This is a genomic window from Streptomyces sp. NPDC052109 (genome assembly GCF_040680195.1).
Lineage (GTDB): Bacteria > Actinomycetota > Actinomycetes > Streptomycetales > Streptomycetaceae > Streptomyces.
The window spans coordinates 1-114,566 of the sequence record NZ_JBFAWF010000025.1 but is presented as its reverse complement, the minus strand read 5'-3'; the positions used below and the strand labels follow the sequence as shown (position 1 = coordinate 114,566).

Sequence of the window (114,566 nt, the reverse complement as noted above, 5' to 3'; positions counted from 1 at the left end):
ACCTGGTCAGTGCCGCGCTCGCCGCGCTCACCGCTTCCTTCACCGGAACCGTGGAGAGCGGCCAGGTCACCGCGCTGCCGCTGATGGTCCTCTCGATGGTCGGCTCCGGTATCACCATCCCGACCGAGGCCCTGCCCGACCGGCTGGCCGCCGTCTGCCAACTGCTCCCGCTGTCCCCGGCGATCCGGCTCTTCCGCGGTGGCTGGACGGGCCAGTTGGGCACGGGCGAGGTACTCGGCGCCCTCGCGACCGCGCTGGCCTGGATCATCCTGGCGGTGTTTGCTGTACGACGGCGGTTCCGGTGGGAGCCGCGGCGCTGAGGGGCGGGGGGACGCGCGGATGGTCGGGCGCATACGGCGCTGGCAGCGACGGCACTGGGGAGACCGCAGCAAGGCCGAGCGGGTCGAGCTGTACAGCCTCCTCACCTGGTGCTGCACGGTCTGGTTCATCATGGGCTGCTGGGTGCTGCTGCCGATGCACGGCGGCCTCGCCCACCGGCCCGTGGCGATGGTCCTCGGCGCGCTCCTCGCCCTCGTGGCGATCGGGCAGTGCGTGCTCGCCACCGGGCTCACCAGGACCGTGCTCGACCACTACCTGGGGCGCGCGGAGCTGCCGGCCGGCGCCCAGCGCGCACCGGCTGTGCTGCTGGGGCTGGCCCTGGTACTGATCACGACGCTCGCAGGGCTGGACGCGGCGACCCCGATGCTGGTCCGCTTCGCGATCGCCGGCTGCCTGCTGCCGTTCGCGTTGCTCTACGGACTCACCGTCCCGGTGGGGGTGTTCCTGCGCCGGTCTGCGACGTTCACGGTCCTGCTGGCGGCTGCCGTCGGGCTCGCCGACCACGACGGCTTCGGCCTGGTCGCGACCGTCGGGATCACCGTTTTCCAGGGGATCTTCGCGCTGCTCGCCGGCCGCTGCGGCGCCTGGACCCTGGCCGTGCTGTGGGAGGCCGAACGCGCCCGCGAGGTCGAGGCGCGGCTCGCCGTCGCCGAGGAACGGCTGCGGTTCGGGCGAGATCTGCACGACGTGCTGGGGCGGAACCTGTCGGTGATCTCGCTCAAGAGCGAACTGGCCGTGCAACTGGCCCGGCGGGGGCGGCCGGAGGCCGTGGAGCAGATGATCGAGGTGCAGCGCATCGCACAGGAGTCACAGCGGGAGGTACGGGCCGTCGTGCGGGGTTACCGTGAGGCCGACCTGGGGGTCGAACTCGCGGGCGCACAGGGGGTGTTGGCAGCCGCCGGGATCGACTGCGAGGTCCGCGCGGAGCCGACGGGGCTGCCCGCCGGGGTGCAGTCCGCGCTCGGCTGGGTGGTGCGGGAGGCGACCACCAACGTGCTGCGGCACGGGGACGCGGGGCGCTGCACGCTGTGTCTGCGGGTGCTGGAGGGGTCTGTGGTGCTGACGGTGGAGAACGACGGACAGGCCGGCAATCCCGACGGGGGTGGGGGTTCAGGGCTCGCCGGGCTGCGGGAGCGACTGGCTGCCGTCGGCGGGACCTTGGAGGCGGGTGCGGTCACCGGCGGCCGGTTCCGGGTGGTGGCAGAGGTGCCCCTGAAACAGGAAGTGAGTGACGTCACATCATGAACTCTCCGGTACGGCTGCTGCTCGCCGACGACGAACATCTGATCCGGGGCGCGCTGGCCGCGCTGCTGTCGCTGGAGGACGATCTCCTCGTGGTCGCGGAGGCGGCCGGCGGTCCCGAGGCGCTGGCGATGGCGCGGGCCCATCAACCCGATGTGGCCGTGCTGGACCTGCAGATGCCGGGCGCCGACGGTGTGAAGGTCGCCACATCCCTGCGCACCGAACTGCCCGGCTGCCAGGTGCTGATCGTCACGGGCCACGGTCGGCCCGGCCACCTGAAACGGGCGCTCGCGGCGGGGGTGCGCGGGTTCGTCCCGAAGACCGTCAGCGCCCAGCGGCTCGCCGAGATCATCCGGACCGTGCACGCCGGAAGCCGCTACGTCGACCCGGAGTTGGCCGCCGACGCGATCTCCGCCGGGGACTCCCCGCTGACCGTCCGGGAGGCCGAGGTGCTGGAGCTGGCGGCCGACGGGGCGCCGGTCGCGGAGATCGCCGAGCGGGCCGCGCTGTCCCCGGGGACCGTGCGGAACTACCTCTCCTCGGCCGTCACGAAGCTGGGCGCTGAGAACCGGCATGCGGCGGTGCGTCTCGCACGCGACCGAGGTTGGGTATAGTTGCTCTCGCGCCACGGTGCAACGCGGACGTAGCTCAGTTGGTAGAGCGCAACCTTGCCAAGGTTGAGGTCGCGAGTTCGAGCCTCGTCGTCCGCTCCAGCAAGGCCCCCGGTCCCCCGGGGGCCTTTTGCGTTACGCCCAGCTCATGCCCGTCAGCCGCTCGTACGCCTCCACGTACTTCTGCCGGGTCGCCTGGACCACCTGCTCGGGCAGCGGCGGCGGGGGCTGCTCGCTCTTGCGGTCCCAGCCGGACTCGGCGGACGTCAGCCAGTCCCGGACGAACTGCTTGTCGTACGACGGCTGGGGCCGGCCCGGCTCCCACTGGTCGGCCGGCCAGAAGCGGGAGGAGTCGGGGGTGAGGACCTCGTCGGCGAGGACGAGGCTGTCCCCGTCGAAGCCGAACTCGAACTTGGTGTCCGCCAGGACGATCCCCCGGTCGCGGGCGATGTCCCGGGCCCTCGAGTACACGGCGAGGGTGGCCTGGCGCAGCTGGGCGGCGGTCTCGGCGCCGACCTGGCGGGCGACCTCCTCGTAGGAGACGTTCTCGTCGTGCTCGCCGACCTCGGCCTTGGTGGCCGGGGTGAAGATCGGGCCGGGCAGTTCGGAGCCGTCGACGAGGCCTTCGGGGAGGGCGAGGCCGCAGACCGTGCGGGACTCGTTGTACTCCAGCAGGCCGGAGCCGGTGAGATAGCCGCGGGCCACGCACTCGACCGGGACCATCTTCAGGGACTTGCAGACCAGCGTGCGGCCCGCCCAGTCGGCGGGGGCGCCCTCGGGCACCTCGGCGCTGATCACGTGGTTGGGGGCCAGGTCGCGCAGCTGGTCGAACCACCACAGGGAGAGCTGGGTGAGCACCCGGCCCTTGTCGGGGATCTCGGTGGGCAGCACCCAGTCGTACGCGGACATGCGGTCGCTGGCGACCATCACGAGGTCGCCCGCCTCGTTCTGGTACAGCTCGCGCACCTTTCCGGTGTGCAGGTGCACCAGGCCCGGAACCTGAATCGGCTCGGGCTTTTCTACGAATCCGGACACGGTTCCTCCCCGTGGTTCTGTCCAAGTGCCTCGATTCTCCCTTATGAGGGTGATGGGTTTCGGCCAGGGTCGGCCGTGAGCCGTTCTCGGTCAGTCGCGTTTGCAGATGCGGTCCAGCAGGTTCGCCGTGGCCCGCTGGACGCGGGGGTCCACATGGCCGGGGCGGTCCAGCGCCGGGGACCAGGCGAAAGTGCCCGAGGCGAAGACCCAGGCGCCGGACGGGGCGCGGTAGAGGGAGGTCTCCTGGTGGCGCAGGGAGCCCTCACTGTCGGTGTAGGGGGAGTGGGCGAGTAGGATCCGCTCCTCGTGCGCGGGCAGCGGGGTGCGCGGGAAGTAACGGTCGGCCTCGCCGGCGACCAGGCCCTCGATCTCGTCGCCCTCGTGCGCGCCGGTCGCCTCCCACAGCCAGTGGCCGGCGTTGCGGACGATCAGCGGGTGCGGCTCGGGCACCCGGCCCGCGTACTGGATGCCGACCAGTTCCTGTTCGGGCCGGTCGATCTCGCGCCACAGCACCGGCCTGCCGGGGCCCTTGCGCTTGCGGCAGGTCAGCAGCCGGTCCGGGACACCGGAGGGGGAGGGGCCCAACTCCACCTGCCAGTACATGGTGTTGGCGGAGAGGAAGACCAGTGAGGTGCCGCGGTCGCGGGCGTTCTCGACGGCCCGGCGCATCGGCACCGACCAGTACTCGTCGTGGCCGGGGAAGACCAGGCCCCGGTAGCGGCCGGGGTCGACCCGGCCGGCGTGCAGATCGCGGGCGTCGGCGTAGGCGATGTCGTAGCCGTAACGTTCGGCCCAGCGGATGAAGTCGTAGGCGTGGCCGACGTGCAGGGGCAGGCCCGCGCCCGCGTAGGGGCGGTCGAAGGAGACCGTGGTGGCCGCGTCGGCCTCGCCCAGGAGGCGGCCCTTCTCGTCCCAGGCGTGGTAGAGGCTGGCGCCGGTACGGCCGTCCTCCGGATAGAGGTTGTACGCCTGCCAGGTGATGTCGGGCAGCAGCAGGAGCAGGTCGGCGGGGTGGTCGTCGCGGACCGTGAAGGGCACGTGGGAGCGGTAGCCGTCGGCGGTGGTGAGGACGGCCACATGGGCGCCGATCTGCCAGTGGGCGGGTACCTGGAGGCGCCAGGACAGCCACCAGTGGTGGCAGGAGACCGTGCGGTCGGCGGCCAGCGGCCGGGGCTGGACGATGCCGGACAGCCGCGGACTGGTGGTGATCTTGGCGGCGCCGTCGCCGCCGTAGTGGCCGATCCGGTAGATGTCGACGCTGAACTCCTGGGGCGGATCGACCGTGATGTGGAAGTCGATCGCCTCGCCCGGCGTGACCGCGCCGGTGGAGGTGAAGCCCTTGATCTGGCGGTGCACGTCGTCGGCCGAGCGGGGTCCGGTGCCGGCCGAACGCGGCGCGGGCACCCGGCGCATGCCGCCGGCGAGCGGCTGCGGGCTCGGGTCGACGTACCAGGGCACGACGTGACCGGTGTCGTCGAAGTAGGTCTCACTGCCACGCAGCCAGGGCACCGGGCCCTGGCCGAAGGGGTCCGTGACGGCGTGCGCGAGTGCTCCGGACTCCCAGCGGCGAATGTGGTCCGAGGCCATGGTCGCTCCCCTCCCTCAGCCCCCGTGTCGTCCTGTCTCGGTGGTGCTCGCGGTGCTCGGTGGTACGCGCAGTCCTCGGCCGTGCTGTCGTATGTCGCACGCCCTTGCCAGGTGCGTGGTCGCTCCCAGCACATCACATAACGCACGGGCTCGGTCACTAGTCGTTGCGAATTGACCTGAAGTGGAAGACAGGGCTCCCGTTAGACGAGGCGTACCGGCTTCTCGGGGCGTATACCGGACGCGGCCAGCCAGTCGCGCAGCGGGCCCGGGTCTCCCTCCTCGATCAGGCTGAGCACCCGGGGCGCGAGGTCGGCGGCCCGCTCGCCGCCCAACAGCAGGGAGGGGCCGTCCAGCCAGTCCAGGGCGGGGACCGCGCCGGCGGTCTCCACGGCGGCACAGCACACCATCGCCGTCACATGGTCGGTGAGCAGATCGCGGCCGGTGCGCGGGGGCTGCAACGGGAAGAGGGGCAGTCCGCCGTCGTCCCACAGCGCGCTGTCGGGGCTCTGGCCGGAAGCGGCCGCTCCGGCCCCCGGGGCGCCGGCCTCCTCACGGGCGAGCTCGGCGAACAGTCCGGCGGCGAGGGTGGCGCTGCGTTCCGTGCCGGGATCGTCCTCGGCCGGTTCCGCCTCGGCTTCGCCTGCGGCGGGGAGGTCGCTCCCACCGGCACCACCCGGGCGGCTTTCGTCATCGGGGGCGGGCGGTCCCTGTGGGGTGTTCTCGCCGTCGGCGGCCTGCGGGTCGTCCTGAGGTGCGCTCGGTATCGCCGCTTCTCTGCCGGGCTCGGTGAGGTGGTCCAGGACCCGGGCCAGGGTGGGGCCGCCGGGGTCGGGAGCGGCGGGGTCGAGGGAGGGGCGGACGCCGAGCGAGTCCAGGACGCGGTGCAGACGGGCCGCGTCGGCGCGCCACGTGCGGTCCACGACCTCCTCCGGATACGCCTGCCAGTCCACCGGTGCCCAGTCCGGACCGCACTCCGCGGGGCCGCCGTGGAAGAGGCGCGCGGCGAGCAGCGAGGCGGCCTCGTCCACCACGCCGGGTTCCTCCAGCAGGTCACAGGCCGGGCGCTCGCCGAGCCGTGACGTGAAACCCTCGGCCAGCCGGTCGCGCCGGGACAGCTCGGTGAGCGCCGCCACCACGCCCGCGTCCAGCCGGGAGGGCCAGCGGCCCATGCGCCACGCGGGCAGCGCGACCCGGGTCAGCAGCCGGTCCCAGCCGGCGTAGGCGAGGCCGACCTGCTCCTGGGCGACGATCCGCAGGCCGTAGTCCACGGTCTGCGCCCGCTCGGCCGCCGCCGCCGCGACCCCGCGCTCCATCTGCGTCGCGTGTTCCCTACAGCCGCTCAGCAGCAGCCGGGCCACCCAGCCGAGGACCGCGCAGCCCCCGCGGATCAGCGGACATCGGCCCGGTGTCGAGGCGACCGCGACCGCCGCGTCCAGGCCCCGCACGAAGCGCCGGGCGGCGGCTATGTCCGGGTGCGCCGACGGACCCGTGCCGGCGATGACCGGGGCGAGGACCGCGCGCAGCTCGCCGACCCGCATCCACCACAGGAACGGGGAGCCGATGACGAGCACCGGTGCCGCGGGGGCGCGACGGCGGCCCGGGCCGGCCAGCTCGTCGGACACGGGGCGCGGGGGCGGGCCGTGGGCCGAGTGCGTGCGGTCCTCCAGCCAGCTGTCGCAGTCCGGGGTGAGGGCCAGGGCCGACGGGGCCGGCACGTCCAGGCGGTCGGCGAGGTCGCGCACCATCCGGTACAGGTCCGGGGCGGACTCCTCGGGGATCGGCACCGTCGGGCTGACGGCCGGGCGGGCCCGGGCCACGACCAGGGCGATGCCGGCCGCCGCCAGCAGCACCAGCACGGCGAGGACGCCCACGACCCAGCGGGCCATGTCCCAGCCCCGGCCGACGAAGTGGCCGGTGGAACCGCCGGTCAGCAGGATCACGGCGGCGGCCGCGGGCAGCAGTGCCACGGCCAGCGCCCGACCCCGGACCCGCAGTACCGCGAGGGCCCGGGAGCGCGCGGCCTGCGCGCCCACTTCCGCACCGATTCCGGTCACGTGCCGACCTCACCCCCTCGCCGCCGATGCCGTGCTGTCCTGGTGGTGCTCACTCCCCCACTGTGGCACCCGCGACTGACATCGCAATGCCGGTGGGCCAAGTGCCGGAACGCTTGCGCGGCACCCTAGTTGGGGCCCCGGCCCCCGTCAGCCGTATGGACGATTGCTCACTCGATGGAATGGCTCTGGTCAGAGGTGAGTGACAGACAGCAAGGATCAGGCCCCGGATCGGGGATCCGGGGCCTGTATCGGAAGGAGGGCAGGTCAGGAGGGCGGGTCAGGCGCCCGCCGCCTGCGACGCGGCCTGCGCGGCGATGTCGGTGCGGTGCTGGGAGCCGTCCAGGCGGATCCGGCCCACCGCCCGGTACGCCCGCTCGCGCGCCTCGGCCAGGTCCGCCCCGGTGGCGGTGACGGACAGCACCCGCCCGCCGGCGCTGACGACGGTGTCGCCGTCCCGCCTGGTACCGGCGTGCAGCACATACGCGTGCGGAGCGTCCTCGGCGGCGACCTCGTCCAGACCGGTGATCGGGTCACCGGTACGGGGGGTGGCGGGGTAGTTGTGCGAGGCGACGACGACCGTGACGGCCGCGTCCTCGCTCCAGCGCAGGGGCGGCAGATCGGCGAGGTTGCCGGTGGCGGCGGCCATCAGGAGGCCGGCCAGCGGGGTCTTCAGCCGGGCCAGCACGACCTGGGTCTCGGGGTCGCCGAAGCGGGCGTTGAACTCGATCACCCGGACACCGCGGCTCGTGATCGCCAGGCCCGCGTAGAGCAGGCCGGAGAAGGGGGTGCCGCGCCGGCGCAGCTCGTCGACGGTCGGCTGCAGGACCGTCTGCAGCACCTCGTCGACGAGCTTCGGCTCGGCCCACGGCAGCGGCGAGTACGCGCCCATGCCGCCGGTGTTCGGGCCCTCGTCGCCGTCCAGGGCGCGCTTGAAGTCCTGGGCGGGCTGGAGCGGTACGACCGTCTCGCCGTCGGTGATCGCGAAGAGGGACACCTCGGGGCCGTCGAGGAACTCCTCGATGACGACCCGGTCGCACGCGGCGGCGTGGGCCTTGGCGGCCTCCGGGTCGTCGGTGACGACGACACCCTTGCCGGCGGCGAGTCCGTCGTCCTTGACGACGTACGGGGCGCCGAAGGCGTCGAGGGCCGCGGCGACCTCCTCGGCGGTGGTGCAGACGTAGGAACGGGCGGTCGGCACCGCGGCCTTCGCCATGACGTCCTTGGCGAAGGCCTTGGAACCCTCCAGCCGCGCGGCCTCCCCGGAGGGGCCGAACACCGGGATGCCCCCCGCGCGGACGGCGTCGGCCACACCGGCGACCAGTGGGGCCTCCGGGCCGACGACGACCAGGTCGGCGCCGAGGGCGGCGGCCAGCTCGGCGACCGCCTTGCCGTCGAGCGCGTCGACCGGGTGCAGCTCGGCGACCTCGGCGATGCCGGCGTTGCCGGGGGCGCAGTGCAGCGCGGTGACGTCGGGGTCGAGGGACAGGGAGCGGCACAGGGCGTGTTCGCGGGCGCCGCTGCCGATGACGAGGACCTTCACGGGGGTCAGCCTAATGGCAAGGTTGCCGAAGGCTGGGGTGCGGGTTTGTTGGGGTTTCCTACAAGGGCGCTGAGAACGCCCTACTCGTTCGAGAACTCCTCCACCACCGTCGCCCCCAGCTCCCGCACGATCAGCTCGTGGCCCGAGAGGGCCGACTCGTCGAGGTCCGGGTCGTCGTCCTCGGGGATGTCGTCCTCGGGGGCGACCGGGGCCGGCTCCGGGGCGGCCGGAGAACTGGGGGCCGGAGTGGGTGCGGACGGAGCGGTCGCCGGGCCGGGCCGGGCCGAAGCGGGGGCCTGCGGGGCGGGCTGGGGAGCCGCGGGGCGGGGGGCGGCCGGGGCACCGTAGCCACCGCCGCCCGCGGCGGGAGCGCCGCCGTAACCGGCTCCGCCGCCGAAGCCCGAGCCTCCTGCGGACGAGGGTGCGGAGCCGCCGCCGGACGGGTCGACGACCGCCTCGATCTTCCACTGCACGTTGAACTGCTCGGCCAGCGCCGCCCGCAGCACGTCCTCGCTGCCGCTGCCGGCGAAGTTGTCGCGCGCACCGGCGTTGACGAAACCGAGCTGGAGGGTGGTGCCGTCGAAGCCGGCCACCTGGGCGTTCTGGCTGAGCAGGATCCAGGTGAAGCGGCGGCGGTTCTTGACGGCCTCCAGGATGTTCGGCCAGAGCATGCGGGGGTCGAGGCCACCGGCGGGCGCGGCCGGCGCCGGGGCCGGGGGTGATGCGGCGGGCTGCTGCTGTGCCACCGGGGGACCGCCCGGGGCCTGGCCCTGCGGCGCGCCGGCGCCCGCCGGTGCCGCGGCCGTGGGCCAGCCACCGGGACGCCGGCCGCTACCGGCAGCGGCGGCGGTGGGCCAGGCGCCGGGAGCGGCGGGGGCGGACGGAGCGCCGGGGTCGGAGGGCGCGGAGGGCGTCGCCGGGACCTGGGCGGCGGCAGGCGCGGGGGCGGGGGCCTCGGGGGTGGCCGCGGGCGCCGCTGCCGGGGCAGGCGCGGGTGCCGTAGGGGTGGGGGCGGCGGCAGGGGGCATGGAAGTGGCAGGTCCTGCGGGGGCCGTGGGCGCGGGGGCGGCCGGAGCCGGGCCTCCTGCACCGGAACCTCCGAAACCAGAGCCACCGGCACCGGGGCCGTCCGCACGCGGAACGCCCGCGCCCGGCCCGTTGGACGTTCGTACGGCCGCGCGGGCCGCCGCCCGGCCGCCGCCGGGCGGTACCGGGGGCGTGGGGGCGCCGTGGGCCTCGGGCCCGGGGACGTACCCCATGGCAGGGGCGTTGCCGGCGCCCGAGAAGTGGACGCCGCGCTCGAGACGGTCGAGGCGGGCCATGACCGACCGCTCGTCCCCGTAGGCGGCGGGGAGCAGCACCCGGGCGCAGATCAGTTCCAGCTGAAGGCGGGGCGAGGTGGCGCCGCGCATCTCCGTCAGGCCCTCGTTGACGAGGTCGGCGGCACGGCTGAGTTCGGCGGCGCCGAAGGTGGATGCCTGGGCCTGCATACGCTCCAGCACGTCGGCCGGCGCGTCGAGGAGTCCCTTCTCCAGCGCGTCCGGAACCGCGGCGAGGATCACCAGGTCGCGCAGCCGCTCCAGCAGGTCGGCGACGAAGCGGCGCGGGTCGTTGCCGCCCTCGATGACGCGGTCGACGACCTCGAAGGCGGCGGCCCCGTCACCGGTGGCGAAGGCCTCGACGACGGAGTCGAGGAGAGAGCCGTCGGTGTAGCCGAGGAGGGAGGTGGCCATGGCATACGTCACACCCTCCTCACGGGCCCCGGCGAGGAGCTGGTCCATGACGGACATCGAGTCACGCACGGATCCCGCGCCGGCGCGCACGACGAGCGGGAGCACGCCGTCCTCGACCGGGATGTTCTCCTTCTGGCACACCTCGGCGAGGTAGTCCCGCAGGGTGCCGGGCGGCACGAGCCGGAAGGGGTAGTGATGGGTCCGGGACCGGATGGTGCCGATGACCTTCTCGGGCTCGGTCGTGGCGAAGATGAACTTCAGATGCTCGGGTGGCTCCTCGACGACCTTCAGCAGCGCGTTGAAGCCGGCCGACGTGACCATGTGGGCCTCGTCGATGATGTAGATCTTGTACCGGCTGCTCGCGGGGCCGAAGAACGCCTTCTCGCGCAGCTCACGGGCGTCGTCCACACCACCGTGCGAGGCCGCGTCGATCTCGATGACGTCGATCGAACCCGGGCCGTTGCGCGCGAGGTCCCGGCAGGACTGGCACTCCCCGCAGGGGGTCGGAGTGGGACCTTGCTCACAGTTCAGGCAGCGGGCGAGGATCCGCGCGCTGGTCGTCTTGCCGCAGCCGCGCGGACCACTGAACAGGTACGCGTGATTGACCCGGTTGTTCCGCAGCGCCTGCTGCAGCGGGTCGGTGACATGCTCCTGCCCGATGACCTCGGCAAAGGTCTCCGGGCGATAGCGACGGTACAGCGCGAGAGACGACACGCATACGAGGTTATAGGCGCCCACTGACAACTGGTCCCGGCCACGGATCCCGGAAACACAAGGGCCCCCCACGCACCCGCCAGAGCCGACCTACCCTTGCTGCCTTCCGGCCCTGGGGGAGTTCAGTCAGATAGCGCCGCGTGAGGGGCTGCGCCCCACAGTACCCGATCGCGGCCCCCGGTCAGTAACCGATCAGGTTTCGCGGAGACCCCCGATGCGGGCCTGCGGGAACGGGTTCGCGAGCACTCCCCTCGGTCATGTAATGTTTCCGGCGGAGGATTCGCCTAGAGGCCTAGGGCGCACGCTTGGAAAGCGTGTTGGGGGCAACCCCTCACGAGTTCGAATCTCGTATCCTCCGCCAGTGCCTCACCGGGCACGATGTCGAAGGGCCCCACTGCTTGCGGTGGGGCCCTTCGACGTTGTCCGTCGACCTTGCGGAGCATGGCCCCCGTCACATCCATGTCCGGGCGCGCATTCGCGCCGCTCCCCGGACTCCCGGCCCGTGATCGGGTCGATCACCACGTCAGGGACGCCGGGGATCAGGAGGACGGTCGCGGCGGTGTGGCGGGCATCAGGGAGACGGCCGTCTCGTACGCCTCCGTCCCCGGAGGAGCCGCCGCTGCGGCACCTGCGGCAGGAGCCGGCTCAACGGGAGGATCCTCCCCCGACGGACTGTGCCAGGCGGCCGGCCCCGACATCACCCAATCAAGTTCAGCAACACGGATCGGGTCTCGGAACCCCAGGTCAACGGCGTGACGCGAGCGTTCCCGTCCCGGATCTGTGCCGTCGGCCACAGCGAGCGGGATGTACGTAGGCGCATACTGAGCCATGACAAAGCCTGCGGCACCGAAGCGTCATTTGCCTACCAGCCCATTCAAGGCCCCGGTCACACCGGCTCCCAAGCACTTCGCCACGGGCGACCAGGTCACACACGACGTGTACGGACTCGGCCGGGTACTCGGCATCGAGGACGGAATCGCCGTGCTCGTGGATTTCGGCTCGTCACAAATGCGGATCTTGAGCCCGTACTCCAAGATGACCAAGCTGTAGCCAGGCCCGTCAGGGACCTGTAACGAAAGGCAGACCTCTCATCGACCCGTCGTCGCTGTTCTCCGCCCTGGAAGGGCAACCCCGCCGTTCCGCTGCAGTATCGCCACCTCCGACGTCAAATCCCTTCCAGGCGCCGGACTTCGGAGAAGACGAGATCTTCTACTCCGAGGATGCGCAGGAGCCCGCCCCGGCCCCGCGTGCGGCGCGGCGCAAGGCCGCCTAGCGGTGGTTTCGACAGCCGCCCCCCGGCTGTCTGCGGTTCTGCCGTGAGGAGATGCGGCCGTCTCGGTTTCCTTCTGCTTCAACCCGTTCACCGTCGTGCAGGCGAGATCCGAAGGCCTCCCGGGCACCGACGGCCGGCCGCGAGTGAACGCAGGTGAACGCCCCCGCGCCTACCCGACGTCCGCATCAACACCCGACAGGGCAGCAGAAGGCCCCGACCGGTTCGCCGGTCGGGGCCTTCTGCGCATGGATCTACCGACGGACGTCCGTCGACGAACAGCGGCCGACGCACAGCGACCGGCGACGCGAATGCCACGGCGACCAGGGCCTCATGGCGCTGGGCCCCGTCGTCAGACTCCCGCCTGCCCCCTACCGCGTCACCCGTACCGGTGCCGACACCGTCACCTGGTCCAGTTCCGAGGTCCGGACCGTCACCTTCATCGTCCAGGTGCCCGGCAGAGGGAGGTCGAAGGAGTCGGCGCTCCAGTAGCCGCCGCGGTCGGTGACCCTGGTGTCCAGGGGGCCGATCTTCTGCGCCGCCAGGGTCAGGGTGACGCGGAGTTCGGGGACCGTGGACAGGCCGCCGTCCGGGCCGTAGACCACCGCCTGGACGGAGGTGCGGCCCACCCGGCCCGGGTCCAGAGTGACCTGGACCTGGCCGTGGCCGCCGGGGGCGCCGGTGTCGAAGGGGACCGTGGTGACGGAGGCCGTCGGGATGCCGGCCGCCGGGGCGGCGCTCTGTGCGGCCTCGGTGGCGGCGCGGCCGGGCACCGTGCTCGTGAGCAGGGTCGTCAGGGCCAGGACCACCACGGCGACGGCAGCCTCCGCCAGCACAGAGCGGCGCAGGAGGTGGAAGGGCGGCCGCGGGGGCGGGGCGGGGGGTTCCGGCGGGAGCGGGGGGCCGCCGGCCGGTTCGGGGACGCGGGCGGGGAGTGTCGCCGCCGTCGCCCGGGTCTTCAGCGCGCGGTTCGTCCAGCCGCGGGAGCAGGCCGCCGCCAGCAGCAGTGCGGTGACCGCCGCCAGTTTGGCCAGCAGGGTGCGGCCGTACGTGGTGTCCGTGAGCGCCTGCCAGGAGCCGAGTCCCCGCCAGGACTGGTAGACGCCGGTCAGGGCGAGGACCGTCACCGAGACGAAGGCCAGGCGGGAGAAACGGGCCACGGTGGCGAGGGAGGTGCTCTGGAGCGTGCGCAGCAGGGCCGCCAGACCGCCCAGCCAGGCCGCCATGGCCAGCAGATGGAGGGTGGCGGAGGTGATGGCCAGCGGGACCTGGATGCCCGCCGACGCGTGTTCGGCCGCCGTCCAGGTCAGGGCGAGAGGGAGGGAGACGGCGGCGGCCACGGCGAGCGTCCTGCGGCGCGGGAGCCTTCTGCGCCGGGCACGCAGCAGCGCCACGGCGGCGCCGGCCAGGAGCAGCAGCGCCAGCCGGGCGAGCAGGAGCGCGCCGGGGCGGGTCGCGGCCGTGCGGGTGAGGGAGCCCAGGGAGAAAGCGGGTGCGGTGCCCTCCTCGTACGGGGTGCGCAGGAGGTAGAGGGCGGTCGTCGTGGCGAGCAGGGCCCAGGCAGCGGCCAGCACGGGGGTGCGCAGCGGTGCCGCGGTGGGCGGGCGGCAGTACGCCACGAACGCCGCCGTGCCGAGGAGGAGGGCCAGGCAGAGGTAGGCGAGGTAGCGGGCGATGTTGTACAGGGCCGCCGTGGCGGGGTTCTCCGTGCGGTCGGCGACGGGGCTCGCGGTCGTCGCGGTGCGCTTGCCGACCGAGAAGGTGAGCGCGCCCGACACCGGGTGGCTGTCCGCCGACACCACGCGCCAGGCGACCGTGTAGGTGCCGGTGGCGAGCCGGGCGGGCAGGGAGACGCGGGCCGTGTCCGAGCGGCCGGGGGCGTGCTCGGCGGCACCGGTGCGCAGGCGGTGGTTGGCGGGGTCGTAGACGCGGAAGGAGTCGGCCAGCAGGCCGACCGACTCGGTGAAGGTCAGCGTCACCAGCCGGGGGGCCGTGCGCAGGACGGTTCCGTCGGCGGGGTCGGTCGTGCGCAGGGCCGCGTGGGCCGAGGCCGGGACGGCGGTGCCGATCAGGAGGAGGAAGAGACCCGCGGCCAGCAGGACCAGCCGCCCGGACCATCGGTGTCGGTGGCGCAGCACCTCGCGCACGTCGTCCCTCCTTCGCCGCGTGCCCTCCGTATGAGTACGCGGCGATCGGCCGGTGTGCTCACCATGTCGGGCGGGCCGAGACCCCGCCGTCCACCGTCAGGTCGTGGCCGGTGATCCAGCGTGCGAGCGGCGAGGCCAGGAAGACGCAGGCGTCGGCCACGTCCTCGGGGCGGCCCAGGCGGCCGGTGGGGGCGGCGGCCAGCCAGCGGCGTACGCCGTCCGGCCAGGCCTCGGCCAGGCCCTCCCGGTCGATCAGGCCGGGCGAGACGGTGTTGACGCGGATGCCGTCGGGCCCGTACTCCAGGGCCGCCGCGCGGGCGTGCATGACCACCGCCGCCTTGGCCGCGCTGTAGTGGGCGTGGCCGGGGGCGGGATGGGCGGCCTCGACGGAGGCGATGTGGGTGACGGTGCCGCCGCCGTGCGCCCGCATGTGGTCGGCCGCGGCCTGGGTGCAGGCGAAGACGCTGGTGAGGTCGGTGTCGACGACCGCGCGCCAGTCGGCCGCCGTCATGCCGGGCAGGGGCTGGACGGGCTGGACGGACGCGTTGTTGACGAGGGCGGTGAGCCGGCCGCGGGACCAGTCCGTCACCTCCCGGACCAGGCGGTGGCAGGCGTCCTCGTCCGTCAGGTCCGCCCGGACCACGACGGCCGCGCCGCCCGACTCCCGGATCCTGGCCGCCACTTGCCGGGCCGCCTCCTGCGCCGTACGGCAGTGGACGGCCACCGCGGCGCCCTCCTCGGCGAAGCGCAGGGCGATGGCGCGGCCGATGCCGCCGCTCGCGCCGGTCACCAGGGCGGTCTGTCCGTCGAGCAGGCTCATGGGCGGCACAGTCGCGTGATCCGGGCGGCCTCGGACGGGTAACGCGCCGTGAGGTCCGCCGCGTTCCCGTGTTCGTAGTCCGCGTAGGTGAATCCGGGAGCCATCGTGCAGCCGAAGAACGTCCACGCGCCGCCCGGTGCCACCCGCGCGCCCATCCAGGTGCGGGCCGGCACGGTCAGCTGGAGGTGCTGGCCGGACAAGGGGGCGGGGCCGAGAACGGCGGTGCGGGTGGTGCCGTCGGGGGCGAGCAGCAGGAGGTGGAGCGGGTCGCCGAGGTAGAAGTGCCAGATCTCGTCGGTGGGCAGGCGGTGCAGGGCGCAGTAGTCGTCCGCGGTGAGCAGGGCGACGATGGCGGAGCCCGCCGGCCGGCCGTCGGCCTGCTCCGGTCCCTCCCAGGTACGCCGGAACAGGCCGCCCTCGCGGGGGATGGGTTCGAGGCCGTAGTGGGCGATCAGATCGTCCGGCGTCATCGTCACCCGGGGAAGGCTACCCCTCGTTCCGGTAAGGCGAGTTGGGCGTGCCTCTCCGGCCGACGCAGGCGTGCGAAGCGGGCGATCGCCCTGGTGTACGTGAGGGAGGAGGGGCCGGAGGGCGGGGAGGCACAACCTTCCGGGCGACTCGTGTGTCCAGTGAGCATCCGGCCTTCGCCCGGCCGCGGTCCGTCATCCGTCGCACCGCCCCGAGTCAAGGAGTCTCGTTGCGCAGAGTCCTCACGGCGGGAGCCGTGGTCGCCGCAGTCGTCGCCGTTCCGCTCACCCCGATCGCGTCCGCCGCCGCGCCCTACAAGGGGGCCAACACGGCGGCCGTACAGGACGACTTCAACGGCGACGGGTACCGGGACCTGGTCGTCGGAGCGCCGTACGCGGCGAACGGCAAGGTGGAGGGCGCCGGTGCCGTGGTCGTCCTGTACGGCTCCGCCTCCACGGTGAGCGCCACGCACCGCACGGTGCTCACCCAGGCCACCGCCGGCATCCCCGGCGACCCCGAGGAGTACGACCGCTTCGGCACGGCGGTGGCCGGCGCCGACCTCGACCGGGACGGATACGCCGACCTGATCGTGAGCGCCCCGGACGAGGGCGTCGGCGGCAAGTCCGCACGGGGTTCCGTGACCGTGGTGTGGGGCGGTCCGAAGGGGCTGAGCGGTGGCACGACCATCGCGCCGCCCAAGGGGTACGGGGACGGCCGGACGTACTGCCGCTTCGGGATGTCCCTGGCCACCGGCGACATGAACGGCGACGGCGCGCCCGAGCTGTCCGTCGGCTCCTCCTGTGAAGGGGCGGCGTACAGCGGCCCGTTCACCCGCACCGGGCAGGCCTCCGGTGTCGAACGTCTCCAGGACATCGGCGAGACCCGTGGTGTGGTCATGGGCGACGTCGACGGTGACGGCATGGCGGAACGGTTCTGGATGGCCGGGCCGACGGACGGCGACCTGCGCGGGCCGGTCCGGTACGACGACGGCGGCAGCGGCTCCGGCGTCGAACTCCCCTACGCCGACGGCCACGCCGGGCAGATCGGCGACGTCAACGGCGATGGCTACGGCGACCTGGTCACCGGGATCTCGGAGGACGACTACCTCGCGAACGAGACCGGCGCCGCCCACCGCGGCGGCGAGATCCAGGTCCTCTACGGCGGCCCGCACGGCATCACCGCCGACCAGCGCCCCAAGGTCTTCCACCAGGACACGGCCGGCGTCCCCGGGACCGCGGAGAACGGCGACGAGTTCGGCCAGTCGCTCAGCGTGGGCGACGCGAACGGCGACGGCTACGCGGACGTCCTCGTCGGATCGCCCGGGGAGGCGGTCGGCACGCACAAGCTCGCCGGCACCGCCGTACTGCTGCGCGGCTCCGCCTCCGGCCTGACGACCGCCAAGGCCGCCGGGTACACCCAGGACACGGCATACGTACCGGGCGCGGTCGAGACCGGCGACCAGTTCGGGGCCGCCGTGCACCTGGCCGACCTCGACCGGGACGGCAAGGCGGAGACGGTCGTCGGCGCGCCCACCGAGAACAGCGACGGCTGCGTGTGGGTCGCCCGGGGTTCGGCCGCCGGGCCGGTGGCCAAGGGCTCGTTCAACGTGTGCGGCAAGAGCGCCGGCATCGGCGTGTACAACGTGAAGGGCTACTTCGGCGCGGCCACGACCAGCGCTCACGTGGAGCTCTGACCCGCGCCGGGGCATGATCGGGGTCATGGACGTCACCCTGCACCTCGCCCAGGACCCCGAGGCCGACGCGCTGCTCGGGCGGTCCCCGCTCGCCGCGCTCACCGGGATGCTGCTCGACCAGCAGGTTCCGATGGAGTGGGCGTTCAAGGGCCCCCGGACCATCGCCGACCGGCTCGGCGCCGCGGCCTCCGGGGACCTCGACGCGCACGACATCGCCGCGATGGACCCGGATGCCTTCGCGGCGCTGCTCTCCGAGAAGCCGGCCGTGCACCGCTACCCGGGCTCGATGGCCAAGCGCATCCAGCAGCTGTGCCAGTACCTCGTCGAGCACTACGACGGGGACACGGAGGCGGTCTGGCGGGACGTGGGCAGCGGCACCGAGCTGCTGAAGCGGCTGGAGGACCTGCCCGGGTTCGGCAAGCAGAAGGCCCAGATCTTCCTCGCGCTGCTCGGCAAGCAGCTCGGGGTCACCCCCAAGGGCTGGCGGGAGGCCGCGGGCGCGTACGGCGAGGCCGGGTCCTTCCGGTCGGTCGCCGACATCACCGGGCCCGAGTCCCTGGCCAAGGTGCGGGCGCACAAGCAGGAGATGAAGGCGGCGGCGAAGGCGAAGGCCTCCGGCAAGTAGCGCCGCCCCGCGCCGCGCCCTCGGGGCGGCCCGCTCCACCCGACCGGCCCACTTCCGATGGCACGCCCGCGCCCGCGGGTCAGACCATGGACCATGACCGAGGCACCGAACAGCGGTCCGAACTGGGGCCGTGAATACGACGACCGGAACGTCCACGCGGCCTCCCCGCCGGCAGGCGAACGGCGCGAGCCCGAGCCGCCGTTCGAGGGTCCTCTGCACGCCCTGTCCAAGGCCGCCTGGCAGGTGGTCCTGGTCACCGGGATCGCCTCACTGATCCTCGGCGTACTGGTGCTCGTCTGGCCCCACGCCTCCCTGCTCGCCGCGGGCGTCCTCTTCGGCCTCTACCTCATCATCAGCGGCATCTTCCAGCTCGCCTCCGCGTTCGGCACGCACATGGCGACCTCGCTGCGCGTGCTGGCCTTCATCAGCGGCGCCCTGTCGATCCTGCTCGGCCTGTTCTGCTTCCGCGGGCCCATGCAGTCGATCCTGCTGCTCGCCCTGTGGATCGGCATCGGCTGGCTGATCCGCGGGATCACCCAGACCCTGGCCGCCCTGCACGACTCCCGGATGCCGGGCCGCGGCTGGCAGATCTTCCTCGGAGTCCTGACCTTCATCGCCGGGATCGTGCTCATCGACTCGCCGTTCCACTCGATCGCCGTGCTGACCCTGGTCGCGGGCATCTGGCTGATCGTCGTGGGCATCACCGAGATCGCCACCGCGTTCGGTATCCGCAGCCGGGCCAGGGCAGTCCCCCGGACGCTGTGAGCACCGCCGTCGACCGCGGTATCCGCGCGTACGCCACGCGGGCGGATCTCGGGCCGCGCAAGCTGCACTCGCCGCCCCTACGTGGCAGACACCTGCCGTGAGCGGGAGAGCGGGCCGCACCCGCAGCCGTACCTGGCTGCGGGTGCTCGTGCTGCTCCTCGCCCTGTGGGTGCCCTGCGCCCATGCGCAGGCCCAGGCGGCCCCCGCGTTCGGCGCGTCCGCCGAGACCTTCGAGCACGACGTCCTCGACACGCTGCTGCGGCCGACCGCCCCCGCCGTACACCGGGACGACGTACTGGAGCGCCCCGCAGCCCTGCCCGACCCGGCGCCCGCGCGCCCGGCGGCCCGCGCGTGCCCCGCCACGCCGCGGGTGCCGTACGCCCCGACCCTGCTCCGCACGGTCGTCCTGCGCTGCTGACCTACCCGCGTCCCCGCGACAGGTCGGTCAACTGGTCAGTCAGACGCAAGGAGCAGCACCACATGCCCATGGATCCCTACGCCGTGCTGCGCGCCCTGCTGCGCGCGGAGGCCAGGCGTGCCTCGGCACCGAGGCCGGAACAGAAGGAAGAACCCCGGCGGACGCCCCAGGAACGCGGCCGCTGAACCCGGCACCGGCGGGGGCGGGCCACCGCCTCCGCCGGTGCCGCACGGGGAACGGGTGGGCCCGCGGCCGCGCCGGGTGGCGACCGAGCGGGCCGGCGACCCTGAACATACCGCTGCTGCGAACCTGTTCGACCGGCGACGGCACCTCCTTGGCGGGCCGCGTCGGCAGGGCGGTCTCCGGTTCCGGCCGGGCGCTCGGCTGCTCGTGCGCCGCCTCGCGGTCCACAGCCTGTGCACAACGGCGACCGGGGGGTTGGGGCGCCGCTCTCGCCGAGGACGGCCACCTCGGACGCCGGCACCCGGACCGGTCAGCAGTCCCTCGCCGTACCGGCCCGTCCTGCACCGCCGGGACTCCGGGGACCGGGACGATCCCCCGACCGGCCTCCGCCGTACGGAGGAAATCCGCCGCGGCGCACCGTGCAGGCCGCCCCGTGGCGTCCGCGGGGAACACCGGCGGCGCCGCGACCGGACGGTGGCGGCTGCGCACGGACAGCGGAACGCGGACCGGGGCATCCGGGTGACGTTGCCCTCCCGCAGGAGGGCGCCAGGGTCGGGAGCCGAGCCCCAGAAGGCGTATCCGGAGGCGGTCTTCGCGGTTCGGCGGGGAGTGCCGGAGCGGATCCGGGCCCGGTCTCGCTGCCGCTCGTCCCGGCCGCCTGGTCCTGCTAGCAGCGCTTATGGCCCTTTTGTGGCATCTTTTCAAGCGCCGCACTCCGCCGCCATGGCTGCGCCCGGAACGTCTTGACCGGTAGGCTTTCCGTGTGATCTTCAAGCGCATCGGAAACGGCCGGCCGTACCCCGACCACGGCCGGGAAAGCACCCGGCAGTGGGCGGACGTCGCGCCGCGCCCGGTCCGCCTCGATCAGCTCGTGACCACCAAACAGCAGCTCGACCTGGAGACCCTGCTGGCGGAGGACTCGACGTTCTACGGCGACCTCTTCGCACACGTCGTCAAGTGGCAGGGCGACCTCTACCTGGAGGACGGACTGCACCGCGCGGTCCGCGCCGCCCTCCAGCAGCGCCAGGTGCTGCACGCGCGCGTGCTCGAACTCGACTGACCCGGCGCGACAGGGCTGTTGACCCTTGACCCTTTCGGGTTCCGCTGAGCGGCATCGACTGATCATCTAATAGGCATCGCCGCTCGCGCGCACTACGCTGCGCCCATGAGCATGCTCACTCCCCCTGGCATGGGCGGCCAGTACCGGATCACCGGGGACAAATACCCCCGGATGCGTCCGCCGCGCCGACGCGGCAGGCTCGTGGCCGCCGTGGTGGCGTCCGTCGCCGCGCTCGGCCTGATCGGCTGGGGCACCCTGCAGCTCATCGACGTCTTCACCGGCGGCAAGAAGAGCACGACGGCGAGCTCGAAGACGGGCTGCCGTCCCGAGGCGGCCACGGCCACTCAGGTGAAGGCCCTGCCGAAGCCGGGCGAGATCACCGTGAACGTCTACAACGCCACCGACCGCACCGGTCTCGCCAAGGACACCGCGGACGAGCTGAAGAAGCGCGGCTTCAAGATCGGCGCCGTGGGCAACGCCAGCAAGCAGTTCGACAAGAAGGTCAAGAGCACCGGGATGCTCCTCGGGCCCGCCTCGGCCCGGAACACCTCGCTGCCGGTACTCGGCACCCAGCTCTCCGGCGCCGAGCAGCGCACCGACACCCGCAAGGGCACCGACCTGGACCTCATCCTCGGCGACGGCTTCAAAAACCTGACCCAGCGGGCGGCGTCGGACCAGGCCCTGACCAGGCTGGCGGCGCCCGACCCGACGGCTTCTCCGAAGAAGAGCTGCTGACGAGCGCCTCCCCTGGGGGGCGCCGGGCCGTGTCGACACATGCGGCGCCGGCGCCACGGGCGACCGCGCCGCGCACCCGCGAACGGCGATCGACCGGCACCCCCACGGGCGCGGAAACCTACTCAGCAGCCCCGTAAAGCCGATCCCCCGCGTCCCCCAGCCCCGGCACGATGTACCCGAGCTCGTTCAGGTGGTCGTCCACGGCCGCCGTCACCACCGTCACCGGCGTCCCCGCCAGCTCCCGCTCCATCACCGCGACGCCCTCAGGAGCGGCGAGCAGCACCACGGCGGTCACATCGTCCGCGCCCCGCTTGATCAGCTCCTGGATCGCCGCGACCAGCGTGCCGCCCGTGGCCAGCATCGGGTCCAGGACGTACACCTGGCGGCCCGAGAGGTCCTCCGGCATGCGCGAGGCGTAGGTGGAGGCCTGCAGCGTCTCCTCGTTGCGGATCATGCCCAGGAAGCCGACCTCGGCGGTCGGCAGCAGCCGGACCATGCCGTCCAGCATGCCGAGGCCCGCGCGCAGGATCGGGACGACCAGCGGGCGGGGCCGGGCGAGCTTGACCCCGGTGGTCCGCGCGACCGGCGTCCGGATGTCGACGGCCTCGGTGCGCACGTCGCGCGTGGCCTCGTAGGCCAGCAGGGTGACCAGCTCGTCGGCCAGCCGGCGGAAGGTCGCGGAGTCGGTGCGCTGGTCGCGCAGCGTGGTGAGCTTGTGAGCGACCAGGGGGTGGTCGACGACATGGAGACGCATGCCCCTAACGGTACCCGCGACCGACACCCCGGCGGCCCTGGCGTCAAAGCGGCCGTCCGAGGGAAAGTGGGAAGGACGGAACTGGGGTGGTGTGACGTGCCTGACCTGCCTGACCTGCCTGACCTTCCCGAGGACGCGCCCGGCGACGCGAAGGAATCCGGGGGCACCGGCGAGCCCGCGATACGGGGGGCCGGCGCACCCGAGGCGGACGCCGAGCGCCGGCGTCGGCGCGCCCAGTTCCTGCGTGACCTCGCCGAGGCCCGTGAGCTGCGTGCCCGGGTCCAGCCGCGGCGCGCCAAGGCCGCCCGGCTGCGTCACGAGATGCGCATGCGGACGTTTCGCTGGTAGGCCGTCTGCAGGGAGGAACCCGCTTGGGCAAGACCCGGTAAGGAAGTTCTGGGTAAGGAAGATCCGCGCCCGCACCGGGCGTTTGCGTGGCGGGGGTGCGTGAGTGCCTGGAAAAGCCGCGTACGATCCGCAGGTGGCTGCAAGACACAGGGAGCCGAAGACGTCCCCTGAGCGCCTTGTTTCTGCCACGATTCCGAGTGGGTGGGGCTCGGAGCCCAGCTCTCTCCGCCCAAGTACCTCCGCCGGGGGGACCCCCAACCGGCACGCCTATGACCAGTGGGAGAGTCACGGTGTACTTCGCCGCACTGCTCGCGCGCACCGAAGACGGGTGGGAAGCGAGCGACACAGAGCTCGACGATGTGGAAACCCTGTCGGATCTGGCCGACCTGGCCCGGGAGGCCTCTCCCGAAGAGGACACGGTGCTCGTCCTGATCGAGCAGGAGGACGCCTGGTTCGGTGTCGTCCGCGTGGACGGCGAGGACGACCCTCGCATCTACGTGTCGGACGCGGCCGCCGCCCAGCGCAGCGCGTACGGCGAGCTGCTGCTCACCGACGAGCTGCTCGGCCGGGAGCCGGGTGCCGACGACGGCCCCGACCTGGACTCCCTGGACCTCGACGGCACGGAGGACGGCGAGTCCGAGGACGACGGGGACGACGAGGAGGGCACCGCCGCGGACGCGGTCCCGCACAGCCCGGTGGGCGACAGCCAGATCCTCTACGACCTGGGCATCGGCGAGAAGGAGCTGCGCTCGCTGGACGCCGAGGACGCGCTCGGCGCGATCGCCGAGGCCCTGGGCGCCTCGGAGGTCCTGGAGACCGTCCGCTGACCATCGAGAACACACCGGCCGCACCGGATCCGGTACGCGACCGCTGGCGGGCCGCGATGCGACTCGCCCTGGCCGAGGCCGAACGGGCCGTCCGTGGCGGGGACGTACCCGTCGGCGCCGTCGTGCTGGCGCCGGACGGTACGACGGTGCTCGCCACCGGGCACAACGAGCGCGAGGCCACCGGCGATCCCACGGCCCACGCCGAGGTCCTCGCGATCCGGCGTGCGGCCGCCCTGCTCGGGGAGTGGCGGCTGACCGGCTGCACGCTCGTGGTCACCCTGGAGCCCTGCACGATGTGCGCGGGCGCGATCGTGCAGTCCCGCGTCGACCGGGTCGTCTACGGCGCCCGGGACGAGAAGGCGGGCGCGGCGGGCTCGCTGTGGGACGTGATCCGGGACCGGCGGCTCAATCACCGCCCGGAGGTCGTCGAGGGTGTTCTGGCGGCGGAGTGCGCCGCACCGCTCACCGAGTTTTTCCGGAGCCGGTGAATACCGATTTCAAACCATGCCCCACCTTGCTGTAAGGTCTCCCTCGGTAGCGTGTCCGAGCGGCCGAAGGAGCTCGCCTCGAAAGCGAGTGTGGCGCAAGTCACCGAGGGTTCAAATCCCTCCGCTACCGCTGTAAGAAGGGCCTCGTCGAAAGACGGGGCCCTTCGTGCCTCCCGAGGAGGGACGCAGGGGACCGGACACTCAAGTGCGCACCGTTTCCGGGGGGATGCCGCGGCCCGGACCCCGCGGTCGGGGACCCGTCCCCGCCCCGCCCGTTCCGGCCGGACCCGCGGGCTCCGCTCCCGTCGTGTTGCCGGCCGCGGCCGCCGGGGCCCGGCAAACGACCTCGGACGGCGGGCCGTTGGTCCTTCAAAGGGGCGTGAAGGTTACACTCGCCGCCGGCAGCAGGGGGCCCACAGGACGCAAGTACAGGGGAGGCCGCGGTGGCGGTGAACGCCAAGAAGATCGCCGTGTACGCGCTCGTGGTCTTCGCGCTGTACGTGATCATCACGGACCCGGCCAAGGCGGCCGACTACGTCCAGATAGGCTTCGAGGGCATATCGGACGCGGCCAAGGCCATCGGCCAGTTCATGACCTGGGCCGCCAACGGAGGAAAGAGCTGAGGTACGCCCCATGATCCGCCATCTGGTCCTCTTCAAGCTCAACGAGGGCGTCGAGCGCGACGATCCGCGGGTCGTCGCGGGCGCGGAGGCCTTCGGGGCGCTCGGCGGCCAGATCGAGGAGCTGCGCTTCTGGGAGTGCGCCTGGAACATCAGCGAGCGGCCGATCGCCTACGACTTCGCGATCAACTCGGCGGTCGAGGACACCGCCGCCCTCAAGCGGTATCTGGAGCACCCCGCCCATCAGGCGGGCGTCGCGCTGTGGCGCGAGTTCGCCACGTGGGTGATCGCCGACTACGAGTTCTGAGCCCCCTGCCCCTTTGGGGGACACAGCCCTCCGCCGGAACGGCGGGGGGCTTTCGTGCGTCTCGCGCCCAACTTGTCGATGTTTGAACACAACACGGCGTTATGCGGTGCTTGCACACAGTGCACATGTCTTGTGATGCTATGACCGCTTTTGACGGATCATGGACCGAGGGAGAGGTGGCGTTGACCGTGTCGGCCAGTACCGCGCCGCCTCAGGAGGAGGCAGCCGCCTCCTCCTCCGCCCCCTCTCCTCCTCCTGATTCCACACCCTCCCCTCCCCCCGATTCCGCCCCCTCTCCCCCCTCCGATCCCCCCTCCGATCCCGACCCCACGGCACCCGAGAAGCGGCGCGGTGCCGACACCCGTGCCCTCACCCAGGTGCTCTTCGGCGAGCTGAAGGAGCTCAAGCCGGGCACACCGGAGCACAACCGGGTGCGGGGAGCGCTGATCGAGGCGAACCTCCCGCTCGTGCGCTATGCGGCCGCCCGCTTCCGCTCCCGCAACGAGCCCATGGAGGACGTGGTCCAGGTCGGCACCATCGGCCTGATCAACGCCATCGACCGCTTCGACCCCGACCGGGGCGTGCAGTTCCCGACCTTCGCGATGCCGACCGTGGTCGGCGAGATCAAGCGGTACTTCCGCGACAACGTCCGCACGGTCCACGTACCGCGCCGGCTGCACGAGCTGTGGGTACAGGTCAACAGCGCCACCGAGGACCTCACCACGCTCTACGGCCGCTCCCCGACCACCTCCGAGATCGCCGAGCGCCTGCGGATCAGCGAGGACGAGGTGCTCAGCTGCATCGAGGCGGGACGCTCGTACCACGCCACCTCGCTGGAGGCGGCGCAGGAGGGCGACGGACTGCCCGGCCTGCTGGACCGGATCGGCTACGAGGACCCGGCTCTGGACGGCGTGGAACACCGCGACCTGGTCCGGCATCTGCTCGTCCAACTCCCCGAGCGCGAACAGAGAATCCTTCTCCTGCGCTACTACAGCAATCTCACCCAGTCACAGATCAGCGCGGAACTCGGCGTCTCCCAGATGCACGTCTCCCGGCTCCTCGCCCGCAGCTTCCAGCGGTTGCGCTCCGCGAATCGCATCGACGCGTAGAAGCATCCGAGGCGGAGCACAGCGGGCGCACGGGAGCACGCCCGGGATCACCCCCTGCATCGCAAACCCGATCGATCCCTCACCGCCGGGAGCGAATCGCTCACCAGCGCTGATGCCGACAGTTGGGCCCCGAAAAGGCGTCAGACCCCTTCTTTCCTGGGCCGATTCGCATCTCGCATGTCGACATGTCACTACAGCGTGTTGCCGACATGTGACATTCTGCGGGAGACGCGTTTGCCGGGCCTTCGGCGCCGGTATTCAGGTGAAGGCTGCGTTGCTCGAAAGGCGGCGCCCGCCACGACCGTCCCGCGACCCAAAGGGGGTGGCATGTCCGCAGAACAGGGCAGCTCGAAGGTGCTGACGCCCGCGACCAGCGAGGCAGCGCCCAAGGAGCTCGACGCTTTCGACGTCCTCGACGGCATCGAGGGCGTCACGGCCCTCGACGCCGTGCCGGCCCCGCCCGTCCCGGCGGCCAACGACCTGCCGGCGCCGCCGGCCTCGGGGGACATCGACACCCGCACTCTGTCCCGCTCCCTGTTCCTGCGGCTCGCCGCGCTCGGCGAGAACAGCCCCGAGCGGGCCTACGTCCGGGACACCCTGATCGAGCTCAACCTGCCGCTGGTGCGCTACGCGGCCGCGCGCTTCCGCTCCCGCAACGAGCCCATGGAGGACATCGTCCAGGTCGGCACCATCGGCCTGATCAAGGCGATCGACCGCTTCGACTGCGAACGGGGCGTGGAGTTCCCGACGTTCGCGATGCCGACGGTGGTCGGCGAGATCAAGCGCTTCTTCCGGGACACCTCGTGGTCGGTCCGCGTCCCGCGCCGCCTGCAGGAGCTGCGCCTCGCCCTGACGAAGGCCAGCGACGAGCTGTCCCAGAAGCTGGACCGCTCTCCGACGGTCACCGAGCTGGCCGCGGTGCTCGGTGTCTCCGAGGAGGACGTGGTCGACGGCCTCGCGGTCGGCAACGCCTACACCGCCTCCTCGCTGGACTCCCCGGCCCCCGAGGACGACGGCGGCGAGGGCTCGCTCGCCGACCGGCTCGGCTACGAGGACTCGGCCCTGGAGGGCGTGGAGTACCGCGAGTCGCTCAAGCCCCTGCTGGCCAAACTCCCGCCCCGGGAGCGCCGGATCATCATGCTGCGCTTCTTCGCCAACATGACCCAGTCGCAGATCGGCGAGGAGGTCGGCATCTCCCAGATGCACGTCTCCCGCCTGCTCACCCGGACCCTGGCCCAGCTGCGGGAGGGCCTGATCTCGGACTGAGGGTTCCCATCTGACGAACCGTCAGCGACACTGGCCCGATGCCGCGAGCGACAGGGCCGGACGACACCGCGCGAACGACACGTTCGACATGGACTCGTGGCCGCCGAGGCGCCGTTACGGCAGCGTCGGCGGCCGTCGTCGTCCTGGGCGGGATCGTGGCCGCTTGCGGGGGCCAGGGCCCGGGCGGCGGCTATGTCGCGATCGGCTCGGCGGGTGGCCGGGGACAGCACGGTCCGAGCGCCGCCACACCGACGGGATCGGTGACGATGGTGCCGCTCGACGGGCCCAAGGGCAGCGAGGGAAGCGGCACCGCGCGCGGCGGTCAGGTCTCGCCCGGCCGCAGCTCCCCGCAGAGCAGGCCGGGATCGGCCGGCGGGGACACCTCGGGACTCCCGGGCATCCCGGAGCAGACCGCCACCGGCCCCGGCGGCGACGGCTCCCCCGGCACCTCGAGCCCGACCGGTGGAGAAGGCGACGGCACCGGCGGTCGTACGACACCGCCGTCCGCCACACCGACTCGGGCCCCCGGCCCTGGCACACCCCCTGCCCCCGCCGAACTCTCCTGGGGCAGGCCGGACACGCAGGCGGCGGATCAGCGCTGGTGCCAGAAGGTGACCGTCGCCTTCCACAACTCGGGCGGCACGGCTGTGCGTTCGGGCTCGGTGACCTTCGGCACGCACATCATCGGCGCGCTCGGCATCGACTGGGGGACGGTCGACTCGACGGTGGACCTCCCGGTGCCGATCGCGCCGGGCGCGCGCAAGCGCCCCACCTGGACGGTGTGCGTCGACGCCTGGCGCGTGCCGCTCGGCATGCACATCGAGACGCGGGACGTGTCCGTCCAGTGGGAGTGATCGCCGGGAGCGGGCCTACTTCAGCGCCAGCCAGGCGACGCCGGCCACCACGGCGATGGCGACGATGACACCGATGATCAAGCCGATGCGGGGACCGGAGGGGGCGGCCGCCTGCTGCTGGCGCCCCTGGGGAGCCTCGTCGACGAACGCGCGGAACATCTGGGTGCTGCCGGCGGGGTCGTAATTGCCCTGGGGGCCCTGGGTGTTAGCCATGGCCCGAGACACTAGCGAATCCGCGTGACCGACCCAAGTGCGGGGCCACCGGGACAGACGGGGGCACCTCACCCGCACCGACCTGCATATTTACGCTTGCAACACTTGCCTTTGCCAAGTTTTTGCACGACTGGCCCCCGACTTATTTGCCTGCAGCAACCAAACAGCCTTAAGGTTGCCTCAAGCAACGAATACGGGAGGTGTGATGGCCGAGCAGGCGCAGTTCGAAGAGCTGGCGCGTCAGCTCAGTGCCGTCGGTGCCGTGAAACGGGACATGGGGCGGATCCTGCCGCCGGACTGTCCGGCCGGCTCGGCCGCCGTGCTGACCTTGCTCGGCCGCCACGGAGACATGCGCATGAGCAAGCTCGCCGAGCTGCTCGCCGTGGACATGTCGGTCACCAGCCGGCATGTCGCGCACGTCGCCGCACGCGGCTGGATCGAGCGGCACCCGGACCCGGCGGACAAGCGCTCGCGCATCCTGCGCCTGACGCCCGCGGGCCTGGAGCTGCTGCACGAGCTGTCCCTGCGCACCACGCACCTGCTCGCCGAGCGGCTCGCCGACTGGACCGACGACGAGGTCGCCCAGCTGATCCGGCTGATGACCCGCCTGCGCGAGTCCTTCGGCGACTGCCGGGCCACCCAGTTCCGGCTCCCGGCCGCCGTGACCGCCCCCGTAGTCGAAGAGACCACCCGTACACCCGCAAGCACGTAAGAAAAGGAAGCCCATGGCAACGACCACACCAGCCGGTGTGCGGGCTCATGCCAAGCACGGGGGAGGCTCCCCGGAGCATGCCCCGATGACACACCGGCAGATCATGGAGGCGCTGTCCGGCCTGCTTCTGGGCCTGTTCGCCGCCATCCTCTCCTCGACGATCGTCACCAACGCACTGCCGACGATCATCAAGGACCTCGGCGGCGGTCAGTCCGCCTACACCTGGGTCGTCACCGCGGCGCTGCTCGCCCTGACGGCCTCCGTGCCGCTGTGGGGCAAGCTCGCCGACCTGGTCAGCAAGAAGGCGCTCGTCCAGATATCGCTGGTCATCTACGTCATCGGCTCGGTCGTCGCCGGTCTGGCGCAGAACCCGGCGATGCTGATCGGCGCGCGTGTCATCCAGGGCCTGGGCGCCGGCGGTCTGTCCGCCCTGGTGCAGGTCATCATGGCCGCGATGATCTCCCCGCGGGAACGCGGCCGTTACTCCGGCTACACCGGCGCCACCTTCGCCGTCGCCACCGTCGGCGGCCCGCTGCTCGGCGGTGTCATCACCGACACCTCCTGGCTCGGCTGGCGCTACTGCCTGTTCGTCGGTATCCCCTTCGCGCTGATCGCGCTGGTCGTACTGCAGAAGACGCTGCACCTGCCGGTCACGAAGCGGAAGGTCAAGGTCGACTGGACCGGCGCCTTCTTCATCACCGCCGCCGCCTCGCTGCTGCTGGTCTGGGTGACCTTCGCCAACGACAAGTACGACTGGCTGTCCTGGCAGACGTACACGATGGTGGGCGGCACGATCGTGCTGGCGCTGCTGTTCGTGTTCACCGAGACCAGGGCCTCCGAGCCGATCATCCCGCTGCGCCTGTTCCGCAACCGCACCATCTCGCTGGCCTCGGCGGCCTCGCTGTTCGTCGGTGTCGGCATGTACGCGGGCACCGTGTTCTTCTCGCAGTACTTCCAGCTGGCCCGCGACAAGTCCCCGACCATGTCCGGCGTCATGACCATCCCGATGATCGGCGGTCTGTTCGTCGCCTCCATGGTCTCCGGCCGGTTCATCACCAGCACCGGCCGCTGGAAGGGCTGGCTGGTCGCCGGCGGTGTGTTCCTGACGGCCGGTCTGGGCCTGCTCGGCCTGATGCGCTACGACACCCCCTACTGGGAGCTGTCCGTCTACATGGCGCTGCTGGGCATCGGCGTCGGCATGATGATGCAGAACCTGGTCCTGTCCACGCAGAACCAGGTCGCCCCGAAGGACCTGGGCGCCGCCTCCTCCACGGTGAGCTTCTTCCGCTCCCTCGGCGGTGCGGTGGGCGTCGGCGTGCTCGGCTCGGTGATGAGTGAGCGGATCACGCACTACGCCAAGGACAGCATCCTCGACCTGAGCCCGAAGGCGCGGACGGCCGCCGCCAAGGCCGTGGGCGGGGGCGACCTGCCCGACATGAACGCGCTGCCCAAGCCGGTGCGCACCTGGCTGGAGGCCGCTTACGGCCACGGCATCGCGGACGTCTTCCTCTACGCGGCGCCCTTCGCCCTGATCGCGTTCCTCACGGTGCTGTTCATCAGGGAGGTCCCGCTGCGGACCACCGGCGCGCTGGCCCAGGCCGCGCAGGAGAAGGCGGGCGTGGTCGCCGAAGCCGCCGCCTCCATCGAGACCCTTGTGGAGAACACCGTGCAGGAACCCGCACAGCAGAAGGTGCCCAGCTGGGCCGAGCCCGTCGTGTCGTCGGCCGGCTCTCCCGAGGCGGCGGCCACGGCCGCCCAGCCGATGGCGACCGCCGTCGCCACGATCGCCGAGCCCCGCCCGGGCGGCGGCACCCCGGTGCACGGCTTCGTCCGCGGCGCCGAGAGCGCCCCGGTCCCGCAGGCCGCGGTCACCCTGATCTCGCTGGCCGGCCGCCAGCTTGGCCGAGCGGTCGCCCAGGCCGACGGCTCCTACTCCGTCGACGCCCCCGGCACGGGCAGCTACGTCCTGATCGCCTCCGCCGACGGCTACCAGCCGCAGGCCTCCACCGTCGTGGTGGGCGCGGAGCCGCTGTCGTACGACATCCTGCTCAGCGGCACCAGCGGGCTGACCGGTGTGGTCCGGGCCGCCGCGAGCACGCTGCCGGTCAAGGACGCGATGGTGATCGTCACCGACGTGCGCGGTGACCTGCTGGCCACCGCCGCCACCGGTGAGCAGGGTCAGTTCGCCTTCACCGACCTGGTGCCGGGCACGGTCACCCTGGCCGTCAACGCGAGCGGCTTCCGGCCGCGGGCGCTGCCGGTCGAGATCGGTGCCACCGGGGTCACCCGGACCGAGATCGACCTGGACGCCGGCGCCCAGCTCCAGGGTGTCGTGCGGGCCCCGCACGGCCCGCTGGCCGACGCCCGGGTGACGCTGGTCGACCAGGCCGGCAACGTGGTCGGCACCGCCACCACCGGCGCGGACGGCGCGTACGCCTTCACCGACCTGGACAACGGCGAGTACACGGTCATCGCGACCGGCTACCCGCCGGTGGCCACCGCGCTGACCGTCGCCGGCCCCGGAGTCGACGGCCACGACATCGAACTCGCCCACCCGGGCGAGTAGTTCCGGCCGGCCCGTGGCGGGGCACGCTCCGAGCGGAGATGCCCCCGCCACGGGCCGGTTCACTATGACCAGTTTGTAAGGCTTTGCAGGGAGAAAACGGGATGGGACTGACCGCGAAGATCCGTACGCGGGACGGGTGGGCCGTGTCGCACGCGGTCGTCACGGTGACCGACATGACCGGCACGCAGGTGCTGCGCGCCGAGACGGACGCCGAGGGGGCCGTACGAGACACCACCGAGCTGGCGCCGGGGGCGTACACGGTGATCGTGACGGCCGTCGGCTACGCGCCCGCCGCGTCCAGCGCGATCGTCACCGCGAGCGGCCGGGCCGAGGTCGGCACGGTCACGCTGGCCCGGCAGGGTGGGACCGAGCTGCCGCCGCCCGGGCCCTGGACCATCGACCCGGTGCACTCCTCCGTCGCCGCGGTCGCCCAGCACCTGGGGATCTCCAGCGTGCACGGGCGGTTCACCGAGTTCGGAGGCACGATCGAGATCGCGCCGGACGACGTCGGCAAGTCCCGCGTGGAGGCGGTGATCAAGGCCGCGTCCATCGACACGGGCAACGGCATGCGCGACACGCACCTGAAGTCCGGTGACTTCCTGGACGTGGAGCGGCACCCGGAGATCACCTACCGCTCCACCGGCCTGACGGCCGCCGGCTCCGACCGCTGGACGGTCCACGGCGAGCTGTCCATGCACGGGGTCGTACGACCGGTGGACCTGGACCTCGCCTACCTCGGCACCGGCGCCGACCCCTGGGGCGGCACGCGGGCCGCCTTCCGCGCCACCGCGGAACTGCACCGCGAGGACTTCGCGATGAACTACAACCAGGTGCTGCAGGCCGGTATCGCCGCGATCGGCACGACGCTGAAGGTGGAGCTGGACATCCAGGCCGTCCAGGGCGACTCGCTTCCCCAGGCGTAGGCACAGCAGGGTCAGCCACAGGGGCACGCACTGCCCCTAGGCTGCCCCCATGGCACCGAACATCGCTACCAACACCCGTGTATCGCTGGACGAGCTGCTGGACTTCGTGCGGCCTCGGCACCGCGCCCTGCTGATCACCCGGAGGGCCGACGGCGGGCCGCAGGCCTCCCCGCTGACCTGCGGGGTCGACGACTCGGGCCGGATCGTCATGTCCACCTATCCCGAGCGCGCCAAGACCCGCAACGCCAAGCGCGACTCGCGGGCCAGCCTGGTCGTCCTGAGCGACGAGTGGGACGGCCCCTGGGTCCAGATCGACGGCACGGCCGAGGTCGTCGACAGCCCCGACTCGGTGGAACCGCTGGTCGAGTACTACCGCAACATCGCCGGCGAACACCCGGACTGGGACGAGTACCGCGCGGCGATGGTCAAGCAGGGCAAGTCCATCATCCGGGTGACACCCGAACGCTGGGGCCCGATCGCCACCGGCGGCTTTCCGGCACGGCTCGTCAGCGACCACTGACGGCGCCTCTCGGCACGGGGAAGCCGTCAGCCGCGGGTGACCATCGCCTCGATGCCCGCGATCAGCAGGTCCAGGGCGAAGGTGAAGTCGCGGTCCAGCATCTCGGCGACCGTGTTCCCGCCGCGGGCCGCCATGAGGTCCTTGGACTCCTCGACGGCCTCGGCGGTCTCCGGGGCCTCGGCCACCATGGCCATGGCCTGCTGGTAGTACTCGTCGGCGCTCAGCCCGGTGTCGGCGATCCGGGCGATGAAGTGGGCCTCGATCGTGCCGTAGCCGTACACGAACTGGAAGACCGCCGAGATCGCCCCGGTCACCCCGTGCGCGGGCAGCCCGGCCCGGCGGACTACCCGCTGGACCACACGGGAGAACGCCAGGGAGTTCGGGCCGATGTTGAGATAGCGCCCCGCCAGCGGCGACAGCCAGGGGTGCCGCACCAGCAGCGCCCGGTACTCGGTGGCCAGCGCCCGCAGCTGCTCCCGCCAGTCCTGCCCCGCGGCGTCCGGGTCGGGCAGCCGCAGCTCGCCGAAGGCGGCGTCGAGGGCGAGTTCGAGCAGGTCGTCCTTGGTGTCGACGTACCAGTACAGGGACATCGCGGTGACGTTCAGCTCCGCGGCCAGCCGCCGCATGGAGAACTTCGCGAGCCCCTCGGCGTCCAGCAGGCGTACGGACACGGTCGTGATCCGCTCACGGTCGAGTCCGGAGGGCTGGCCGCCGCCGCGTCCGCCCCGGCGGGCCTTCTCCTCCAGCCACACACTGGCCCGCGCCGACCTTCCTGCGTCTTTCACCACCGGCGCACCTTTCTCGATTCCGGCCACTGGACCAACCTAAGGGGGCGCGGGGAACCGCGCGATCAAGCAGGTACAAGCCGCAGCCGCACGCCTACCCATCGCCCCGAGCTCTCAGGCGGCCACCCGCTCCGCCCGCCGCAACAACGCCGCCGCGACGAACCCCCCGCTCAGCACAGCCGCCGCCCCCACCAGCTGACCGGCCCCGAGCCCCGCCGCCAGCGACTCCCCCGACGCCACGGAAGAGCTGAGCACAGCACCCAGCACGGCAACACCAAGACCGTTACCGAACTCGGCCAACGTTCCGTTGATACCGGCCCCGACCCCCGCCTTCTCCGGAGGAATCGCGCTCATGACGGCGTGTGCCATCGCCGGGTTGGCCACCGCGCACCCCGCCCCGATCAGCAGCAGGCCGAGCAGTGTCCCGCCGTAGCCCCCGGAGTCAAGCTCCGCGATGGCCACCAGCCCGGAGGACATCAGCACCATCCCGAGCGCGACGGACACCGGCGTACCCAGTCGGCCGGACCACTTCGCCGACAGCCCGGTGAAGTTGAGGAGCACCACGGTCAACGCCAGCGGAGCGGTCCGCAGGCCCGCCTCCAAGGGCCCGTACCCGAGGACGAACTGCAGGTGCTGGGTCAGCAGGAACAGCGCCCCTCCCATGCCGAAGGTGATGAGCACGGCCCCGGCCACCGCACCCGTGAACCGCTGGTCCCGGAAGAAATGGACGTCGAGCATCGGCTCGGCCACCCGGCTCTCCCACCAGGCGAAGACACCGAGCACGACCAGCGCGACGGCGACCGTGCCCAACACCCGCGCCGAGGTCCAGCCGTGGCGGGGGCCGGAGATGATCGCGAAGACGAGCGAGGCCATGCCGATGGTGGACAGCAGCGCGCCGAGCAGGTCCGGACGGTCGCCGCGGGGGTTCTTCGACTCCGGCACCAGGGCCACCACCGCGACCAGACCCAGCACCGCGACCGGCAGGTTGATCAGGAAGATCGCACCCCACCGGAAGTGGTTCAGCACGAACCCTCCGACGAGCGGACCCGCCGCGAAGCCGAGCGCGGCGACCGCGCTCCAGATGCCGATCGCCCTCGGCTGTTCCTCGGGCGTGAAGATCTGCATGGCCACGGCGAGCGTGGTGGTGAGCAGCAGCGCGCCGCCGATGCCCATGCCCGCCCGCGCGGCGATCAACTGGCCGGTGGAACCGGCGAGTCCGGCCACCAGCGAGCCGATGCCGAACAGGGCGAGCCCCGCGACGAGCATCTTCTTGCGGCCGTAGCGGTCGGCGGCGCTGCCGGCGGTGAGCAGCAGCCCGGACTGCACCAGCGAGTAGGCGTTGATCATCCATTGGATGTCTGAGGTGGCCGCGTGCAGCTCGCGGGTGAGCGAGGGGATGGCCACGTTCAGGACGGTGTTGTCGAGCAGCACGGTGAGCTGGGCGAGGCAGATGACGCCGAGGATCAGCCAGCGCTGGGGGTGACCTTGGGACACAGACATGTCGTACACCGTATAGCAGTCCCTATACGGTGTACGACAGCTTTTTTCGCCGGCCGGTCGCCCCTGGTCAGCCGGTCGTCTTCTGGGTGAGGTCGTAGAAGGTGGCCGAGCCGACCGTGACCTTCTTGAAGGTGCTCTGGACCCACGAGCTGATCTGGGAGGCGGTGCCGCTGTTGCCGCCGCCGCCCGCGCCGAAGCCGCCGCCCGCGATGAAGTAGTGGATCCTTCCTTCCGCCACGTACTTCTCGAACTGCGCCAGCGTGGGGGACGGGTCGGTGCCGTTGAAGCCGCCGATCGCCATCACCGGGTCACCGGTGGCGAGCTGATAGCTGGCCGCGTTCTGCGAACCGGTGGACGCGGCCACCCAGGTGTACTTCGAGGCGTCCTTCTCCAGCAGCTTCTTGGCGGCGGAGGATACGTTCGCACCGTTCAGCAGGCCGCCGGCGCCCCCGCCCATCCGGCCTCCCTCACCCGTCCGGCCGCCGGGGAAGCCGTTGCCGTTCTGCTGCCCCTGCCGGCCCAGCCGGCCCGGCATGCCGCCGGCGAAGCCGCCGCCACCCGGGAAGCCGTTGCCGTTCTGCTGCCCCTGCCGGCCGTTCTGCTGCCCCTGCTGACCCGGCATGCCGCCGCCATTGCCGCCACCGGGACGGCCGCCGCCGAAGCCCATCATGCTCGCGCCCGCCGGACCGGCCGTCGGGATGGAGCCGGTGTGCGCGGAGTTCACCGTGCTGAGGGTGTATGCCGTCGGACCGGCCACTGCGGCCACCAGGCCCACTGCCGCCGCCGCGAGCGCCAGTTGCCGGGGGATCCGGCCGGCGAAGATCAGACCCAGCGCGGCCGCCAGCCCACCGATCAGCACCAGCCACTTGAGCCAGGGAAGGTAGGCCGGGGTGCGGTTGAGCAGGGCGTAGCCCCAGGCCGCCGCCGCGACGACGGAGACGGCGAGGGTGACCGACGCCCACAGCTCGTGCCGCTTCTCCCACAACAGCCCGACGCCCATGCCGGTCACGGCCGCGAGGTAGGGGGCGAGGGCCACCGTGTAGTACTGGTGGAAGATGCCCGCCATGTAGCTGAAGACCACCATGGTGATCAGCAGCGAACCGCCCCAGACCAGGAACGAGGCCCGCGTCACGGACGTCCGCTTCAGCTTCCGGGTCGCCACCAGCCCCGCCACCAGCAGGACCAGCGCGGCCGGGAGCAGCCAGGAGATCTGGCTGCCGATCTCGGAGTTGAACATCCGGTCCCAGCCGGTTGCGCCCCAGCGCCCGGCGCCGTTTCCACCGCCACCGCCGCCCACGCTGCCGGTCTCGTCGCCGCTGATCCGGCCGAGGCCGTTGTAGCCGAAGGTCAGCTCCAGGAAGCTGTTGTTCTGCGAACCGCCGACGTAGGGGCGGGAGGAGGCCGGCCACAGCTCGACGATCGCCACCCACCAGCCGCCCGCGACGACCAGCGCGAGGGTGGCGGCGGCCAGCTGGCCGAACCGCTTCCTCACCGAGACCGGCGCACACACCGCGTACACGATCGCCAGCGGCGGCAGGATCAGGAAGGCCTGCAGCGTCTTGGCGAGGAAGGCGAACCCGATCGCGGCCCCGGCCGCGACCAGCCACTTCGTCCGGCCGTCCTCCACCGCCCGCACGACCAGGTAGCAGGCCAGCGCCATCAGCAGGGCCAGCATCGCGTCCGGGTTGTCGAACCGGAACATCAGTGCCGCCACGGGGGTGAGCGCGAGCACCGCGCCCGCGATCAGACCGGCCGCGGGGCTGAACCGGCGCCGTACGCCCGCGTAGACGACCGCCACCGCGCCGACGCCCATGAGGACCTCGGGAGTGAGGATCGCCCAGGAGTTCAGGCCGAAGATCCGGACCGACAGATCCATCGGCCACAGGAACGCCGACGGCTTGTCCACGGTGATCGCGTTGCCCGCGTCCAGCGAACCGAAGAAGAACGCCTTCCAGGACGTGCTGCCCGCCTGCACGGCGGCCGAGTAGAAGGAGTTGGCGTAGCCGGAGGCGCTGAGGTTGTACAGGTAGAGCAGGAGGGTGGCGGCCAGCAGGCCGAGGAAGGCCGGGCGCGCCCAGCGCGGGTCCTCGGGCCGGCCGCGCCACAGCCGGCGCACGAACGGCTGCCCGGGCTCACCGGCCCGGCGCGCGTCCGGTGCGTGCGCTGCCCGCGGGGGAGCGGTCGGGGGTGGGCCCCACACGGTCGTACCGCTGTGCCGGTCGTACTGGGTCGTCATCGGGGATCCCCCGGATCGGTGTCGTGAGGGCGCACCGGCTGCAGGTGCAGGGTGGCGTCCCTCCAGCTGCCGTCCACGGCTTCACCGGCGCGGACCTGGGTGGTCTGGTGGGGCTGCCCGTACGGCACCGGCCGCCGGTGTGGCAGCGGCGGGTACGCAGCGCTCGTGCCGTGCGGCGGGGTGCTGGGGGCCGGGCTCGGGCGGTAGGCCGGTGAGGACGGGGTGTGCGCGGCGACGACCGTCGAGCCGGTGCCCGTGCCGGTCTCGTCGCGGTCCGGGAAGACCCAGGCGCGGAAGAGCAGGAAGCGCAGCACGGTCGCGGCGAGGTTGGCGGCGATGAGCACGGCCAGTTCGGTGGAGTGCGCCGGGTGGTCGCCGGCCGCGTTCAGGGCGGCCAGGGAGCCGCTGGTCAGGGCGAGTCCGATGCCGAAGACGACCAGGCCCTGCGCCTGGTGCCGTACGGCACCGCCCCGGCCGCGCACCCCGAAGGTGAGCCGGCGGTTGGCGGCCGTGTTGGCGACCGCCGAGACCAGCAGCGCGAGCGCGTTGGCGACCTGCGAACCGGAGAACTGCCGGAAGGCGCTGTAGAGGAGGAGGTAGAAGAGGGTGGACAGACCGCCGACCACGCAGAAGCCGACGAGCTGACGGGCCAGCCCCGTGGGGACGTTGGTCAGTTCGCGGTCGCGCGGGTCGTCGCCGAAGGGCCGGGTGAGCCGGTCCAGCGGGAGCGAACCGGTGGCCAGCGCCTTGCCGACCCGCCACACCCCCTTGAGGTCGTCGGTCGCGGTCTTGACGATGTGCACGGTGGAGTCCGGGTCGTCGACCCAGTCGACCGGAACCTCGTGGATCCTCAGGCCCGCCCGCTCGGCGAGCACCAGCATCTCGGTGTCGAAGAACCAGCCGGTGTCCTCCACCAGCGGCAGCAGCACCTGTGCCACATCCCGCCGGATCGCCTTGAAGCCGCACTGCGCGTCGGAGAAGCGCGCCTGCAGCGAGCCGCGCAGGATGAGGTTGTAGGCCCGGCTGATGAACTCCCGCTTGGGACCGCGGACGACCCGGGAGCTGCGGGCCAGCCGGGAGCCGATCGCGAGGTCCGAGTGACCGGAGATCAGCGGCGCCACCAGCGGCAGCAGGGCATTGAGATCGGTGGACAGGTCGACGTCCATGTAGGCGAGGACCGGCGCGTCCGACGCCGACCACACGGTCCGCAGCGCCCGCCCCCGGCCCTTCTGTTCCAGGCGGAAGTTGGTGACCTCGGGGATCTCCGCCTCCAGCCGGGCCGCCACCAGCGCGGTGGTGTCCGTGGACGCGTTGTCCGCGATCGTGATGCGGAAGGCGTACGGGAAGGTGCGCGTGAGGTGCTCGTGGAGTCTGAGCACACACGGCCGGAGGTCCTTCTCCTCGTTGTAGACGGGGATCACTACGTCCAGGACAGGCGTACCGGCGTTTCCGGCCGGGAGGTGCTCCCGCGCCGGCAGAGTGCCGGGAGAAGAGTCGGTTCGCATGGGACCGACTCTCGTCAAGCCCCCTGTTGCACCCGTGTGGTGGCACTGTGCTGTGCCTGTGAGTGCGATTGCCAGTCGGTTTCGGGCGCCGGCCGGGGGACGGCCGGGGCGAGCGCGGGCAGATGCACGGTGAACACCGTGCGGCCGGGGTCGCTGTCGACGGTCACGGCACCGCCGTGCGCGGCCGCGACCGCCTGCACGATGGCGAGGCCCAGACCGGTCGACCCCGTGGACCGCGAACGCGCGGAGTCCCCGCGCGCGAACCGCTCGAAGACGTGCGGCAGCAGCTCCGGTGGGATCCCCTGCCCGTTGTCCTCGACGTCGACGCACATCCACGGCCCGCGCCGCTGCACGCGCGCGGTGACGGTCGTACCCGGTGGCGTGTGCTTGCGGGCGTTGCCGAGCAGGTTGACCAGCACCTGCTGGATGCGGGCCGCGTCGGCGGAGACGAGGGCGGGCTCGTCGGGCAGATCGAGCCGCCAGTTGTGGTCCATGCCGGCCGCACGGGAGTCGCTGACCGTGTCCACGACCAGCGGGATGAGGTCGGTCTGCTCGAACTGCAGCGGCCGCCCGGCGTCCAGCCGGGCGAGCAGGAGCAGATCCTCGACCAGGAGAGTCATCCGGCCCGCCTCGGACTCGATGCGCCCGAGCGCGTGCCGGGTGTCGGGGCCCACCTGCTCGCGACCGCGTCTCGTGAGTTCCGCGTAGCCGCGGATGGAGGCGAGCGGGGTCCTCAGCTCATGGCTGGCGTCGGCCACGAACTGCCGTACCCGCATCTCGCTCTGCTGCCGGGCGTGCAGGGCGCCGTGCACGTGGTCGAGCATCCGGTTGAGTGCGGCACCGACCTGGCCGACCTCGGTGTGCGGGTCGCACTCCGACTCCGGGACCCGCTCGCTGAGGTTCACCTCGCCGGTGTGCAGCGGAAGTTCGGAGACCCGGGTGGCGGTGTTGGCGACCTTGCGCAACGGGCGGGTGGCGACGCCGACGATGACGGTCCCCGCGAGCGTGGCGACGATGAGACCGGCGGCGGTGACACTGATCTCCACGAGGATCAGGGTGTTGATGGTGCCGTCGACCTCCGCGGTCGGCAGGGCGACGTAGTACGTGCCGAGGTTGCCGTCGACGTACAGCACCTGGTAGTCGCCGAGCCCGGGGATCTCGACGTGGTGGATCTTCTTGTCCTTGGAAACCGCCCCGAGCGCGCTGATCTGGGCCGTGATCAGCGGCTTGGCGCCCATCTGCGTGACGTTGTTGTCGTCCTTGGACTTGTGGCCGACCAGGGCCTCGGTGATGGCACCGTTCTCGATCTTCGCCGCGATGGTCCCGCTGGGCTGCGGTCCCCGCCTGACGAAGTCGGAGAGGTTCGTCGCCTTGAGCGCACCCAGCTTGCCTGCCTGGCCGACGCCCTGCCGGCCCGGCGGCGTCCCACTGTTCTTCGGCCCGTCCGGCATCGGTCCCAGTCCGCCGGCCGCGCGCGCGGAGGCCTCCCGGAGTTGCCCGTTCAGCTGGTCGTACAGGTGGGAGCGCAGCGCCACGGTGGTGACGGTGCCGATCGCCGCGCAGACCACGGCGATCAGCACCACCGACGCGACGACGAGCCGGGTCCGCAGCGTGCGCGGCTGTCCCTCGCCCACTCTCCACTTCGCTCGAGCGGGGGGACCCCCACGTCGTTTCTGCGGGGCCGGCCGTCGTCGCCTGCTCATGACACGGCGGGCTTGATCAGATAGCCGGCCCCGCGCCGGGTGTGGATCATCGGCTCGCGCCCCGCGTCGATCTTCCGCCGCAGATACGAGATGTACAGCTCGACGACGTTGGCCTGCCCGCCGAAGTCGTACGACCAGACGCGGTCCAGGATCTGCGCCTTGCTGAGCACGCGCCGCGGGTTGCGCATCAGGAAGCGCAGCAACTCGAACTCGGTGGCGGTGAGGTGGATCGAGTCCCCGGCCCGCGACACCTCGTGGCTGTCCTCGTCGAGGGTCAGGTCCCCGACGACGAGCACCGAGTCGGACCGCCGGTCGGCCGCACCGGACCGCCGGATGAGCCCGCGCAGCCGGGCCACGACCTCCTCCAGGCTGAACGGCTTGGTGACGTAGTCGTCGCCGCCGGCGGTGAGCCCGGCGATACGGTCCTCGACCGCGTCCTTGGCGGTCAGGAACAGCACGGGCACGTCGGGCAGCTCGCGCCGCAGCCGCCCCAGCACGGTCAGTCCGTCCATGTCGGGCAGCATCATGTCGAGCACGACGGCGTCCGGCCGGAACTCACGGGCGGTCTGGATGGCTCCGTGTCCATCCCCCGCACTCCTGATCTGCCAGCCCTCGTAACGAAGAGCCATGCTCAGCAGTTCGGTGATCGACAGCTCGTCGTCCACCACAAGCACTCGGACGGGGCTCCCGTCCGGCCTCAGCAGTTCGGTGCGCCCCTGGGGCGAGGTCGTGGTCATGGTGGACACCTTGTCGCCGTCCTCTGAGAGGAGGCTTTCCCGAATCTGTGATTTCCCTGAGAAACACACAGGCACCTCTCAGGCGGCGCCTGGGAAGCGCATCGGGATCACTCCGGGCGGCCTCCGGTCGGACTGTGACGGCTGAAGGCATGGCCGTGCTCGACCCGTGCGATGTGGATCGCGTACCGCTCGTACCACCGCTCCCGGCCGCTCCGCTTGGCCGCGCGGTGCGCGGGGTGGTCACGCCACCGCTCGATCCCCGCGAGGTCCCGGAAGTAGGCGACGGAGACCGAGAGGCCGCCCGGGGTGCGGGCGGAGTCCTCACCGAGGAAGCCGGGGACCTCGCGGACGAGCCGGGAGAGGTGCTCGGCGGTGCGGGCGTACCCGTCCGGGTCGTCGTCGGTGCGGAGGGAGGTGAAGATGGCGGCGTAGTAAGGGGGTTCGGGGAGAGAGGTGGGCTGTACGGCTGCGTCCGTCCGATCGCTCATGTCCACCACGGTCGGGTGTGGGGCCGGTCGCCGTCCACGCTCCTTGCCGAAAGGGCTCCGCAAGGGATCCGAGTCTTTGCCTTCGCTCCCCGGAATCCTCAGAACAGGCCCTCCGGTCGTTGTGTGAATTCCCGGACTGGGAAGGCGAGTTCACTCGCCCCCGCGTCCGAAGCGCCCGGTGACACCAGGCCCCACCCGGTCATGAGCCGGGTGTCCAGGACGACGACCCCTCGTCGGCCGCCGGCGACCGCCAGATGCAGATCGGGCCCGGCGGCCGAGACCAGCTCACCGCTCACGCTGCCACCGCGGACGAGTTCCACCACCTCCCCGAGCGCGGCCGGAGCGTCGGCGAGCCCGAACACCTCCACGTGGTCGATCACTTCACAGGGCTCCGGCCGCAGGGACTCGGGCCATCCGCCGAGCGCCACGGCCCGCGCATGCAGAGCCCGCACCTCCGTCGCACGCTCCTCCTCGGTCCCCGGCAACGCCGACCGCACCGCCCGTTTCTCGGCGTACGGAATCCGGTCCGGCACCTGGAGCGCGGCCCGCAGCAGCTCCTCGGTGCGCCGGGCGGCCATCAGCGGGCCCGTGCCGAGCCAGCTGAAACAGACGGCGCCCTGCTCCAGCAGCCGGGCACTGCCACGCTGGAGCCCCGTTATGCCGACCTTGACCAGGCCCGGCCCGAACCACGCCAGATACACCCGGTACGGGCGCGGGTCGTCGGCGATCGTGTCGGCGGCCACCGAGTGCGCCCGGTCCAGCCGCGCGCACTCCTCGCACCGGGCCCCCGTGCTCCGCCCCGGCACCACGGCCCGCACCGGGCAGGCATGTCCGCGCGCCCCGACACACGTGCGCACGCCCTCCTCCGGCACCGCGAAGCCGACCCGCTTTCCCCGGGGCAGCCCGCTGCGCCGCCCGCCGTCCCACATCAGCACGGGCCCCTCGGGCGACCAGCGCAGTCCCGTGCACTTCCATACGTGTGCCATCACTCGTCAGGGTAGGGGCCGGGTCCGACAACGGCTTCCGTTGATCAAGCGGCGCTGTGCGGGGGCGCGGCGGAAGGGGCGTCGGTGTCCGTGCTGCCGTGATGCGCGAGCGTGAGTCCGGTGCGGTCCGCGTTCAACTGTCCTTCGCCTACAGCGCGTTCACTCGACAGGTGACAGGGGTGCCGATTCCGCAGCCGTAGACCGCCCCGCCGCCGCGACCACCACCCCTGCCCGCCGCCCCCGCCCCGCCAGCCGGCAGCTGACGCCCCCCGGATGACCCTCCCGGGCCTGCGCGTCCCGGACCCGCATCCCCCAGTGCCCCCGCGCCCACACCCCCGGCGGCTTGCCCCAGCCGGCCAGATGCAGCGCCCACGTCACCAGGACGCTCACGGCCACGACGGCGGGCCCGCCCGCGGCCAACGGAGGGATTTCGAAAGATGCACGGCACGCCGCGACCACCCGCCACTCCGGCCCGGGCGCTGTCGGCGATGGACTACCTCATCGCCGCCCACCTGATCGGACAGCAGGAGCTGGCCCGCGGCTGGGTCTCAACGTCACCGACCTGACCAGTTTCGCCTTCGCCCTGGAGGCCGGCGACGACCTGCTGACGGCCGGCGATCTCGCCGCCCGCGCCACGTCACCACCGGCGCGGTCACCGGCATCCTCAACCGCCTCGAACGCGCCGGCCATGTCACCCGCCGCCCCGACCCCACGGACCGCCGCCGGGTGCGGGTGGCCGCCGTACCCCGAGGAACTGGCGATCATCACGGACTGGTTCACCCGGGCCACCGCCCTGGCGCACACATACCTGGAGAAGCTGAACCGGAACGACCCGGACGAGGAGTGCTGACGCACGACGGCGGCGCCGCCCACCCGTGGCCCCGACGAGCGCACCGCGTTCGCCCGGGTCCGCGGCACTCCGTAGTCGACGACCGAACGCCAAAGGCCCCGGATCTCTCCGGAGCCTCTGGTCCCTGCGCACTCGGCAGGATGCGAACCCAGGTCATATAAGCCCCGGGGAGGGGCGTGGCGACCGGCCTGCACTGACGTGCGGCAATCACGCCCGACACCTGCCGACTCACACGACCAACGTGCTTCCCCATTCTGTTCGGTTGGTGCAAATCACCGATGCCGGCGCCGAGTGGCTGACGAGACCGCGTAGTTGTTGCCTTTGGTCATCATCCCAGACAACGGCCCGTCAGCCATTACAGAAAAGGAATCCGGCCCGATTACGGCGGGCCGGGATCCTGTATTGTGCGCCTAGCCGGAGGGCGCCGGCCCGATTCCGGTGGGCCGGCGTTCTCCAGCATGCGCACCAGACGGTCGCCGGCTTTAGTCTTCGCCGAATCCGCCACCGAATCCGCCACCGAATCCGCCACCGAATCCGCCGCCCTCGCCGAATCCGTGGCGGCAGATGACGCGGAAGCTGGCGACGACTCCGTTCTTGATCCTCACGCCGTCCTCCATCTCCTCGTGGTGCTCGCCGTTCTCGTGGTGCTCGCCCTTCTCGTGGTCGCCGTTCTCGTGGTCGCCGTTCTCGTGGTGCTCGCGCTCCTCGCAGTTCTCGTGCTCGTGCTCGTCCTCGCCCTTGAACCTCGGGCAGACGCCGTTGGCGGAACTGTGGGGGCCGACGGTGGCGATGGGGGCGCCGTTGTCGCAGACGGCCCCGCGGAAGACCTCGACCACGTTGTGGCTGTCGTTGCGGATGTTGAGGGTCCTGGCACCCAGGCCGCTGACGACGGTGATGCAGCCGTCGGGGCGGCCGGAGTATTCGCGCTCATTGACGAAGATCCTGCCCTCGAAGTGGGGGCGGAACTCCCTTCCTTCTCTTCCTCCTCTTCCTTCGTTGCCCTTGCCTTCGTTGTTGTTGTTCGGGGTGCTGGGACCACCGAGCGGTGCCCCCATGACAGCCGCCGGGGCGGACTGGGGAACCGGCGCTGAGGCGGCCGAGGCGTAGGTGATACCAGTCGCGGTCAGTGTCGCGGCGGCCGCAACGGCCGTGGCGATCGCGTGGGAACGGGTCATGAACATGCCGCTTGTTCTCCTTCTGAGACTGAGAGGAAAGCGCCCGCTGTGGCAGCCGGTACGTGATTTAACGTACTAACACCCCCTATTGCTGTCATATCGAGCAATTCGGGATCTCGGCTTTGTGGGGCCGATCGGGTACACGGAGGCCCTCTGTGCCGCTCCGAAGTGGAGCTGATGCGTCCGCAACGTCGCTGTTGTTGGCGGTAGTTGAGGGGCACTTAGCCCTTGCAGGTGATCTTCTGACATCCAGTCACCCGCAGTGGTGTTGGGACGCCGGGAAGTGTGGGCGAGTCGCTGCTTGACATGCGGGCTGTCGTAGGTTCCAAGGAGGCCACGCGAGCGGTGGCTGTCCGCCGAGCGCGGCCGCGCACAGCAGGGTTCGCCAGGCCGGACGGTGACCAGTGCCAGGGGGCACGGCCTACCCGCCGCGGCCAGGGAAGGCATGACGATGGATTAGGCCATGGCCGCTTGGGCTCGTGACTTCAGATGCCCTCGCCGTCCGTGGGCGCGGGCGGCGCCTGGTTCTCGGGGTGTCTGCGCCTCAGCCGACGAAAGGCGGCCACGACGGCGGGCGCACCGACCGCTCAGGCGCGCGTGTGTCTCGCTGCACCTCTGCGGGCTCAACCACCCTGTCGAGGTTTGCCGTCGACCGGAGCAGGCTGCGATGACGGCTTCAGAGCCCTCGGCCCGCCCGGTTCGGCCCTTCTGGCCGGGCCTGGCGCACTATCGTCGCGCGCATGAAGGTCCGTCACCATGTTCGCGCGGTCCTGCTGGATGACGGCCGACTGGTGTTCCCGCGCCGAGGATGGCCGGGCGGCTCGCCCTGCTACACGACGGTCGGTGGAGGCGTCGAACCCTACGATGCCGACCTCGAAGCGGCCCTGCGCCGCGAAGTCATGCAAGAGATCGGCGCCACGATCGGTGCTCCCACCGAGTTTCCGGCCTTCACCGAACCGGGCGAAAAGATCACTGTCGTGCAGCACTACTCCCGTGCCGACGTCCTGGACGTGCATCCGAACCGCCGCGGCGGTCCCGAGCCGGACGATCCCGACGCAGGTGACTTCTCTCCGGTCCGGGTCGCGCTGGACTCGTCTGCCGTGGCGGAGCTCGGACTCCAGGCGCCCGAACCTGCGAGCTGTCTGTGTGAGCATGCCAAGACGTGGGGTGCCTGACAGCGGCGCTACTCCGACCGTGCGGCTCTGCGTCAATCCGCACCTGGGCGGGAAGCGGCTCGACAGGCTGACCGTGCGGGACGTCCAGGAGTGGCCGACCGGCCGGCCGGCACCTGCCAGTGCTGCGCCCAGGGCAAGGACGCCCAGCGGCCCAAGGCCCGGCAGCGGTGCTGCGCCGTCGGGGAGTGCTGCGGGGCCTACCCGTCCCGGCGGTCGTCCAGGCCGCCCGTGCTGCCCTGCGTGCCCTGCTCACCCACACCGGGACCGAGGAGGAGATCAGCAAGAACGTGGCCTCCCCGGTCAAGGCGCCCAAGCCCCGGCGGCGCCGGATCAAGCCCCGGTCCGTGGTCGAGACGGGCGCTTCCTCGCCGATTCCCTCGCCCGCGAAGATCCGCTCCCCGCGGCCTGGGTCCTGGGCCTGACCCGGAAGTCGATCGACCTCGCGCGCTCCGAATGCGGCGTGCCCAGCAGACCGGGGACCGGAAGGCGGCCGGCGAGCTGTGGCAGGACACTCCCGGGCTGATCTTCACCACGGAGTACGGGACACCCGGCACACGTGCAGCCCACTCCTCGTCGCACTGAAGGTCCCCGGCTGATCCAGACCCCGTGCTGTACGCCCCTGAAACGCAAGAGGCCCCGGAGTGATCCGGGGCCTCTTGTCTGTGTGCACTCGGCAGGATTCGAACCTGCAACCTTCTGATCCGTAGTCAGATGCTCTATCCGTTAAGCTACGAGTGCCTGTTCTCTTGTTTTCGTCTCTCCGTTTCGGCCCTTTCGGCCCGTCCCGGCGACAGGAAGAACATTACATGACTGCCGCCGACATGTGAAATCCGATGGGCACACCCCTTGTGACCTGCGGAAACGCCTACGAGCGGGCAGACGGGTGACAAGGGTCCGTAACGCCGAAGCCCCGGTCCTGGGGACCGGGGCTTCGGGATCGGTGCGGAGGCGGAGGGATTTGAACCCTCGATGGGCTTTAAGGCCCAAACCGCATTAGCAGTGCGGCGCCATAGACCGGACTAGGCGACGCCTCCAGCACAACCGCTCACGCGAGCGCGCGAGTGGTGCGTGCAGATGATGACACAGCCGAGTGCCCTGTCACCAATCGCCCCCCACGGTACTAGGCAGTCGGGTCGCAGGGCAAAGGGCTTCCCGCCCGGCGAGGCGCGGACGCAACGTCCGGCGGGCGTGGGCGTTGGGCAGGGCATGGTCTTTCTTCCTCAGCGAGGTCCGGGGCGGGCCGACGGCCGACGGGGCGGCCCGGTGCGCGGCCGTGTCCTGGGGGGCCTCGGTGCCCTCTCGGCTCTCGGCACCGTCTCGGCCCTCCTCGCCCTCTCCGCCGCCCCCGCCGTCGCCGCCGCCCCCGCCGTCGCCGTCGCCGGGCCCGTCATGCCGCCACCCGTGCCGCCCGAGGACCGGTCCGGTGATCACCTCACCGTCGTGGTGCGGCACGCCGGGGCCGGGCGGGACGGGACGTACGAGTTGTTCTGTCATCCGGCCGGCGGGAGTCACCCGGACGCGGCGGAGGCCTGCCGGGCGCTGGACGGGCAGACGCGGTGGGGGCGGGACCTCTTCGCCCCGGTGGCACCCGGCACCACCTGCACCATGCTCTACGGGGGACCGGCCACCGCCCGGGTGACGGGCACCTGGGCCGGACGCAGGGTCGACGCCGGCTACGACCGGAGCAACGGCTGCGAGACCGGGCGGTGGGACCGGATGGTGCCGCTGCTGCCGAGGCTGGGCTCGGCGGCCTAGTCCGGCCGGTCCGCCGGCTCACGGGTTTCCTCGGCGGTTTCCCCTGACGGGTTCCCCCGGCGGTTTCACTTGACCGAATCGCCGGCCCCGTAAAGGTCCCGCGAAGGTCTCGCGGAGTCTTCAGGCCGTGGTCGGCGCGCCGTGACCGGTTCGGTGTCACTTCGTCGTGGGACCTCCCTCTCATCCGGCGTCGCGAGCGCAACGTGTGCCCTTAGACTCCCTCGCGTGACACGTCGCGGGCCGGTTGGCAAGATGGCCCGAGCGGTCGGCAAGGTGCGGTAACAGGGAGGAAGCGTCTCGTGAGCAGCAGGCCATCCCGAGGCGCTGCTCGCCTCGCAGCCATACTCGACGCGCTGCCGGACGCGTTGGTCCTGGTCAACGCCAACGGAACCGTCGTCAACGCGAACACCATCGCGCTTGAGGCCTTCGAGGCGCCGGGTACCGCGCTCGTCGGGCGCGGGTTGCTCGATCTGCTGCCGGAGTTCGACTCGCGGCTCATCCCCGGGTCGATGCGCCGGCCCGATCACATGGATCCGCAGGGCCGGACCAAGCCCACGCGGATGATCGCGCGCCGGACCGACGGGAACGAGTTCCCCGTCGAGGTCACGAGCGCGAACCTGGAGAACGGGCAGCAGGCGTACGACGGTTACGGCTACACGGGTGACGAGCTGCTGATGCTCGTCGTCCGGGACCTGTCCGGGACCGTCGACACCGAGGCGGAACTGGCACGCTCGCAGCGGCAGACCGAGATGATCCTGCGGGCCGCGGCGGAGGGTGTCGTCGGCACCGACACCGACGGGCGGATCGTGCTCGTCAATCCGGCCGCCGCCCAGATACTGGGTTACCGGGCCGGTGAGCTCGGCGGCAAGGAGCTGCACACCCTCGTGCTGCACTCGCGTGCCGACGGCTCCCCCTTCCCGTACGAGGAGTCCCCGCTCGCCGACACCCTGCGCTCCGGGCGCAAGCACCGGGTGCGCGGCCAGGTGCTGTGGTCCAAGGGCGACGAGAAGGTGTCCGTCGACCTCACCACCGCGCCGGTGCGCGACGGGGACCAGCTCGTCGGCGCCGTGATGACCTTCACCGACCGGCGGCCCCTGGACACCCTGGCCGAGGAGAAGTCGGCGCTGGAGAAGGCGCACGCCGAGGAGGTGGAGCGGCTCTCCGAGGAGCACGCCTCCGACCTGACCGCCCTGCGCCAGCAGCACGTCACCGAGCTCGAGGAACTGCGCGAGAAGCACGAGGACGAGGTCGCGGCCGGCGAGGAGCGGTACGCCGCGCTCGCCGAGCGGGAGAAGGACCGGTACGAGGCCCTCGCCGCACGGCACGAGCAGCTGCTCGTGCTGCTCGGCCAGTCGCTGCGCGGCCCCCTGGAGGAGCTGCGGCGCGAGCTGGCGGCGCTGGCCGCCGACGACGCCGGGCAGCTGTGGCCCGAGGCCAACCAGGTGCTGCACCACCTCTCGGCCGGCTACTCGCGGATCACGACGCTCATCGACAACGTCCTCGGGTACCAGCGGCTGGACGCGGGCGCCGAGGACATCACCCGCACGAAGGTGCTGCTGGACGCCGTCGTCGCCGCCGGTGTCGACGGCGCCGTGGAGCTGATCGGACCCGGGCGGGTGCAGTTCGCCGTGCACGCGCCGCCCATCGAGGCCGAGGTCGACCCGCAGCGGCTCGCCACCGCGCTCGCCCACCTCGTGGCGGACGTGGCCGGCGTCGACGCGACCGGCAACTCGCCTGTCTCCGCGGGCGGTTACCTGGACAACACGGTCGTGGTCGCCGCCGCGCAGCGCGGCGAGGTGGTACGGATCGAGGTGCGCGGGCCGTACGCCGGGGGAGACGCGGTGCACGAGCCGATCGTGCGCGGGATCGTACGGGCCCACGGCGGCGTGCTGCAGACGCACGAGGTGCCCGGCATGAGCGGCAGCGCGTATGTGCTGGAGGTGCCCCTCGGGGGCGGCGCCGGCGCGGTCGGCGCGCAGTCGGCCTTCGCGGCGCTTCCGGCCGTGCCGGAGCCGGGCGGGCAGGGGCCGTCCGAGCTGCTCTCCGGCGCCGGTGAGGCGGCGGGGGCCGGTGGTGCCGAGCAGGGCGGCGGACGGCGGCGGGCCCGGCGGCCCTCCACCGACGCCTTCCTGGAGAGTGACGCTCCCGGCGCGGGCCCGGCCGGTGAGGCCGAGACGCCCGTACCGACCGGGCGGCGCCGCAGGCGTGCCGCCACGCCCGCCGAGGAGACCGCCGCGGTCCCGGCCGAGGGCGCGGAGGGCGCGTCCGGCGGTACCGGACGGCGCCGTGGCCGCCCCGCCGAGGGTGGCGCCGGTGCCGGCGAGAGTGTCAGCGAGGGCGCGGTGGTGACCGCCGCCGAGCATGCCGCGGGGGCCGCGGCCTCCGGTACGGGCCTCGGCGGCGCGGTTCCGCCGCAGGGCGTGCCCGTGCCCGCGGGCCGGCGCGCCCTCCCGGACTCCGGGGCCCCGCAGGCGGCCCTGCCGCCCGCCCTGCCCGCCGCGGGCAGCGCGCCGGCGCCGGGCGCCGAGGCGGGCGCCGAGGCCGTTGCGGCCGAGGGCGCCCAGCCGACCGGGCGGCGCCGGCGTGCGCTGGCCGCCGCGGCGGAGCGCGCCGCGGCGGCGGAGGCGGGCGGCGTGCGTACGGTGTTCGCCCTGCCTCCGGCCGAGGCCGACCGCTCGCCCGGGTCCGCGGAATCGGCGAGCGGTGTGGGGGTGCCGGTCGGTCCGGGCACGGGTGCCGTTCCGGGCGCTGCCGAGGGGCAGCCGCCGGTTTCCGTTCAGGGTGCCGGGCTGGTGCAGGTGCCCGCTCAGCCGCCGCTGTCCGCCCAGGGGGTGCCCGCCGGCGACGGCCGGCACGACGCCGTACCGCACGACCAGGCCGCGGACCACACTCCGCCGCAGCCGCATCCGACCAGCGCGCCGACCGGCCGGCGCCGCCGGGCCGCGGCCCAGCCGGGGGACCCCGCCCAGACGCCGGCGGAAGGCACCGCGCTCGCGCCGGGCACCGCACAGCCGGCTCCGGCGGCGACGCCTCCCGCGCCGCCCGCTCCGGGCCAGATCGCTCCCGTACCGGCGCCCGCGGCACAGGCCCCCGCCGTACCGGCGAACCAGCCCGTGCCGGGGCAGGTGACTCCTCCTCAGGGTGCACCGGCCGCCCCCCGGCAGGCCGGCCCGCACCCCGTGGGGACGCGGACTCCCGGTCAGGGCACTCCGGTTCACGGCGTTCCGGCGCAGGGTACGGCCGGGCAGGGCATCCCCGTCCAGGCCGGTCCCACGGCGGGGCAGACGGCGCCCGGTGCCCCCGTGCCCGGTCGGCAGCAGGCCGTACCGCACCCCGCCGCGCCCGCGCACGACAGCACCGGCCGGCCCGTACCGGTGGCCCCCGGACAGGCGGTCCCGGCGCGGCCCGCCCCGACCCCGCCCGCTGGCACCCCGAGCGCCCAGCCGCTGCCGGCCGAGGCCGGTGCCGGAGCGGTGCCGGCCGCCGTCCCGGCACCCGTGCCCCCGCAGTGGCCCGGCACCGGTGACACCTCCGGCGCGGGCACGCCCGTACCGCAGTCCGGCACGCCGGCCGCCGGCACCCCGCTCCCCGCGGAACGCCCGGGTGTCCAGGCGCCGCGGGCCGCGCAGCCGTTGCCCGTCGAGGGCGCAGGGGTCGACCCGAACTCGACGCAGGGGCGGGCGATCAGCGTCCGCACCCTCGGCCAGGGCGTGCCGTTCTCGCGGCAGGCCGCGCAGGTGCAGCAGCCGACGGCGACCCCGCCGCCGCACGCGCCGGGCGGTTCCGGCCGCCGGCGCAAGCTGGGCACACCGCCCGACCCGGCCGGCCGCCCGGAGCAGCAGCCCACGGCTCCCGGGCAGGCGCAGCCGTCCCTGGCGGGGCAGTCCCGGCTCGCCCCGGGCACCGAGGGCGCCGGACGGTCCTACGCCATAGGCGCGCCGGACGCCGACGCCGCCGAGGGGCCCGAGCCGCTGGACGGTCCGGGCGGTGCCGTGGAGGTCGCGGACACCCCGCGTCCGCAGCCCCTCGACGACGAGCTGCCGCCGGAGCCGCTGGACAACCCGCGCCGGCTGCTGGTGTGGCCGGCGCCGGACGCGACGACCCAGCAGGCGCTGAGCGACCGTGGCTACCGGCCGGTGATCGTGCACTCCCGTGAGGAGGTCGACGCGCAGATCGCGGCGTTCCCGGCCGCGCTGTTCGTGGACCCGCTGACCGGGCCCATCACGCGTACGGCTCTGCAGTCGCTGCGGCAGGCCGCCGTCGCCGCCGAGGTGCCGGTGCTGGTCACGGCCGGGCTCGGGCAGGCCACGCGCGAGGCGGCGTACGGCGCCGATCCCGCCGTGCTGCTGAAGGCGCTGGCGCCGCGGGACAGCGAGCAGCATCCGCCGCGGGTGCTGCTCATCGAGGAGCACGCGGAGATCGCGCTGGCGCTGACCTCGACGCTGGAGCGGCGCGGGATGCAGGTGGCCCGGGCCGCGAACGACAACGACGCGGTGACGCTGGCCGGGCAGTTCAGGCCGAACCTCGTCGTGATGGACCTGATGCAGGTCCAGCGGCGGCAGGCCGGCCTCACCGGGATCATCGACTGGCTGCGCGCGAACGGACAGCTCAACCGCACGCCGCTGGTCGTCTACACCGCCGCCGTCGACCAGGCCGACCTGCCCCGGCTGGCCTCGGGCGAGACGGTGCTGTTCCTCGCGGAGCGCTCGACCAGCACCGAGGTGCAGAGCCGGATCGTGGACCTGCTGGCCCGGATCGGCACCAACTAGGCCCCTACGGGGTGCCGGCCGGCGGGGCAGGGGTGACCCGGCCCCGCCGGAACGGGGCCGGGTGCGGGTGTCGGCCGGGGGTCAGAGGCGGGTGACGTCCAGCCGGCCGTCCGCGTACTGCCGGCGCAGCACCTTCTTGTCGAACTTGCCCACGCTCGTCTTCGGCACCGACTCGACGACCGTCCAGCGCTCGGGCAGCTGCCACCTGGCGATGCGGCCCTCCTCGGCGAGGAAGGTGCGCAGCGTCTCGAAGTCGGCGGTGGCGCCCTCCCTCAGGACGACCGTGGCCAGCGGGCGCTCGCCCCACTTCTCGTCGGGTACGGCGACCACCGCGGCCTCGGCGACGTCCGGGTGGGACATCAGCGCGTTCTCCAGCTCCACCGAGGAGATCCACTCGCCGCCGGACTTGATGACGTCCTTGGCGCGGTCGGTGAGGGTGAGGAAGCCGTCGGGGGAGATGGTTCCGACGTCACCGGTCTTCAGCCAGCCGTCCGCGCTGAACTTGTCGGCGGGGCGCAGCGGTTCGGCGTCGGGGCCGTTGTAGTACGCGCCGGCGATCCACGGACCGCGCACCTCCAGCTCGCCCGCCGACTCGCCGTCCCAGGGGAGGCGTTCGCCATCGGGACCGGTGAGGCGGGCCTCGACCGCTGCGGGGAAGCGGCCCTGGGTGAGCCGGTACGCGAACTCCTCCTCCGTGCCGACCGCGTGGGCCGGCGGGCGCGCGACGGTGCCGAGCGGGGAGGTCTCCGTCATGCCCCAGGCGTGGCAGACCCGCATGCCGAGCTTGTCGAACGCCTTCATGAGGGAGGGCGGGCAGGCCGCGCCGCCGATGGTGACCTGGGTGAGGGAGGAGACGTCCCGGGGCTTGGCGGTCAGCTCACCGAGCAGTCCCTGCCAGATGGTGGGGACGGCGGCCGCGTGGGTCGGCCTCTCGCGCTCGATCATCTCCGCGAGCGGGGCGGGCTGCAGGAAGCGGTCCGGCATCAGCATGTTGACGCCGGTCATGAAGGTCGCGTGCGGCAGGCCCCAGGCGTTGACGTGGAACTGGGGCACCACGATGAGCGAGGTGTCCTCGTCGGTCAGGCCCATGGACTGGGTCATGTTGACCTGCATGGAGTGCAGGTAGATCGAACGGTGGCTGTAGACCACGCCCTTCGGGTCGCCCGTGGTGCCGGAGGTGTAGCACATGGCGGCGGCCTGGCGCTCGTCGATCTCCGGCCAGTCGAACGTCTTCGGCCGGTCCGCGATCAGCTCCTCGTACTCGTGCACCCGAGCGGTGGCGCCCTGCAGCGGCGTACGGTCTCCGGGGCCCGACACGACGATGTGCTCCACCGTCGGCAGCTCGGGCAGCAGCGGGGCGAGCAGCGGGATCAGCGAGCCGTTGACGACGATGACCTTGTCGGCCGCGTGGTTGACGATCCACACCAGCTGCTCGGCGGGCAGGCGCAGATTGAGCGTGTGCAGCACCGCGCCCATGGACGGGATCGCGAAGTAGGCCTCGACGTGCTCGGCGTTGTTCCACATCAGGGTGGCCACCCGGTCGTCGCCCCGGACGCCGAGTTCGTCGCGCAGGGCGTTCGCCAGTTGCACTGCGCGCACGCCGGCCTCGGCGAAGGTGCGCCGCTGCGGCTCGGCCTCGCCGGTCCAGGTGGTGATCTGGGACCGTCCGTGCACCAGTACCCCGTGCACGAGGATGCGGGTGACGGTCAGCGGTACGTCCTGCATGGTGCTCAGCACGGAGTCCTCCAGGGGCGGCATTGCCTACGCGGTGGTAGAGGTTCCGCTGATTCTGCTCACATACCGCTTGGTATGTCACTAGGAGGCGGGTCACTCGGGAGGAAAAAAATCGTCGGGGAGAGCCGGTGGAAAACCGGTCCGGAGAGCCGGTTGAGGAAACCCCGGGCCTAGCGCACCAGCCCCAACTCCGGGTCCTCGCGCAGCTTGCCGAGCGCCCGGGACACCGCCGACTTCACCGTGCCCACCGACACCCCGAGGACCTCGGCGGTCTGGGCCTCGCTGAGGTCCTCGTAGTAGCGCAGGACGACCATCGCCCGCTGCCGCGCCGGAAGCTTCATGACCGCCCGCCACATCGCGTCGTGCAGCGCCTGTCGCTCGGCCGGATCGTCGTCACCGGGTACGGGCTCCGGCTCGGGCAGCTCGTCGCAGCTGAACTCGTCCACCCTGCGCCTGCGCCACTGCGAGGTACGGGTGTTCAGCAGGGCCCGGCGCACGTAGCCGTCGAGGGCCCGGTGGTCCTCGATCCGCTCCCATGCCACATAGGTCTTGGCCAGCGCGGTCTGCAGCAGGTCCTCGGCGTCGCTCGGGTTCGCGGTCAGCGAGCGCGCGGTGCGCAGCAGAACCGTCTGGCGAGCCCGCACATACGACGCGAACGTCGGGTATGCGGGGGTCTCCCCGCTCGGCCGGAGCCGGGGGTGGGGGAGGGCCTGCCGCCTTGGTGCGGCGGCGGCCGAGGCGCTGGTGCAGACGGGTGTGGTCATGGCTCCACGCTAGGAGCGGGTGCCCCTCGGGCGGATCGGCCGCAGGTCCCGAAGGGGAGTCCCCCTCAGGTTGTAGGGGTGGGGCTGACTGCACCTCCTGAAGGTGGACGTCGCCTGCACCCGGCCTGCGGGTACGACCCTGACCCCGAACCCCTCACCCCTGCCCTCGACGACCGATCCCACCCTGACCCCGGGTCGGGGTCAGGGCGGCTGCGGGAGGCCGGGGCCGCCGACCACGCGACCCCTGGGGCCGGGTGTCGGGCATCGACTCGGGACCGGCACGCACACCGGGCACTACGGAACCTCGTCCCACAGCCACCGGTGCCGGCCGTGAGTCGCGCTTCTCTCAGTCCTCCGCCGTCAGGATCAGCCCCGATGTCGGTACTCCCGTGCCCGCCGTCACCAGGGTCCGGGCCGCACCCGGCATCTGGTTCACGGCCGTGCCCCGCAGTTGGCGTACCGCTTCCGCAATGCCGTTCATCCCGTGCAGATAGGCCTCTCCGAGCTGGCCCCCGTGTGTGTTGAGCGGCAGCCGCTCCTCCGCCACGAAGTCCGCCGCCTCCCCCTTTCCGCAGAACCCGAACTCCTCCAGCTGCATCAGCACGAACGGCGTGAAGTGGTCGTACAGGATCCCCACGTCGATGTCGGCCGGGCCGAGGCCGGAGTCGCGCCACAGTCTGCGGGCCACCGCACCCATCTCCGGCAGGCCCGTCAGATCGTCCCGGTAGAAGCTGGTCATCTGCTCCTGCGCCCGACCGGCACCCTGAGCGGCCGCCGCGATCACCGCCGGGGGACGCCGCAGGTCCCGGGCCCGCTCCACCGAGGTGACGACCACCGCCTGCCCGCCGTCGGTCTCCTGGCAGCAGTCCAGCAACCGCAGCGGCTCCACGATCCAGCGCGACGCCGCGTGCTCGGCGAGGGTGATGGGGCGGCCGTGGAAGTACGCCGCGGGGTTCGTCGCCGCGTACGTGCGGTCCAACACGGCCACATGCCCGAACACGTCCGGCGACAGGCCGTACGCGTGGAGATAGCGCTGGGCCGCCATCGCCACCCACGACGCCGGGGTGAGCAGCCCGAACGGCAGCACCCAGCCGAGCGCCACCCCCTCCGCCGACGGCTCCCGGTGCCGCACGCCCGCGCCGAATCTGCGGCCCGAACGCTCGTTGAAGGCGCGGTAGCAGACCACCACCTCCGCCACGCCCGTCGCCACCGCGAGCGCCGCCTGCAGCACGGTCGCGCAGGCCGCACCGCCGCCGTAGTGGACCCGGGAGAAGAAGGAGAGCTCGCCCATTCCGCAGGCCTGGGCCACCGTGATCTCGGGACTGGTGTCCATGGTGAACGTCACCATCCCGTCCACGTCCGCCGGCGCCAGCCCCGCGTCGTCCAGCGCCGCCCGGACCGCCTCCACGGCCAGCCGCAGCTCGCTGCGCCCGGAGTCCTTGGAGAACTCGGTGGCCCCGATCCCGGCGATCGCGGCACGCCCGGCCAGCCTGTCACGGGTACGGACGCTCATGACACGGCCTCCCCGGGCGGCTGCACCGGCACCGTGACCGTCACCGTGCCCGTCACATGTCTGCCGAGGGCGTTGGCGCCGACGACCGACACCGTGGCGGTGTCGCCGTCGACCGACTCGATCCTGCCCGTCAACACCATCGTGTCCCCCGGGTAGTTGGGCACCCCCAGCCTGATGGCGACCTTGCGGAGCACCGCCGCCGGGCCGAAGTGGTCCGTGATGTACCGGCCGACCAGGCCGTTCGTCGTCAGGATGTTCATGAAGACGTCCGGCGAGCCCTTCTGCCTGGCCGACTCGGCGTCGTGGTGCACGTCCTGGTAGTCCCGCGACGCGATCGCCCCCGCCACGATCAGTGTCCGCGTGACCGGGATCTCCAGCGGGGGCAGCTCGGCGCCCGCCGTCAGTGCCCTCGACGACGCCGTCGTCATGTCTCACTCCCCACTGATGATCAACTCCCCCGGTTCCTGGAGCACTTCGGCCTCGCAGCCGAGGCAGGCGTCCAGTAGCCCACCCCCAGGGGTGCCGGTGCACCGGATGGTCGACGCCGGCTCCCGCCCCGCCGCCGCGCGGACGCCGAGCGGGGCCGGCCACAGCCGGCGCCCGAAGACGTGCGCGGCCGGGTCACGGGCCTCGGCCCGGGCCTCGGTGGGCGTGACGTCCATGTCGGACCTCGCCCTCTCCCTTGCCCTCGACGACCCGGAAGACCGGCAGCACCAGCGATCCCTCCGCGTCCTCGTAGGTGCGGAACTCCACCCGGACCGGCAGGCCGATGCGGACCTTGTCGTACGGCACCCCGGTCACGTTGCTCACCATCCGCACCCCCTCGGCGAGTTCCACGAGACCGACCGCGTAGGGAGGCTCGAAGGCCGGGAAGGGCGGGTGGTGCATCACCACGTAGGAGTAGACCGTCCCCTCCCCGCTCGCCCGGACCGTGTCCCAGTCCAGGCAGCCGCACGCGTTGCAGCCAGGCAGCCAGGGGTGACGCAGGGTGCCGCAGTCCGTGCAGCGCTGGATGAGGAGCCGGTGCTCGGCCACGCCCTGCCAGAAGCCGGCGTTGTCCCGGCCCACCACCGGGCGCGGACGCGGAGCGGGGGGTTTCCGGCGGGCCGGCGCGTACTTGAGGACGCGGAAGCGGTGCGTGCCCACGAGGGCGCCCTCGACCCGGACGTCCGTACGGGTCGTGACGAAGTACCCGGTGCCCAGCTTCGTCGTCTTGCGGCCGGAGACCGACTCGATCAGCGAGTCGAACGTGACCCGGTCGCCCGGACGCAGGGGCCGTAGGTACTCCTGCTCGCAGTCCGTGGCCACCACCGACGTACACCCCGCCGCGTCGAGGAGGGACAGCAGCTCGTCGTAGGCACCCGTGCGGCCCTCGTGGCCGGCCAGGCCGCCCATCGTCCAGGCCTGGAGCATGGTGGGCGGGGCGATGGCGTCCGGGCCTCGGTAGACCGGGGCGGTGTCGCCCATGGCCTCGCACCAGTGCCGGATCATCGGCTCGTTCACCGGGTCCTTGCCCACTCCGGCGACGACGGCCGGCCGGCCCTCGAACTCCCGCAGCCGCGCGCCGAGCGGGTCGGGAACCACGTCCGCCGTGCTCATCGCCGCCGCCGGCCGTCAGCGCGGACACCGCCCGACAGGGCGCGGGAAGCGGTGGGTTCGCCGGTACCCGGCAGCACGGCCTCGAAGGGGGCGCGGAGTTCGGCGCGCAGCGACTGCTGACGTTCCGTGGGGGCGAGGTGCACGGCGGGGGCCCTCCCGGGCTCGCGTACCTGACAGGGACAGTTTCTGACTGTCCGTCAGACAGGTGCGGGTGTCAAGGCCGGCCGAGGGGGGACCGGCCCCGGGAAACACCTGCGCGGCGGCACCGAAGTACCGCCGCGCAGACGCCTTACGACCCCGAAGCACACCCCACGAGGGCCCTCACCGGGAGGGGCCTCGCCCCAGGGTCACCACAGGTGGGTGAAGTGGATGGCCACGTCCTCGTTGCCCTGCTGGACGGCCGTGAACGCCGATCCGTTGACCTGGGCGGTGTTGCTCTGGTTCGAGGCACCGGAGCCGACCGCGTTCTGCTGCGTGGTGGAAGAGTTGCCGTTGTTGTTGTGGCCCACACCGCTGCCGATGATGCTCGACACACCGGCGTTGGCGCTCGATCCGTTGTCCGCGAAGGCGCCGTTGCCGGCGGCCGCCACACCGCCGAAGAGGGCGACTGCGAGCGGAAGCGCGGCGACTGCGGCCAGAACGCGGGCGGTACGGATGCTTGCCATGTTGTTCCTCCAGAACCAGGCACTAGGCGGCCCTAGGGCCGGAAGTACGTGAAGTACGGCTTGTGTCAGGGCGGTTGGCCGGCCGCTCTGTCTGTCGTGGACGACGTCGCGAGATCAGAGTTGCCCACCGAATCCCCGGCGAACCACACCGGAACCCCCGATTCGCACGCAAGCGTGATGACAAGTCGATAAACCCTTATCTCTCTCTTTCGTCATCTCGCCACACAGAAGCCCATGGAAGGGACCTTCCCCCCTCAAGTGGCACAAGGGATGAATCGTTCCACCACCCATGCGGCCACCCCCTCCCCTCCCGGGCGCGCCGCGGCCACCCGCCCTTCCCTTTTTCGAACATACGTACGACCATGGAGGCATGGCCACCACCGACCGGCAGGCCACGACGCTGGCCCTCGCACACGCCCTGTCAGCCGCCGAACGCGGCCTGGCCGTCATCCCTCTGTCCCGGACGAAGCTCCCGGCCCTGCGCTCCCCCCACCGCGACGACCCCGCCCCCGCCGGACCGCGCTGCCACGGCGAGTGCGGCCGCCTCGGCCACGGCGTGTACGACGCCTCGACCGACCCTCTCCGCATCCGCGAGCTGTTCGCCGCCGCCCCGTGGGCCACCGGCTACGGCATCGCCTGCGGCCTGCCGCCGTACCACCTGATCGGTGTCGACCTGGACACCAAGTCCGGCACGAACTCCTCCACCGCGCTCCGCGAGCTGGCCCTGCGCCACCTGTTCACCATCCCGGAGACGGTCGTGGTCCGCACGCCGTCCGGCGGTCGCCACCTGTGGCTCACCGGCCCGCCCGACGTCGTCGTACCGAACTCCGCCGGCCGCCTCGCCCCCGGCATCGACATCCGCGGGGCCGGCGGCTACCTCGTGGGCCCCGGCTCCCGCACCGACCACGGCGTGTACACGACCGCCCCCGGCACCGCACACCTCACCCCCGCCCCCTGCCCGTCGTCCCTGCTGCGCCTGCTCGTGCCACCGCCCCGGCCCCCGCACCCGGACCCGGCCGCCCCGACACCCCCCGGAGATCACGGCCGCGGCCTGGTCCAGTTCGTCCTCTCCGCACACGAGGGACAGCGCAACACCCGCCTCTTCTGGGCGGCCTGCCGCGCCTACGAGAACGGCATCGGCCCCGCCCTGGCCGACCCGTTGACCGAGGCGGCCCTGCACACCGGCCTCTCGGAACGCGAGGCCCGCGCGACGATCGCGTCGGCGGCGCGGATGACGGGCCACCGGCCATGACGCCCGCCTCCCTGAGCGCAGGTGGTGAGGCCGGAGTGTCTGAAGTGGAAGAAGTGAAATCCCTTGGCGGCGCAACAGTCCGGGGCCGAGGGCCGGGACTCCTGGCCGCAGGTCGGCCGCACGGACTGGTCAGAGGTGCGACCCCGCCGGTTCAGCGTGCGACGGAGTGCATGCGGAAGGGGTGCCGCTCCAGAGAGCCGCACCCCTTCTGACCTGCAAGCCTCTGACCTGCCAAGCGGTGGGTGTGGGATTTGAACCCACGGTGACTCGCGCCACGACGGTTTTCAAGACCGTTCCCTTAGGCCGCTCGGGCAACCCACCTCGCTCGTGCCCACCTGGGACGGAGCGGGTACAGCGTACCGGGATCGAACGTCCGGCGGGCGGTGTGGTCCGCCGAGGAGGGCGGCCCCGTCGAAAGGGGCGTCCCTGTGTGGGCGTTCGACGGTTCAGCTGTCGCCGATCCGGGCGCCCAGGGTCAGTTCCGTCGTGTGCTCCTGGCCGCCGCGGCTGTAGGTGATCGTGACCTTGTCGCCGGGCTTGTGGGTCCAGATCTCGCCGATCAGGGTGGGGCCGCTGTCGATCACCATGTCGTCCAGCTTGGTGATCACGTCACCGGGCTTGAGGCCCGCCTTGTCGGCCGGGCCGCCCGACTCGACCGCGGCGGAGCCGGCCGCGCCCTGGTCGGTGATCTTCGCGCCGTTGGCGGAGTCCTCCAGGGACACGGAGGCACCGATCTTGGCGTACACCGGCTTGCCGCTCTTGATCAGCTGCTGGGCGACGTACTTGGCCTGGTCGATCGGGATGGCGAAGCCCAGGCCGATCGAGCCGGACTGGCCGGAGCCGAAGCCGCCGCTGCTGGTCGACTGGATCGCCGAGTTGATGCCGATGACCGCGCCGGAGGCGTTCAGCAGCGGGCCGCCGGAGTTGCCCGGGTTGATCGACGCGTCGGTCTGCAGGGCGCTCATGTACGACGCCTTGCTGCTGGAGCTGCCGTCGCTGGAGGCGACCGGGCGGTTCTTGGCGCTGATGATGCCGGTCGTCACCGTGTTGGACAGGCCGAAGGGCGCGCCGATGGCGATCGTCTCGTCGCCGACGGCCACCTTGTCGGAGTCGCCGAGGGCGAGCGGCTTGAGGTCGGACGGGGGGTTCTTGAGCTTGATGACCGCCACGTCGTAGCCCTGGGCGTGGCCGACGACCTCGGCGTCGTACTTCCTGCCGTTCGGGAAGGTGGCGGTCAGCTTGCCGCCGTCGAGGGCGTCGGCCACCACGTGGTTGTTGGTGACGATGTGGCCCTGGGTGTCGAAGACGAACCCGGTGCCCGTGCCGCCCTCGCCGTTGGTGCTCTGGGCCTCGATGGTGACCGTGCTGGGGAGCGCCTTGGCGGCCACGTTGGCGATCGTGCCGGGCGCGCGCCTGACCTGCGAGGCGCTGCCGTCGGAGGCGGAGACGGTGGTGGAGCCGTTGCTGTCGTTGTTCTTGGCCAGGGTGTAGCCGAGGCCGCCGCCCAGGCCGCCCGCGACCAGCGCGGCCACCAGGACCGCCGCGACGAGACCGCCGCGCCCGCTGCGGGGCTTCGGGGCGGGCTGCTGGTACGACGCTCCCCAGCCGCCGGCGCCACCCGCGCCGCCGAAGCCGCCCGCGGCACCGGTACCGGCAGGCGCAGCGCCGTAGAACGGGCCCTCGCCGTACGGCGGGGTCGCGGGCGGCGGGGGCGGCCAGGAGCCGTCAGGGGCCGAGCCGGAGGGGTGCGGGGTGTCGGGCCTGCCCGGCTGGTTCCCGGCCGTGGCCGGAGCGTCCTGGGGGACCGGCGGGAGGGGGGCCGTCGGCTCGTTCCCCTCGGGCGCGGAGTCCTGCGGGGAAGCGGGAGAGGCCACCGGCACGGGAGGTGCGGACGGGGCCGGGGGTACCTCGTTGCCCTCGTTCTCGGTGCTCACAGCTCTTCTCCTCGGTCCACGGCTGTTGTTGTCGGTCGCACTCGGTCACGCTCGGCAGCTGTGCATGGTGCTGTGGTCAGTTCTCACTGTGCCATTTGTATGCAGTCAGCTTTTCCCACGGGCCGTCAGAGCACCATAAGCGGTGGCTGTGGGTCCATGGCGATTCTTTACATAGGGTCTTACTTGCAAAAGTTACATAAACGGGCGCTTCGTGCGCCCCGGCCGCCCCGCACACCCCCGGACGGTGGCACCATGACGCGGTGACCCACGCACCACAGCGCTCCATCCAGGTCGTCGCCCACCGAGGCGCCTCCGAGGACGCGCCCGAGCACACCCTGGCCGCCTACAAGAAGGCGATCGAGGACGGCGCCGACGCCCTCGAGTGTGACGTACGGCTGACCGCCGACGGCCATCTGGTCTGCGTCCACGACCGACGCGTGAACCGTACCTCCAACGGCCGCGGCGCCGTCTCCGCGCTGGAGCTGGCCGATCTCGCGACCCTCGACTTCGGCTCCTGGAAGACGCGCGAGGCCTGGCGCGGACGCACCGAGGAGCCCGACTGGGTGCACCGGCCCGAGGACCCGGCCGACACCTCCGTGCTCACCCTGGAGCGACTGCTGGAGCTGGTGGCGGACGCGGGGCGGCGGGTGGAGCTGGCCATCGAGACCAAGCACCCCACGCGTTGGGCCGGACAGGTCGAGGAGCGGCTGCTGACGCTGCTGAAGCGTTTCGGCCTGGACGCACCGGCGTCCGCCGCCGAGTCACCGGTCCGGATCATGAGCTTCTCGGCGCGTTCGCTGCATCGCGTGCGTGCCGCCGCGCCGACGCTGCCGACGGTCTACCTGGTGCAGTTCCTCACCCCGCGGCTGCGGGACGGCCGGCTTCCCGCGGGCGTGCGGATCGCGGGGCCCTCGATCCGGATCGTGCGCAGTCAGCCCGCCTATGTGGAACGGCTGAAACGCACCGGCCATCAGGTGCACGTGTGGACCGTGAACGAGCCCGAGGACGTCGATCTCTGCGTGGAACTGGGCATCGACGCCATCATCACCAACCGTCCGGGCGCGGTCCTGCGCCGGTTGGGGCGGATGTGACCTCAAGAGGCCGGTAAAGAGCTGTGCGCATCTCTTGACCCCGCTGTGCGGCTGCTGAATCCTCCACTCTCGGCCACACCACTGAAATCCAGCCATGCGACGACCACAGAAAAGGTCTTCGTCACAAGGAGTGCTCCGGCGCGTTCGTTCCGCACAGGGCCGTTGCGAGTGCGTCACCGGAAGAGGATTGGCCGGTTTCCGGTACAGGCCAATGGGGCATCCACACCGTGGCGTGGGGCAAAGGAGGTCTCGGGGGTGGCGTTGGTGGTGGCACAGGAGGTGCCCACGTCGTCGAGCATGGCCGTACCCCATGGCCCTGCGGGCGTGGGGAAGGCAAGGCACCGGATGCGTTCGCAGTTGCGCAGCGGTGGCGTTCCCGAATCGGTCATCGACGATGCCGTTCTGATCCTTTCCGAACTGCTGAGCAATGCCTGCAAGCACGGGCGGCCCCTCGGCGACGCGCCGGCCGGCGACGGTGACGTGCGCGCCGCGTGGCGGGTCGACGCGCGGGGCCGGCTCATCGTCGAGGTCACGGACGGCGGCGGTCCGACCCGCCCGGCCCCGGCCACCCCGTCGGTGACCGCGCACGGCGGCCGGGGGCTCAACATCATCACGGCCCTGGCCGACGACTGGGGCGTCCGGGACGACGTCCACGGCGAGGTGACGGTCTGGGTGGTGGTCCACGAGGACGTCCACGATCCCGATGCCGGATGCCGTCAGAACGGTTTCGCTACGCGCGTCACCGCACCCGCACCCGCGCTCGCGGGCATGGCCGACGTGGCCGGCCTGGAGTTCGCGGACGCGTTCGACGACCTGGACTGAACGGGCCCGGTGGAGGACTGGGTCGTACGGCCCGGTGGAGGACCCGGGCCGACGGGCGCGGCCGACGACTGGACCGAAGGACCCGGGCCGACGGCTTCGGGCGGCGGGCACGGTCCGGCACCTGGACCCGCTGACGCGGCCGAGCCCCTCGGCCGACGGACCGAAGTCCGGGATCCGGACCCGCGGTCGAGGACCCGGCGCCGGCCGCGCGACACCCCGACGTATCCACAGATTCACACCGTCGGCCTCGAGCTGACGTGCGTTGTCCACAGGTTCCCGCCGGTCACGGCCCGAACGGCTAGGCTCGCGCCCGTACGAGAAGAGCCGTAACCGGGAGACCCCACGATGGCCAAGAAGCGACCCCAGACGAAGGCCGAGCGGCCGCAGCTCAGGGACGAGGAGATCCCGGTTGTCGGCGCCCGCGAGCCCTGCCCCTGCGGCAGCGGCCGGCGCTACAAGGCGTGCCACGGCCGGACCGCGGCGCACGCGGCGACCGAGCTGGTGCACCGCCCGTTCGAAGGGCTGCCCGGCGAGTGCGACTGGGTGGCGCTGCGCGAGCTGGTGCCGGCCGCGACGGTCGAGCTGACCCTCAAGGACGGCCTGCCCGAGGGCGTCCCGTCCGTCACGCTCGCCACGGTGCTGCCGATGGCCTGGCCGGCGCTGCGCCGCGACGACGGCTCGGTCCTGATCGGCCTGCAGAACGACACGGCGTCCGGCGACCTCAGCCGCGACCTCGCCGACACCCTGCAGCGCGCCCTGACGGCCGAGCCCGGCACTCCGGTGCAGGGCCGCCGCGCCCCGGCCGACGGACCGCGACTGCAGGACGTGCTCGACCTCGGGGCGCCGTTCGAGCCGGCGCTGCAGAGCGGCTTCGAGTTCTGGGTGCCGGACGCGGAGAACGCCACCCCGGAGGTGACCGCCTCCCTGGAGCGGGCCAACGCGGCCGCGATCCCGACGGCGAAGCTGACCGGCGTGGACGCCGCGTACTGGTGCGAGACCCCGGAGAAGAACCACCTGCGCTGGGTGATGCCGCATCCGGAGGAGCGGCTTCTGGACGCTCTCGCGCGGCTGCACGCGGCGGGCCGCTCGAACCTGGGCGAGGGCACCCGGCTCGTGGGCTCCTTCCGTGCTCACGGCCTCACCGTGCCGGTCTGGGACCTGCCGAGCGGGGTGACGGCCGACGACGTGGAGAAGCCGGCCGCCGCATTCGCCGAGCGCCTCGCCGCGGCCCTGGCCGTCACCGAGCCGCTCACACCGGAGGAACGCCGGGCGCGCGGCGGCCTGACCAACCGGCAGGTCACCCTGAGCTGACGCGCCCCGCGCGCGCGTCACGACTGAACGGTCGGTGAGGCGGGAGCACGGCCCCGGAACAGGTGACTCCTGTCACAACTCCCCCTGGTAAGAGGGAAATCGGTGGCCGAATGCCCCGGGCGGAATTTGCGAACCGCCGATCTCTTGTTACCGTTCCAGTAGCCCGGTTGCTGGTGCATCCCCCGTCGCCAGCAACCGGGTCTTTCCATGCCCGCATACGGTGCGCATCGGGCCGGGGAGGGTCAACCGCCCTTTTTCTTCCCGGAGTTGTGGGAGCCGGCCGCAGAATCGCCGGCCGCGGAGGTGCCGGCCGCGTCCGCCGAGTCGCTGGCCGAGCGCAGCAAGAGCGCGCCGTCGGCGCCGCGCGCGGCGAACTCCGTGACGGCCGTGTAGCCGTCCGGGCCGCCCCTGCTGTGCTCACGGGGTGTCTCGCAGGTGGCGGGCTCGTCGTCGGCGCTCGTGACACAGTGCATCTGCAGGCTGTGGCCGCCCGGGCCCATCAGGCTCAGCACGGAGTCCAGCGACTTGCCGGTGGCGTTGCGGTAGTAGGTGCGGGCCCAGGTGTCGGCGCCCTGGGTCAGTACGCAGGTCTGCGCCTCGACGCCGTCGGGGGAGGTGACCTCGGGGCCGCACCGCGCCGCGGTGGCGAGGCCGATCCCGAGCAGTCCGGACGACCGGCCGGGGGCGGGAAACTTGGCGTCGGCGGTCCCGGCGGCCGCCTCGGCCCCTGCGGCACCGGCGCCGACGGCGTCCTCGAGAGAGCCGACCGGATCCTCGCGCCCGGGGGCCCGTACAGCCTCCCGGGACTGCTCGGCCGCCGTGTGCCGGGCGGCCCTGTCCACCTGTCCCGCGGAGGCCACGGCCAGCGGCAGCACGACCGCGGCCGTCACCACGCCGGCGAGTGCGAGCAGGCGCAGGGTTCGGGGATCCGGCCCGCGCGCCTCCGCCGACCGGGCGGCGCGGCGCGGAGACCGCCGAGCATGCTCCCCGGAAGGCCGCCCGGAGAACCGACGGCCATGTCCCCCAGAATTTCGCAGCATGTGCGGAAGATAACGAGCGGGCGGGCCGGACCCGCCCCGCCCGCGCCCGACACCCTTACAACTCGGGCGCGCTCACACCCGTACGAGTGAGGGCGTCGACCACGGCGTCCACCACGGCCTCCACATCGGGCACCCAGGGCGCGGCCGAGCCGGGCAGCGGAGCCCGTTCCCAGCGGACGGTGCCCTGGCCGGTCTCCGAGGGGGGCAGGGCGAGATAGCCGCCCTCGCCGTGGAAGCGCAGCGAGCCGGGGACGAAGTCCTTGGCGTAGAGCAGTTCGCCCAGCTGCTCCATGGAGTACGGCTTGACGAGCAGCGCCCAGCGGGTGGGCGAGGCGATCACCGGGCCGAGGCGCATGCCCCGCCGGTCGAGCAGGGCGAGGGCGCGGGAGGCGGCGAGCGCCGGCAGGCTGACCGCGCAGGGCGCCTTGCCCCCGGTGGCCAGGATGATGGGCGCGCTCGGCCGGTTGGTCCACCACCAGCGCACCATGCGGGCGTCTGCCGTGGCGGCGAGGAGGCCGGGATCGAAGGGGTGCGCACCGGGCACCGTGCACTCCGGGTCGGGACAGCCGCAGCGGGCCCGCCCCTGCGGGTCCGGGGCCACACCCGGGAGTACGGGCCACTGCCACTCGGTCGCGAAGGTCAGGGCCGCGCTGATCAGCTCAGGCCTCCCGTCGTTCCGCCTGGACAGGAGCCTGCGTCGCCTTCCGAGGATCTCGCGCATGAGCGCTCGTTCCTTTCCGTTGCACCGCTGGCAACACCGTGGTCCACATCACACCATGTGTCGATCACTTCACTGTGCGTACCTGTTGGCGCATCACACTCCTGCGCATGGCAGGGGGAAACCCCAAGGGGTCGAGCATGGGCCGCGTCCGCGTCCGTAGTGCGTCTTTCACAAGCACGGCTGCGGCGCGGGGGTGGCGAAGTATGGCGTTTTGCCGTCGCGCGTGTTTCTCTCCGCCTCCGCCAGGGAGGATGGGGCTCGGCCGTCGGTGGCTATGACGCCCGGGTCCGTCGCCAGGTTCCGGGTGGCCCCCAACCACCCCTGGCCTTCTCCGAGTACGTACCCATCACGACCGCTGTGACGCTCCGTGGAGCAAGGCCAGTCGACCGCAATGGACCGATACCTGGTGCAGTTTTCAGCCAACTTGGCAGTAAGGCAAGGGGTTCCGGAGAAAACCTCGTCCGACCCATGGACACCAGGAATCCCCGCAGGACAATGCTGGACATCCCCTCACGAGTGCGTGTACATGTGGAGACACTGCTAGCGGCGCAGAATGACATGGGGGTTTGCGATGCTTTTCAGCAATACGCACCGGTCTGAAGGCCGGACGCCATGAACGCCCCCCACCCTCCGAAAGTGGCTGGAATCGATCCAACGGTCCCGACGCCCGCCCACACTGTCGCGCCCACTCCCCCCTCCCCCGGCGCCGCTCCCGTCCCCGCCCCCAACACCCCCGCGCCCGGCGCCCTCCTCCAGGACCGGCTGGCCGGCTGGGTCTCGGACCTCACGACCCTCCACGAACTCACCGAGCGCCTGTCCCGCACGAACGCGCTGGAACCCGCCCTGCACGAACTGCTGCGCGCCGGAGCCGCCCTCGTCGGCGCCCGCCGCGGCCTGGTCGCCCTGGAGCCCGGCGACGGACTCGGCCCCCGCACCACCCTCGGCCTCGGCCTCGGCCGCGCCGACCTCGGCCACATCGAGACCGTCCCGCGCGGAGCGCTGCCCTACGACACCGGCACCACCGCCGAGATCGTCCACCCCGATCTCCTCGCCGAGGACGGCCTCGACCCGCGGCACCGCGAGGTGGCCGCGCGCCTCGGCTACGCCGCCAGCTACGCCCTGCCCCTCGCCTCCGACTCCGCCGGCCGTCTCGGCGCCGCCGTCTGGCTCTACGACGAACCGGCCGAACCCCATGAGCGGCAGCGCCACCTCGCCGGCCTCTACGTCCGCCACGCCACCGAGCACCTCGCCCGGCTGCTGGAGGTGGAGCGCACCCGCGCACGCATGGCGACCCTCACCGAGGAACTGCTGCCCACCCGGCTGCCCCGGGTGCCCGGCGTCCAGCTCGCCGCCCGGCACCGCACCGGGCCGCGCGGCGGCGGCGACTGGTACGACGCGCTGCCGCTGCCCGACGCCGCGCTCGGCCTCTGCGTCGGCTCGGTCACCGGCTCCGGCCCGAGCGCCGTCGCCGCCATGGGCCGGCTGCGCGCCTCGCTGCGGGCGTACGCCGTGATGGAGGGCGAGGACCCGGTCGCCGTCCTGTCCGACCTGGAGCTGCTGCTGCGGCTGACCGAGCCGGCCCGCTCGGCCACCGCGCTGTTCGCCTACTGCGAGCCCATCCTGCGCAAGATCACCCTGGCCGGCGCCGGGCACAGCCCGCCGCTGCTGGTCGGCGAGCGGCGCACCGAGTTCGCCGAGACCTCGGTCTCCGCACCGCTCGGCATGCTCGCCTGCTGGGAGGCGCCGAGCGTCGAGGTCCAGGCCCGAGCCGGGGAGACGGTCCTGCTCTACACCGACGGGCTGCTGCACCGTACGGGCGACCCGATGGACCGTGCCTTCGCCCGCCTCCACACGGCCGCCGCGAGCGTCCCGCGGGCGCTGCGGCACGACCCCGGGGCGGTCGCCGACCACGTCCTGCGCACCGTCCTGCCCGACGGCCTGGACGCGGCCGACAGCGAGGAGGACGTGGTGCTGCTGGCGGCCCGCTTCGACTGAGCCGGCCGTCCGCAGCCTGTATGACCGGGCATAACAGGGCATCCGGCCCCGGTCCCCTCCCGATGCGACCGTACGATGATGGAGGTCCCCGCTCGGCCACAAGCAGGAGCGTCGCGGGCCCCGGGGGAGATCACAAGGCGTATCGAGGAGGATCACGTGTCCGACGAGCTCAACCCGGCTGTGCCCGACTCCGCTACCGCGGAGGGCCCCGAGACCGAGTCCGAGGAGCCCATCAAGCAGCGCAAGAACGGCCTGTACCCGGGCGTCTCCGACGAGCTGGCCGAGAACATGAAGTCCGGCTGGGCCGACACCGAGCTGCGCGACCTGGCGCCGATCCCGCAGGCGGCCGAGACCGCCCGCCGCCGCGCCGCGCTCTCCGCCCGCTTCCCGGGCGAGCGCCTGGTGGTCCCGGCGGGCAACCTGAAGACCCGCTCGAACGACACCGAGTACCCCTTCCGCTCCTCGGTCGAGTACGCGTACCTCACCGGCAACCAGACCGAGGACGGCGTCCTTGTCCTGGAGCCCACGGCCGACGGCCACGAGGCGACGATCTACCTCCTGCCCCGCTCCGACCGGGAGAACGGCGAGTTCTGGCTCTCCGGCCAGGGCGAGCTGTGGGTCGGCCGCCGCCACTCCCTCGCCGAGTCCGAGGCGCTGTACGGCATCCCGGCCTCCGACGTGCGCGAGCTGGCCGACAGGCTGCGCGAGGCCACCGGCCCGGTGCGCGTGGTGCGGGGCTACGACGCCGGCATCGAGGCGGCCCTGACCGACAAGGTCACCGCCGAGCGCGACGAGGAGCTGCGCGTCTTCCTCTCCGAGGCCCGGCTGGTCAAGGACGAGTTCGAGATCGGCGAGCTGCAGAAGGCCGTCGACTCGACGGTCCGCGGCTTCGAGGACGTGGTCAAGGTCCTCGACAAGGCCGAGGCCACCAGCGAGCGCTATATCGAGGGCACGTTCTTCCTCCGCGCGCGCGTGGAGGGCAACGACGTCGGCTACGGCTCCATCTGCGCCGCCGGCCCGCACGCCTGCACCCTGCACTGGGTGCGCAACGACGGCCCGGTCCGCTCCGGGGATCTGCTGCTGCTCGACGCCGGTGTGGAGACCCACACGCTCTACACCGCCGACGTCACGCGCACGCTGCCGGTCAACGGCACCTACAGCGAGATCCAGAAGAAGATCTACGACGCCGTGTACGACGCCCAGGAGGCCGGTATCGCGGCCGTGAAGCCGGGCGCCAAGTACCGCGACTTCCACGACGCCGCCCAGCGCGTGCTCGCCGAGAGGCTCGTCGAGTGGGGCCTGGTCGAGGGCCCGGTCGAGCGCGTGCTGGAGCTGGGGCTGCAGCGCCGCTGGACCCTGCACGGCACCGGCCACATGCTCGGCATGGACGTCCACGACTGCGCCGCCGCGCGGACCGAGACGTACGTCGACGGCACGCTGGAGCCGGGCATGGTCCTCACCGTCGAGCCGGGCCTGTACTTCCAGGCCGACGACCTGACGGTCCCCGAGGAGTACCGGGGCATCGGCGTCCGCATCGAGGACGACATCCTGGTGACGCAGGACGGCAACCGAAACCTTTCGGCCGGTCTGCCGCGCCGCTCCGCCGAGGTCGAGGCGTGGATGGCCTCGCTGAAGGGCTGATCTGCGTTTGAATGGCCGGGTACCGGGGAGGTGCCCGGCCATTCGCGTGCCTGGGGGGAAGGTTCTCGTGAACGACTTCTGGTCCGGTGTCGGCGTAGACCTGCATCTGGAGCCGGACTCGGCGGACGGCCGCCGGGCCGGCCTGGAACGGGCGCTCCGGGACGCCGTACGGGACGGCCGGCTCGCCCCGGGCACCCGGCTGCCGGCCACCCGGCGGCTCGCCGCGGAACTCGGCATCTCACGCGGAACCGCCAAGGCCGCCTACGACCAGCTCGTCACCGAAGGTTATCTGACGGCTCGTCAGGGATCGGGCACCCGGGTCGCCGAACTGCCGAGCGTCGAGTCGGCTGAGCCCAGCACCGCGACACGCACGCGTGCCCCGCGTTTCGATCTGCGCCCCGGCAGTCCGGACGTCGGCGCCTTCCCGGCGGCGGCCTGGCTGCGCGCGCTGCGCCGGGCCATAGCGACGGCGCCCTCACTGGCGTACGACTACGGCGACCCGCGCGGCCGCATCGAGCTGCGCACGGCGCTCTCCGGTTACCTGGGCCGGGCGCGCGGGGTGCTCGCTCCGCCGGAGCGGATCGTCATCACCTCCGGCTATGTGCAGGGCCTCGCGCTCCTCACGCGCGTGCTGGACGGCGCCGCCGTCGCCATGGAGGATCCCGGACTGCCGTTCCACCGGGATGTGGTGCGGCGCAATGGCGGAACGGTCCTGCCGGTGCCGGTCGACGCGCGCGGGGTGCGCCCCGGGGAGCTGGGCGACGCCGCCGCCGTGGTGGTGACGCCGGCGCACCAGTACCCGACGGGGGTGCCCCTGCACCCGGAGCGGCGGCGGGCGCTCTGCGACTGGGCACGCGCGGGTGGCGGACTGATCATCGAGGACGACTACGACGGGGAGTTCCGCTACGACCGCCAGCCGGTGGGCGCGCTCCAGGGCATGTCGCCGGGCCAGGTGGTCTACCTGGGCACCGCCTCCAAGACGCTCGGCCCCGCCCTCCGCCTCGGCTGGATGGTGCTGCCGACGCACCTGGTCGACGCGGTCGCCGACGCCAAGCTGCACAGCGACCACCACACCGAGACCATCGGGCAGCTGGCGCTCGCGGAGCTGATCGACAGCCATGCCTACGACCGGCACGTGCGCGCGTGCCGGCTGCGCTACCGGCGGCGCCGGGACCAGTTGCTGGACCGGCTGGGCGGGGGGCGGCGCGTGCACGGGATCGCCGCGGGGCTGCACGCGCTGATCGACGTTCCCGACGAGGCGGAGGCGCTGGCGCGCGCGCAGGCGGAGGGGCTCGCCCTGGGCGCCCTCGGCGACCACTGGCACGGCCGCGACACCGGCCGCCCGCAGGGACTGATCGTCGGCTACGGCACGCCCCGGGAACGGGCGTATCCGGAGGCGCTGGAGGCGTTGGCGAAGGCGCTGGGGTGACTGCCGGCCGCGGGTGCGGGTCGCGCCGTACGGAGTGTGGTCCGTCGCGGGGTGCGGGTGCGGGTGCGGCTCGGCATCACGGTGCCCCGGTGGCCGCCACAGTCGTTCCGGCGTCGGCGCGGCGGTGTCGGTGCCATAGCGGTGGTGTCGCGGCGTCGGTGCCGGTCGCGGCGGTGTCGGTGAATGCCGACCGGTACCCGGCGACGGTCAGACCGCCGGCGGCCACCGTGCCGCCGGTCACCGCGAGGGCGCGGCGCCGGGGAGGGAGGTGTTTGCGTGGGGTCACGTCACGATCGAGGAAGCCAGGAACGCACCGTGCCGGCCGGACGGGCACGGGCCGGCGAAGAGCGGTGCAGGTCGGCCGGGCCGGAATCCGGCCGGGAACGCCCCCTCACAGCGCCGGATCATGGTCGTGCAGGATCCGCTGGAGGAGCCTGCAGTCCCGCCACTCCCCGTCGATGTGCAGGTACTTCGGGGCCGTGCCGATGGGTTCGAACCCGCACTTCGCCAGCACCCGCTGCGAGCCGGTGTTCCCGATCAGGGTCGACGCCTCGATCCGGTGCAGTCCCACCGTGTCCCGGGCGATCCGGCAGACCCGCTCCACCGCCGCGGTGGCCAGGCCGCGCCGCTGCTGGTCGGCGGCCACCCAGTAGCCGAGGGAGGAACTGCAGAAGGGCCCCCGGACGATCCCGGTCAGGGTGACGGTCCCGACGATCCGCCCGTCCGCCGCCTGGAAGACGAAGGGCACCGCACCGCCGTCGGAGAACAGCCGCAGCAGCCCGTCGATCCGCTCCCGCTGCCCCGCCTCGGTGAAGAAGGAATCGGGCCGGCGCGGCTCCCACGGCCGCAGGTGCTCGCGGTTGTCCTCATAGGCCGCGCTCAGCGCGCCCGCGTCGGTCCTCGCCAGAAGCCGCAGCGTCACCCCGGCCGCTATGTCCCCGTTCTCGATCTCCATGCCGTCACTATGCCGTGAGCGTGAACTACGCCGTCAGCAGTGACGGATCCTTCTTCCACTTGAGGATCTTGTCGAAGCTGACCACCGTGCCGCCCCGGCCGCCGATGTGGACGTGATCGGCGAGTTCCCTGATGAGACAGAGCCCGCGGCCGTGCTCGGCGTCCGTGCGGGCGGGACGGATCTCCTGGGCGACGGAGAACCCCGGTCCGGAATCGGCCACTTCGATACGGCACTTCTCGCCGTCGAGGTACGCGGTCACCCGGTACGCCTCCGAACTGCCGCCGTGCGGTGCGCCCCCGCCGTGCTCGACGGCGTTCGCACAGGCCTCGGTCAGGGCCACGGACAGGTCGTAGGAGATCTCGGGGTCGACGCCCGCGGTCTCCATGGTGCCGATGAGAAGCCGCCGGGCGAGCGGCACGCTCGCGGCCTCGCGGCGCAGATGGAGTGACCACCAGATGCTCATGCTCCAGCCTCCTGGCCGCGGTACGACATACCGATACCTATTGCCGCCCGTAGGTGGTCGTAAGCACACCGTTGACGTGACTCCGCCCATACGGTCGATGCGCCGAGGGAGGAATCGGTGTATGAGGGGCGATCCTGCTGCCCTGCCACAGCGCGCCGACAAGGGCAGTGCGATGATGGGGCCGCCATGACTGCCCCCCACCCGCGCACGGCGCGCCCCGGAGCCGGCCTCCGGATCCTGCGGGCCGCGGTGTTCGCCGCGGTCTGCGTCGCGCTGGCCGCGTGCGGGCACACCCTGGCCTCCTGCGCGGGCGTGCCGCTGTGGACGCTGGGCGCGGGCTTCCTCGGCTGTCTGCTGCTCGTGGTGCCGCTCGCGGGGCGGACCCGCTCGCTGCCGGGTATCGCCGCGCTCCTCGCGCTCGGCCAGACCGCGCTGCACATGCTGTTCGGGCTGGGTCAGCACGGGACCGCCATGGCCTCCGGTGCCATGACGAGTGGCATGGCGAACGGCATGGCGACGGGGGCACCGGGTGCGCGGGGTTCCTCGCTCGGCGACACGGCGCTGGTCGAGCAGGCCGCACGGCTCCTGTGCGGGGCGAGCCCGACCGCCCTCACCCCGGGACGCGCCTTCCACGTCCTGCTCGCCGCCCACCTCATCGACCGCTCGAGCCGTCCCGCGGCCGTCGTGGGCGGCACGCCCGCGTACAACGCCACCGGCTCCTCCGCCGCCCCGCTGCCCTCACTGCCGATGCTGCTCGGCCACGTCCTCGCGGCCGTCGCCGCCGGCTGGCTGCTGCGCCGCGGCGACCTGGCGCTGCTGCGGCTGATCGAGCTGTCGGCGCACGGAGTCGCGGAGGGGGCGCTCGTACGGTCCCTGCGCGGGGCGCTCGCGCTGGTGCGCGCCCTGTGCGCCGGGTTGCTCCCCGACGCACAGCCCGGCCCGCACGGCCGGCCGGCCGGCCGGGACGAGGCGCCCGCCCCGCACACCACCGCACTCCAGCACACGGTGATCCGGCGCGGCCCGCCCGCCGCCGCCTTCCGTCTCGCCGCCTGACGCGACGCGCGCACCACTCCACCCGATGCGGCGGAGAGGGCTGCCGCCGTCGCGCGGCACGCGCGCGTGCGCACGTGAGCCCGCCGAACGGCACGGCCACGCGCACGCGTACCTCTCTTCGTCACCGAACTCTCAGAGTGGAGTGCTCCTGCCATGCAGGCTTTCCGTATCGCCTCTGGTCGCGCCGTCTCCCGTCGTGCCGTCTCCCGTCTCGCCGCCGTCGGCGCCGTGGCGGGCACGGCCGTACTGGCGCTGTCCGCCCCCGCCTTCGCGCACGTCACCGTGCAGCCGGAGGGCCCCGCGGCCAAGGGCGGCTACGCCGTGGTCGACTTCAAGGTCCCCAACGAGCGCGACAACGCCTCGACCACCCAGGTCGAGGTCAACTTCCCGGCCGACCACCCGCTCGCCTCGGTCATGGCCGAGTCCGTCCCCGGCTGGAACGTGAAGGTCACCAAGTCCAAGCTGGACAAGCCGCTGAGCATGCACGGCGAGAAGATCGACGAGGCCGTCACCAAGGTCACCTGGACCGCCGCCGACGGCAAGGGCATCCAGCCGGGCTACTTCCAGAAGTTCCCGGTCTCCGTGGGCGCCCTGCCCGACAACACCGACCAGCTCGTGTTCAAGGCGCTCCAGACGTACTCCGACAAGGAGGTCGTGCGCTGGATCGAGGTGCCCCAGGCCGGCCAGGACGAGCCGGAGAACCCGGCGCCGGTGCTGCAGCTGTCCACCGCGACCGACGAGCACGGCTCGGCGAACGCCAAGGACGCCTCCGACACGACCGCGACCGCGACCGCCGCCACCGGTTCCGACGCCCATGACACCGACACCACCGCGCGCGTGCTCGGCGTGGTCGGCATCGCCCTCGGCGTCGCGGGCGTCGCCTACGGCGTCCTCGCGGGCCGCCGCCGGACCGTCTAAGCCGTTCCGGACCCCGCACCGGGGGCCGTACGAGGCGTGCGACGCTGTCGTGGCCGGCGTACGACCCCGGTGCGCGCCGGAGTACTCACATCTGGGACATTTTTCTATGCGCAAGAAGACGTTCGCCGCGGCCGCGCTGCTCGCCGCCGCCACCCTGACCCTCTCCGCCTGCGGCAGCGGGAACGACGGCAAGTCGCCGGTCTCCGCGGTCTCGGGGGTGTCCGACTCGGGCAAGGCCGCCACCGTCCTCGACCAGCCCTTCGAGAAGCCGGACCTCGTCCTCACCGACACGCACGGCAAGAAGTACGACCTCCGTCAGGAGACCAAGGGCCACCCGACCCTGCTGTACTTCGGCTACACCCACTGCCCTGACATCTGCCCGACGACGATGAGCAACATCGCCGTCGCCAAGAAGGCCCTGCCCAAGGTCGAGCAGAACGACCTTCGGGTCGTGTTCGTCACCACCGACCCCGGCCGTGACACCCCCACCGAGCTGGGCAAGTGGCTCAAGGGCATCGACCCGCAGTTCATCGGGCTGACCGGGGACTTCGCCACCATCCAGGCCGGCGCCCGTTCCGTCGGCATCTCCGTGGAGCCGACGACGAAGGACAAGAACGGCAAGCTCGTCTCCGTCCACGGCACCCAGGTGATCGCCTTCTCCCCGAAGACGGACGGCGGTTACGTCCTCTACGGCGAGGACGCCACGGTCGACGACTACACCAAGGACCTGCCCAAGCTCGTCAAGGGGGCGACCCCGTGAGGCGCCGCCCCGCCGCCCTGACCGCGGCCGCTGCGCTCGTCGGCGCCCTCGCCCTCGCGGGTTGCTCGGACTCCGGCTCCGCGAAGGCCGAACTTTCGGTGAGCGGGCCGTACATGCCCCAGCCGGTCTCCGCCGACATGGCCGCCGGCTTTCTGACGGTCGCCAACAAGGGCGGCGCCGAGGACACGCTGACCTCGGTGAGCAGTGACGTCGCCGGTCAGGTCACCATGCACAGCACCATGGGCGGCGCCATGCAGGAGCAGAGCTCCTTCGCCATACCCGCCCATGGTCAACTCGTGTTCAAAAGCGGCGGCAACCATCTGATGTTCGAGAAGCTGAAGCACCAGCCGAAGCAGGGCCAGACGGTCACCGTGAAGCTCACCTTCGCCAAGTCCGGTCCCCTCACCGTCGAGATGCCGGTGAAGTCCGCGACGTACAACCCGTCGACCGGCCACTGAGGGAGGACCGACCATCGTGACGCGGACCATCACCCCCACGCGACAGCGGGGCAGCCTGCGCACCCTGGTGCTGCTGCTCCTCGCCGTCGCCGGCGCCCTGCTCGCCGGCGCCGGACCGGCCTCCGCCCACGCGGCGCTGACCGGCAGCGACCCCGCGCAGGGGGTGGTGGTCAGGCAGGCGCCCAGCCAGGTGTCCCTCACCTTCTCCGAGAAGGTGGCGACGAACGACGACTCCCTGCGCGTCCTCGACCCCCGGGGCAAGCCGGTCCAGACCGGCAAACCCGCCAACGTGAGCGGGACGACGTACGCCGTGCGGCTCAAGAGCGGCCTGGGCAAGGGCACCTACACCGTCACTTACCAGATCGTCTCGGCAGACAGCCACCCCGTCTCCGGCGCCTACACCTTCTCCATCGGGGCGCCCTCGCAGACCGTGGTCTCCGACACCGGTCCGGTCGCGGGCGGCGGGCTCGTGGGCGCTCTCTACGCGTTCGGGCGGTACGCGTCGTACGCCGGCTTCATCGTGCTGGCAGGCGGCGCGGCCTTCGTGCTCGCCTGCTGGCAGCGCGGGGCGGGCGTACGGGCCCTGCAGCGGCTGGTCGTCGGCGGCTGGCTCACGCTCACCGCGGCCACCCTGTGGCTGCTGCTCCTGCGCGGCTCCTACACCACCTCGGGCAAGCTCGCCGACGTCTTCGACCTCGGTCTGCTCGGCCAGGTGCTGCAGACCAAGACCGGCGCGGCGCTGGTCTCCCGGCTGCTGCTGCTCGCCGCCGCCGCGCTGTTCATCGCGGTCCTCTTCGGCGCCTTCACCAAGCGCGAGGAAGGCGCGGAGAAACGCGATCTGACCTTCGGGCTCGCGGTCGGCGGTGTGGTCGTCGCGGCCGGCCTCGCGACCAGCTGGGCCATGGCCGAGCACGCCTCGGTCGGGCTCCAGCCGGGTATCGCCATGCCCGTCGACGTCGTCCACCTGCTCGCCGTCGCCGCATGGCTGGGCGGGCTCACCGCCCTGCTCGTCGCCCTGTACCGGGCGCCCGCCGAGACACCGGTCGAGGCCACCGCCGTCCGCCGCTTCTCCCGCGTGGCCTTCGGCAGCGTCGTCGCGCTCGTCGCGACCGGCACCTACCAGTCCTGGCGCCAGCTGGGCTCCTGGTCGGCGTTCACCGACACCCGCTACGGGCAGCTGCTGCTGGTCAAGATCGGGCTGGTGGCGGTGCTGGTCGGCATCGCGTCCGTGTCCCGGCGGTGGACGGGCCGGCTCACCGACGACGCCGGTGCGGTCGCCGTCACCGGGGAGGCCGAGCGGCAGCCCGCGAAGACCTCCGTCTCCGGGAAGGCCAAGAAGGCGGTCGCGGTCGCCGAGCAGCCCGAGAAGAAGCGCGCCCCGGCCTCGAAAACGGCCGGGAAGAACAGCGGCACCGGTGACACCGCGCGCGCCGCCCAACTCGCCCGGCAGCGGGCCGCCATGGACACCGCCCGGCAGAAGCGCCTGCGGGACGGTGACGCGAACCGGTTCGGGCTGCGCCGCTCCGTGCTGGCCGAGGCGGGCGTCGCGGTGGTGCTGCTCGCCGTCACCACCTGGCTGACCCAGACCGAGCCGGGCCGCACCGAACTGGACGCCAAGGCCGCCACCTCCTCCTCCAGCTCGGCCACGGCGCCCTCCAACGGCGCGCTGACCCTGGACATGCCCTTCGACACCGGCGGCACCGACGGCAAGGGCGTCGTCAGCATCGACCTCGACCCCGCGCGCGTGGGCGGCAACGAGATGCACGTCTACGTCCAGCGGCCCAACGGCCGGGCCTTCGACATCCCTGAGGTGAAGGTCGAATTCACCCTGGAGGCGAAGAAGATCGGCCCGCTTCCCGTCACCCCCGACCACATCACGACCGGCCACTGGTCGGCGAGCGGAGTGCAGATCCCCATGGCCGGCGACTGGAAGATCGCCGTCACCGTGCGGACCTCCGACATCGACCAGGTGACCGTCTCCAAGAACGCGCAGATCGGCTGAACCACACCATGCCCGACCAGTCCATCCCGCAGGCCCGTACCTCCGCCGAGACGCCGCAGACGCCCGAGTCCGCGCGGGGCCGCGGCGTCTCCCGGCGCGCGCTGCTCGGCACCGCGGGCGCCACCGGGCTCGTGCTCGGCACGGCCGGCGGGGCCGTGGGCTATGCCGCCGCGCCCGCACCGGCCACCCCACTGACCTCGGTGGGCTCCGACCGGGCGATGTTTCACGGGAAACATCAGCCCGGCATCACCGAAGGCCTCCAGGCGCGCGGCCATCTCGTCGCCTTCGACCTGGCGGCGGGCGCGGGCCGAAAGGAGGCCGCGGCCCTGCTGCGCCGCTGGTCGGCGACGGCCGAGCGGCTGATGGCGGGCGAGGCCGCGCCGCACGACGACACCGATGTCGCCCGCGACGCCGGGCCCTCCTCGCTGACCATCACCTTCGGCTTCGGGCACGGCTTCTTCGGGCGGACCGGCCTGGAGAAGCAGCGGCCGAGCGCGCTGGACCCGTTGCCGGACTTCTCCTCCGACCACCTCGACAAGGCGCGCAGCGACGGCGATCTGTGGGTGCAGATCGGCGCGAACGACGCCCTGGTCGCCTTCCACGCGCTGCGCGCGATCCAGAAGGACGCGGGCGGCACGGCCCGGCTGCGCTGGCAGATGAACGGCTTCAACCGCACGCCGGGCGCCACCGCGCACCCGATGACGGCCCGCAACCTCATGGGCCAGCTGGACGGTACCCGCAATCCGAAGCCGACCGACTCCGACTTCGACCGGCGGATCTTCGTGCCGGCCTCGGGCGATCCCGCCTGGATGGCCAACGGCTCCTACGCCGTCGTACGCCGTATCCGCATGCTCCTGGACGACTGGGAGAAGCTGTCGGTGGCGGCCCAGGAGGCGGTCATCGGGCGCCGGAAGGCCGACGGCGCGCCGCTGTCCGGGGGCGACGAGACGACCCCGATGGACCTGGAGAAGACCGACGCCAAGGGCGAGTACGTCGTCCCGCTCAACGCGCACGCCCGGATCACCCGGCCCGACAAGAACGGCGGCGCGGCCATGCTGCGGCGCCCCTTCTCCTACCACGACGGCTTCGACGCGGACGGCACGCCCGACGCCGGTCTGCTCTTCGTGTGCTGGCAGGCCGACCCGCTGCGCGGCTTCGTGCCGGTGCAGCGCAAGCTCGACCGGGGCGATGCGCTGTCGCAGTTCATCCGGCACGAGGCGAGCGGACTGTTCGCGGTTCCGGGTGGGGCGGGGCAGGGCGAGTACGTGGGGCAGCGACTGCTGGAGGGGTAGCCCGGAGCCGTGCCGCGGGGCCCCGGGAGCGCGACGGGGTCATGGGGTTTACCGGTTCTGCTGGGCTTTCCGGAACCAAACCACCCGGTCGAGTGGCTGTCGTGAGACAGAGAGGACGGCTCGCCTTGGCCCCATTAGGGTGAGGACATGCCAGCGAGCTATGCGTATCTCGGCCCCGAGGGCACCTTCACCGAAGTCGCCCTGCGGACGCTCCCGGAAACGGCCACCCGGGAGCTGGTCCCGTATGTGTCGGTGCAGTCCGCACTGGACGCGGTGCGGACCGGCGAGGCCGAGGCGGCGTTCGTGCCGATCGAGAACTCCGTCGAGGGGGGCATCACCACCACCCTGGACGAACTGGTCGCGGGCGAACCGCTGATGATCTACCGCGAGGTGCTGCTCTCGATCACCTTCGCGCTGCTGGTCCGGCCGGGCACGGCGCTCACGGACATCAAGACGGTCTCCGCCCACCCGGCGGCCCAGCCGCAGGTGCGCAACTGGATGCGCAAGCACCTCCCCGACGCGCACTGGGAGTCGGCCGCCTCCAACGCGGACGCCGCACGCCTGGTCCAGGAGGGCCGCTACGACGCCGCCTTCGCGGGCGAGTTCGCCGCCGCCCGGTACGGCCTCGAGGCCCTGGAGACCGGGATCCACGACGCGGAGAACGCGCAGACCCGGTTCGTGCTGGTCGGCCGGCCGGCCCGGCCCGCCGCACCGACGGGTGCCGACAAGACCTCGGTGGTGCTGTGGCAGCGGGACGACCACCCCGGTGGCCTGCGCGACCTGCTCGGCGAGTTCGCCTCGCGCGGCATCAACCTCATGCTGCTGCAGTCTCGGCCGACCGGCGCCGGCATCGGCAACTACTGCTTCTGCATCGACGCCGAGGGCCATATCTCCGACCGGCGGATGGTGGAGGCGCTGACGGGCCTGAAGCGGATCTGCCTCCAGGTGCGGTTCCTCGGCTCCTATCCGCGCGCGGACATCACGCCCGACGAGGCTCCGGTGGCCCGGGCGGGGACCTCGGACGAGGAGTTCATGGCGGCGGCGGACTGGGTGGCACGCTGTCAGGACGGCCGGTTCTGAGGCGGCTGTAGCCTGCTTCCGGCCAGTACTACCTGCACATCTTCGTTATCCACAGAAGTTATCCACAGGTCCGCTTCTCGACCTGGGGACAAGTCGACAGAGACGTGTGACCCAGTCGACAAATCGCCCTACAAGCCCCTGATGCGGCCACCGCCCGGCAGGTCACCCTTCGTCCACTCGTTTCCTTTGGTTCATCTTTTGGAGCGACCTTTTTCCACCCGAAAGCGGGTGTCGCCCCTGTTTGAACGGGGAATTCCTCAGTCCGGCGGCAACTTCCGGAGTGATCAATTCCGAAGTCCACAGATCTTCCACACAGCCTGTGGATAACTTTTCGGAGGGTGTGGATTTCTGTGGACAGCGGGGCCGCTAAGTCCCGTTCTCCACAAGGGAATCCGGTCAACCCGACGCCCAGGGCGTGCCCCGTCCCAGGGAGTGAGACACTTTTCCTTGACGCGATCTGACACGTTCCGCATTTCGCACATAACAGAACGTAAGCGGGCGAACAGTGGCAAATCAGAAGTCCTCGGAATAGGGATTCGTGAGCGGCAAGCCCGCACCGGTAGCCTTGGCCTCGTGATTGACCTTCGCCTGCTCCGTGAGGACCCCGACCGTGTGCGCGCGTCCCAGCGCGCCCGTGGAGAGGACGTCGCGCTCGTCGACTCTCTCCTGTCTGCCGACGAGCGGCGCAGGTCCTCCGGCGTCCGCTTCGACGAGCTGCGTGCCGAGCAGAAGCAGCTCGGCAAGCTGATCCCCAAGGCAACCGGCGACGAGAAGGCCGAGCTGCTGAAGCGGGCGAGCCAGCTCGCCGCCGACGTCAAGGCCGCCGACGCCGAGCGCGACGCGGCGGACGCCGAGACCCAGGAGCTGCTGCTCCAGCTCGGCAACCTCGTCCACCCCGACGTCCCCGTCGGCGGCGAGGAGGACTTCGTCACGCTGGAGACCCACGGCACGATCCGCGACTTCGGTGCCGAGGGCTTCGAGCCCAAGGACCACCTGGAGCTCGGCCAGCTGCTCGGCGCCATCGACGTCGAGCGCGGCGCCAAGGTCTCCGGCTCCCGCTTCTACTTCCTCACCGGCGTCGGCGCGCTGCTGGAACTGGCCCTGGTGAACGCGGCGATGGCGCAGGCCACGGCCGCCGGTTTCACTCCCATGCTCACCCCGGCGCTGGTGCGCCCCCAGTCCATGGCGGGCACCGGCTTCCTCGGCCAGGCCGCGCAGGACGTCTACCACCTCGACAAGGACGACCTGTACCTCGTCGGCACCTCCGAGGTCCCGCTGGCGGCCTACCACATGGACGAGATCCTCGACGCCGACAAGCTGCCGCTGCGGTACGCCGGCTTCTCGCCCTGCTTCCGCCGCGAGGCCGGCTCGCACGGCAAGGACACGCGGGGCATCTTCCGTGTGCACCAGTTCGACAAGGTCGAGATGTTCACGTACGTCGCGCCCGAGGACTCCCAGGCCGAGCACCAGCGGCTGCTGGAGTGGGAGAAGCAGTGGCTGACCTCGCTGGAGCTGCCGTTCCGCGTCATCGACGTCGCCTCCGGTGACCTCGGCGCCTCGGCCGCCCGCAAGTACGACTGCGAGGCGTGGATCCCGACCCAGGGCAAGTACCGCGAGCTGACCTCGACCTCGGACTGCACCGAGTTCCAGTCCCGGCGCCTGTCCATCCGGGTCCGCGACGGCAAGCAGGTCAAGCCGCTCGCCACCCTCAACGGCACGCTGTGCGCCGTGCCGCGCACGATCGTGGCGATCCTGGAGAACCACCAGCAGGCCGACGGCTCGGTCCGGGTCCCCGAGGTGCTGCGCCCGTACCTGGGCGGCCGGGAGGTCCTGGAGCCGGTCGCCAGGTGACCGGCTTCCCCTACCGGCTGATCGCCACCGACCTCGACGGAACGCTCCTGCGCTCCGACGAATCGGTCTCCCGGCGCACCCGTGACGCGCTCGCCGCGGCCACCGAGGCGGGCGCGGCCCATATCGTCGTCACCGGCCGCGCGGTCCCGTGGACCCGGCACATCCTGGACGACCTCGGCTACGACGGCCTGGCCGTCTGCGGCCAGGGCGCGCAGGTCTACGACGCCGGGGCGCACCGCCTGCTGACGTCCGTGACCCTGGACCGGCAGCTGGCCGGGGTCGCCCTGGCCAAGATCGAGGCCGAGGTGGGCCCGCTGTACCTGGCGGCCAGCCGGGACGGCCTCGACGGCGAGGTGCTGGTGGGCCCGGGATACGCGGTCACCGGGACTCTCCCGGCGATGCCGTTCACGGACGTATCCGATCTGTGGGCGGCCCCCCTCAACAAGATCTTCATACAGCATCCGACGCTGTCCGACGACGATCTCGCGGAAGCGGCCCGGCAGGCGGCCGGCGGCTTCGTCACGATCGCCATGGCGGGCGCGGGCATCGTGGAGCTTCTCCCGCTGGGCCTGTCCAAGGCCACGGGTCTGTCTCTCGCCGCCCGCCGTCTCGGCCTCAAGGCCGCGGACACGATCGCCTTCGGCGACATGCCGAACGACATCCCGATGTTCGCCTGGGCGGCCCGGGGTGTGGCCATGGCCAACGCCCACGCGGAGCTCCGCTCGGTGGCGGACGAGGTGACGTCCTCCAACGAGGAGGACGGAATCGCGCTGGTACTGGAGAGGCTGCTGGGTTAGCTGCTGGGTCAGCTGCGAGTTGGGTGCGGGTTAGGTGCCGGTCTCGCCGTTGGGGCTGTGATCCGTCGCCGAGGGCGCGTTCGGCGCCGAAGGCACGTCCGTCGCCGAAGGCGCGCGCGTCGTGGCTGGTCGCGCAGTTCCCCGCGCCCGTGGGGGGTGCGGTACCGGCATCTTCACAGGGCCGCCGCCGGCGGGCAGTCGTGCCGCTGGGGCGGCACGGGTGAGCGCAGCGGCAGCTCATGGCGCCGCGTCGCGCGACTCACCCGGCCGCCCCAGCTCAAGGTGCCCCCTTGCGACAAGAGGGCCACAGGGAAGGCGGCCCACGCGAGAGCGACATCGCGTGCTCGAAGCGGCCGCCCCGGGCTGCCCCTTGGGCTTCACGGTGGAGTAACTACACCGGAGCCGGCCTCGGGCTGCCCTGTCGGGAGCCGGGCGTACTGCCGTGCATGGGCATCGCCCTGCTCCTCTCCCAGATCATGGCACCGGGACGATCCCGGCGGATGGGGCACAACCACTGTGCACCTGCCGCCGATTCGGCCGCCACTGAATTACCGGCGACGCCACCTGCGCCTGCGCGCCTTGCTGAAGAACCAACCCGCCGGCGGCTCGTCCGAGCGCCAGGGCTGCGGCTCGGGCGCCTCCGCCCGCCAGCGGGCGGCAAGCATCCGGGCCCGGGCCGACGGCTCGGAGGTCTGGGCACACCGTATGAAGTCCTCGTCCAGGACCAACTCGTCCCAGATGTCCTCGGATCCCTCGGACCGCCCACGCCCGTCGTTTCGCGGCATCTCCTCTGCCATGACCGGCCTCCTAGCCGTACATCCGCTTTGCCCAGTCTGCCCGGACCCGCGTGAAGCCCCTGTCAAGGCCGCGGCCGCCTACTCCTCTCCGGCCAGCTTCAGCGTCCGCAGCTTCTGCCCGGCGTACCAGGTGGCCAGCGCGGTGACCACCACCAGCAGCACGGTGGCCGTCGGCAGGCTCACGTCCGAGGTCACCAGGTCGCCGCCGGCGATCTTGTGGGCGACGGCCAGCGACCACTGCTGGACGCTGAGCGTGCGCGCACCGGGCACCAGCGAGCCGAACAGCGCCTCCCAGACCAGCGCGTAGACGAGCCCGAAGACCACCGCGTGCCGGGAGACCGTGCCGAGCAGCAGGAACAACGCCGAGTAGGCGATGGAGGAGACCAGCGCGGCGACCGTGTAGGCGACGGCGACCTGCTGGCCGTTGCCGTTGAGGATCAGCCCCGCGATCAGGGTCGGCACCGCCGAGAAGACCATGGTCACGGCAATGGCGACGATCAGCTTGGTGAAGATGATCGTCGGCCGCTTCAGCGGCTTGGACAGCAGGTAGACGACGGAGCCGTCGTCGATCTCCGGGCCGATCGCGCCCGTGCCCGCGATAACGCCGATGATCGGCACCATCGTGGCGAGCGCGAAGCCGCCGAGGACATTGGCGGCGGTCTGATCGTCGGGTCCGGTCAAGGCCCGCACGGCCACGGAGATCACGATCAGCAGCAGCGGCAGGGCGCCGAGGATGAGGGCACGGCGACGGCCGAGCAGGGCCCGGTAGGTGAGTCGGGCGACGGTGGGGTCGTACATCTTCGGCCTCCTACGCCGCGACCAGATACGAGAAGACGGACTCCAGGGACTCGTCGGAAGGCGAGACCGTGAGCAGCCGGATGCCGTGGTCCCGGGCGACCTTGGGCAGCAGGGTGGTGAAGCGGCCGAAGTCGACGGCCTGGATGCGCAGCGCGCCCTCGGCGTGGTCGACCTCGATGCCGGCCGTCGAGGGGTCGGCGATCAGCGCGGCGGCGAGGGCGCGGTCGTCGCTGGAGCGGATCAGATAGCGGTGCGGGCGGTCGGTCATCAGCCGGCGGATCCTGCGGAAGTCGCCGCTGGCCGCGTGCCTGCCCGCGACGACGACCTCGATGTGCCGCGCGAGTTGTTCGACCTCTTCGAGGATGTGCGAGGAGAACAACACCGTGCGGCCCTCGTCGCCCATCTTCCGCAGCAGGTCCATCAGTTGCATGCGCTGCCGGGGGTCCATGCCGTTGAACGGCTCGTCCAGCAGGAGCAGCGACGGGTCGTGGACCAGCGCGCTCGCCATCTTCACACGCTGTCGCATGCCCTTGGAGTACGTGGCGATCCGCCGGTCCTGCGCGTACTCCATCTCGACCGTGGCGAGGGCGCGTCGGGCCGCCTTGGCGCCGAGGCCGTGCAGTTCGGCGTTGGCGACGACGAACTCGCGGCCGGTGAGGAAGTCGTACATCGCCTCCCGCTCGGGGACGATGCCGATGTGCCGGTAGATCTGCTCGTTGCGCCACACCGGCTGTCCGTCGAGGGTGACGGTGCCGGTGGAGGGGGCGAGGAAGCCGCCCATCATGTTGATCAGGGTGGACTTTCCGGCGCCGTTGGGGCCGAGCAGGCCGGTGACGCCGGGGCCGATGGTCATGGTGATGTCGTTGACGGCGACCACGTTGCCGAACCAGCGGGAGACGTGGTCGATGCTGAGCGTGGTCACAGTCCCACCTTCTTGTAGCGGCGCACCAGCAGGCCGTAGCTGCCGGCGATCAGGGCGAGCACGACCACGACGTAGACCGCACCCTGCCCGGTCGAGGGGTCGATCGCCCCGGGGTTGCGGGCGGTCGCGCCGAGGAAGGCCGACTGGACACCGTCGATGAGCGTGACGGGGGAGAACAGGCCGATCCAGGGGATGGCGCCGGAGTGGTTCTGCACGTCGGCGATGGCCTGGAGCGTGGACACCGCGCCGTAGGAGATGGTCATGACGGCGATCACGGCCGCGATGCCGAAGCCCCGGCGCGGGGTGACGGCGGCGATGACCAGGCCGATGCCGGCGAAGAGCAGGGAGAGCAGGGCCACGGAGACCAGTCCCTCGGCGAATTCCTTCGTCTGGTGGGCGAAGCCCAGCTTGGACAGCAGCGCGCCCACGTACATCACGACCAGGGGAGCGGCGGTCAGGATGAAGATCGCCGAGGCGAGGGCCGCGAACTTGGCCCGTACGTAGTCGGCGGTCTCGATGGGCCGCGAGAAGTACAGCGGGACCGTCTTGAAGCGCAGGTCGCGGGAGACCGCCTGGGGTGCCTGCGAGGCGACGTACAGGCTGATCACGGCCTGCAGCATGATCGCGTAGCGGGTGTAGGTCACCGGCAGGTCATGCCCCTTGGTGAAGACCACGACGGCCACCATGATGGCCGCGGGCACGCACATCACGGCGAACAGCAGCATCGGCAGCACCTTGGACTTGGCCGAGCGGCCGAGCCCGTAGGCGCCGCGCAGGGACTGCGCGTACAGGGATCGGCGGGCGTAGGCCCGGCCGAGGCGCGGGCCGTCGTAGCCGCGGTAGCCGATGTCGTGGATGCGGGTCTGGTCGCCCCTGGGCGAGGTCAGGGGCTGCACGGGGTGCTCAACCGCCATGGCCGACGGCCTCCTTCCGCTGCTCGTCGCCGGTGTGTTCGGCGTCGCTGGTGAACACCTCGGAGATGTGGTGCCGGCGCTGCTCCATGCGCACCAGGCCGAGGCCGAGGCCGGCGACGACGTCCCGGATCAGGTCGTACGTCTCCTCGCCCTGGGCGGTGAGCAGCAGGATGTGTCCGGCACCGGGCAGGCCGCCGCCGTCGTTGTGGGTGTCCACCCCGCGCGCGTGGAGCGCGTCGCGGACCGCGCGGGTGCCGTCGGGGTGCGCGTCGCTGTCGGTGACCTCGATCGCGAGGGTGGCCGTGGCCTGGGTGAAGTCGGTGGTCGAGCTGGAGCGCAGGAGCTTGCCACCGTCGATGACGACGACGTGGTCGCAGGTGCGCTCCAGTTCGCCCAGCAGGTGCGAGGTGACCAGCACCGAGATGCCGAACTCGGTGTGGATGCGGCGGATCAGGCCGAGCATCTCGTCCCGGCCGACCGGGTCGAGGCCGTTGGTCGGCTCGTCCAGGAACACCAGCCGCGGGTCGTGCACCAGCGCCTGGGCGAGTTTCACCCGCTGCTTCATGCCGGTCGAGTAGCCGCCGATGGGGCGGTAGCGCTCCTCGTACAGACCGACGTGGCGCAGGGTGTCCGCGGTGCGCTCACGGGCGGCGGTGGGCGGCAGGCCGGACATGCGTGCCATGTGGACGACGAACTCGGTGGCCGAGACGTCCGGCGGCAGGCAGTCGTGCTCCGGCATGTAGCCGACGCGCTCGCGGATGGCACCGCCGTCGGTGGCGACGTCGAGGCCGAGCACCTCGGCGCGGCCCTCGGTGGCGGGAGACAGACCCAGCAGGATCTTGATCAGGGTGGACTTGCCGGCGCCGTTGGCTCCGACGAGTCCGGTCACACCGGGCCCGATGTCCACGGACAGCCGGTCGAGCGCGGTCACCCGGGGGAACCGCTTGCTCAGGCTTTCGGTCGCGATCACAGTCACGCCATCGACGGTAGTGACCCGGGCCACGCCGGTCGTCAGACCTCAGAGCCGTCTTCGCGTCAGACCCAGGTATTACGGGGCCCTAAGGGACGCCCTGCCAGGGGCACCCCGAGTTGTCCCCAGCCTGCAGGCCCGCCTATTGACGCCGACTCTAACAACTGTCACATTCACCAGTGTCAAGTTACGGACGAGTACGGCGGTCCACAGACGAGTCGGCGGGTCGGCGGGACGGACCCACGCCACGACGGGACGGGGCGGCATGACGACGGCAGTGAGCAGCGAACTCCCCGTGGAGTTGCGGGGGTTCAGGCGGGTGCAGCGCCTCGCCTACGAGTGCGCGGAGGCGGTCGCGGCGCGGCTGGAGCCGGGCGTCACCGAGCGCGAGGCGGCGCGGATGCAGCGGGAGTGGCTGCGCGAGCGCGGGGTGCGGGACTGGTTCCATCTGCCCTTCGCCTGGTTCGGCGACCGCACGGCGTTCGTGAACTTCCGCGTCCCGCTGCAGTTCTTCCCCACCGACCGCGCACTCGAGCCCGGGATGCCGTTCATCCTGGACATGGCGCCGGTGTACGAGGGATACACGGCGGACATCGGCTACTCCGGCTCGCTCGGCCTCAACCCGGTGCAGGACCGGCTGATGGCCGACCTGGAGGCACACCGGGAGCTGATCCTGCGCGAGGTGCGCGAGCGCCGGCCGCTGCGCGAGATCTACGGGGACGTGGACCGGCTCATGGTCCGCCAGGGCTACGCCAACCGGCATCGCGCGTACCCGTTCGGTGTGATCGCCCACAAGGTGGACCGCGTGAAGCAGCACCGCTTCTCCCCCCACCTGTTCGGGTTCGGTACGCAGTCGCTGAAGGGCCTGGCCGCCGACGCGCTGCACGGCCACCGCGAGGGCTGGTCGCCCCTGTGGTCCCCGTACCGCTTCTCCGACCACCCGCCGCAGCCGGGCCTGTGGGCGGTCGAACCACACCTCGGCTTCAGAGGTACGGGCGCGAAGTTCGAGGAGATCCTCGTGGTCACCGACTCGAAGGACCCCGAACAGAGCGCGTTCTGGCTGGACGACGCTCTGCCGCACGTGCGGCGCTGGGCGGAGGAGAAGTGACGGCGGGCGTGTCGGGAGGAGTGACGGCGGACGTGACGCTGAAGGGTGCGCGGGAGCGCCGCGTGGCGACCGGCGGAGTCGAGCTGTGTGTGGCCGAGCTGGGCGATCCGGAGCAGCCGACGGTGGTGCTGGTGCACGGCTACCCGGACAGCAAGGAGGTGTGGTCGGAGGTCGCCGTCCGCCTCGCCGACCGCTTCCACGTGGTCCTGTACGACGTGCGGGGCCACGGCCGCTCGACGGCGCCCAGGCCGCTGCGCGGCGGCTTCACCCTGCCCAAGCTCACCGACGACTTCCTGGCCGTCGTGGACGCGGTCAGCCCGGACCACCCGGTGCACCTGGTCGGACACGACTGGGGCTCGGTGCAGTCCTGGGAGTTCGTCACGGTGGGCCGCACGGAGGGCCGTATCGCCTCCTTCACCTCGATCTCCGGGCCGTCCCTGGACCACTTCGGGCACTGGATCAACGCGCGCGTGAAGCGTCCGACGCCCCGCCGGGTGGGTCAGCTCCTCGGCCAGGGCGCCAAGTCCTGGTACGTGTATCTGCTGCACGCCCCGCTCCTGCCGGAGTTGGCCTGGCGCGGCCCGCTCGGCAGGCGCTGGCCGAGGATCCTGGAGCGGGTCGAGAAGGTCCCCGGCGGTGACTACCCGACCTCTTCCCTGCCCTCCGACGCGGCGCACGGCGCCTGGCTGTACCGGGACAACGTTCGCGCCCGGCTGACCCGGCCACGCCCCGACGCGTACGCGCACGCTCCCGTGCAGCTCATCACGCCCCAGGGGGACGCGTTCCTCTCGGAGCGACTCTACGACGACCTCGATCAGTGGGTGCCCCGGCTGACCCGCCGCACGCTCCCGGCCAAGCACTGGGTCCCACGCACCCGGCCCGATCAACTCGTCTCCTGGATCGAGGAATTCATCATGTCCGTGGACGGCGGCCGTCCCGAGCCGAAGGCCACCGGCCGCCACGCCGACCGGTTCGGCGGGCAGTTGGCACTGATCACCGGGGCCGGCAGCGGCATCGGGCGGGCCACGGCGTTCGCGTTCGCGGAGGCCGGCGCGCGCGTGGTGGCCGTCGACCGCGACGCCGAGGCCGCCGCCCGCACCGCCGAGCTGTCCCGGCTGATCGGCGCACCCGAGGCCTGGGCGGAGACGGCCGACGTCTCCGACGAGCAGGCGATGGAGAAGCTCGCCGAGAAGGTGCACCGCGAGTACGGCGTGCTGGACGTGCTGGTCAACAACGCGGGCATCGGCCTGTCGGGCTCCTTCTTCGCCACCACGACCGAGGACTGGCGCAGGGTCCTGGACGTCAACCTGTGGGGCGTGATCCACGGTTGCCGGCTCTTCGGCGCACGGATGGCCGAGCGGGGCCAGGGCGGCCACATCGTCAACACCGCCTCGGCGGCCGCCTTCCAGCCCTCCCGGGCCCTGCCTGCCTACAGCACCTCGAAGGCGGCGGTCCTGATGCTCTCCGAGTGCCTGCGCGCCGAACTGGCCGGACAGGGCATCGGGGTCAGCGCGATATGTCCCGGCATCGTCAACACGAACATCACCGCCACGGCCCGCTTCACCGGCGTGGACGAGGCGGAGGAGCGCCGCCGCCGGAAGAGCGCGGCCCGCCTGTACGGACTGCGCAACTACCCACCGGAGAAGGTGGCCGAGGCCGTCCTGGACGCGGTGGTCCGCAACAGGGCGGTGGTACCGGTGACTCCGGAGGCCAGGGGCGCCCACCTGCTGTCACGTTTCCTGCCGGGGGCGTTGCGGGGTTTGGCGCGAGTGGAACCGAAGGTCTGAGGCCGGCCTGGCGCGTGCCGCAGGGCTCGCGGTACACGCCTCGGAGCTCGCGGTGGATGCCGTAGGACTTGCGGTACGCGCCGCAGGGCTCGCGGTGCGTGGCCGGATGCGGGTGCGTGGTGCGCTGGTCGCACAGTTCCCGGTGCCCCTCAGCGTGCTGCGGTCCTGGCGGCTTGCGGGCACCGCCGCTGCGGGCCGTGGTGCTGCGGGGGAGGCGTCCACCCGGCAGCGGCCATCACACCCGCACAACCGCGGGCCGTCGGGCCGCCGCGGCGGCACGGGCGGGCGCAGTGGCACCCGCCGCCGCGGGCAAGCGTCCCAGCCGTGCCCGGCCCGGCCCCACCGCCGGTCACCGGCCAAGGGACCCGAACATGAGGGCCCCCCGGCCCAGAAGACCTACCACGTCGAAGACCTGGCCCACGAAACCCGCACCACCGTGAGAACCATCCGCGCCAACCAGGACCGCGGCCTCCTCCCCCGCCCCGAACGCCAGGGCCGCGCGAACCTCTGCTCCGAGGCGCACGTCACGCGGCTCCACCAGATCGCTCACCTCCTCGACCGTGGCTACACCCTGGCCTCGATCAAGGAATTGCGGACGCCTGGGACACCGGCCGCGCCTGGGCGGCGTCCTCGGTCTGGTCACCGAGGTGGAGAGGCCGTGGACGGGCGAGCGCCCCGACCGAGTCACCCGCGCCGAACCGGCCGCCCGCTTCGACGGCACCTGACGACGACGCCGTGACCGAGGCGGTCGGACTCGGCGTGCTGGAGCGGATCGAGGGCGAGGCCGACACGTTTCTCGTACGGAGCCCCCAAGAGCCTTCCGCAGGCGTCGAGTTGCACACCGCCGGAGTGACACTGCCCGCGATCTCCGGTCGTCTGCGGGAGTTGAGGAGACGGGTCGAGCACATCGCCGTCCACTTCCCGGAGTTCACCACCGAGTATGTCTTCGCCCGCTGTCTGGAAGACCCCGAGCGCGTACGGACGCCCACGCGACAGAGCGGCGTCACTCGTGTGCCGTCTGCGACCCGTGGCCGGGCAGACGACGGACGCCTAACCGGCCCCTGTGATGGGCTCGTTGGCGACTCGGCACCTGCGCACACATCTGGGCGCCGAGAAGCCGCCACAGGAGCTACCCGTCGATCGTTCTGCCACACTTCCCGCGGAAACGATCTCCGCTGTGGAACGCCTTGTTGGACCTGGGCACGTTTCCGATCTCATCAACCTCGCGACCCAACGCATGGCCAGGACACGCGCCTTGGACCAGCTCACCTCAGTCTCCTGTCCCGGTCCCGAAGTTCACGAATCACCTTGATCAGGACCTCACTTGTCCACAGGTTCGCCAATTTCCCTGTGGATAACCACAGTTGGTTGTGGATCAAACCTGCCGAGAAAAAAACCTGCGTGATCCACATCTCTCCCGCACCCTGGACGCATGAACGAACGGAACGAAGAGAGACGCACCGTGACGGTGTCCAAGTACCTCTCGAAACACCTGCGCCACCAGCCGGAACGCATCGGGCTCACCTTGGACCCGGGCGGCTGGGTGGAGATCGACACGCTGATCGCCGCGGCCGCCGCCCACGGCTTCCGGTTCACGCGTGAGGAACTGGACCACGTGGTGGCCGCCAACGACAAACAGCGCTTCGCGATCGAGGGTGACCGGATCCGCGCCAGCCAGGGCCACAGCATCGAGATCGATCTCGGCCTCCCCCCGGCGACCCCGCCGCCGTACCTCTACCACGGGACCGTCGCCCGCCACCTGGACGCGATCCGGGCGGAGGGCCTGAGGCCCATGAACCGGCACGACGTCCACCTCTCCGCCGACCGCGAGACCGCCACCCGCGTCGGGGCCCGCCGCGGCCGCCCCGTGGTGCTCACTGTCGGCGCCGGCTCCATGCACCGCGACGGCCACGTCTTCCGTGTCAGCGCGAACGGCGTGTGGCTGACCCAGACCGTACCGCCGCGTTACCTGTGGTTCCCCGGTCGCCGCTGACACCGGGCGCCCGGCAGCGGTCATGATCGGTGGCATGGACCACGCGAACGAGCACTTGCCGACCACCGAGGCCGCCGTGACAGCGCTGCGCGCCCTCGCCGCCCGCTACGCGCTCGAGATCGAGGTGACCCACGACATCGGCGCCGACCAGACCTCCCGCCGCAGCGCCGCGGGCATCGGCGTGACCACCGACCCCGGCGGCTCCCTGCCGCACGAGGCGTACGTCGAGTTCGGCGGCGTACCCCGGGTGAGCGTGCGCCTCTACCCGGAGGACGACGCGCTGATCACCGTCGAGGGCATCGAGTGCCCGGACATCCTCCGCGACGACGTACCGGCCTTCCTCCGCTCCGTCTTCGAGGGCCTCGCCCACGTGAAGGCGCGCCGCTTCCCACCCGGCTACCGCCTGGTCGTCCCGCTGCCCGGCGACCGCACGCACAAGGAGTACGTCCCGATGGCCCTGCTCAGTCCGTGGCTGAGCAGCCGCGTACAGTGACCGTTTGGTCGGTCGTCAGTGGGTCCGCTTACTCTCGGACGCATGAGTCTGCGTCTGAGCACCGTGATCCTGCCGTACCGCCGCTGGAGCGAGGGCGGCCGTTCGGCCTGGGTGCGGGCCGAACAGCTCGGCTTCCACACCGCGTACACGTACGACCACCTGTCCTGGCGCAGTTTCCGCGACGGCCCGTGGTTCGGCGCGGTCCCGACGCTGACCGCCGCCGCTGCCGCCACCGAGCGGCTGCGCCTCGGCACGCTGGTGACCTCGCCGAACTTCCGGCACCCGGTGACCCTCGCCAAGGAGCTCATCTCCCTCGACGACATCTCCGGCGGCCGGATCACCCTCGGCATCGGCGCCGGCGGCACCGGCTTCGACGCCACCGCGCTCGGCCAGGAGCCCTGGAGCCCGCGCGAGCGCGCCGACCGGTTGGCGGAGTTCGTTCCGCTGCTGGACCGGCTGCTGACCGAGGACGCGGTGTCGTCCGAGGGCCGCTTCTACTCGGCACACGAGGCCCGGAACATTCCGGGCTGTGTGCAGCGGCCCCGGTTGCCGTTCGCGGTGGCGGCCACCGGCCCGCGTGGCCTCAGGCTGGCCGCCCGGCACGGCCAGGCATGGGTGACCACGGGCGACCCGAAACTGTACGAGACCGGCACTCCGGAACAGTCCGTCGAGGCCCTGCGCGGGCAGGTCGCCAAGCTGGCCGAGGCATGCGCGGACGCCGGGCGGGACGTGGCCGGCCTGGACAAGGTCCTGCTCACGGGCTTCACCCCGGACCGCGCCCGGCCGCTTCGGTCCCTGGACGCCTTCGTGGACTTCGCCGGCCGGCACCAGGAGCTGGGCTTCACCGAGATCGTGATCCACTGGCCCATCCCGGACTCCGACTTCGCCGCGGACGAGAAGGTCTTCGAGCAGATCGCCATGGAGGCCGCCGCCCAGCTGGGCTGACACGGCTGCCGCGGGGCTGACCGGGGCCGCGGCGGGCTGACCGGGGCCGCGGCGGGCTGACCGGGGCCGCGGCGGGCTGACCGGGGCACCGTGGGAGTGAGCGTCATCTGTGTCTCATCTGTGCGCAGTTCCGCACGACCGTGCGGGCATATGCGCGAGAATGGCCGGGTGACCTCTGCGACCAGACAGCCCGGGACCCCGTCCGCCGCCGTACGGCCGCGGCTGATCGCCACCGACCTCGACGGCACCCTGCTGCGCGACGACAAGTCGGTCTCCCCGCGCACGGTCGCCGCGCTGGCCGCCGCGGAGGAGGCGGGCATCGAGGTCTTCTTCGTCACCGGCCGCCCAGCCCGCTGGATGGACGTCGTCAGCGACCATGTCCACGGCCACGGCCTGGCGATCTGCGGCAACGGCGCGGCCGTGGTCGACCTGCACGGCGGCCCCGGCGCCCACCGGTTCGTGAAGGTGCGCGAACTGGCCCGGGAAAACGCCCTCGACGCCGTACGGCTGCTGCGCGAGGCGGCACCCGGCACGGTGTTCGCAGTCGAGCAGACCTACGGCTTCCACCAGGAACCGGACTATCCCAAGCTGCACATGGAGATACCGGACAACCTCCTGCCCGCCGAGCGGCTCCTCGCCCCCGAGGGCCCCGACGCCCACCAGCCCGTGCTCAAGATCCTCGCCTACCACCCTGATCTCGACCCGGACGCCTTCCTCACCCTCGCCCGGATCGCGATCCGGGACCGCGCCAACGTCACCCGCTCCAGCCCCAGCGCCCTCCTGGAACTGAGCGGCCCCGACGTCTCCAAGGCCAGCACTCTCGCCCTGTGCTGCGCCGAGCGCGGTATCTCCCACGAGGAAGTGGTCGCCTTCGGCGACATGCCCAACGACGTCGAGATGCTGACCTGGGCCGGCCAGTCGTACGCGATGGGCAACGCCCACCCGGACGTCGTCGCCGCCGCGTCGGGCCGCACTGTCGCCAACAACGAGGACGGGGTCGCGGTCGTCATCGAGCAACTGCTCGCCGAACACTGCTGAATCACCGCACCTGCTCCTGGTACGGCGCCTGCGATCCGACTGCCCCGCCGAGCGGCTCGCACGGCACCGCGACGAACCCGCTCGCCGCATACCGTGCCGGTCCGTTCGGCGGCGGTATCGCAGATCCGGTGCAGCGTGGAGTGCAGCAGCTCCAGCCCGCTGTCACCGCCTGCAGCGGCGGCACCGGTCGCCGAAACCGGAGCCGAGAGCCAGAGTGCCGGTCACCGCGCAACCACCAGCGACTCCGCCGCCGCCTCCCGCCGGGCCAGCGCGCGCAGCGGCCCGTCCACCGCGAGGAGTTCCGCGTACGTACCCCGCTGCACCACCTGGCCCGCGTCGAGCACCACCACCTCGTCCACCGCCTCAAGACCCGCCAGCCGATGAGTGATCAACAGCGTCGTACGGCCCTGAGTGGCCGCCAGCAGATCGGCGGTCAGCGCGTCGGCCGTCGGCAGGTCCAGATGCTCGGCGGGCTCGTCGAGGACCAGGACGGGGAAGTCCGCCAGCAGGGCACGGGCCAGGGCGAGTCGTTGCCGCTGACCGCCCGACAGGCGCGCCCCGTGCTCGCCGACGAGCGTGTCCAGGCCGTCGGGGAGCCCGTCCACCCAGTCCAGCAGCCGGGCCCGGTCCAGCGCCCGGCGCAGCTCGGCCTCGGTGGCGTCCTTCCTGGCCAGCAGCACGTTCTCGCGCACCGAACTGTCGAAGAGATGCGCGTCCTGCGCACACAGTCCGACGAGCCGCCGTACGTCGTCGCCGGCCAGGGCGCAGGCGTCCACACCGGCGAGGGTGTACGAGCCCTGCTGCGGGTCGAGGAAGCGCAGCAGTACCTGCGCAAGGGTCGTCTTCCCGGAGCCGGACGCCCCGACCACCGCGATCCGTCGCCCTTCCTGCAGGGTGAGGTCGAAGCCGGCCAGCGCCTCCCGCTGCTGCCCCTCGTACCGCGCGGCCAGCCCCTTGACCACCACCGGGAACGGAGAGGCGGACGCCTGCCGGGGCCGCTCGGGCTCGCACACGGGCTCCGGAGCGTCGAGCACCTCGTAGACACGCTCCGCACTCCGCCGCACCCGCTGCCGATGGCGCACGGCCAGCGGCAGCCCCAGTACGGCCTCGAAGGCGGCCAGCGGAGTGAGGACGACCACGGCCATCGCCACGCCGCCCAGCCGGCCCACGGCCACCGCCTGAGCACCGAGCAGTGCGGTCGCCGTGACGGTCAGGCCGGAGATCAGCGCGGCGAGCCCGTCGCCGAGTGCGGTCACGGCGGCGGCGCGCGAGGCGATCCGGGTGAGGGCGCCGTCGGCTCGCCGGGCCGCGTCCCTGCGTGCGGGCAGTGCACCGGCGACGGTCAGCTCGGCGGTGCCGGTGAGCAGGTCGGCGACGCGGGTGGCGAGGGCGCCGCGGGCGGGGGCCAGCCGGCGCTCGGTCCGCCGGGCCACGCTCGCGGTGACGAGCGGCACGCCGACGCCGGCCGCCACGAGTCCCGCCGCGAGGGCGGCGCCGGCCTCGGGCAGCAGCCAGGCCGTGAAGCCGACGGAGGCCACGGAGACGAGAACGGCGACCGACGCGGGCAGCAGCCAGCGCAGCCAGTAGTCCTGGAGTTCGTCGACGTCCGCTACCAGGCGGGTGAGCAGATCACCGCGCCGGGCGGTCCGCAGCCCGGCCGGAGCCAACCGCTCCAGACGCCGGTAGACCGCGACCCGGGTGTCGGCCAGCATCCGCAGCACGGCGTCGTGCGACACCAGTCGCTCGGCATACCGGAAGACGGCCCGCCCGATCCCGAACGCCCGCGTGGCCGTCACCGCCACCATCAGATACAGCACCGGCGGTTGCTGCGACGCCCGCGAGATGAGCCACCCGGACGTGGCCATCAGCCCGACGGCGCTACCCAGCGCAAGGCTCCCGAGCAGCAGCGCCAGCACCAGCCGTTCCCGCCGGGGCCCGGCCAACGCACGAACCCGCCCGAGCACACGCCGGCCCCGAGCCGACACCGCACCCGCGGCTGCGCCTTCCAGCCCACGCGAGGGGGAGCCCTGCGAGCCGTCTTTGGACCGATCGAGGCCGGGGGCCGAGGGGCCACTTTCCAGCCGTGCGAGTTCGGGAGCCGAAAGGCCACCTTCCAGCTCACCGAGTGGGGTGGCGGGTGGGCGGTCCAAGGCGCGCAGCCCCCTGGGAGGTTCACGGTCGGACCGGCCGGCGACCGGCTCCGCGGCCTCCAGCCGCACCACCCGATCGGCAACCTCCAGCAACGCCGGACGGTGCACCACCAGCAACACCGTCCGCCCGGCAGCCAGCCTCCGGACCGCTGCCACGACCTCCGCCTCCGTCGCCCCGTCCAGCGCAGCCGTCGGCTCATCCAGCAACAGCACAGGCCGGTCGGCGAGAAAGGCCCGGGCCAGCGCCAACCGCTGCCGCTGCCCCGCAGACAACCCGGCCCCGTCCTCTCCGAGCACGGTCCCTACCCCGTCGGGCAACGAGTCCACGAACTCCAGCGCCCCGGCGTCCCGCAGCGCCCGGCGTACGGCGAGGTCGTCCGCGTCGGGCCGGGCCAGCCGTACGTTCTCCGCGATGGTCGCGGCATACAGGTGCGGCCGCTGCGGCACCCACGCGATCCGCGACCGCCAGTCCTCCACATCGAGGTCCACGAGATCGGCTCCCCCGATCCGCACTCGGCCCTCCATCGGCCGTACAAAGCCGAGCAGTGCGTTCAGCAGCGTCGACTTGCCCGCCCCGCTCGGCCCGACCAACGCGACCGTCTCACCGGGCTCCACGGTGAACGACACATCCGCCACGGCGTCCGCGGACCGGCCGGGATAGCGGACGGTGACCCCGTCGAAGGTCACCGCGCCCGAGGGGACCGCACCGGTACCGGACGCCGGAACAGGCGTCTGCAGCACCGTGAAGATCTCCTCAGCGGCAGCAAGCCCTTCGGCCGCCGCGTGGTACTGCGCACCGACCTGCCGCAGGGGCAGATACGCCTCGGGCGCCAGCACCAGGATCACGAGACCGATGTACAGATCCATGTCGCCGCGCACGAGCCGCATCCCGATCGTCACCGCGACCAGGGCGACCGACAACGTGGCGAGCAGTTCCAGCGCGAAGGAGGACAGGAAGGCGATCCGCAGGGTCCGCAGCGTGGCCTGCCGGTACTCGCCGGTGATCCGCCGGATGGATTCGGCCTGGGCCTTGGCGCGGCCGAAGACCTTCAGCGTGGGCAGTCCGGCGACCACGTCCAGGAAGTGTCCGGACAGCCGGGACAACAGCCGCCACTGCCGGTCCATCCGGGACTGCGTCGCCCAGCCGATCAGCATCATGAAGAGCGGAATGAGGGGCAGAGTGCCGACGATGATCGCCGCCGACACCCAGTCCTCGGTGACGATCCGCGCCAGCACCGCCACCGGTACCACTACCGCGAGCCCCAACTGCGGCAGATAGCGCGAGAAGTAGTCGTCAAGGGCGTCGACCCCGCGCGTAGCCAGAGTGACCAGCGATCCGGTGCGCTGCCCCGCGAGCCACCCCGGACCGAGCGCCGTCGCCCGGTCCAGGAGGCGTCCCCGCAGTTCGGACTTCACCGCCGCACCCGCCCGATGGGCCGCGAGTTCGGTGAGCCACGCGATGACGGAACGGCCCACGGCCACGGCCGCCAACAACAGCAGAGGAGTGCGCAGTTCGGCAAGGGACTGCCCATGCTGGAACGCGCCGACGACGACCTCGGCGATGAGCATCGCCTGGGCGATGACCAGCCCGGCACCGACGGCGCCCAGGCCGACGACCACCACGAGGAAGAGACGGGTGGTGCGGGCGTACTTCAGCAGGCGTGGATCAATTGGTTTCACGTGAAACGTGCCCTTCGGTCCAGAGGGGATGTTTCACGTGAAACACACCCTCGACGGACTCAGTGCGCGGCGCCGGCCGCAGCATCGGGAGCGAGGTGCTGCGTGCCGATCCGCTTGCGGAACACCCAGTAGGTCCAGCCCTGGTAGAGCAGCACCAGCGGCGTGGCGATGGCCGCCAGCCACGTCATGATCTTCAGGGTGTAGGGGCTCGATGAGGCGTTGGTGACCGTGAGGCTCCAGTCCCCGTTGAGCGTGGACGGCATGACGTTCGGGAAGAGCGACAGGAACAGCATCGCCACGGCGGCGACGATGGTGACGCCGGACAGCGCGAACGCCCATCCCTCGCGCCCGAACTGGTTGGCGACCAGAGCGGCCACCAGGGCGACGACCGCCACGACGAGGGCCACCAGACTCTTGCCGTCTCCGCTGTGAGCCTGAGTCCACAGCAGGAAGCCGAGCGCTACGACGGCCGTGACAAGCCCGACCCTCAGCGCCAGCGCCCGGGCCCGCACCCGGATGTCCCCCACGGTCTTGAGCGCGGTGAAGACCGCCCCGTGGAAGGTGAACAGCGTGAGCGTCACCAGACCGCCGAGCAGGGCATATGGGTTGAACAGGTCCCAGACGCTGCCGACGTACTCGAAGTGCTGGTCGATCTTCACGCCCCGCACGATGTTCCCGAAGGCCACGCCCCACAGGAACGCCGGGATCAGCGAGGTCCAGAAGATCGCGGTCTCCCAGTTGCGCTGCCAGTTCTCCTCGGGGCGCTTCGCCCGGTACTCGAAGGCGACGCCCCGGACGATCAGGCAGACCAGGATGATCAGCAGCGGCAGGTAGAAGCCGGAGAAGAGGGTGGCGTACCAGTCCGGGAACGCGGCGAAGGTCGCGCCACCGGCCGTGAGCAGCCACACCTCGTTGCCGTCCCAGACGGGCCCGATGGTGTTGATCAGCACCCGCCGTTCCGGCCGGTTGCGGGCCAGGAGCTTGGTGAGGATGCCGACCCCGAAGTCGAACCCCTCCAGGAAGAAGTAGCCGGTCCACAGGACGGCGATCAGGACGAACCAGACGTCGTGAAGTTGCATGACTGTTCCCCCGGCCTAGTACGAGAAGGCCATCGGCTTGTCGGCGTCACGGGTGTCGCCGCCGATCTTCGTGGGTGGGTTGAGGTCGGCCTCGGTCAGCTCGGGCGGGCCGGCCTTGGCGTACTTCGCGAGCAGCTTGACCTCGACCACGGCCAGGATCGCGTACAGCGCCGTGAAGGTGATCATCGAGGTGAGGACCTCGCCCTGGGAGACACCGGGGGAGACGGCGTGCCGGGTCTGCAGGACACCGTAGACGGCCCACGGCTGACGGCCCGTCTCGGTGAAGATCCAGCCCCAGGAGTTGGCGATCAACGGGAAGGCCAGCGTCCAGGTCGCGATGCGCCAGTACCAGGGCGTCAGCTTCGGACTCAGCGCCGTGTTCTTGAACAGCACCAGATGCGGCACCTCGTCCTCGCCGACCCGCAGATGCTGCGACAGCATGAACTTCTTGCGGGTCAGCCACAGCCCGGCCAGGCCGATGGCGAAGGAGGCCATGCCGAAGCCGATCATCCAGCGGAAGCCCCAGAAGGCGACCGGGATGTTGGGCCGGTAGTCGCCCGGCCCGAACTTCTGCTGCTCGGCCTTGTTGACGTCGTTGATGCCAGGGACGTACGAGCTGAAGTCGTCGTTGGCGAGGAAGGACAGCAGGCCGGGTATCTCGATGGCCACGGTGTTGTGCCCCTTCTCCACGTCGCCGTAGGCGAAGATCGAGAAGGGTGCCGGCTTCTGTCCGTCCCACAGGGCCTCGGCGGCCGCCATCTTCATCGGCTGCTGCTTGAACATGACCTTGCCGAGGGTGTCGCCGCTGATCGCGGTGAGCAGACCGGCGATGACCACGGTGACCAGGCCAAGCCGCAGCGAGGTCTTCATCTCGCGGATGTGCTTCTTGCGGGCCAGGTGGTAGGCGGCGATGCCCACCATGAAGGCGCCGCCGGTCAGGAAGGCCGCCGACAGGGTGTGGAAGGCCTGGCTGAGCGCAGTGTTCTGGGTCAGCACGGCCCAGAAGTCGGTCAGCTCGGCGCGACCCCTCGCCTTGTCGATCTTGTAGCCGACCGGGTGCTGCATCCACGAGTTGGCCGCGAGGATGAAGTACGCCGACAGGATCGTGCCGATCGAGACCATCCAGATGCAGGCCAGGTGGATCTTCTTGGGCAGCTTGTCCCAGCCGAAGATCCACAGGCCGATGAAGGTGGACTCGAAGAAGAACGCGATCAGCGCCTCGAAGGCGAGCGGCGCACCGAAGATGTCACCGACGAAGCGCGAATAGTCGGACCAGTTCATGCCGAACTGGAACTCCTGCACGATGCCGGTGACCACGCCCATGGCTATGTTGATCAGGAAGAGCTTGCCCCAGAACTTCGTCGCCCTGAGGTACTTCTCCTTCTCCGTGCGCACCCAGGCCGTCTGCAGCCCGGCCGTGAGCGCGGCCAGGGAGATGGTCAACGGGACGAACAGGAAGTGGTAGACGGTGGTGATGCCGAACTGCCAGCGCGCCAGTGTCTCCGGCGCCAGAGCCAGGTCCACGTCGTCACTCTCCTCACTACGCCGTGGTACAGCGGCGGTTTGCCCCGTTTCGCTGCACGCATACGGAGCAATCGGGACGCGCTTGTGAACGCGTTCACATTCACAAGCTATTATGACGCACTGATTTTCGGCAATCCACGGGGGGTCCCCCCTTCGCCTTCGCGTCAAGACCTTGGCAGCGACTTCAACATCTTGTTGAATTGCGCGCCATGCAGATACGCATCTCCTGGCCTGCGGGCCACATCACCGCGACCCTCGACGCAGCCACAACGACAGCACGGGCCTTGGCCAAGGCACTGCCGCTCGCCTCCAGCGCCTGCACATGGGGCGAAGAAGTCTATTTCGACACAGGAGTCTCTGTTTCACGTGAAACGGATGCCCGCCAGGTCGTGAAGCCGGGCACGGTGGCCTTCTGGACGGACGGAGACGCCCTGGCCCTTCCCTATGGCCCGACACCGATCTCGCAAGGCGACGAATGCCGCCTCGCAAGCCCATGCAACATCCTCGGCAACGTGGACGGGGACGCCGGCGCCCTGGCGACCGTGCGAGCCGGCGACCCCATCCGCGTGGAACTGATCAACGAGTAGAGCTACAGCTCCTTGTGGAACGCCTCCGCCACCTTCAGGAAGATGTCGTTCGCCTCGGTCTCGCCGACCGTCACCCGCACACCCTCGCCCGGGAACGGTCGTACCACCACACCGTGCTGCTCACAGGCCCGAGCGAACGCCAGCGTGCGCTCCCCCAGCCGAAGCCAGACGAAGTTCGCCTGCGTCTCCGGAACCGTCCAGCCCTGGGCGCGCAGCGCGTCGACCACGCGCGTGCGCTCGCACACCAGTGACCCCACCCGGCCGAGCAGCTCGTCCTCGGCCCGTAGCGAGGCGACCGCCGCTTCCTGCGCGAGCTGGCTGACACCGAAGGGCACCGCCGTCTTGCGCAGTGCCGCCGCGACCGGCTCATGGGCGATCGCGAAGCCGACACGGAGCCCGGCGAGCCCGTATGCCTTGGAGAAGGTGCGCAGGACGCAGACGTTGGGCCGGTTCCGGTACAGCACGACGCCGTCCGGCACCTCGGGGTCGCGGATGAACTCGCGGTAGGCCTCGTCCAGCACCACCAGGACATCTCCGGGCACCCGGTCGAGGAACCGCTCCAACTCGGCCCGCCGCACCACCGTGCCGGTCGGGTTGTTGGGGTTGCAGACGAAGATCAGACGCGTCCGGTCGGTGATCGCGTCCGCCATCGCGTCCAGGTCGTGCACATCGCCAGACGTGAGCGGCACCTGCACCGACCGGGCGCCGCTGATCTGCGTGATGATCGGGTACGCCTCGAAGGACCGCCAGGCGTAGATCACCTCGTCGCCGGGTCCACTGGTGGCCTGAATCAGCTGCTGGGCGACGCCCACGGAGCCGGTACCGGTGGCCAGGTGGGAGACCGGGACGCCGAAGCGCTCCGACAACTCGTCCATCAGCCCGGTACACGCCATGTCCGGGTAGCGGTTGAAGTTGCAGGCGGCCGCCGTCACGGTCTCCATCACGCCGGGCAGCGGCGGGTAGGGGTTCTCGTTGGAGGACAGCTTGTAGGCGACCGGCCCGTCGGCCGCGGCAGGCTTGCCCGGCTTGTAGGTGGGGATACCCTCCAGCTCGGCGCGCAGCTTCGGGCTCGTCTCGCTCACCGCAGTCCTCCTCGCGATCACCGGCGCACCGTCGACACCGCCGGCTTCCAATGCTCCTCACCTTATGAGGATTCGGCCCCGGTGCGTACAGGTGGCGAGCCTGCAATGTGCGAACACCTCCGGCCCGGCGCCATCACCGGCATCGTCGTACGAAGGCGTACGTTTCAGGGGGCGCGCCGTACATATATCTATGCGCCGGTGGCTCGCGCCGTGGCGCGCGTCCCCCATGCAGGTGAGTTGAGACCTCTTCGAGACATCGGGCACTTGGCAGGTTCATACGCGTCACTACGCCACGTCCTGCTGCAGGATCGTTCAACTTCCTTTATTTCTAAGGCAGTTGAGCATGAGTGACCATGCAGAAACGTGCCTGTCAACGCGTGCATATGCGTCCGCACTACCCCACCACATGAGCCCTACTATCGGCTCGCCATGACAGCAGCAGGGAAGCACCAGGTGAGCCGCGCGGAAACCTCACGGCGAGGCAGCCGGCCGGGCCGGGCGGGCATCAGAGACGTGGCCGCCGCCGCCGGGGTCTCCATCACGACCGTCTCCGACGCCCTCAACGGCAAGGGCCGGCTCCCGGATGCCACCCGGCGCCATGTCCGCGAGGTCGCCGACCGGCTCGGGTACCGCCCCTCGGCCGCCGCCCGCACGCTCCGTACCGGCAAGTCGGGTCTGATCGGCCTGACCGTGACGACGTACGGGGATGAACCTTTCACCTTCACGGAGTTCGCGTACTTCGCCGAGATGGCTCGGGCGGCCACCTCGGCCGCGCTCGCCCGCGGCTACGCCCTCGTCATCCTGCCCGCCACCTCCCGCCACGACGTGTGGTCCAACGTCGCGCTCGATGGCACCGTTGTCATCGACCCCTCCGACCAGGACCCGGTGGTCAGCGAGCTGGTCCGGCAAGGCCTGCCGGTCGTCTCCGACGGCCGGCCGGCCGGCTCGCTGCCGGTCACCGCCTGGGTCGACAACGACCACGAGGCCGCCGTCCTCGGCATCCTCGACCATCTCGCCGACGCCGGCGCCCGCCGCATCGGCCTGCTGACGGGCACGACGACGGACACGTACACCCATCTGTCGACCACCGCCTACCTGCGTTGGTGCGAGCGGGTCGGCCAGGATCCGGTCTACGAGGCCTACCCGGCGCACGACCCGTGCGCGGGCGCCGTCGCCGCCGACCGGCTGCTAGCCCGGCCCGACCGGCCCGACGCGGTCTACGGCCTGTTCGACCCCAATGGCACCGACCTGCTGGCCGCCGCCCGCCGCTACGGGCTCCGCGTCCCCGACGACCTGCTGCTCGTGTGCTGCAGCGAGTCCATGGTGTACGCCAGCACCGAACCGCCCATCAGCACGCTCTCACTCAAGCCCCGCCGCATCGGCACCGCGGTGGTCCAGCTCCTCATCGACGCGATCGAGGGCGTGGAGTCGGACCAGCCGGTCGAGCAGGTGATACCGACCGAGCTGATCGTGCGCACCTCCTCCCAGCGGCGCCCGCCGCGCACGACCGTCAGCCCCCCGCGGACTCCGGACGAGAAATAGCGCCAGAAAGCGGGGCGCTCACCCCGCTGCGTGCACCGCCCGGTGGAGGGGGAGCGGCGGGCCGGTGGCCGGCGGGCAGGGGTTCGGTCGGCGCGGAGCCGGCCGAACCCCTGCCCAAACGGGGCGAAAGCCGCAGTGAACTGGAGTCTTGTTCCGATTCACCACCCCTGGGTCATCACACGGCGCGACGCGCGTTCCTATGATGGGCCCACGACACCGCGGACCGCTGCGACCAGGCAGTCCGAAGCGGTGCAGATGCGGCGCGATGGTGGAGGGGTCTGATGACTCAGGGGGCCGGTCAGGGACCCGAAGTGGAGCGGACGGCGACGCTGCGCGACTTCCGGGTACCGGCGTACGTCCACGAGACCGGTCCGTACGTCCGCACCGCCCACCCGGGCGACACCGCACCGCCCACCGACGAGGCGTACCCCGACGGCTACACGCCCACCCAGCGCGACCTGCCCGTCGTCAACCGGACGGAGACCCCGCAGGTCCCCGTCGACCCGGCACCCGCCGCCCCGGCCGCGCAGCCCGCGACCGGCCCCGGACCGCTGTTCGTCGTCGGAGACGTGCACGGGTACCTCGACGAACTGGTGACCGCCCTGCAGGAACAAGGGCTGATCGACGCCTCGGGTCAGTGGTGCGCCGGCACCACCCGGCTGTGGTTCCTCGGCGACTTCACCGACCGGGGACCCGACGGCATCGGCGTCATCGACCTCGTGATGCGGCTGTCCGCCGAGGCCGCCGCGGCGGGCGGCTACTGCAAGGCCCTCATGGGCAACCACGAACTGCTGCTGCTCGGCGCCAAGCGGTTCGGCGACACCCCCGTCAACTCCGGCGCGGGCACCGCCACCTTCCAGGCGGCCTGGCTGCTCAACGGCGGCCAGAAGACCGACATGGACCGTCTCCAGGACCACCATCTGCAGTGGATGGCCCGCCTCGACGCCGTCGAGGCGGTCGACGGCTATCTGCTCGTCCACTCGGACACCACCGCCTACCTCGACTACGGCGACTCCATCGAGGCGGTCAACGACACCGTCCGTGAGACCCTCACCCGCAACGACGCGGACGAGTGCTGGGATCTGTTCCGCAAGTTCACCAAGCGCTTCTCCTTCCGTGACGAGGGCGGCGCCGACGCCGTACGCTCCCTGCTCGATACGTACGGCGGCACCCGTGTCGTTCACGGCCACAGCCCGATTCCCTACCTCCTCGGCGAGGTCGGCTCCGAGGACGGCGAGGAGGGCACCGGCCCCGTCGTGGACGGACCGCACGTCTACGCCGACGGGCTCGCCATCGCGATGGACGGCGGGGTGACCATGGCCGGAAAGCTACTGGTCCGCCAACTGCCTCTGACTACCTGACCGTTCCCCGGGCAGGCGTCCCCCGGCGGAGTACACGCAGGCCGGAGGGCAATTTCCGGCAACCCCCTGTCACCGTGCGCCGTCACGGCTCTACCATCGGCTTATCCGTAGCAGGCTCCCCTCCGTTTCTGCCCGACGGCTCGCCGGCGTGCGAGCCCCAAGCCCTACGGAGCATCGGGGGATGCACATGAACAGCGTTCCGCAGCACCTGCTGAGCGAGGACCGCCAGGAATTCGAGCGGCTCCTCGATGAGGCGCTGCGCTCCGCACCACACCGACCGGAACTGGCCGCTGTCGGACAGCGGCTCAATCCCGAGCAACTGCGCACCATGGCGCTCAACGCCACCGCACTGATAACCCCCGCGGCCGCGGCCGAATACCAGCACTACGTGAAGGTCCGCGAAGAACTGCGACACCCGGCGATGGCCCCCTCCGCAGCCGGCGACTCCGCTGTCGTGGACGGGAGTTCGGCCCCGCCCGGGCTCGTCACCACCCTCGGCGAGGCGGCCGAGGGTACCGGTGCGGGCGCCATCGCGGTCATCGCGGTACTGGCTCCCCTCCTTTCCGGAATCGCCGCGGCGATCTTTCTTCTCGTCGGCTACATCCTGAAGAGCCTGAGTCCCGGACAGGCCTTCGCCCAGACCATGCTCACCGCCGGCTGGGTGTTCGGCGCGGTGACCGCGGCCACCGTCCTCCTTGCCGCGGTCGGACTGCTCCTCACCGCCCTGCGCAACGGCAGCTCGCCACAGGCCGAGGCGCTGGACGCGGCGCACCGGGAGCTGGACAGCGCCAGAGAGGCCTGGCGCCGGGCCCTGCTGGAGCGGGGCATTCTGCCGTTCCTGACGGAAGCGCTCGCCGAGCCGGGACCGGCGACCGTCCACCACACGACCCCACCCGCCCCACGCGGCCGCATGCCCCGGCTGGGATACGACCGCCCCGGTTTCAGCAGCCCGGACGACGGCACCGCGTCCGGCCGGCCGAGCTTCACCAGCCCCGACTACACGAGCCCGGACTTCGGCGGCCCGGAGCACCAGCCGGACTAGTCCGGTTCCGCACCTCGCCACGCCGGCCGAGGCAGCAGTCGGCCGGCGGAAGGCAGACCCCGACCCCGGCCGCCGCGAACTCCTTCGACTTCTGGACCGGCCCCTCCGCGGCCGGCTCGAGGGAAGGACCAGAAGTCGAAGAGCGCTCCGCCATCCAAGCGGCCCCCGGCAAAGGCGTGGACGATGTGAGCCACCCGCCGCCCCGGCAACGGCCGCAGGGACCAGGGACGCAACGGCCCCGGATCCTCCTGACGACGGGCGGCCCGTACCCCGAGCAGCTCACATTTCCGGTGGCACGGACCGCCGTGGGTGGACTCAGTCGGCGATCGGCAGGTACACCCGGTTCCCCGCCTCGGCGAACTCCTTCGACTTCTGGAGCATCCCCTCAGCGATCTCCTCGGGTGACGCCCCCTCAGCCGCCGCACCACCGAACCGCTCCGTGATGCTTTGGCTGATCTTCATGCTGCAGAACTTCGGCCCGCACATGGAGCAGAAGTGGGCCGTCTTGGCGGGCTCGGCCGGCAGGGTCTCGTCGTGGAACTCCCGTGCCGTGTCAGGGTCCAGGGCGAGGTTGAACTGGTCCTCCCACCGGAACTCGAAGCGGGCGTCCGACAGCGCGTCGTCCCACTCCTGCGCACCCGGGTGCCCCTTGGCGAGATCGGCCGCGTGTGCGGCGATCTTGTACGTGATGACGCCGGTCTTGACGTCGTCCCGGTTGGGCAGACCCAGGTGCTCCTTGGGCGTGACGTAGCAGAGCATCGCCGTGCCCCACCAGGCGATCATCGCGGCGCCGATGCCGGAGGTGATGTGGTCGTAGGCCGGCGCGATGTCTGTGGTCAGCGGGCCGAGCGTATAGAACGGAGCTTCATCGCAGATCTCCTGCTGAAGGTCGATGTTCTCCTTGATCTTGTGCATCGGGACGTGCCCGGGGCCCTCGATCATCGTCTGAACGTTGAAACGCCTGGCGATCCGGTTGAGTTCCCCAAGAGTTCGCAGTTCCGCGAACTGTGCCTCGTCGTTGGCGTCCGCGATCGATCCCGGCCTGAGGCCGTCGCCCAGCGAGTACGTGACGTCGTAGGCGGCGAGGATCTCGCACAGTTCCTCGAAGTTCTCGTACAGGAACGACTCCTTGTGGTGCGCCAGGCACCACGCGGCCATGATCGAGCCGCCGCGGGAGACGATGCCGGTCTTCCGGTTGGCGGTGAGCGGGACGTACGGCAGGCGGACGCCCGCGTGGACGGTCATGTAGTCCACGCCCTGCTCGGCCTGCTCGATGACCGTGTCCTTGTAGATCTCCCACGTCAGTTCCTCGGCCCTGCCGTCGACCTTCTCCAGGGCCTGGTAGAGCGGCACGGTGCCGATGGGGACGGGCGAGTTGCGCAGCACCCACTCGCGGGTCGTGTGGATGTTGCGGCCGGTGGACAGGTCCATGACCGTGTCGGCACCCCAGCGGGTCGCCCAGGTCATCTTCTCCACCTCCTCCTCGATGGAGGAGGTCACCGCGGAGTTGCCGATGTTGGCGTTGACCTTCACCAGGAACCGCTTGCCGATGATCATCGGCTCGATCTCCGGGTGGTTGACGTTGGCCGGCAGCACCGCGCGGCCCGCCGCGATCTCCTCCCGGACCACCTCGGGAGAGACGTTCTCCCGGATGGCCACGTACTCCATCTCCGGAGTGATCTCGCCCCGGCGGGCGTACGTGAGCTGCGTCACCGCCTCGCCACCGCGCCCCCGCCGCGGCTGGCGAGGCCGTCCCGGGAAGACCGCGTCCAGGTTGCGCAGGCCGCCGCGCGGCGAGGTGTGCTTGATCCCGTCGTCCTCGGGACGGACGGGGCGGCCCGCGTACTCCTCGGTGTCGCCGCGGGCGATGATCCAGTTCTCCCGCAGCGGCGGCAGGCCCCTGCGGACATCAGTGTCGACGAGTGGATCGGTGTACGGGCCCGACGTGTCGTAGAGCGTGACCGACTGCCCGTTGGTGAGGTGCACCTGACGGACCGGCACGCGCAGGTCGGGGCGTGAACCCTCGACGTACGCCTTGTGCCATCCGATGGACTTCCCGGCCTCCTGGGACTTGTCGTCCTGAACGGAGGCAGGCGTGCGTGTGTCCTTGTTGGTCATGAGACCTACTCCCTACGCCGGCATTACCCGGTAACAGGTTCGGCGGTCGACGCAGCGGTTTCCGTCTGCGACGTCTCCTGCGGAACATCGCCTGTTCCACGTGAAACATCGCGTGTACGGAGGTCAGCGCCCTCTCAGCCCGGTGCTCCGAGCTCCCGCGTGTGCAAAGGTGCTTCCACGCTAGCGCCATATGTGGCGCGGTGAACAGTGGGCCCCCTGCCGTTGTTGGAATGATCGGGCGGTGACCAGGATGGAGCAGTATCCGTATCGACCGGCCGAGCCGCATCACCGAGGTGCCTCGGAGCAAGTCGCCGGACAGGACTGTCCGCCTCCCGGTGACCACGCGAACGGCACCGGAAGGGGCGGGCCTCACGACGACCACGCGCAGGATCAGGGCCACGGGAACGGCCGTCGGGCTCACTCGCACGGCCACGGTGGGCACAGCCACAGCCACGGACCCGCCGCGCCGGTCTCCCGGCACCTGCGCAAGGTCATCGCCGCGATCCTGGTGCCCTTCACCGCGGCAGTCGTCGTCGGTCTGCTGGTGCTCTGGCCCGGAGGAGCCCCGCCTCACAAGCGCACCGGTGTCGGCTTCGACCGGGAGACGCAGCAGGCCACGGTCACCAGGGTCATCGAGGTCAGCTGCGCGTCGGTGAACGCCTCCGGTGGCGCCGCGGGCGGTGACGCCTCCTCCTCCGAGGGCACCTCGGAGGGACAGCAGGCCAAGGGAACCTGCAAGAAGGCGACCGTGCAGATCGACACCGGCAAGGACACGGGCCGTACGTTCACCGAGATCGTGCAGCCTGACCAGCCCCGGCAACTGCACCAGGGCGAGAAGGTCGTGGTCGCCTACGAACCCTCGGCGCCGAAGGACCTGCAGTACTCGGTGGCCGATGTGAACCGGAAGTTCCCCATGACGCTGCTCGCGGGGATCTTCGCGCTCGCCGTCGTGATGGTGGGCAGGCTGCGCGGCGTCATGGCGCTCGTCGCACTGGCCGTGAGTTTCCTGGTGCTGACCCTGTTCATCCTGCCCGCGATCCTCCAGGGGTCGAACCCGCTGCTCGTGGCGGTGGTCGGGGCGAGCGCCATCATGCTGATCGCTCTGTACATGTGCCACGGTCTGTCGGCCCGCACATCGGTGGCGGTGCTCGGCACCCTGGTCTCCCTGTCCCTGATCGGCATGCTCGGCTCCCAGTTCATCGGCTGGGCCGCCCTGACCGGCAACACGGACGACAACACCGGCCTGATCCACGGTCTTTATCCGAACATCGACATGAGCGGTCTGCTTCTGGCGGGCGTCATCATCGGCTCGCTCGGCGTCCTGGACGATGTGACCGTGACACAGACGTCGGCCGTGTGGGAGCTGCACGAGGCCAATCCGTCGATGGGCTGGCGCGGCCTGTACCGGGCGGGCATCCGCATCGGCCGCGACCACATCGCCTCCGTGGTCAACACCCTCGTCCTCGCCTACGCAGGTGCCGCACTGCCGTTGCTGCTGCTGTTCTCCATCGCGCAGAGCGGGGTGGGCACGGTCGCCAACAGCGAGCTGGTGGCCGAGGAGATCGTGCGCACGCTGGTCGGCTCGATCGGCCTGGTCGCCTCGGTCCCTGTCACCACCGCGCTCGCCGCCCTGGTGGTCTCGGCCGACCGCCCCGGGGTGGGCAGCCCGGCACCGGCCGGTGCACAGCTCCCCCCGGCACGCGGCGGCCGGGGGCGACGCCGCAAACGGTAGGGCCCACCGAACCGGTGTGGGACGCGGCGATCGACCCGCCGGGGCACGTGTCGGCGGCTGTGAGCCGGATCGGCTCGAGTGCCGACCGTGGTGGGCGGGCTGGGCCCGCGCCGGACGCCGGACCGCTACCCCCGGTCGCCACGCAGAAGCGTTCCTGCAGGGTTCGGTGCGGCACGGCGGAGCGTCGGCGCTCCATGCCGTAACGCTTCATCCGGCGCTCTGCTCTTCGGCCAGGATGCGGTCCAGGGCCTCGTCCAGATGGGCGTCGAAGTCGGCCAGCGCGCCCTCCTGCCCGAGCGGCACGAGCTTGTCCGTACGGTCCAGGAAGGCCACCAGGGGCGGCGCAGAGGAGCGGAACAGCGCCTGGTCGCTGCCGACCTGAAGCCGGATCAGCACCTCGCCCAGCACCTCGGCATCGGCAGGAGCGATGTGCACGTCCCCCTCCCCGCATGGCCGGCCGACGCCGTCGATCAGCAGTTCACGGCCGAACGCCCAGGTCACCGGGGCATCACCGGGCAGATGGAAGGTGAGCCGGACGGCATAGGGATCATTGGTCTCGTAGCGCAACTCCACCGGGATGCGGAAGGAGAGCTCCTCCGACACGAGAAAGCTCATCATGACGTCTGCCTGTACGGACTCGCGCATTGTCTACCCCGTCATATGACATCGACTGGCCGGGTTTGATCCCTCTCACCGTGGGTCAAATCTTGCTGAAAGTACACGGCAGATCACAAGGAGTAAGTTTTCAGATACTGATAGAGAGCGCGAGCGTCCCCAGATGCCGCCCGATCTCGGTCTGCAGCCGATGAGCCGCGGGCAGCAGCCGGTCGCTCTGGTGGGCGGGCAGCGACATGGCCATCGTCGCCACCGTGGTGCCCACCGTGATCGGGATCGCCGCGCAGACCGTGCCCAACGCGTACTCCTGACGTTCGACCACCGGCCCCGTGCGCGGCATCCGGGCCAGCCGCCGCAACAGGGCGTCGTTGTCTCGCACGCTGTACGGCGTGATGGACTGCACCGGATAGCGGGCGAGATGGTCGCGGCGGGCGTCCTCGTCCAGCTGGGAGAGCAGGCACTGCCCGATGGCGTGCGCATGACCGGTCTCGCGGAAGTCGGCCCACTCCTCGACCGCCGGCGCCTCCGGGGAGTCGGAGACGCACATGACCTCGATCTCGCCGTCCCTGTACATCGCGTAGTACACCGGCACACCGATGGAATCACGCCAATGGGCGAGCGTGGCCGCCACCTCGCTGCGACGTTTCTGCTGCGCTCCACTGCTGCCCAGACGTTCGGCCGCGTCCCCGAGGAAGAACCGCCCTTTCTCCCGGCGCAGATAGCCCTCGTGCACCAGGGTGCGCAGCAGGTGATACGTCGTCGGGAGGGCGAGGCCGGTCTCGCGGGCGAGCTGCTTGGCGGGGGCGCCGTAGCCGTGTGTGGCGACGGTCTCCAGCAGGCGCATGGCGCGCTGGACGGATCCGATGAGCGTCGTGGCGGCCGACGGAGCGGGGGCGTCGACGGGGAGCGGTTGTTCGGGGACCGCGATGGTCGGCGGCCGTTGGGCGGGGGGCGGGCAGGAGCACGAGGGGGTGGGGGGTGCGTGCGGTCCTGCCGGTGCGGTGTCAACCGTGGCCAAGGGTCACTCCCGGAGCGCGAGGGGCAGCCCGTGCGGAGGAAGAGCACGGAGGGGATCTGCGCCGCCCGCGGGGCCGGACCCCGCGGGAGTTCCGGACTCTAACCGTCCGCCGCCGCACCCAGACGGCCTCACGGGGAAACTTCCCTCCCCCGAGGGAAACCGGTGTTCACCTTGCCGGGAACGGGTGCGCCCGTCCCCGGTCACCGGTCCCCGTCTGCGTCACCAGTCGCTGCGCGAGGAGGAGTTCGACAGGAACTTGCGCACGATGTAGATGAGTCCGCCGACCAGGGCGACGAAGACCAGTGCCTTGAACAGCAGGCCGATCACGAACCCGACCACGGTCGCTATCAGGCCGCCGAACACCACCAGGGCGATGACCGGCACCGCGACCCACTTCACCCACCACGGCAGTCCCGCGAAGATCTCTCGCATCGCCCTCGTCCTTTGCGTTCTCGTACGGCTGTGTTCTCGTACGGCGTTGATGTCCTGCACTCGATGCTAGGGCCGACAGGTGGTCCCGCGGGGGCCTTGCGTCCCTTGTCCTCCCCTGACGCGTCCCCTAGGGAACCTCGGGGTCCCGAGTCACGCCTCGGGTGGAGAGAAGACGACGAGGACCCGCAGATCCTCGCTGATGTGGTGGAACTTGTGGGCGACCCCGGCCGGCACGTACACCACGCTGCCCCGCGCCACCTCGGTCGTCTCCAGTCCGACCGTGATCGACGCCCGGCCGCTCACGACGAAGTACACCTCGTCCTGGTTGTGGGGCTTCTGCGGATCGTGCTCGCCCGCGTTCAGGGCGTACAGGCCGACGGACATGTTCCGCTCCCGCAGGAACTGAAGGTAGGCCCCCTCGTTGGCGGCGCGCTCCGCCTCCAGTTCGTCCAGCCGGAATGCCTTCATCGCCGCTGTCGCCCTCGCCTCACTGCTTCGGTTCAATTCGGTCTGCCACGATCAGACACATGAAGAATTTCGTAGTCAAGACGATCGCCAACGCGGGCGCCCTGGCGGTCGCCGTTTGGTTGCTGGACAAGATCACCCTCACGGGTGACAACACGGCCAAGAAGGCCGGAACGCTGATCATCGTGGCGCTGATCTTCGGTCTGGTGAACTGGCTGGTCAAGCCCGTCGTCAAGGTGCTCACCTTCCCGTTGTTCATCTTGACCCTGGGCCTGATCACCCTGGTGGTGAACGCGCTGATGCTGCTGCTGACCTCCTGGGTGTGCGGCAAGCTCGACCTCAGCTTCCACGTGGAGGGCTTCTGGACGGCCGTCCTCGGCGGTCTGATCGTCTCCATCGTCTCCTGGGCGTTGCACGTCGTCCTGCCCGACGAGGACTGAGCGCACCATGGCCTACCGCGTCTGCTTCGTGTGCACGGGCAACATCTGCCGCTCCCCGATGGCCGAATCCGTCTTCCGCGCGCGTGTGACGGAGGCCGGTCTCGAGGACCGGGTGGAGGTTGACAGCGCCGGCACCGGCGGCTGGCACGAGGGCGAGCCCGCCGACCCGCGGACGGTCTCCGTCCTCGAGGAGCACGGATACGACAGCGATCACGTCGCGCGCCAGTTCCAGCCCTCGTGGTTCTCCCGCCTGGATCTCGTGATCGCCCTCGACACCGGCCACCTCAAGGCTCTGCGCCGCCTCGCGCCCACCGAGGACGACGCGCGCAAGGTCCGTCTCCTGCGCTCCTACGACCCCGCCGCCGGTGACGACCTCGACGTGCCGGATCCGTACTACGGACGCCGGGACGGCTTCCAGGAGTGTCTTGAGATGGTGGAGACGGCGAGCATCGGTCTGCTCGCCGCTGTACGCGAGCAACTGGAAGGACGGGCTGCCTAATGCTGATGTCAAGCGATGAGGCGGAGTTGGGGACGTCCTTCGTAGGGCTTGCGATCGCGGAGCATGGCGTAGACGACGTTGACGC

General features: G+C 71.7%; 101 protein-coding genes, 6 tRNA genes, 1 other RNA gene, 4 pseudogenes and 1 riboswitch (1 of these 113 running past the window's edge). Of the genes and pseudogenes, 61 read left to right on the top strand and 51 right to left on the bottom strand.

Annotated features, from left to right (window positions below; translation table 11 throughout):
- The 4 genes from AB0L59_RS35330 to AB0L59_RS35315 form a co-directional block, all read left to right on the top strand.
- A protein-coding gene (locus tag AB0L59_RS35330) for an ABC transporter permease (RefSeq protein ID WP_365590773.1) crosses the window boundary here: on the top strand, positions 1-320 show its 3' portion. The gene continues 475 nt to the left of window position 1, outside the view; the window shows 320 of its 795 coding nt (coding positions 476-795); its start codon lies beyond the left edge, outside the window; its stop codon occupies positions 318-320.
- Positions 321-339: 19 nt separating this feature from the next.
- On the top strand, positions 340-1,584 hold the full coding sequence (locus AB0L59_RS35325) for a histidine kinase (protein WP_365590750.1): 1,245 nt from the start codon (positions 340-342) through the stop codon (positions 1,582-1,584).
- A complete protein-coding gene (locus AB0L59_RS35320) occupies positions 1,581-2,195 on the top strand; it encodes a response regulator transcription factor (protein WP_365590749.1) in 615 nt (204 codons plus the stop codon). The genes AB0L59_RS35325 and AB0L59_RS35320 overlap by 4 nt, the downstream gene beginning before the upstream one ends.
- 23 nt (positions 2,196-2,218) lie before the next feature.
- A tRNA-Gly gene (locus tag AB0L59_RS35315) sits at positions 2,219-2,294 on the top strand.
- 33 nt (positions 2,295-2,327) lie between these two features.
- Here AB0L59_RS35315 and AB0L59_RS35310 read toward each other — a convergent pair.
- The 6 genes from AB0L59_RS35310 to ffs all read right to left on the bottom strand — a co-directional run bounded on the left by AB0L59_RS35310 (position 2,328) and on the right by ffs (position 11,008).
- Positions 2,328-3,227, bottom strand: a complete 900-nt coding sequence (locus AB0L59_RS35310) for a phosphoribosylaminoimidazolesuccinocarboxamide synthase (RefSeq protein ID WP_365590748.1) — start codon at positions 3,225-3,227, stop codon at positions 2,328-2,330.
- A 90-nt stretch (positions 3,228-3,317) separates the two neighbouring features.
- Positions 3,318-4,814, bottom strand: coding sequence for a N,N-dimethylformamidase beta subunit family domain-containing protein (locus tag AB0L59_RS35305; protein WP_365590747.1), 1,497 nt, complete (start codon positions 4,812-4,814; stop codon positions 3,318-3,320).
- 200 nt (positions 4,815-5,014) lie between these two features.
- Positions 5,015-6,868, bottom strand: a complete 1,854-nt coding sequence (locus tag AB0L59_RS35300; RefSeq protein WP_365590746.1) for a hypothetical protein — start codon at positions 6,866-6,868, stop codon at positions 5,015-5,017.
- A gap of 277 nt (positions 6,869-7,145) precedes the next feature.
- On the bottom strand, positions 7,146-8,408 hold the full coding sequence (gene purD / locus AB0L59_RS35295) for a phosphoribosylamine--glycine ligase (RefSeq protein ID WP_365590745.1): 1,263 nt from the start codon (positions 8,406-8,408) through the stop codon (positions 7,146-7,148).
- Positions 8,409-8,488: 80 nt separating this feature from the next.
- Entirely contained in the window at positions 8,489-10,855 is a 2,367-nt protein-coding gene (locus AB0L59_RS35290) for a DNA polymerase III subunit gamma and tau (protein ID WP_365590744.1), read from the bottom strand.
- A gap of 56 nt (positions 10,856-10,911) precedes the next feature.
- Positions 10,912-11,008, bottom strand: an RNA gene (ffs, locus tag AB0L59_RS35285) — signal recognition particle sRNA small type.
- 120 nt (positions 11,009-11,128) lie between these two features.
- Here ffs and AB0L59_RS35280 point away from each other — a divergent pair.
- Positions 11,129-11,216, top strand: a tRNA-Ser gene (locus AB0L59_RS35280).
- A gap of 467 nt (positions 11,217-11,683) precedes the next feature.
- Positions 11,684-11,905 (top strand): hypothetical protein, encoded by a 222-nt coding sequence (locus tag AB0L59_RS35275; RefSeq protein ID WP_365590743.1) that lies wholly within the window; start codon positions 11,684-11,686, stop codon positions 11,903-11,905.
- A gap of 591 nt (positions 11,906-12,496) precedes the next feature.
- Here AB0L59_RS35275 and AB0L59_RS35270 read toward each other — a convergent pair.
- From AB0L59_RS35270 to AB0L59_RS35260, 3 genes are read right to left on the bottom strand one after another with little or no spacing between them, the layout of a single operon-like run.
- Complete coding sequence (locus tag AB0L59_RS35270; RefSeq protein ID WP_365590742.1) at positions 12,497-14,272, bottom strand: copper resistance protein CopC; 1,776 nt, start codon at positions 14,270-14,272, stop codon at positions 12,497-12,499.
- Positions 14,273-14,330: 58 nt separating this feature from the next.
- Positions 14,331-15,092, bottom strand: a complete 762-nt coding sequence (locus AB0L59_RS35265; protein ID WP_365590741.1) for a glucose 1-dehydrogenase — start codon at positions 15,090-15,092, stop codon at positions 14,331-14,333.
- Positions 15,089-15,562 (bottom strand): cupin domain-containing protein, encoded by a 474-nt coding sequence (locus AB0L59_RS35260; RefSeq protein ID WP_365590772.1) that lies wholly within the window; start codon positions 15,560-15,562, stop codon positions 15,089-15,091. Before AB0L59_RS35260 ends, AB0L59_RS35265 begins: the two co-directional genes overlap by 4 nt.
- Positions 15,563-15,789: 227 nt before the next feature.
- Here AB0L59_RS35260 and AB0L59_RS35255 point away from each other — a divergent pair, with 227 nt between their 5' ends.
- From AB0L59_RS35255 to AB0L59_RS35225, 7 genes are all read left to right on the top strand, one after another.
- The gene (locus AB0L59_RS35255; protein WP_365590740.1) at positions 15,790-17,253 is read left to right on the top strand and encodes a hypothetical protein; all 1,464 of its coding nucleotides are present in this window, start codon (positions 15,790-15,792) and stop codon (positions 17,251-17,253) included.
- A gap of 25 nt (positions 17,254-17,278) precedes the next feature.
- Complete coding sequence (locus AB0L59_RS35250; protein ID WP_365590739.1) at positions 17,279-17,878, top strand: HhH-GPD-type base excision DNA repair protein; 600 nt, start codon at positions 17,279-17,281, stop codon at positions 17,876-17,878.
- Positions 17,879-17,971: 93 nt separating this feature from the next.
- A complete protein-coding gene (locus AB0L59_RS35245; protein WP_365590738.1) occupies positions 17,972-18,643 on the top strand; it encodes an HdeD family acid-resistance protein in 672 nt (223 codons plus the stop codon).
- 97 nt (positions 18,644-18,740) lie between these two features.
- Positions 18,741-19,061: a hypothetical protein gene (locus tag AB0L59_RS35240; RefSeq protein WP_365590737.1), complete on the top strand. Its 321-nt coding sequence runs from the start codon at positions 18,741-18,743 to the stop codon at positions 19,059-19,061.
- A 62-nt stretch (positions 19,062-19,123) separates the two neighbouring features.
- Positions 19,124-19,246: a hypothetical protein gene (locus AB0L59_RS35235; protein WP_365590736.1), complete on the top strand. Its 123-nt coding sequence runs from the start codon at positions 19,124-19,126 to the stop codon at positions 19,244-19,246.
- A gap of 761 nt (positions 19,247-20,007) precedes the next feature.
- Positions 20,008-20,304, top strand: coding sequence for a type II toxin-antitoxin system VapB family antitoxin (locus AB0L59_RS35230; protein ID WP_004943146.1), 297 nt, complete (start codon positions 20,008-20,010; stop codon positions 20,302-20,304).
- Positions 20,305-20,409: 105 nt separating this feature from the next.
- Positions 20,410-21,039 (top strand): LytR C-terminal domain-containing protein, encoded by a 630-nt coding sequence (locus AB0L59_RS35225; protein ID WP_365590735.1) that lies wholly within the window; start codon positions 20,410-20,412, stop codon positions 21,037-21,039.
- A 118-nt stretch (positions 21,040-21,157) separates the two neighbouring features.
- On the opposite strand, the gene upp is transcribed toward AB0L59_RS35225, so the two are convergent.
- Positions 21,158-21,793, bottom strand: a complete 636-nt coding sequence (gene upp, locus AB0L59_RS35220) for a uracil phosphoribosyltransferase (protein WP_365590734.1) — start codon at positions 21,791-21,793, stop codon at positions 21,158-21,160.
- A 96-nt stretch (positions 21,794-21,889) separates the two neighbouring features.
- On the opposite strand from upp, the gene AB0L59_RS35215 reads away from it, so the two are divergent.
- From AB0L59_RS35215 to AB0L59_RS35175, 9 genes are all read left to right on the top strand, one after another.
- The gene (locus AB0L59_RS35215; RefSeq protein ID WP_365590733.1) at positions 21,890-22,141 is read left to right on the top strand and encodes a hypothetical protein; all 252 of its coding nucleotides are present in this window, start codon (positions 21,890-21,892) and stop codon (positions 22,139-22,141) included.
- A gap of 290 nt (positions 22,142-22,431) precedes the next feature.
- Positions 22,432-22,968 carry a hypothetical protein gene (locus tag AB0L59_RS35210; RefSeq protein WP_365590771.1) on the top strand — a complete coding sequence of 179 codons (537 nt, stop codon included), beginning with the start codon at positions 22,432-22,434 and terminating at the stop codon, positions 22,966-22,968.
- 56 nt (positions 22,969-23,024) lie between these two features.
- Positions 23,025-23,456 (top strand): tRNA adenosine(34) deaminase TadA, encoded by a 432-nt coding sequence (gene tadA / locus AB0L59_RS35205; RefSeq protein WP_365590732.1) that lies wholly within the window; start codon positions 23,025-23,027, stop codon positions 23,454-23,456.
- 45 nt (positions 23,457-23,501) lie between these two features.
- Positions 23,502-23,586 (top strand) — tRNA-Ser (locus AB0L59_RS35200).
- Positions 23,587-23,899: 313 nt separating this feature from the next.
- Positions 23,900-24,079 (top strand): hypothetical protein, encoded by a 180-nt coding sequence (locus AB0L59_RS35195; protein WP_365590731.1) that lies wholly within the window; start codon positions 23,900-23,902, stop codon positions 24,077-24,079.
- A gap of 10 nt (positions 24,080-24,089) precedes the next feature.
- Positions 24,090-24,383 (top strand): Dabb family protein, encoded by a 294-nt coding sequence (locus AB0L59_RS35190; protein WP_365590730.1) that lies wholly within the window; start codon positions 24,090-24,092, stop codon positions 24,381-24,383.
- A 140-nt stretch (positions 24,384-24,523) separates the two neighbouring features.
- On the top strand, positions 24,524-25,492 hold the full coding sequence (locus tag AB0L59_RS35185) for an RNA polymerase sigma factor SigF (protein ID WP_365590729.1): 969 nt from the start codon (positions 24,524-24,526) through the stop codon (positions 25,490-25,492).
- 327 nt (positions 25,493-25,819) lie between these two features.
- Complete coding sequence (locus tag AB0L59_RS35180; RefSeq protein WP_365590728.1) at positions 25,820-26,758, top strand: RNA polymerase sigma factor SigF; 939 nt, start codon at positions 25,820-25,822, stop codon at positions 26,756-26,758.
- 266 nt (positions 26,759-27,024) lie between these two features.
- Positions 27,025-27,612: a hypothetical protein gene (locus tag AB0L59_RS35175; RefSeq protein ID WP_365590727.1), complete on the top strand. Its 588-nt coding sequence runs from the start codon at positions 27,025-27,027 to the stop codon at positions 27,610-27,612.
- Between the two features lie 15 nt (positions 27,613-27,627).
- Here the strand turns inward: AB0L59_RS35175 and AB0L59_RS35170 are convergent, their stop codons facing one another.
- Positions 27,628-27,825: a hypothetical protein gene (locus tag AB0L59_RS35170; RefSeq protein WP_365590726.1), complete on the bottom strand. Its 198-nt coding sequence runs from the start codon at positions 27,823-27,825 to the stop codon at positions 27,628-27,630.
- A gap of 205 nt (positions 27,826-28,030) precedes the next feature.
- On the opposite strand from AB0L59_RS35170, the gene AB0L59_RS35165 reads away from it, so the two are divergent.
- The 4 genes from AB0L59_RS35165 (at position 28,031) to AB0L59_RS35150 (ending at position 32,546) form a co-directional block, all read left to right on the top strand.
- Positions 28,031-28,537, top strand: coding sequence for a MarR family transcriptional regulator (locus AB0L59_RS35165; protein WP_365590725.1), 507 nt, complete (start codon positions 28,031-28,033; stop codon positions 28,535-28,537).
- A gap of 13 nt (positions 28,538-28,550) precedes the next feature.
- Complete coding sequence (locus AB0L59_RS35160; RefSeq protein WP_365590724.1) at positions 28,551-31,103, top strand: MFS transporter; 2,553 nt, start codon at positions 28,551-28,553, stop codon at positions 31,101-31,103.
- Between the two features lie 101 nt (positions 31,104-31,204).
- Positions 31,205-32,026 (top strand): YceI family protein, encoded by an 822-nt coding sequence (locus AB0L59_RS35155; RefSeq protein ID WP_365590723.1) that lies wholly within the window; start codon positions 31,205-31,207, stop codon positions 32,024-32,026.
- A 49-nt stretch (positions 32,027-32,075) separates the two neighbouring features.
- On the top strand, positions 32,076-32,546 hold the full coding sequence (locus tag AB0L59_RS35150) for a PPOX class F420-dependent oxidoreductase (RefSeq protein WP_365590722.1): 471 nt from the start codon (positions 32,076-32,078) through the stop codon (positions 32,544-32,546).
- A gap of 26 nt (positions 32,547-32,572) precedes the next feature.
- On the opposite strand, the gene AB0L59_RS35145 is transcribed toward AB0L59_RS35150, so the two are convergent.
- From AB0L59_RS35145 to AB0L59_RS35105, 9 genes and pseudogenes are all read right to left on the bottom strand, one after another.
- Positions 32,573-33,334, bottom strand: a complete 762-nt coding sequence (locus tag AB0L59_RS35145; protein WP_365590721.1) for a TetR/AcrR family transcriptional regulator — start codon at positions 33,332-33,334, stop codon at positions 32,573-32,575.
- A 111-nt stretch (positions 33,335-33,445) separates the two neighbouring features.
- On the bottom strand, positions 33,446-34,831 hold the full coding sequence (locus tag AB0L59_RS35140; protein WP_365590720.1) for an MFS transporter: 1,386 nt from the start codon (positions 34,829-34,831) through the stop codon (positions 33,446-33,448).
- A gap of 67 nt (positions 34,832-34,898) precedes the next feature.
- The gene (locus tag AB0L59_RS35135; RefSeq protein ID WP_365590719.1) at positions 34,899-37,067 is read right to left on the bottom strand and encodes a glycosyltransferase family 39 protein; all 2,169 of its coding nucleotides are present in this window, start codon (positions 37,065-37,067) and stop codon (positions 34,899-34,901) included.
- The gene (locus AB0L59_RS35130; protein ID WP_365590718.1) at positions 37,064-38,572 is read right to left on the bottom strand and encodes a bifunctional glycosyltransferase family 2/GtrA family protein; all 1,509 of its coding nucleotides are present in this window, start codon (positions 38,570-38,572) and stop codon (positions 37,064-37,066) included. The genes AB0L59_RS35135 and AB0L59_RS35130 overlap by 4 nt, the downstream gene beginning before the upstream one ends.
- A gap of 14 nt (positions 38,573-38,586) precedes the next feature.
- The gene (locus tag AB0L59_RS35125) at positions 38,587-40,275 is read right to left on the bottom strand and encodes a HAMP domain-containing sensor histidine kinase (RefSeq protein ID WP_365590717.1); all 1,689 of its coding nucleotides are present in this window, start codon (positions 40,273-40,275) and stop codon (positions 38,587-38,589) included.
- A complete protein-coding gene (locus AB0L59_RS35120; protein WP_365590716.1) occupies positions 40,272-41,012 on the bottom strand; it encodes a response regulator transcription factor in 741 nt (246 codons plus the stop codon). The genes AB0L59_RS35125 and AB0L59_RS35120 overlap by 4 nt, the downstream gene beginning before the upstream one ends.
- Before the next feature lie 107 nt (positions 41,013-41,119).
- Complete coding sequence (locus AB0L59_RS35115; RefSeq protein ID WP_365590715.1) at positions 41,120-41,500, bottom strand: antibiotic biosynthesis monooxygenase; 381 nt, start codon at positions 41,498-41,500, stop codon at positions 41,120-41,122.
- Between the two features lie 98 nt (positions 41,501-41,598).
- Complete coding sequence (locus AB0L59_RS35110) at positions 41,599-42,486, bottom strand: DUF2797 domain-containing protein (protein ID WP_365590714.1); 888 nt, start codon at positions 42,484-42,486, stop codon at positions 41,599-41,601.
- Between the two features lie 159 nt (positions 42,487-42,645).
- Positions 42,646-42,897, bottom strand: a pseudogene (locus AB0L59_RS35105) (HGxxPAAW family protein); the annotation flags it as partial.
- 26 nt (positions 42,898-42,923) lie between these two features.
- Between AB0L59_RS35105 and AB0L59_RS35100 the strand changes: the two are divergent.
- Positions 42,924-43,336: pseudogene (locus AB0L59_RS35100) on the top strand (helix-turn-helix domain-containing protein).
- A 482-nt stretch (positions 43,337-43,818) separates the two neighbouring features.
- On the opposite strand, the gene AB0L59_RS35095 reads toward AB0L59_RS35100, so the two are convergent.
- Positions 43,819-44,517, bottom strand: coding sequence for a hypothetical protein (locus AB0L59_RS35095; RefSeq protein WP_365590713.1), 699 nt, complete (start codon positions 44,515-44,517; stop codon positions 43,819-43,821).
- Between the two features lie 734 nt (positions 44,518-45,251).
- Between AB0L59_RS35095 and AB0L59_RS35090 the strand changes: the two genes are divergently transcribed.
- Both AB0L59_RS35090 and AB0L59_RS35085 read left to right on the top strand, forming a co-directional pair.
- Positions 45,252-45,686, top strand: a complete 435-nt coding sequence (locus tag AB0L59_RS35090) for an NUDIX hydrolase (RefSeq protein ID WP_365590712.1) — start codon at positions 45,252-45,254, stop codon at positions 45,684-45,686.
- Between the two features lie 19 nt (positions 45,687-45,705).
- A pseudogene (locus tag AB0L59_RS35085) lies at positions 45,706-46,235 on the top strand (site-specific integrase); the annotation flags it as partial.
- A gap of 116 nt (positions 46,236-46,351) precedes the next feature.
- Here AB0L59_RS35085 and AB0L59_RS35080 read toward each other — a convergent pair.
- Both AB0L59_RS35080 and AB0L59_RS35075 read right to left on the bottom strand, forming a co-directional pair.
- Positions 46,352-46,424, bottom strand: a tRNA-Arg gene (locus AB0L59_RS35080).
- 205 nt (positions 46,425-46,629) lie between these two features.
- A tRNA-Ser gene (locus tag AB0L59_RS35075) sits at positions 46,630-46,720 on the bottom strand.
- 229 nt (positions 46,721-46,949) lie between these two features.
- Here AB0L59_RS35075 and AB0L59_RS35070 point away from each other — a divergent pair.
- Both AB0L59_RS35070 and AB0L59_RS35065 read left to right on the top strand, forming a co-directional pair.
- Complete coding sequence (locus tag AB0L59_RS35070; protein ID WP_365590711.1) at positions 46,950-47,441, top strand: SSI family serine proteinase inhibitor; 492 nt, start codon at positions 46,950-46,952, stop codon at positions 47,439-47,441.
- 299 nt (positions 47,442-47,740) lie between these two features.
- A complete protein-coding gene (locus AB0L59_RS35065; protein ID WP_365590710.1) occupies positions 47,741-52,210 on the top strand; it encodes a PAS domain-containing protein in 4,470 nt (1,489 codons plus the stop codon).
- An 81-nt stretch (positions 52,211-52,291) separates the two neighbouring features.
- On the opposite strand, the gene AB0L59_RS35060 is transcribed toward AB0L59_RS35065, so the two are convergent.
- The 7 genes from AB0L59_RS35060 to AB0L59_RS35030 all read right to left on the bottom strand — a co-directional run bounded on the left by AB0L59_RS35060 (position 52,292) and on the right by AB0L59_RS35030 (position 58,485).
- Entirely contained in the window at positions 52,292-53,968 is a 1,677-nt protein-coding gene (locus AB0L59_RS35060) for a long-chain fatty acid--CoA ligase (RefSeq protein ID WP_365590709.1), read from the bottom strand.
- 146 nt (positions 53,969-54,114) lie between these two features.
- Entirely contained in the window at positions 54,115-54,708 is a 594-nt protein-coding gene (locus AB0L59_RS35055; protein ID WP_365590708.1) for a SigE family RNA polymerase sigma factor, read from the bottom strand.
- 346 nt (positions 54,709-55,054) lie between these two features.
- Positions 55,055-56,221: a lipid-transfer protein gene (locus AB0L59_RS35050; RefSeq protein WP_365590707.1), complete on the bottom strand. Its 1,167-nt coding sequence runs from the start codon at positions 56,219-56,221 to the stop codon at positions 55,055-55,057.
- Complete coding sequence (locus tag AB0L59_RS35045) at positions 56,218-56,625, bottom strand: MaoC family dehydratase (protein WP_365590770.1); 408 nt, start codon at positions 56,623-56,625, stop codon at positions 56,218-56,220. The genes AB0L59_RS35050 and AB0L59_RS35045 overlap by 4 nt, the downstream gene beginning before the upstream one ends.
- A 27-nt stretch (positions 56,626-56,652) precedes the next feature.
- Entirely contained in the window at positions 56,653-56,883 is a 231-nt protein-coding gene (locus AB0L59_RS35040) for a hypothetical protein (RefSeq protein ID WP_365590706.1), read from the bottom strand.
- Positions 56,843-57,820, bottom strand: a complete 978-nt coding sequence (locus tag AB0L59_RS35035; protein WP_365590705.1) for a bifunctional MaoC family dehydratase N-terminal/OB-fold nucleic acid binding domain-containing protein — start codon at positions 57,818-57,820, stop codon at positions 56,843-56,845. Before AB0L59_RS35035 ends, AB0L59_RS35040 begins: the two co-directional genes overlap by 41 nt.
- A 347-nt stretch (positions 57,821-58,167) precedes the next feature.
- Positions 58,168-58,485 (bottom strand): hypothetical protein, encoded by a 318-nt coding sequence (locus AB0L59_RS35030; RefSeq protein WP_365590704.1) that lies wholly within the window; start codon positions 58,483-58,485, stop codon positions 58,168-58,170.
- Positions 58,486-58,855: 370 nt separating this feature from the next.
- On the opposite strand from AB0L59_RS35030, the gene AB0L59_RS35025 reads away from it, so the two are divergent.
- Positions 58,856-59,737, top strand: a complete 882-nt coding sequence (locus AB0L59_RS35025) for a bifunctional DNA primase/polymerase (RefSeq protein WP_365590703.1) — start codon at positions 58,856-58,858, stop codon at positions 59,735-59,737.
- A gap of 236 nt (positions 59,738-59,973) precedes the next feature.
- Here AB0L59_RS35025 and AB0L59_RS35020 read toward each other — a convergent pair.
- Together AB0L59_RS35020 and AB0L59_RS35015 are read right to left on the bottom strand one after the other, a co-directional pair.
- A tRNA-Ser gene (locus AB0L59_RS35020) sits at positions 59,974-60,058 on the bottom strand.
- Between the two features lie 125 nt (positions 60,059-60,183).
- Positions 60,184-61,671: a trypsin-like peptidase domain-containing protein gene (locus tag AB0L59_RS35015; RefSeq protein ID WP_365590702.1), complete on the bottom strand. Its 1,488-nt coding sequence runs from the start codon at positions 61,669-61,671 to the stop codon at positions 60,184-60,186.
- Positions 61,672-61,931: 260 nt separating this feature from the next.
- On the opposite strand from AB0L59_RS35015, the gene AB0L59_RS35010 reads away from it, so the two are divergent.
- From AB0L59_RS35010 to AB0L59_RS35000, 3 genes are all read left to right on the top strand, one after another.
- On the top strand, positions 61,932-62,762 hold the full coding sequence (locus AB0L59_RS35010; protein WP_365590701.1) for a glycerophosphodiester phosphodiesterase: 831 nt from the start codon (positions 61,932-61,934) through the stop codon (positions 62,760-62,762).
- Positions 62,763-62,930: 168 nt separating this feature from the next.
- Entirely contained in the window at positions 62,931-63,584 is a 654-nt protein-coding gene (locus AB0L59_RS35005) for an ATP-binding protein (protein WP_365590769.1), read from the top strand.
- A gap of 345 nt (positions 63,585-63,929) precedes the next feature.
- Complete coding sequence (locus AB0L59_RS35000) at positions 63,930-64,895, top strand: DUF5926 family protein (RefSeq protein WP_365590700.1); 966 nt, start codon at positions 63,930-63,932, stop codon at positions 64,893-64,895.
- Between the two features lie 242 nt (positions 64,896-65,137).
- Here the strand turns inward: AB0L59_RS35000 and AB0L59_RS34995 are convergent, their stop codons facing one another.
- Together AB0L59_RS34995 and AB0L59_RS34990 are read right to left on the bottom strand one after the other, a co-directional pair.
- On the bottom strand, positions 65,138-65,785 hold the full coding sequence (locus tag AB0L59_RS34995) for a hypothetical protein (protein ID WP_365590768.1): 648 nt from the start codon (positions 65,783-65,785) through the stop codon (positions 65,138-65,140).
- A gap of 205 nt (positions 65,786-65,990) precedes the next feature.
- Positions 65,991-66,656 (bottom strand): bifunctional DNA primase/polymerase, encoded by a 666-nt coding sequence (locus AB0L59_RS34990; protein WP_365590699.1) that lies wholly within the window; start codon positions 66,654-66,656, stop codon positions 65,991-65,993.
- A gap of 612 nt (positions 66,657-67,268) precedes the next feature.
- Here AB0L59_RS34990 and AB0L59_RS34985 point away from each other — a divergent pair.
- From AB0L59_RS34985 to AB0L59_RS34975, 3 genes are all read left to right on the top strand, one after another.
- Positions 67,269-68,651: a PP2C family protein-serine/threonine phosphatase gene (locus tag AB0L59_RS34985; protein ID WP_365590698.1), complete on the top strand. Its 1,383-nt coding sequence runs from the start codon at positions 67,269-67,271 to the stop codon at positions 68,649-68,651.
- Positions 68,652-68,807: 156 nt separating this feature from the next.
- Positions 68,808-70,292 (top strand): aminopeptidase P family protein, encoded by a 1,485-nt coding sequence (locus tag AB0L59_RS34980; RefSeq protein WP_365590697.1) that lies wholly within the window; start codon positions 68,808-68,810, stop codon positions 70,290-70,292.
- A gap of 67 nt (positions 70,293-70,359) precedes the next feature.
- Positions 70,360-71,721 (top strand): PLP-dependent aminotransferase family protein, encoded by a 1,362-nt coding sequence (locus tag AB0L59_RS34975; protein ID WP_365590696.1) that lies wholly within the window; start codon positions 70,360-70,362, stop codon positions 71,719-71,721.
- Positions 71,722-71,797: 76 nt separating this feature from the next.
- Here the strand turns inward: AB0L59_RS34975 and AB0L59_RS34970 are convergent, their stop codons facing one another.
- The 3 genes from AB0L59_RS34970 to AB0L59_RS34960 form a co-directional block, all read right to left on the bottom strand.
- A complete protein-coding gene (locus AB0L59_RS34970; RefSeq protein ID WP_365590695.1) occupies positions 71,798-72,007 on the bottom strand; it encodes a hypothetical protein in 210 nt (69 codons plus the stop codon).
- Positions 72,008-72,112: 105 nt separating this feature from the next.
- Positions 72,113-72,676, bottom strand: coding sequence for a GNAT family protein (locus tag AB0L59_RS34965; protein ID WP_365590694.1), 564 nt, complete (start codon positions 72,674-72,676; stop codon positions 72,113-72,115).
- Positions 72,677-72,701: 25 nt separating this feature from the next.
- Positions 72,702-73,139 (bottom strand): ATP-binding protein, encoded by a 438-nt coding sequence (locus AB0L59_RS34960; protein WP_365590693.1) that lies wholly within the window; start codon positions 73,137-73,139, stop codon positions 72,702-72,704.
- 186 nt (positions 73,140-73,325) lie between these two features.
- Between AB0L59_RS34960 and AB0L59_RS34955 the strand changes: the two genes are divergently transcribed.
- The 9 genes from AB0L59_RS34955 (at position 73,326) to AB0L59_RS34915 (ending at position 83,350) form a co-directional block, all read left to right on the top strand.
- Positions 73,326-74,192, top strand: a complete 867-nt coding sequence (locus tag AB0L59_RS34955; protein WP_365590692.1) for a hypothetical protein — start codon at positions 73,326-73,328, stop codon at positions 74,190-74,192.
- Between the two features lie 153 nt (positions 74,193-74,345).
- Positions 74,346-75,110: a YcnI family protein gene (locus AB0L59_RS34950; protein ID WP_365590691.1), complete on the top strand. Its 765-nt coding sequence runs from the start codon at positions 74,346-74,348 to the stop codon at positions 75,108-75,110.
- A 106-nt stretch (positions 75,111-75,216) separates the two neighbouring features.
- Positions 75,217-75,870, top strand: a complete 654-nt coding sequence (locus tag AB0L59_RS34945; RefSeq protein ID WP_365590690.1) for an SCO family protein — start codon at positions 75,217-75,219, stop codon at positions 75,868-75,870.
- Positions 75,867-76,328 (top strand): copper chaperone PCu(A)C, encoded by a 462-nt coding sequence (locus tag AB0L59_RS34940; protein ID WP_365590689.1) that lies wholly within the window; start codon positions 75,867-75,869, stop codon positions 76,326-76,328. Before AB0L59_RS34945 ends, AB0L59_RS34940 begins: the two co-directional genes overlap by 4 nt.
- A gap of 16 nt (positions 76,329-76,344) precedes the next feature.
- Positions 76,345-78,330: a copper resistance protein CopC gene (locus AB0L59_RS34935; protein WP_365590688.1), complete on the top strand. Its 1,986-nt coding sequence runs from the start codon at positions 76,345-76,347 to the stop codon at positions 78,328-78,330.
- 8 nt (positions 78,331-78,338) lie between these two features.
- A complete protein-coding gene (gene efeB / locus AB0L59_RS34930; protein ID WP_365590687.1) occupies positions 78,339-79,622 on the top strand; it encodes an iron uptake transporter deferrochelatase/peroxidase subunit in 1,284 nt (427 codons plus the stop codon).
- Between the two features lie 147 nt (positions 79,623-79,769).
- Entirely contained in the window at positions 79,770-80,702 is a 933-nt protein-coding gene (gene pheA / locus AB0L59_RS34925) for a prephenate dehydratase (RefSeq protein WP_365590686.1), read from the top strand.
- A 573-nt stretch (positions 80,703-81,275) separates the two neighbouring features.
- Positions 81,276-82,553 carry a serine--tRNA ligase gene (serS, locus tag AB0L59_RS34920; RefSeq protein ID WP_365590685.1) on the top strand — a complete coding sequence of 426 codons (1,278 nt, stop codon included), beginning with the start codon at positions 81,276-81,278 and terminating at the stop codon, positions 82,551-82,553.
- Positions 82,550-83,350 carry an HAD family hydrolase gene (locus AB0L59_RS34915; RefSeq protein WP_365590684.1) on the top strand — a complete coding sequence of 267 codons (801 nt, stop codon included), beginning with the start codon at positions 82,550-82,552 and terminating at the stop codon, positions 83,348-83,350. Before serS ends, AB0L59_RS34915 begins: the two co-directional genes overlap by 4 nt.
- Positions 83,351-83,898: 548 nt before the next feature.
- Here the strand turns inward: AB0L59_RS34915 and AB0L59_RS34910 are convergent.
- From AB0L59_RS34910 to AB0L59_RS34890, 5 genes are all read right to left on the bottom strand, one after another.
- Entirely contained in the window at positions 83,899-84,147 is a 249-nt protein-coding gene (locus AB0L59_RS34910; RefSeq protein ID WP_365590683.1) for a hypothetical protein, read from the bottom strand.
- Positions 84,148-84,225: 78 nt separating this feature from the next.
- Positions 84,226-84,945 (bottom strand): ABC transporter permease, encoded by a 720-nt coding sequence (locus AB0L59_RS34905; protein WP_365590682.1) that lies wholly within the window; start codon positions 84,943-84,945, stop codon positions 84,226-84,228.
- 10 nt (positions 84,946-84,955) lie between these two features.
- Complete coding sequence (locus AB0L59_RS34900) at positions 84,956-85,867, bottom strand: ABC transporter ATP-binding protein (RefSeq protein ID WP_365590681.1); 912 nt, start codon at positions 85,865-85,867, stop codon at positions 84,956-84,958.
- Positions 85,864-86,781, bottom strand: a complete 918-nt coding sequence (locus AB0L59_RS34895) for an ABC transporter permease (protein ID WP_365590680.1) — start codon at positions 86,779-86,781, stop codon at positions 85,864-85,866. The genes AB0L59_RS34900 and AB0L59_RS34895 overlap by 4 nt, the downstream gene beginning before the upstream one ends.
- Complete coding sequence (locus AB0L59_RS34890; RefSeq protein ID WP_365590767.1) at positions 86,771-87,751, bottom strand: ABC transporter ATP-binding protein; 981 nt, start codon at positions 87,749-87,751, stop codon at positions 86,771-86,773. The genes AB0L59_RS34895 and AB0L59_RS34890 overlap by 11 nt, the downstream gene beginning before the upstream one ends.
- A gap of 265 nt (positions 87,752-88,016) precedes the next feature.
- Between AB0L59_RS34890 and AB0L59_RS34885 the strand changes: the two genes are divergently transcribed.
- The 7 genes and pseudogenes from AB0L59_RS34885 to AB0L59_RS34855 all read left to right on the top strand — a co-directional run bounded on the left by AB0L59_RS34885 (position 88,017) and on the right by AB0L59_RS34855 (position 95,115).
- Complete coding sequence (locus tag AB0L59_RS34885) at positions 88,017-88,859, top strand: M24 family metallopeptidase (RefSeq protein WP_365590679.1); 843 nt, start codon at positions 88,017-88,019, stop codon at positions 88,857-88,859.
- A gap of 32 nt (positions 88,860-88,891) precedes the next feature.
- A complete protein-coding gene (locus tag AB0L59_RS34880; protein ID WP_365590678.1) occupies positions 88,892-90,646 on the top strand; it encodes an SDR family oxidoreductase in 1,755 nt (584 codons plus the stop codon).
- A 397-nt stretch (positions 90,647-91,043) separates the two neighbouring features.
- Positions 91,044-91,958 (top strand): annotated as a pseudogene (locus tag AB0L59_RS34875) (MerR family transcriptional regulator); the annotation flags it as partial.
- Positions 91,959-92,078: 120 nt separating this feature from the next.
- Entirely contained in the window at positions 92,079-92,639 is a 561-nt protein-coding gene (locus AB0L59_RS34870) for an RNA 2'-phosphotransferase (RefSeq protein ID WP_365590677.1), read from the top strand.
- A 22-nt stretch (positions 92,640-92,661) separates the two neighbouring features.
- Positions 92,662-93,132, top strand: coding sequence for a hypothetical protein (locus tag AB0L59_RS34865; protein WP_365590676.1), 471 nt, complete (start codon positions 92,662-92,664; stop codon positions 93,130-93,132).
- 42 nt (positions 93,133-93,174) lie between these two features.
- The gene (locus AB0L59_RS34860; RefSeq protein ID WP_365590675.1) at positions 93,175-94,077 is read left to right on the top strand and encodes an LLM class flavin-dependent oxidoreductase; all 903 of its coding nucleotides are present in this window, start codon (positions 93,175-93,177) and stop codon (positions 94,075-94,077) included.
- A gap of 150 nt (positions 94,078-94,227) precedes the next feature.
- A complete protein-coding gene (locus tag AB0L59_RS34855) occupies positions 94,228-95,115 on the top strand; it encodes an HAD-IIB family hydrolase (protein WP_365590674.1) in 888 nt (295 codons plus the stop codon).
- A gap of 221 nt (positions 95,116-95,336) precedes the next feature.
- Here AB0L59_RS34855 and cydD read toward each other — a convergent pair whose 3' ends face one another.
- Genes cydD through AB0L59_RS34840 form a run of 3 tightly spaced genes read right to left on the bottom strand, consistent with a single transcriptional unit; the run spans position 95,337 to position 101,548 of the window.
- Positions 95,337-98,945: a thiol reductant ABC exporter subunit CydD gene (gene cydD / locus AB0L59_RS34850; protein WP_365590673.1), complete on the bottom strand. Its 3,609-nt coding sequence runs from the start codon at positions 98,943-98,945 to the stop codon at positions 95,337-95,339.
- Between the two features lie 59 nt (positions 98,946-99,004).
- Complete coding sequence (gene cydB, locus AB0L59_RS34845) at positions 99,005-100,024, bottom strand: cytochrome d ubiquinol oxidase subunit II (RefSeq protein ID WP_365590672.1); 1,020 nt, start codon at positions 100,022-100,024, stop codon at positions 99,005-99,007.
- A 15-nt stretch (positions 100,025-100,039) separates the two neighbouring features.
- A complete protein-coding gene (locus AB0L59_RS34840; RefSeq protein WP_365590671.1) occupies positions 100,040-101,548 on the bottom strand; it encodes a cytochrome ubiquinol oxidase subunit I in 1,509 nt (502 codons plus the stop codon).
- 209 nt (positions 101,549-101,757) lie between these two features.
- Between AB0L59_RS34840 and AB0L59_RS34835 the strand changes: the two genes are divergently transcribed.
- Entirely contained in the window at positions 101,758-102,135 is a 378-nt protein-coding gene (locus AB0L59_RS34835; protein WP_365590670.1) for a cyclophilin-like fold protein, read from the top strand.
- Between the two features lie 2 nt (positions 102,136-102,137).
- Here AB0L59_RS34835 and hisC read toward each other — a convergent pair whose 3' ends face one another.
- Positions 102,138-103,217, bottom strand: coding sequence for a histidinol-phosphate transaminase (gene hisC / locus AB0L59_RS34830; protein WP_365590669.1), 1,080 nt, complete (start codon positions 103,215-103,217; stop codon positions 102,138-102,140).
- A 429-nt stretch (positions 103,218-103,646) separates the two neighbouring features.
- On the opposite strand from hisC, the gene AB0L59_RS34825 reads away from it, so the two are divergent.
- From AB0L59_RS34825 to AB0L59_RS34815, 3 genes are all read left to right on the top strand, one after another.
- The gene (locus tag AB0L59_RS34825; RefSeq protein ID WP_365590668.1) at positions 103,647-104,759 is read left to right on the top strand and encodes a LacI family DNA-binding transcriptional regulator; all 1,113 of its coding nucleotides are present in this window, start codon (positions 103,647-103,649) and stop codon (positions 104,757-104,759) included.
- 281 nt (positions 104,760-105,040) lie between these two features.
- A complete protein-coding gene (locus AB0L59_RS34820) occupies positions 105,041-106,120 on the top strand; it encodes a metallophosphoesterase (RefSeq protein ID WP_365590667.1) in 1,080 nt (359 codons plus the stop codon).
- A 181-nt stretch (positions 106,121-106,301) separates the two neighbouring features.
- Positions 106,302-107,162 carry a hypothetical protein gene (locus AB0L59_RS34815; RefSeq protein WP_365590666.1) on the top strand — a complete coding sequence of 287 codons (861 nt, stop codon included), beginning with the start codon at positions 106,302-106,304 and terminating at the stop codon, positions 107,160-107,162.
- 315 nt (positions 107,163-107,477) lie between these two features.
- Here AB0L59_RS34815 and thiC read toward each other — a convergent pair whose 3' ends face one another.
- On the bottom strand, positions 107,478-109,280 hold the full coding sequence (thiC, locus tag AB0L59_RS34810) for a phosphomethylpyrimidine synthase ThiC (RefSeq protein ID WP_365590665.1): 1,803 nt from the start codon (positions 109,278-109,280) through the stop codon (positions 107,478-107,480).
- Positions 109,273-109,449, bottom strand: a riboswitch (TPP riboswitch). Its footprint overlaps the gene before it by 8 nt.
- Before the next feature lie 81 nt (positions 109,450-109,530).
- On the opposite strand from thiC, the gene AB0L59_RS34805 reads away from it, so the two are divergent.
- A complete protein-coding gene (locus AB0L59_RS34805) occupies positions 109,531-111,012 on the top strand; it encodes a YibE/F family protein (protein ID WP_365590766.1) in 1,482 nt (493 codons plus the stop codon).
- A gap of 207 nt (positions 111,013-111,219) precedes the next feature.
- Here AB0L59_RS34805 and AB0L59_RS34800 read toward each other — a convergent pair whose 3' ends face one another.
- The 4 genes from AB0L59_RS34800 to AB0L59_RS34785 form a co-directional block, all read right to left on the bottom strand.
- On the bottom strand, positions 111,220-111,657 hold the full coding sequence (locus tag AB0L59_RS34800) for an SsgA family sporulation/cell division regulator (RefSeq protein WP_365590664.1): 438 nt from the start codon (positions 111,655-111,657) through the stop codon (positions 111,220-111,222).
- A gap of 100 nt (positions 111,658-111,757) precedes the next feature.
- Positions 111,758-112,645: an IclR family transcriptional regulator C-terminal domain-containing protein gene (locus tag AB0L59_RS34795; protein ID WP_365590663.1), complete on the bottom strand. Its 888-nt coding sequence runs from the start codon at positions 112,643-112,645 to the stop codon at positions 111,758-111,760.
- 219 nt (positions 112,646-112,864) lie between these two features.
- On the bottom strand, positions 112,865-113,077 hold the full coding sequence (locus AB0L59_RS34790; RefSeq protein WP_069779871.1) for a DUF5326 family protein: 213 nt from the start codon (positions 113,075-113,077) through the stop codon (positions 112,865-112,867).
- A gap of 150 nt (positions 113,078-113,227) precedes the next feature.
- Positions 113,228-113,545 carry a cupin domain-containing protein gene (locus tag AB0L59_RS34785; protein WP_023548672.1) on the bottom strand — a complete coding sequence of 106 codons (318 nt, stop codon included), beginning with the start codon at positions 113,543-113,545 and terminating at the stop codon, positions 113,228-113,230.
- A gap of 59 nt (positions 113,546-113,604) precedes the next feature.
- Here AB0L59_RS34785 and AB0L59_RS34780 point away from each other — a divergent pair, with 59 nt between their 5' ends.
- Positions 113,605-113,982 (top strand): phage holin family protein, encoded by a 378-nt coding sequence (locus AB0L59_RS34780; protein ID WP_365590662.1) that lies wholly within the window; start codon positions 113,605-113,607, stop codon positions 113,980-113,982.
- Between the two features lie 7 nt (positions 113,983-113,989).
- The gene (locus tag AB0L59_RS34775) at positions 113,990-114,481 is read left to right on the top strand and encodes a low molecular weight protein-tyrosine-phosphatase (RefSeq protein WP_365590661.1); all 492 of its coding nucleotides are present in this window, start codon (positions 113,990-113,992) and stop codon (positions 114,479-114,481) included.
- The last annotated feature ends 85 nt before the right edge of the window (positions 114,482-114,566 follow it).

Coding starts and splice junctions, on each gene's coding strand:
- AB0L59_RS35325 (WP_365590750.1), top strand. CDS start 340: ATGGTCGGGCGCATACGGCGCTGGCAGCGACGGCACTGGGGAGACCGC.
- AB0L59_RS35320 (WP_365590749.1), top strand. CDS start 1,581: ATGAACTCTCCGGTACGGCTGCTGCTCGCCGACGACGAACATCTGATC.
- AB0L59_RS35305 (WP_365590747.1), bottom strand. CDS start 4,814: ATGGCCTCGGACCACATTCGCCGCTGGGAGTCCGGAGCACTCGCGCAC.
- AB0L59_RS35275 (WP_365590743.1), top strand. CDS start 11,684: ATGACAAAGCCTGCGGCACCGAAGCGTCATTTGCCTACCAGCCCATTC.
- AB0L59_RS35265 (WP_365590741.1), bottom strand. CDS start 15,092: ATGAGCCTGCTCGACGGACAGACCGCCCTGGTGACCGGCGCGAGCGGC.
- AB0L59_RS35260 (WP_365590772.1), bottom strand. CDS start 15,562: ATGACGCCGGACGATCTGATCGCCCACTACGGCCTCGAACCCATCCCC.
- AB0L59_RS35250 (WP_365590739.1), top strand. CDS start 17,279: ATGGACGTCACCCTGCACCTCGCCCAGGACCCCGAGGCCGACGCGCTG.
- AB0L59_RS35245 (WP_365590738.1), top strand. CDS start 17,972: ATGACCGAGGCACCGAACAGCGGTCCGAACTGGGGCCGTGAATACGAC.
- AB0L59_RS35235 (WP_365590736.1), top strand. CDS start 19,124: ATGCCCATGGATCCCTACGCCGTGCTGCGCGCCCTGCTGCGCGCGGAG.
- AB0L59_RS35225 (WP_365590735.1), top strand. CDS start 20,410: ATGAGCATGCTCACTCCCCCTGGCATGGGCGGCCAGTACCGGATCACC.
- upp (WP_365590734.1), bottom strand. CDS start 21,793: ATGCGTCTCCATGTCGTCGACCACCCCCTGGTCGCTCACAAGCTCACC.
- tadA (WP_365590732.1), top strand. CDS start 23,025: ATGCGACTCGCCCTGGCCGAGGCCGAACGGGCCGTCCGTGGCGGGGAC.
- AB0L59_RS35190 (WP_365590730.1), top strand. CDS start 24,090: ATGATCCGCCATCTGGTCCTCTTCAAGCTCAACGAGGGCGTCGAGCGC.
- AB0L59_RS35185 (WP_365590729.1), top strand. CDS start 24,524: ATGACCGCTTTTGACGGATCATGGACCGAGGGAGAGGTGGCGTTGACC.
- AB0L59_RS35180 (WP_365590728.1), top strand. CDS start 25,820: ATGTCCGCAGAACAGGGCAGCTCGAAGGTGCTGACGCCCGCGACCAGC.
- AB0L59_RS35175 (WP_365590727.1), top strand. CDS start 27,025: ATGGTGCCGCTCGACGGGCCCAAGGGCAGCGAGGGAAGCGGCACCGCG.
- AB0L59_RS35170 (WP_365590726.1), bottom strand. CDS start 27,825: ATGGCTAACACCCAGGGCCCCCAGGGCAATTACGACCCCGCCGGCAGC.
- AB0L59_RS35165 (WP_365590725.1), top strand. CDS start 28,031: ATGGCCGAGCAGGCGCAGTTCGAAGAGCTGGCGCGTCAGCTCAGTGCC.
- AB0L59_RS35160 (WP_365590724.1), top strand. CDS start 28,551: ATGGCAACGACCACACCAGCCGGTGTGCGGGCTCATGCCAAGCACGGG.
- AB0L59_RS35155 (WP_365590723.1), top strand. CDS start 31,205: ATGGGACTGACCGCGAAGATCCGTACGCGGGACGGGTGGGCCGTGTCG.
- AB0L59_RS35150 (WP_365590722.1), top strand. CDS start 32,076: ATGGCACCGAACATCGCTACCAACACCCGTGTATCGCTGGACGAGCTG.
- AB0L59_RS35140 (WP_365590720.1), bottom strand. CDS start 34,831: ATGTCTGTGTCCCAAGGTCACCCCCAGCGCTGGCTGATCCTCGGCGTC.
- AB0L59_RS35135 (WP_365590719.1), bottom strand. CDS start 37,067: ATGACGACCCAGTACGACCGGCACAGCGGTACGACCGTGTGGGGCCCA.
- AB0L59_RS35130 (WP_365590718.1), bottom strand. CDS start 38,572: ATGCGAACCGACTCTTCTCCCGGCACTCTGCCGGCGCGGGAGCACCTC.
- AB0L59_RS35125 (WP_365590717.1), bottom strand. CDS start 40,275: ATGAGCAGGCGACGACGGCCGGCCCCGCAGAAACGACGTGGGGGTCCC.
- AB0L59_RS35120 (WP_365590716.1), bottom strand. CDS start 41,012: ATGACCACGACCTCGCCCCAGGGGCGCACCGAACTGCTGAGGCCGGAC.
- AB0L59_RS35115 (WP_365590715.1), bottom strand. CDS start 41,500: ATGAGCGATCGGACGGACGCAGCCGTACAGCCCACCTCTCTCCCCGAA.
- AB0L59_RS35110 (WP_365590714.1), bottom strand. CDS start 42,486: ATGGCACACGTATGGAAGTGCACGGGACTGCGCTGGTCGCCCGAGGGG.
- AB0L59_RS35095 (WP_365590713.1), bottom strand. CDS start 44,517: ATGTTCATGACCCGTTCCCACGCGATCGCCACGGCCGTTGCGGCCGCC.
- AB0L59_RS35090 (WP_365590712.1), top strand. CDS start 45,252: ATGAAGGTCCGTCACCATGTTCGCGCGGTCCTGCTGGATGACGGCCGA.
- AB0L59_RS35060 (WP_365590709.1), bottom strand. CDS start 53,968: ATGCCGCCCCTGGAGGACTCCGTGCTGAGCACCATGCAGGACGTACCG.
- AB0L59_RS35055 (WP_365590708.1), bottom strand. CDS start 54,708: ATGACCACACCCGTCTGCACCAGCGCCTCGGCCGCCGCCGCACCAAGG.
- AB0L59_RS35050 (WP_365590707.1), bottom strand. CDS start 56,221: ATGAGCGTCCGTACCCGTGACAGGCTGGCCGGGCGTGCCGCGATCGCC.
- AB0L59_RS35040 (WP_365590706.1), bottom strand. CDS start 56,883: ATGGACGTCACGCCCACCGAGGCCCGGGCCGAGGCCCGTGACCCGGCC.
- AB0L59_RS35035 (WP_365590705.1), bottom strand. CDS start 57,820: ATGAGCACGGCGGACGTGGTTCCCGACCCGCTCGGCGCGCGGCTGCGG.
- AB0L59_RS35030 (WP_365590704.1), bottom strand. CDS start 58,485: ATGGCAAGCATCCGTACCGCCCGCGTTCTGGCCGCAGTCGCCGCGCTT.
- AB0L59_RS35025 (WP_365590703.1), top strand. CDS start 58,856: ATGGCCACCACCGACCGGCAGGCCACGACGCTGGCCCTCGCACACGCC.
- AB0L59_RS35000 (WP_365590700.1), top strand. CDS start 63,930: ATGGCCAAGAAGCGACCCCAGACGAAGGCCGAGCGGCCGCAGCTCAGG.
- AB0L59_RS34990 (WP_365590699.1), bottom strand. CDS start 66,656: ATGCGCGAGATCCTCGGAAGGCGACGCAGGCTCCTGTCCAGGCGGAAC.
- AB0L59_RS34985 (WP_365590698.1), top strand. CDS start 67,269: ATGAACGCCCCCCACCCTCCGAAAGTGGCTGGAATCGATCCAACGGTC.
- AB0L59_RS34965 (WP_365590694.1), bottom strand. CDS start 72,676: ATGGAGATCGAGAACGGGGACATAGCGGCCGGGGTGACGCTGCGGCTT.
- AB0L59_RS34960 (WP_365590693.1), bottom strand. CDS start 73,139: ATGAGCATCTGGTGGTCACTCCATCTGCGCCGCGAGGCCGCGAGCGTG.
- AB0L59_RS34955 (WP_365590692.1), top strand. CDS start 73,326: ATGACTGCCCCCCACCCGCGCACGGCGCGCCCCGGAGCCGGCCTCCGG.
- AB0L59_RS34950 (WP_365590691.1), top strand. CDS start 74,346: ATGCAGGCTTTCCGTATCGCCTCTGGTCGCGCCGTCTCCCGTCGTGCC.
- AB0L59_RS34945 (WP_365590690.1), top strand. CDS start 75,217: ATGCGCAAGAAGACGTTCGCCGCGGCCGCGCTGCTCGCCGCCGCCACC.
- efeB (WP_365590687.1), top strand. CDS start 78,339: ATGCCCGACCAGTCCATCCCGCAGGCCCGTACCTCCGCCGAGACGCCG.
- pheA (WP_365590686.1), top strand. CDS start 79,770: ATGCCAGCGAGCTATGCGTATCTCGGCCCCGAGGGCACCTTCACCGAA.
- AB0L59_RS34910 (WP_365590683.1), bottom strand. CDS start 84,147: ATGGCAGAGGAGATGCCGCGAAACGACGGGCGTGGGCGGTCCGAGGGA.
- AB0L59_RS34905 (WP_365590682.1), bottom strand. CDS start 84,945: ATGTACGACCCCACCGTCGCCCGACTCACCTACCGGGCCCTGCTCGGC.
- AB0L59_RS34895 (WP_365590680.1), bottom strand. CDS start 86,781: ATGGCGGTTGAGCACCCCGTGCAGCCCCTGACCTCGCCCAGGGGCGAC.
- AB0L59_RS34885 (WP_365590679.1), top strand. CDS start 88,017: ATGACGACGGCAGTGAGCAGCGAACTCCCCGTGGAGTTGCGGGGGTTC.
- AB0L59_RS34870 (WP_365590677.1), top strand. CDS start 92,079: ATGAACGAACGGAACGAAGAGAGACGCACCGTGACGGTGTCCAAGTAC.
- AB0L59_RS34865 (WP_365590676.1), top strand. CDS start 92,662: ATGATCGGTGGCATGGACCACGCGAACGAGCACTTGCCGACCACCGAG.
- AB0L59_RS34860 (WP_365590675.1), top strand. CDS start 93,175: ATGAGTCTGCGTCTGAGCACCGTGATCCTGCCGTACCGCCGCTGGAGC.
- AB0L59_RS34855 (WP_365590674.1), top strand. CDS start 94,228: ATGCGCGAGAATGGCCGGGTGACCTCTGCGACCAGACAGCCCGGGACC.
- cydB (WP_365590672.1), bottom strand. CDS start 100,024: ATGCAACTTCACGACGTCTGGTTCGTCCTGATCGCCGTCCTGTGGACC.
- AB0L59_RS34835 (WP_365590670.1), top strand. CDS start 101,758: ATGCAGATACGCATCTCCTGGCCTGCGGGCCACATCACCGCGACCCTC.
- AB0L59_RS34825 (WP_365590668.1), top strand. CDS start 103,647: ATGACAGCAGCAGGGAAGCACCAGGTGAGCCGCGCGGAAACCTCACGG.
- AB0L59_RS34820 (WP_365590667.1), top strand. CDS start 105,041: ATGACTCAGGGGGCCGGTCAGGGACCCGAAGTGGAGCGGACGGCGACG.
- AB0L59_RS34815 (WP_365590666.1), top strand. CDS start 106,302: ATGCACATGAACAGCGTTCCGCAGCACCTGCTGAGCGAGGACCGCCAG.
- thiC (WP_365590665.1), bottom strand. CDS start 109,280: ATGACCAACAAGGACACACGCACGCCTGCCTCCGTTCAGGACGACAAG.
- AB0L59_RS34805 (WP_365590766.1), top strand. CDS start 109,531: ATGGAGCAGTATCCGTATCGACCGGCCGAGCCGCATCACCGAGGTGCC.
- AB0L59_RS34800 (WP_365590664.1), bottom strand. CDS start 111,657: ATGCGCGAGTCCGTACAGGCAGACGTCATGATGAGCTTTCTCGTGTCG.
- AB0L59_RS34790 (WP_069779871.1), bottom strand. CDS start 113,077: ATGCGAGAGATCTTCGCGGGACTGCCGTGGTGGGTGAAGTGGGTCGCG.
- AB0L59_RS34785 (WP_023548672.1), bottom strand. CDS start 113,545: ATGAAGGCATTCCGGCTGGACGAACTGGAGGCGGAGCGCGCCGCCAAC.
- AB0L59_RS34780 (WP_365590662.1), top strand. CDS start 113,605: ATGAAGAATTTCGTAGTCAAGACGATCGCCAACGCGGGCGCCCTGGCG.
- AB0L59_RS34775 (WP_365590661.1), top strand. CDS start 113,990: ATGGCCTACCGCGTCTGCTTCGTGTGCACGGGCAACATCTGCCGCTCC.